Origin of the sequence: Actinoplanes sp. NPDC049118 (assembly GCF_040648555.1) — a bacterium.
Classification (GTDB): Bacteria; Actinomycetota; Actinomycetes; order Mycobacteriales; family Micromonosporaceae; genus Actinoplanes.
In genome coordinates this window covers 112,096-225,980 of sequence record NZ_JBEZDY010000002.1, presented here as the reverse complement: position 1 = coordinate 225,980, position 113,885 = coordinate 112,096, and the positions used below count along the sequence as shown (strand labels likewise).

The 113,885-nt window shown below is 72.3% G+C and carries 103 protein-coding genes and 2 tRNA genes (2 of these 105 only partly in view); 35 read left to right on the top strand and 70 right to left on the bottom strand.

Annotated elements, in window-relative coordinates; genetic code table 11:
• Together AB0B58_RS03560 and AB0B58_RS03555 are read left to right on the top strand one after the other, a co-directional pair.
• Positions 1-885, top strand: partial view of an acyltransferase family protein gene (locus tag AB0B58_RS03560; protein WP_360216805.1) — the end only. It extends 1,203 nt beyond the left edge of the window; 885 of the gene's 2,088 nt are visible here — the last part of the coding sequence; the start codon falls outside the window, past its left edge; it ends in the stop codon at positions 883-885.
• Positions 886-1,146: 261 nt separating this feature from the next.
• The gene (locus AB0B58_RS03555) at positions 1,147-1,635 is read left to right on the top strand and encodes a CAP domain-containing protein (RefSeq protein ID WP_360216802.1); all 489 of its coding nucleotides are present in this window, start codon (positions 1,147-1,149) and stop codon (positions 1,633-1,635) included.
• A gap of 82 nt (positions 1,636-1,717) precedes the next feature.
• On the opposite strand, the gene AB0B58_RS03550 is transcribed toward AB0B58_RS03555, so the two are convergent.
• The 7 genes from AB0B58_RS03550 to ftsY form a co-directional block, all read right to left on the bottom strand.
• A complete protein-coding gene (locus AB0B58_RS03550) occupies positions 1,718-2,755 on the bottom strand; it encodes a class I SAM-dependent methyltransferase (protein WP_360216799.1) in 1,038 nt (345 codons plus the stop codon).
• A gap of 85 nt (positions 2,756-2,840) precedes the next feature.
• Entirely contained in the window at positions 2,841-5,351 is a 2,511-nt protein-coding gene (locus AB0B58_RS03545) for a glycosyltransferase family A protein (protein WP_360216796.1), read from the bottom strand.
• Between the two features lie 126 nt (positions 5,352-5,477).
• Positions 5,478-7,727: a [protein-PII] uridylyltransferase gene (locus tag AB0B58_RS03540; RefSeq protein WP_360217467.1), complete on the bottom strand. Its 2,250-nt coding sequence runs from the start codon at positions 7,725-7,727 to the stop codon at positions 5,478-5,480.
• A gap of 94 nt (positions 7,728-7,821) precedes the next feature.
• Positions 7,822-8,160 carry a P-II family nitrogen regulator gene (locus AB0B58_RS03535; protein ID WP_184998642.1) on the bottom strand — a complete coding sequence of 113 codons (339 nt, stop codon included), beginning with the start codon at positions 8,158-8,160 and terminating at the stop codon, positions 7,822-7,824.
• Positions 8,161-8,193: 33 nt separating this feature from the next.
• Positions 8,194-9,549, bottom strand: coding sequence for an ammonium transporter (locus AB0B58_RS03530; protein ID WP_360216793.1), 1,356 nt, complete (start codon positions 9,547-9,549; stop codon positions 8,194-8,196).
• A 246-nt stretch (positions 9,550-9,795) separates the two neighbouring features.
• Positions 9,796-10,608: an aminoglycoside phosphotransferase family protein gene (locus tag AB0B58_RS03525; protein WP_360216790.1), complete on the bottom strand. Its 813-nt coding sequence runs from the start codon at positions 10,606-10,608 to the stop codon at positions 9,796-9,798.
• A gap of 51 nt (positions 10,609-10,659) precedes the next feature.
• Positions 10,660-11,835: a signal recognition particle-docking protein FtsY gene (ftsY, locus tag AB0B58_RS03520; RefSeq protein WP_360216787.1), complete on the bottom strand. Its 1,176-nt coding sequence runs from the start codon at positions 11,833-11,835 to the stop codon at positions 10,660-10,662.
• 152 nt (positions 11,836-11,987) lie between these two features.
• Here ftsY and AB0B58_RS03515 point away from each other — a divergent pair, with 152 nt between their 5' ends.
• From AB0B58_RS03515 to AB0B58_RS03505, 3 genes are all read left to right on the top strand, one after another.
• A complete protein-coding gene (locus tag AB0B58_RS03515) occupies positions 11,988-13,682 on the top strand; it encodes an alkaline phosphatase D family protein (RefSeq protein ID WP_360216784.1) in 1,695 nt (564 codons plus the stop codon).
• Between the two features lie 57 nt (positions 13,683-13,739).
• Complete coding sequence (locus AB0B58_RS03510) at positions 13,740-14,027, top strand: hypothetical protein (RefSeq protein ID WP_360216781.1); 288 nt, start codon at positions 13,740-13,742, stop codon at positions 14,025-14,027.
• Positions 14,028-14,217: 190 nt separating this feature from the next.
• The gene (locus tag AB0B58_RS03505) at positions 14,218-14,544 is read left to right on the top strand and encodes a hypothetical protein (protein ID WP_360216778.1); all 327 of its coding nucleotides are present in this window, start codon (positions 14,218-14,220) and stop codon (positions 14,542-14,544) included.
• Between the two features lie 29 nt (positions 14,545-14,573).
• On the opposite strand, the gene AB0B58_RS03500 is transcribed toward AB0B58_RS03505, so the two are convergent.
• The 4 genes from AB0B58_RS03500 to AB0B58_RS03485 form a co-directional block, all read right to left on the bottom strand.
• Entirely contained in the window at positions 14,574-15,227 is a 654-nt protein-coding gene (locus tag AB0B58_RS03500) for a hypothetical protein (protein ID WP_360216775.1), read from the bottom strand.
• A 57-nt stretch (positions 15,228-15,284) separates the two neighbouring features.
• The gene (locus tag AB0B58_RS03495; protein WP_360216772.1) at positions 15,285-15,902 is read right to left on the bottom strand and encodes an HAD-IA family hydrolase; all 618 of its coding nucleotides are present in this window, start codon (positions 15,900-15,902) and stop codon (positions 15,285-15,287) included.
• Positions 15,903-15,910: 8 nt separating this feature from the next.
• Positions 15,911-19,492 (bottom strand): chromosome segregation protein SMC, encoded by a 3,582-nt coding sequence (gene smc / locus AB0B58_RS03490; RefSeq protein WP_360216769.1) that lies wholly within the window; start codon positions 19,490-19,492, stop codon positions 15,911-15,913.
• Positions 19,493-19,757: 265 nt separating this feature from the next.
• A complete protein-coding gene (locus AB0B58_RS03485; protein ID WP_125804837.1) occupies positions 19,758-19,952 on the bottom strand; it encodes a hypothetical protein in 195 nt (64 codons plus the stop codon).
• Positions 19,953-20,548: 596 nt separating this feature from the next.
• Here AB0B58_RS03485 and AB0B58_RS03480 point away from each other — a divergent pair.
• Genes AB0B58_RS03480 through AB0B58_RS03470 form a run of 3 tightly spaced genes read left to right on the top strand, consistent with a single transcriptional unit; the run spans position 20,549 to position 23,801 of the window.
• Positions 20,549-22,042, top strand: coding sequence for a DUF3492 domain-containing protein (locus AB0B58_RS03480; RefSeq protein WP_360216764.1), 1,494 nt, complete (start codon positions 20,549-20,551; stop codon positions 22,040-22,042).
• Positions 22,039-23,217, top strand: a complete 1,179-nt coding sequence (locus AB0B58_RS03475; protein ID WP_360216761.1) for a hypothetical protein — start codon at positions 22,039-22,041, stop codon at positions 23,215-23,217. The genes AB0B58_RS03480 and AB0B58_RS03475 overlap by 4 nt, the downstream gene beginning before the upstream one ends.
• Positions 23,214-23,801: a Spherulin-4 gene (locus AB0B58_RS03470; RefSeq protein ID WP_360216758.1), complete on the top strand. Its 588-nt coding sequence runs from the start codon at positions 23,214-23,216 to the stop codon at positions 23,799-23,801. The genes AB0B58_RS03475 and AB0B58_RS03470 overlap by 4 nt, the downstream gene beginning before the upstream one ends.
• Here the strand turns inward: AB0B58_RS03470 and mutM are convergent.
• The 9 genes from mutM to rsmD all read right to left on the bottom strand — a co-directional run bounded on the left by mutM (position 23,737) and on the right by rsmD (position 30,118).
• Entirely contained in the window at positions 23,737-24,591 is an 855-nt protein-coding gene (gene mutM, locus AB0B58_RS03465; RefSeq protein WP_360216755.1) for a bifunctional DNA-formamidopyrimidine glycosylase/DNA-(apurinic or apyrimidinic site) lyase, read from the bottom strand. The two genes, AB0B58_RS03470 and mutM, sit on opposite strands and share 65 nt — an antisense overlap.
• 20 nt (positions 24,592-24,611) lie before the next feature.
• Positions 24,612-25,790, bottom strand: a complete 1,179-nt coding sequence (locus AB0B58_RS03460; RefSeq protein WP_360216752.1) for a hypothetical protein — start codon at positions 25,788-25,790, stop codon at positions 24,612-24,614.
• Positions 25,787-26,572, bottom strand: a complete 786-nt coding sequence (gene rnc, locus AB0B58_RS03455; RefSeq protein WP_360216749.1) for a ribonuclease III — start codon at positions 26,570-26,572, stop codon at positions 25,787-25,789. The genes AB0B58_RS03460 and rnc overlap by 4 nt, the downstream gene beginning before the upstream one ends.
• The gene (locus tag AB0B58_RS03450; RefSeq protein ID WP_360217463.1) at positions 26,569-27,561 is read right to left on the bottom strand and encodes a phosphate acyltransferase PlsX; all 993 of its coding nucleotides are present in this window, start codon (positions 27,559-27,561) and stop codon (positions 26,569-26,571) included. The genes rnc and AB0B58_RS03450 overlap by 4 nt, the downstream gene beginning before the upstream one ends.
• Before the next feature lie 94 nt (positions 27,562-27,655).
• On the bottom strand, positions 27,656-27,829 hold the full coding sequence (rpmF, locus tag AB0B58_RS03445; protein WP_014694262.1) for a 50S ribosomal protein L32: 174 nt from the start codon (positions 27,827-27,829) through the stop codon (positions 27,656-27,658).
• Positions 27,830-27,834: 5 nt separating this feature from the next.
• The gene (locus AB0B58_RS03440; RefSeq protein WP_360217460.1) at positions 27,835-28,398 is read right to left on the bottom strand and encodes a DUF177 domain-containing protein; all 564 of its coding nucleotides are present in this window, start codon (positions 28,396-28,398) and stop codon (positions 27,835-27,837) included.
• Between the two features lie 79 nt (positions 28,399-28,477).
• On the bottom strand, positions 28,478-28,975 hold the full coding sequence (locus AB0B58_RS03435; RefSeq protein ID WP_184990054.1) for a hypothetical protein: 498 nt from the start codon (positions 28,973-28,975) through the stop codon (positions 28,478-28,480).
• Positions 28,976-29,066: 91 nt separating this feature from the next.
• Positions 29,067-29,546 carry a pantetheine-phosphate adenylyltransferase gene (coaD, locus tag AB0B58_RS03430; protein WP_360216744.1) on the bottom strand — a complete coding sequence of 160 codons (480 nt, stop codon included), beginning with the start codon at positions 29,544-29,546 and terminating at the stop codon, positions 29,067-29,069.
• Complete coding sequence (gene rsmD / locus AB0B58_RS03425) at positions 29,543-30,118, bottom strand: 16S rRNA (guanine(966)-N(2))-methyltransferase RsmD (RefSeq protein WP_360216742.1); 576 nt, start codon at positions 30,116-30,118, stop codon at positions 29,543-29,545. The genes coaD and rsmD overlap by 4 nt, the downstream gene beginning before the upstream one ends.
• Positions 30,119-30,674: 556 nt before the next feature.
• Between rsmD and AB0B58_RS03420 the strand changes: the two genes are divergently transcribed.
• Positions 30,675-32,177, top strand: a complete 1,503-nt coding sequence (locus AB0B58_RS03420; protein ID WP_360216739.1) for a cell wall anchor protein — start codon at positions 30,675-30,677, stop codon at positions 32,175-32,177.
• 265 nt (positions 32,178-32,442) lie between these two features.
• Here AB0B58_RS03420 and AB0B58_RS03415 read toward each other — a convergent pair whose 3' ends face one another.
• Genes AB0B58_RS03415 through AB0B58_RS03405 form a run of 3 tightly spaced genes read right to left on the bottom strand, consistent with a single transcriptional unit; the run spans position 32,443 to position 36,703 of the window.
• Positions 32,443-32,787 carry a DUF952 domain-containing protein gene (locus AB0B58_RS03415; RefSeq protein WP_360216736.1) on the bottom strand — a complete coding sequence of 115 codons (345 nt, stop codon included), beginning with the start codon at positions 32,785-32,787 and terminating at the stop codon, positions 32,443-32,445.
• Positions 32,784-34,985, bottom strand: a complete 2,202-nt coding sequence (recG, locus tag AB0B58_RS03410) for an ATP-dependent DNA helicase RecG (RefSeq protein WP_360216733.1) — start codon at positions 34,983-34,985, stop codon at positions 32,784-32,786. Before recG ends, AB0B58_RS03415 begins: the two co-directional genes overlap by 4 nt.
• The gene (locus AB0B58_RS03405) at positions 34,982-36,703 is read right to left on the bottom strand and encodes a DAK2 domain-containing protein (protein ID WP_360216730.1); all 1,722 of its coding nucleotides are present in this window, start codon (positions 36,701-36,703) and stop codon (positions 34,982-34,984) included. Before AB0B58_RS03405 ends, recG begins: the two co-directional genes overlap by 4 nt.
• A gap of 168 nt (positions 36,704-36,871) precedes the next feature.
• On the opposite strand from AB0B58_RS03405, the gene rpmB reads away from it, so the two are divergent.
• Positions 36,872-37,063, top strand: a complete 192-nt coding sequence (rpmB, locus tag AB0B58_RS03400; protein WP_023561910.1) for a 50S ribosomal protein L28 — start codon at positions 36,872-36,874, stop codon at positions 37,061-37,063.
• A 60-nt stretch (positions 37,064-37,123) separates the two neighbouring features.
• Here rpmB and AB0B58_RS03395 read toward each other — a convergent pair whose 3' ends face one another.
• Both AB0B58_RS03395 and AB0B58_RS03390 read right to left on the bottom strand, forming a co-directional pair.
• On the bottom strand, positions 37,124-37,582 hold the full coding sequence (locus AB0B58_RS03395) for a GNAT family N-acetyltransferase (RefSeq protein WP_360216726.1): 459 nt from the start codon (positions 37,580-37,582) through the stop codon (positions 37,124-37,126).
• Between the two features lie 24 nt (positions 37,583-37,606).
• Complete coding sequence (locus tag AB0B58_RS03390; protein ID WP_360216723.1) at positions 37,607-38,545, bottom strand: thiamine-phosphate kinase; 939 nt, start codon at positions 38,543-38,545, stop codon at positions 37,607-37,609.
• A gap of 155 nt (positions 38,546-38,700) precedes the next feature.
• Between AB0B58_RS03390 and AB0B58_RS03385 the strand changes: the two genes are divergently transcribed.
• Positions 38,701-38,934, top strand: coding sequence for an Lrp/AsnC ligand binding domain-containing protein (locus AB0B58_RS03385; RefSeq protein ID WP_360216720.1), 234 nt, complete (start codon positions 38,701-38,703; stop codon positions 38,932-38,934).
• Position 38,935: 1 nt separating this feature from the next.
• On the top strand, positions 38,936-39,577 hold the full coding sequence (locus AB0B58_RS03380) for a DUF3515 family protein (protein WP_360216717.1): 642 nt from the start codon (positions 38,936-38,938) through the stop codon (positions 39,575-39,577).
• Here AB0B58_RS03380 and AB0B58_RS03375 read toward each other — a convergent pair.
• The gene (locus AB0B58_RS03375) at positions 39,574-40,677 is read right to left on the bottom strand and encodes a D-alanine--D-alanine ligase family protein (protein WP_360216714.1); all 1,104 of its coding nucleotides are present in this window, start codon (positions 40,675-40,677) and stop codon (positions 39,574-39,576) included. The genes AB0B58_RS03380 and AB0B58_RS03375 overlap by 4 nt on opposite strands.
• Before the next feature lie 145 nt (positions 40,678-40,822).
• On the opposite strand from AB0B58_RS03375, the gene AB0B58_RS03370 reads away from it, so the two are divergent.
• A complete protein-coding gene (locus tag AB0B58_RS03370) occupies positions 40,823-41,332 on the top strand; it encodes a hypothetical protein (protein WP_360216711.1) in 510 nt (169 codons plus the stop codon).
• Positions 41,333-41,348: 16 nt separating this feature from the next.
• On the opposite strand, the gene AB0B58_RS03365 is transcribed toward AB0B58_RS03370, so the two are convergent.
• The 4 genes from AB0B58_RS03365 to AB0B58_RS03350 form a co-directional block, all read right to left on the bottom strand.
• The gene (locus AB0B58_RS03365) at positions 41,349-41,708 is read right to left on the bottom strand and encodes a hypothetical protein (RefSeq protein WP_360216708.1); all 360 of its coding nucleotides are present in this window, start codon (positions 41,706-41,708) and stop codon (positions 41,349-41,351) included.
• Between the two features lie 5 nt (positions 41,709-41,713).
• Complete coding sequence (locus AB0B58_RS03360; RefSeq protein WP_360216705.1) at positions 41,714-42,817, bottom strand: cystathionine gamma-lyase; 1,104 nt, start codon at positions 42,815-42,817, stop codon at positions 41,714-41,716.
• Entirely contained in the window at positions 42,814-43,809 is a 996-nt protein-coding gene (locus AB0B58_RS03355; protein WP_360216702.1) for an NAD(P)H-dependent glycerol-3-phosphate dehydrogenase, read from the bottom strand. The genes AB0B58_RS03360 and AB0B58_RS03355 overlap by 4 nt, the downstream gene beginning before the upstream one ends.
• 138 nt (positions 43,810-43,947) lie before the next feature.
• A complete protein-coding gene (locus tag AB0B58_RS03350; RefSeq protein WP_360216699.1) occupies positions 43,948-44,676 on the bottom strand; it encodes a lysophospholipid acyltransferase family protein in 729 nt (242 codons plus the stop codon).
• Positions 44,677-44,802: 126 nt separating this feature from the next.
• Here AB0B58_RS03350 and cofC point away from each other — a divergent pair, with 126 nt between their 5' ends.
• From cofC to AB0B58_RS03330, 4 genes are read left to right on the top strand one after another with little or no spacing between them, the layout of a single operon-like run.
• Positions 44,803-45,474: a 2-phospho-L-lactate guanylyltransferase gene (cofC, locus tag AB0B58_RS03345; protein ID WP_360216696.1), complete on the top strand. Its 672-nt coding sequence runs from the start codon at positions 44,803-44,805 to the stop codon at positions 45,472-45,474.
• 10 nt (positions 45,475-45,484) lie between these two features.
• Positions 45,485-45,682 carry a cold-shock protein gene (locus AB0B58_RS03340; RefSeq protein WP_360216693.1) on the top strand — a complete coding sequence of 66 codons (198 nt, stop codon included), beginning with the start codon at positions 45,485-45,487 and terminating at the stop codon, positions 45,680-45,682.
• A 46-nt stretch (positions 45,683-45,728) separates the two neighbouring features.
• Entirely contained in the window at positions 45,729-48,047 is a 2,319-nt protein-coding gene (locus AB0B58_RS03335; protein WP_360216690.1) for an RNA degradosome polyphosphate kinase, read from the top strand.
• The gene (locus AB0B58_RS03330) at positions 48,048-48,932 is read left to right on the top strand and encodes a bifunctional NUDIX hydrolase/histidine phosphatase family protein (protein ID WP_360216687.1); all 885 of its coding nucleotides are present in this window, start codon (positions 48,048-48,050) and stop codon (positions 48,930-48,932) included.
• Here the strand turns inward: AB0B58_RS03330 and AB0B58_RS03325 are convergent.
• From AB0B58_RS03325 to leuC, 4 genes are all read right to left on the bottom strand, one after another.
• Complete coding sequence (locus AB0B58_RS03325; RefSeq protein WP_360216684.1) at positions 48,889-49,347, bottom strand: hypothetical protein; 459 nt, start codon at positions 49,345-49,347, stop codon at positions 48,889-48,891. The two genes, AB0B58_RS03330 and AB0B58_RS03325, sit on opposite strands and share 44 nt — an antisense overlap.
• 121 nt (positions 49,348-49,468) lie before the next feature.
• Positions 49,469-50,311 carry an HU family DNA-binding protein gene (locus tag AB0B58_RS03320; protein ID WP_360216681.1) on the bottom strand — a complete coding sequence of 281 codons (843 nt, stop codon included), beginning with the start codon at positions 50,309-50,311 and terminating at the stop codon, positions 49,469-49,471.
• Between the two features lie 177 nt (positions 50,312-50,488).
• A complete protein-coding gene (gene leuD, locus AB0B58_RS03315) occupies positions 50,489-51,076 on the bottom strand; it encodes a 3-isopropylmalate dehydratase small subunit (protein WP_360216678.1) in 588 nt (195 codons plus the stop codon).
• Between the two features lie 15 nt (positions 51,077-51,091).
• Positions 51,092-52,537, bottom strand: a complete 1,446-nt coding sequence (gene leuC / locus AB0B58_RS03310; RefSeq protein ID WP_360216675.1) for a 3-isopropylmalate dehydratase large subunit — start codon at positions 52,535-52,537, stop codon at positions 51,092-51,094.
• A gap of 49 nt (positions 52,538-52,586) precedes the next feature.
• Here leuC and AB0B58_RS03305 point away from each other — a divergent pair, with 49 nt between their 5' ends.
• On the top strand, positions 52,587-53,273 hold the full coding sequence (locus AB0B58_RS03305; protein ID WP_023561932.1) for an IclR family transcriptional regulator: 687 nt from the start codon (positions 52,587-52,589) through the stop codon (positions 53,271-53,273).
• A 30-nt stretch (positions 53,274-53,303) separates the two neighbouring features.
• On the opposite strand, the gene AB0B58_RS03300 is transcribed toward AB0B58_RS03305, so the two are convergent.
• The 4 genes from AB0B58_RS03300 to AB0B58_RS03285 form a co-directional block, all read right to left on the bottom strand.
• The gene (locus AB0B58_RS03300; protein WP_360216670.1) at positions 53,304-53,609 is read right to left on the bottom strand and encodes a hypothetical protein; all 306 of its coding nucleotides are present in this window, start codon (positions 53,607-53,609) and stop codon (positions 53,304-53,306) included.
• Positions 53,610-53,625: 16 nt separating this feature from the next.
• Positions 53,626-53,698, bottom strand: a tRNA-Glu gene (locus AB0B58_RS03295).
• 111 nt (positions 53,699-53,809) lie between these two features.
• Positions 53,810-53,881: transfer RNA gene (locus tag AB0B58_RS03290), tRNA-Gln, on the bottom strand.
• Positions 53,882-53,973: 92 nt separating this feature from the next.
• Positions 53,974-54,774 (bottom strand): NAD(P)H-binding protein, encoded by an 801-nt coding sequence (locus AB0B58_RS03285; protein WP_360216667.1) that lies wholly within the window; start codon positions 54,772-54,774, stop codon positions 53,974-53,976.
• Positions 54,775-54,829: 55 nt separating this feature from the next.
• Between AB0B58_RS03285 and AB0B58_RS03280 the strand changes: the two genes are divergently transcribed.
• Positions 54,830-55,627, top strand: coding sequence for a TetR/AcrR family transcriptional regulator C-terminal domain-containing protein (locus tag AB0B58_RS03280; protein ID WP_360216664.1), 798 nt, complete (start codon positions 54,830-54,832; stop codon positions 55,625-55,627).
• On the opposite strand, the gene AB0B58_RS03275 is transcribed toward AB0B58_RS03280, so the two are convergent.
• Positions 55,582-56,385 carry a fumarylacetoacetate hydrolase family protein gene (locus tag AB0B58_RS03275; protein WP_360216661.1) on the bottom strand — a complete coding sequence of 268 codons (804 nt, stop codon included), beginning with the start codon at positions 56,383-56,385 and terminating at the stop codon, positions 55,582-55,584. The genes AB0B58_RS03280 and AB0B58_RS03275 overlap by 46 nt on opposite strands.
• 251 nt (positions 56,386-56,636) lie before the next feature.
• Between AB0B58_RS03275 and AB0B58_RS03270 the strand changes: the two genes are divergently transcribed.
• Positions 56,637-57,575 carry a 3-methyladenine DNA glycosylase gene (locus AB0B58_RS03270; protein WP_360216658.1) on the top strand — a complete coding sequence of 313 codons (939 nt, stop codon included), beginning with the start codon at positions 56,637-56,639 and terminating at the stop codon, positions 57,573-57,575.
• Positions 57,576-57,610: 35 nt separating this feature from the next.
• Here the strand turns inward: AB0B58_RS03270 and AB0B58_RS03265 are convergent, their stop codons facing one another.
• From AB0B58_RS03265 to AB0B58_RS03250, 4 genes are all read right to left on the bottom strand, one after another.
• Positions 57,611-57,910 carry a hypothetical protein gene (locus tag AB0B58_RS03265; RefSeq protein WP_360216655.1) on the bottom strand — a complete coding sequence of 100 codons (300 nt, stop codon included), beginning with the start codon at positions 57,908-57,910 and terminating at the stop codon, positions 57,611-57,613.
• A gap of 164 nt (positions 57,911-58,074) precedes the next feature.
• Positions 58,075-59,271, bottom strand: coding sequence for a helix-turn-helix transcriptional regulator (locus AB0B58_RS03260; protein ID WP_360216652.1), 1,197 nt, complete (start codon positions 59,269-59,271; stop codon positions 58,075-58,077).
• Positions 59,272-59,431: 160 nt separating this feature from the next.
• The gene (arfB, locus tag AB0B58_RS03255) at positions 59,432-59,857 is read right to left on the bottom strand and encodes an alternative ribosome rescue aminoacyl-tRNA hydrolase ArfB (protein WP_360216649.1); all 426 of its coding nucleotides are present in this window, start codon (positions 59,855-59,857) and stop codon (positions 59,432-59,434) included.
• A gap of 50 nt (positions 59,858-59,907) precedes the next feature.
• The gene (locus AB0B58_RS03250) at positions 59,908-60,759 is read right to left on the bottom strand and encodes an EamA family transporter (RefSeq protein ID WP_360216646.1); all 852 of its coding nucleotides are present in this window, start codon (positions 60,757-60,759) and stop codon (positions 59,908-59,910) included.
• Positions 60,760-60,826: 67 nt separating this feature from the next.
• Here AB0B58_RS03250 and AB0B58_RS03245 point away from each other — a divergent pair, with 67 nt between their 5' ends.
• The 5 genes from AB0B58_RS03245 (at position 60,827) to AB0B58_RS03225 (ending at position 67,215) form a co-directional block, all read left to right on the top strand.
• The gene (locus tag AB0B58_RS03245) at positions 60,827-61,723 is read left to right on the top strand and encodes a LysR family transcriptional regulator (protein WP_360216643.1); all 897 of its coding nucleotides are present in this window, start codon (positions 60,827-60,829) and stop codon (positions 61,721-61,723) included.
• 178 nt (positions 61,724-61,901) lie between these two features.
• Positions 61,902-63,218: a pitrilysin family protein gene (locus AB0B58_RS03240; protein WP_360216640.1), complete on the top strand. Its 1,317-nt coding sequence runs from the start codon at positions 61,902-61,904 to the stop codon at positions 63,216-63,218.
• Complete coding sequence (locus AB0B58_RS03235; RefSeq protein ID WP_360216637.1) at positions 63,215-64,561, top strand: pitrilysin family protein; 1,347 nt, start codon at positions 63,215-63,217, stop codon at positions 64,559-64,561. Before AB0B58_RS03240 ends, AB0B58_RS03235 begins: the two co-directional genes overlap by 4 nt.
• 124 nt (positions 64,562-64,685) lie before the next feature.
• A complete protein-coding gene (locus AB0B58_RS03230; protein WP_360216634.1) occupies positions 64,686-66,128 on the top strand; it encodes a hypothetical protein in 1,443 nt (480 codons plus the stop codon).
• A gap of 70 nt (positions 66,129-66,198) precedes the next feature.
• The gene (locus AB0B58_RS03225) at positions 66,199-67,215 is read left to right on the top strand and encodes an endonuclease/exonuclease/phosphatase family protein (protein ID WP_360216631.1); all 1,017 of its coding nucleotides are present in this window, start codon (positions 66,199-66,201) and stop codon (positions 67,213-67,215) included.
• A 24-nt stretch (positions 67,216-67,239) separates the two neighbouring features.
• Here AB0B58_RS03225 and cimA read toward each other — a convergent pair whose 3' ends face one another.
• Positions 67,240-68,826, bottom strand: coding sequence for a citramalate synthase (gene cimA / locus AB0B58_RS03220; RefSeq protein WP_360216628.1), 1,587 nt, complete (start codon positions 68,824-68,826; stop codon positions 67,240-67,242).
• 236 nt (positions 68,827-69,062) lie between these two features.
• Between cimA and AB0B58_RS03215 the strand changes: the two genes are divergently transcribed.
• On the top strand, positions 69,063-69,800 hold the full coding sequence (locus AB0B58_RS03215; RefSeq protein WP_360216625.1) for a tyrosine-protein phosphatase: 738 nt from the start codon (positions 69,063-69,065) through the stop codon (positions 69,798-69,800).
• Between the two features lie 32 nt (positions 69,801-69,832).
• Here the strand turns inward: AB0B58_RS03215 and AB0B58_RS03210 are convergent, their stop codons facing one another.
• On the bottom strand, positions 69,833-70,930 hold the full coding sequence (locus AB0B58_RS03210; protein WP_360216622.1) for a branched-chain amino acid aminotransferase: 1,098 nt from the start codon (positions 70,928-70,930) through the stop codon (positions 69,833-69,835).
• A 160-nt stretch (positions 70,931-71,090) separates the two neighbouring features.
• Positions 71,091-72,122 (bottom strand): 3-isopropylmalate dehydrogenase, encoded by a 1,032-nt coding sequence (locus tag AB0B58_RS03205; RefSeq protein WP_360217457.1) that lies wholly within the window; start codon positions 72,120-72,122, stop codon positions 71,091-71,093.
• A 356-nt stretch (positions 72,123-72,478) separates the two neighbouring features.
• On the opposite strand from AB0B58_RS03205, the gene AB0B58_RS03200 reads away from it, so the two are divergent.
• Positions 72,479-72,841, top strand: coding sequence for a hypothetical protein (locus AB0B58_RS03200; RefSeq protein WP_360216619.1), 363 nt, complete (start codon positions 72,479-72,481; stop codon positions 72,839-72,841).
• Between the two features lie 11 nt (positions 72,842-72,852).
• Here AB0B58_RS03200 and serA read toward each other — a convergent pair whose 3' ends face one another.
• Positions 72,853-74,454 (bottom strand): phosphoglycerate dehydrogenase, encoded by a 1,602-nt coding sequence (gene serA / locus AB0B58_RS03195; protein WP_360216616.1) that lies wholly within the window; start codon positions 74,452-74,454, stop codon positions 72,853-72,855.
• Between the two features lie 172 nt (positions 74,455-74,626).
• On the opposite strand from serA, the gene AB0B58_RS03190 reads away from it, so the two are divergent.
• Positions 74,627-75,490 carry a hypothetical protein gene (locus tag AB0B58_RS03190; protein WP_360216613.1) on the top strand — a complete coding sequence of 288 codons (864 nt, stop codon included), beginning with the start codon at positions 74,627-74,629 and terminating at the stop codon, positions 75,488-75,490.
• A gap of 23 nt (positions 75,491-75,513) precedes the next feature.
• On the opposite strand, the gene mpgS is transcribed toward AB0B58_RS03190, so the two are convergent.
• The 5 genes from mpgS to AB0B58_RS03165 all read right to left on the bottom strand — a co-directional run bounded on the left by mpgS (position 75,514) and on the right by AB0B58_RS03165 (position 82,946).
• Positions 75,514-76,776 carry a mannosyl-3-phosphoglycerate synthase gene (gene mpgS, locus AB0B58_RS03185; RefSeq protein WP_360216610.1) on the bottom strand — a complete coding sequence of 421 codons (1,263 nt, stop codon included), beginning with the start codon at positions 76,774-76,776 and terminating at the stop codon, positions 75,514-75,516.
• A 182-nt stretch (positions 76,777-76,958) separates the two neighbouring features.
• Positions 76,959-77,972, bottom strand: coding sequence for a ketol-acid reductoisomerase (gene ilvC, locus AB0B58_RS03180; protein WP_360216607.1), 1,014 nt, complete (start codon positions 77,970-77,972; stop codon positions 76,959-76,961).
• A 75-nt stretch (positions 77,973-78,047) separates the two neighbouring features.
• Entirely contained in the window at positions 78,048-78,563 is a 516-nt protein-coding gene (ilvN, locus tag AB0B58_RS03175; protein WP_023561968.1) for an acetolactate synthase small subunit, read from the bottom strand.
• Positions 78,564-78,582: 19 nt separating this feature from the next.
• Positions 78,583-80,415, bottom strand: coding sequence for an acetolactate synthase large subunit (locus AB0B58_RS03170; RefSeq protein ID WP_360216603.1), 1,833 nt, complete (start codon positions 80,413-80,415; stop codon positions 78,583-78,585).
• 161 nt (positions 80,416-80,576) lie between these two features.
• The gene (locus AB0B58_RS03165) at positions 80,577-82,946 is read right to left on the bottom strand and encodes a bifunctional diguanylate cyclase/phosphodiesterase (RefSeq protein WP_360217454.1); all 2,370 of its coding nucleotides are present in this window, start codon (positions 82,944-82,946) and stop codon (positions 80,577-80,579) included.
• Between the two features lie 164 nt (positions 82,947-83,110).
• Between AB0B58_RS03165 and ilvD the strand changes: the two genes are divergently transcribed.
• Positions 83,111-84,958 (top strand): dihydroxy-acid dehydratase, encoded by a 1,848-nt coding sequence (ilvD, locus tag AB0B58_RS03160; RefSeq protein WP_360216600.1) that lies wholly within the window; start codon positions 83,111-83,113, stop codon positions 84,956-84,958.
• Between the two features lie 49 nt (positions 84,959-85,007).
• Positions 85,008-85,430: a class I tRNA ligase family protein gene (locus AB0B58_RS03155; protein ID WP_360216597.1), complete on the top strand. Its 423-nt coding sequence runs from the start codon at positions 85,008-85,010 to the stop codon at positions 85,428-85,430.
• On the opposite strand, the gene AB0B58_RS03150 is transcribed toward AB0B58_RS03155, so the two are convergent.
• The 4 genes from AB0B58_RS03150 to AB0B58_RS03135 all read right to left on the bottom strand — a co-directional run bounded on the left by AB0B58_RS03150 (position 85,414) and on the right by AB0B58_RS03135 (position 91,085).
• Positions 85,414-87,822 carry a glycosyl hydrolase 2 galactose-binding domain-containing protein gene (locus tag AB0B58_RS03150; protein ID WP_360216594.1) on the bottom strand — a complete coding sequence of 803 codons (2,409 nt, stop codon included), beginning with the start codon at positions 87,820-87,822 and terminating at the stop codon, positions 85,414-85,416. The two genes, AB0B58_RS03155 and AB0B58_RS03150, sit on opposite strands and share 17 nt — an antisense overlap.
• A gap of 11 nt (positions 87,823-87,833) precedes the next feature.
• Positions 87,834-88,721, bottom strand: a complete 888-nt coding sequence (locus AB0B58_RS03145) for a carbohydrate ABC transporter permease (protein ID WP_360216591.1) — start codon at positions 88,719-88,721, stop codon at positions 87,834-87,836.
• On the bottom strand, positions 88,718-89,626 hold the full coding sequence (locus AB0B58_RS03140) for a sugar ABC transporter permease (protein WP_360217451.1): 909 nt from the start codon (positions 89,624-89,626) through the stop codon (positions 88,718-88,720). The genes AB0B58_RS03145 and AB0B58_RS03140 overlap by 4 nt, the downstream gene beginning before the upstream one ends.
• Positions 89,627-89,777: 151 nt before the next feature.
• Entirely contained in the window at positions 89,778-91,085 is a 1,308-nt protein-coding gene (locus AB0B58_RS03135; protein ID WP_360216588.1) for an extracellular solute-binding protein, read from the bottom strand.
• Between the two features lie 379 nt (positions 91,086-91,464).
• Here AB0B58_RS03135 and AB0B58_RS03130 point away from each other — a divergent pair, with 379 nt between their 5' ends.
• On the top strand, positions 91,465-92,484 hold the full coding sequence (locus AB0B58_RS03130; RefSeq protein ID WP_360216585.1) for a LacI family DNA-binding transcriptional regulator: 1,020 nt from the start codon (positions 91,465-91,467) through the stop codon (positions 92,482-92,484).
• Between the two features lie 10 nt (positions 92,485-92,494).
• On the opposite strand, the gene AB0B58_RS03125 is transcribed toward AB0B58_RS03130, so the two are convergent.
• From AB0B58_RS03125 to AB0B58_RS03115, 3 genes are all read right to left on the bottom strand, one after another.
• Positions 92,495-95,113, bottom strand: coding sequence for a bifunctional diguanylate cyclase/phosphodiesterase (locus AB0B58_RS03125; RefSeq protein WP_360216582.1), 2,619 nt, complete (start codon positions 95,111-95,113; stop codon positions 92,495-92,497).
• Between the two features lie 233 nt (positions 95,114-95,346).
• Positions 95,347-95,622 carry a MoaD/ThiS family protein gene (locus tag AB0B58_RS03120; protein ID WP_360216579.1) on the bottom strand — a complete coding sequence of 92 codons (276 nt, stop codon included), beginning with the start codon at positions 95,620-95,622 and terminating at the stop codon, positions 95,347-95,349.
• Positions 95,622-96,698 (bottom strand): exo-alpha-sialidase, encoded by a 1,077-nt coding sequence (locus AB0B58_RS03115; protein ID WP_360216576.1) that lies wholly within the window; start codon positions 96,696-96,698, stop codon positions 95,622-95,624. Before AB0B58_RS03115 ends, AB0B58_RS03120 begins: the two co-directional genes overlap by 1 nt.
• A gap of 65 nt (positions 96,699-96,763) precedes the next feature.
• Between AB0B58_RS03115 and AB0B58_RS03110 the strand changes: the two genes are divergently transcribed.
• Positions 96,764-97,195: a PH domain-containing protein gene (locus tag AB0B58_RS03110; RefSeq protein WP_360216573.1), complete on the top strand. Its 432-nt coding sequence runs from the start codon at positions 96,764-96,766 to the stop codon at positions 97,193-97,195.
• On the opposite strand, the gene AB0B58_RS03105 is transcribed toward AB0B58_RS03110, so the two are convergent.
• The gene (locus AB0B58_RS03105) at positions 97,139-98,065 is read right to left on the bottom strand and encodes a 2-hydroxyacid dehydrogenase (RefSeq protein WP_360216570.1); all 927 of its coding nucleotides are present in this window, start codon (positions 98,063-98,065) and stop codon (positions 97,139-97,141) included. The two genes, AB0B58_RS03110 and AB0B58_RS03105, sit on opposite strands and share 57 nt — an antisense overlap.
• A 144-nt stretch (positions 98,066-98,209) precedes the next feature.
• Between AB0B58_RS03105 and AB0B58_RS03100 the strand changes: the two genes are divergently transcribed.
• Both AB0B58_RS03100 and AB0B58_RS03095 read left to right on the top strand, forming a co-directional pair.
• Entirely contained in the window at positions 98,210-99,349 is a 1,140-nt protein-coding gene (locus tag AB0B58_RS03100; protein ID WP_360217448.1) for a PQQ-dependent sugar dehydrogenase, read from the top strand.
• Positions 99,350-99,402: 53 nt separating this feature from the next.
• Positions 99,403-101,013, top strand: a complete 1,611-nt coding sequence (locus AB0B58_RS03095; protein WP_360216567.1) for a metallophosphoesterase — start codon at positions 99,403-99,405, stop codon at positions 101,011-101,013.
• Position 101,014: 1 nt separating this feature from the next.
• Here the strand turns inward: AB0B58_RS03095 and gatB are convergent, their stop codons facing one another.
• From gatB to ligA, 5 genes are all read right to left on the bottom strand, one after another.
• Positions 101,015-102,511: an Asp-tRNA(Asn)/Glu-tRNA(Gln) amidotransferase subunit GatB gene (gene gatB, locus AB0B58_RS03090; protein ID WP_360216564.1), complete on the bottom strand. Its 1,497-nt coding sequence runs from the start codon at positions 102,509-102,511 to the stop codon at positions 101,015-101,017.
• Between the two features lie 117 nt (positions 102,512-102,628).
• Entirely contained in the window at positions 102,629-104,104 is a 1,476-nt protein-coding gene (gatA, locus tag AB0B58_RS03085) for an Asp-tRNA(Asn)/Glu-tRNA(Gln) amidotransferase subunit GatA (protein ID WP_360217445.1), read from the bottom strand.
• A 5-nt stretch (positions 104,105-104,109) separates the two neighbouring features.
• A complete protein-coding gene (gene gatC, locus AB0B58_RS03080; RefSeq protein WP_360216561.1) occupies positions 104,110-104,409 on the bottom strand; it encodes an Asp-tRNA(Asn)/Glu-tRNA(Gln) amidotransferase subunit GatC in 300 nt (99 codons plus the stop codon).
• Between the two features lie 86 nt (positions 104,410-104,495).
• Positions 104,496-106,775 (bottom strand): EAL domain-containing protein, encoded by a 2,280-nt coding sequence (locus AB0B58_RS03075; RefSeq protein ID WP_360216558.1) that lies wholly within the window; start codon positions 106,773-106,775, stop codon positions 104,496-104,498.
• A 142-nt stretch (positions 106,776-106,917) separates the two neighbouring features.
• Positions 106,918-109,101, bottom strand: coding sequence for an NAD-dependent DNA ligase LigA (gene ligA, locus AB0B58_RS03070; RefSeq protein WP_360217442.1), 2,184 nt, complete (start codon positions 109,099-109,101; stop codon positions 106,918-106,920).
• Positions 109,102-109,332: 231 nt separating this feature from the next.
• Here ligA and AB0B58_RS03065 point away from each other — a divergent pair, with 231 nt between their 5' ends.
• Positions 109,333-109,830, top strand: coding sequence for a 2'-5' RNA ligase family protein (locus tag AB0B58_RS03065; protein WP_360216555.1), 498 nt, complete (start codon positions 109,333-109,335; stop codon positions 109,828-109,830).
• A gap of 12 nt (positions 109,831-109,842) precedes the next feature.
• Here AB0B58_RS03065 and AB0B58_RS03060 read toward each other — a convergent pair whose 3' ends face one another.
• The 5 genes from AB0B58_RS03060 to AB0B58_RS03040 form a co-directional block, all read right to left on the bottom strand.
• Positions 109,843-110,196, bottom strand: coding sequence for a VOC family protein (locus AB0B58_RS03060; protein WP_360216552.1), 354 nt, complete (start codon positions 110,194-110,196; stop codon positions 109,843-109,845).
• Positions 110,197-110,240: 44 nt separating this feature from the next.
• Positions 110,241-111,239, bottom strand: coding sequence for a methionine synthase (locus AB0B58_RS03055; protein ID WP_360216549.1), 999 nt, complete (start codon positions 111,237-111,239; stop codon positions 110,241-110,243).
• Positions 111,232-112,389 (bottom strand): tRNA 2-thiouridine(34) synthase MnmA, encoded by a 1,158-nt coding sequence (mnmA, locus tag AB0B58_RS03050; RefSeq protein ID WP_360216546.1) that lies wholly within the window; start codon positions 112,387-112,389, stop codon positions 111,232-111,234. Before mnmA ends, AB0B58_RS03055 begins: the two co-directional genes overlap by 8 nt.
• A gap of 144 nt (positions 112,390-112,533) precedes the next feature.
• Positions 112,534-113,709, bottom strand: coding sequence for a cysteine desulfurase family protein (locus AB0B58_RS03045; RefSeq protein WP_360216543.1), 1,176 nt, complete (start codon positions 113,707-113,709; stop codon positions 112,534-112,536).
• A 104-nt stretch (positions 113,710-113,813) separates the two neighbouring features.
• On the bottom strand, positions 113,814-113,885 hold the final stretch of the coding sequence (locus AB0B58_RS03040; protein ID WP_360216540.1) for an electron transfer flavoprotein subunit alpha/FixB family protein. 888 nt of this gene lie beyond the right edge of the window; the window shows 72 of its 960 coding nt (coding positions 889-960); its start codon lies beyond the right edge, outside the window; it ends in the stop codon at positions 113,814-113,816.

Here is a 113,885-nt window from a genome sequence, read left to right as displayed (position 1 = left end):
GGGCACGCGAGCGGGATCAGCAGCTACCGGGCCACCCCGCTGACCGACGTCGGCCGGCTGGGGCAGAGCCTCGCGGCCGCCGCGACCATGCCCGCCGTGCCGCTCAACCTCACGCCGGCGCTGGAGAAGGCGGCCAAGGACAAGCCGCGGATCTACCGCGAGAAGTGCTCCGGCGCGTTCGACGACCCCGAGGTCAAGACCCCCTGCGAGTACGGCGACCTGACGTCACCGACCACCGTGGTGCTGTTCGGCGACTCGCATGCCGGGCACTGGTTCCCCGCGATGGAGGCCATCGCGACGCAGCGGCACTGGAAGCTCGTGATGGTCACCAAGAGCGCCTGCTCCGCCGCGGACACCCTCATCTACCTGGAGCAGCTCAAGCGCGAGTTCACCGAGTGCGTGCAGTGGCGCCGGGCCGCCTGGCAGCGCATCCGCTCGCTGGACCCGGCGATCGTGGTCATGGCCTCGACCGCGCCGAGCAACAAGGCGCTCAACGTGACCGGCACGCAGGACCAGGCCTGGGTCGACGCGTGGAAGCGGTCCGTCGACGCGGTCTCCGGGCCGGGCACGAAGGCCTACTTCATCAACGACACGCCCTGGCAGGCCGGCTCGATGCCCGACTGCCTCTCCGCGCACATGGACGACCCGCGGGCCTGCGCCCGCAGCCGGACGACCGCGGTCAACCTGCCGGAGCGGCGCAAGATGGTCATGGCCGCGGTCCGGGCCGAGGGCGCGCGGGTCATCGACCCGCTGCCGTGGTTCTGCACCGCGAGCCGCTGCCCGGTGATCGTCGGCAACATGCTGGTCTACAAGGACCAGCACCACGTGACGACCGCGTACAGCAGGTTCCTGGCGCCGCTGCTCTCCGCGCGGCTGAAACCCTAAGCTCCCGCCGTCAGACCCGACACGGGCCGGCCCCTAGCGGGGGTCGGCCCGTTTTGTCGTGTTCGGCGGCCGGTCGGCAACCGCCCCGCAACCGTCCCGCGCCCGGTGTCGCAACTCGACGGTGGCAGGCACCCGGGCGGCAACCCAGCACTCACCACAAGGCACCCGGGCAGGCATCAGTGAAGGGCGCGGACGTCCCGAAGGGAATTGCGTACCTGGCGAACAAGGCGTCCAGGCGGTGTTCCCCGAGAGGCCGGTCCCGTGAAGAAGACCCTGGTCCGTCGCCTCGCCGTCCTCGCGATCGTCCCCGCCGCCCTCGTCGGCGCGATCGCGGTCGCCGCGCCGGCCCAGGCCGCCGCCGTCTCCTTCACGACGCTGCAGACGCAGGTCGTCAGCCTGTCCAACAAGGAGCGCGTCAAGGCCGGCTGCAAGGCCCTGCGGGTCAACCCCCAGCTGCTCTGGGCGGCGCGCGGCCACAGCAAGTACATGGCGACGACCGGCAAGTTCAGCCACACCGGCGCCGGCAAGTCGAGCTTCGTCGCCCGGGCGAAGGCCGCCGGCTACACCGCGCCGCGCAGCGAGAACATCGCCTGGGGCTACCGCAGCGCCACCGAGACCGTCAACGCGTGGATGAAGAGCCCGGGCCACCGGGCGAACCTGCTCGACTGCGGCGCAAAGACGTTCGCCGTCGGCGTCGTCTACTCGTCCAACGGAACGCCGTACTACACCCAGGAGTTCGGCAGCCGCTGACCGCGGCGCCACCCAGGCAGAACCCTCCCCCGGTCCGGCCGGCATGCCCCCGCATGCCGGCCGGCCAATTTCTTCGTCTGAGTCAGACCGCGACCGGCGCGCCCGTACGCGAGTACGACAGCACCGCGTGGCGGCCGAGCAGGCGCTGCTCCTCGGTCAGCCCGGGCACGTCCCGCGTCCACCGCAGCACCGCGTCCCGCTCGTCCTGCCGGTTGGCGTCGTCCAGCACGACGGTGGCGGTGGCGGCCAGCCGCTTCTCGAGGACGGACAGGGCCGGGTACCGCGCGTCCGGGCCGACCGCCGCCGGCGGTCCGTCGACGAGCAGCAGGTCGACGTCGGTGACGTCGTCCAGCGCCTTGACGTCGTACCACTGGTGGGTCTTGCCCTCGATCGTGAGCTCACGCAGCGGCGCCTCCCGCACCTCGACGACCGCGTCGAGGCCGTGCGCCGCGACCAGCGCCCGGGTCTGCCGGGCGTAGTCGGGGTCGTGGTCGAGCGAGACGAGCTTGGCGCCGTACTGCTCGAGGGCGTAGCCGAGCCACACCGACGACGTGCCGCTGCCCAGCTCCAGGACCAGCCGCGGCCGGCGCAGCCGGACCAGGTGCAGCAGGTCGAGCAGGTCCGTCGGGTTCAGCGCGAAGTCGCCGGACGACGGCATCGGCGCGCGGGGGGTGAACTGCTGGAACAGCTGGAACAGCGCCTCGATCTCGCGGCTCTGCGCGCGCAACAGCAGGTCCGTGCCGTGGCCGGCCTGCCGCAGCCCGCGGGTGACCGTCCGGGTCAGGTCCTGGTGCCGGTCGCCGGCGCTGAGCCGCTCCTTCTCCACCGTGGCGACGACCCGTCGCTGGAGCTGCTCCACGATCGTGCGCATCTCGCGGGTCGCCGTCTGGTTGGCGCGGTACACGCCGCCGATCCAGCGCGACAGGTGCAGGATGCCGAGCAGGACGCCGACCAGCAGGGCGGCCACCAGCGAGACGGCGAGTCCCTGGTGGCCCGACGCGGCCGCCGACCATACGCCGAGGCAGAGGGCCAGGATGACCATGAGGACCACCGCCTGCGGGCGGGTGAGACTCCGCAGCCGCACCGCCAGCCGACCGCCGAACCGGACCAGGCTGCTCATAGGGACCTCCCGAATCATGTGCGCCTGGGGCGCGGGTCAACACCATCGGTAACGCCCGCGGCGACACCGTCGTTACGGGCGTGGGTCAGCGCGTGGCGGCGGTTCCGGCACGCTGCACCGAGCGCTGCGCGGGCGCGGCCGGATGCGGTGTGGTCACGATGCCCGCGATGCGGTCGACGAAGAGCTGCGGGTGGTGCGCCTTGGCGACCACCGCCCGGGCCCGGCGACTCTGCTCCGCGTACAGCTCCCGGTTGGCCTGGTAGCGCTTGAGCGTCGCCCTGGCCTCGCCGGGTCCGCAGTAGACGGCGGCGTCGCCGTACACCGCCGCGTGCCGCTCCGGCATCAGGACCACGCAGCCGAGCGCGGCCGCCTCCAGGGCCGGGCGGGAGTACGTCTCGATCCGCTCCCGGCTGGGGAAGTGCAGATAGAAGTCGAGCTGGTGCACGAACGTGCGCAGGTCGAGGTCGGCCGCCTCGTAGACGAGGTACGTGCGCGGCCCGCCGACCTGATACCCGGTACGCGGCCAGTCGGGCAGCCGCAGCCGCACGTCCCACCTGCCGACCTTCTCGTAGACGGCGAGCGCCTCGCGCACGTCACGCGGCCAGACCCCTTCGTCGCCGAGGTCCGTGCCGACCACCGCCAGGCCGCCGGAGACACCGTTGCGGCTGGCGGACCAGCGCTCGCCGTCGATGACGGCCGGCAGGTCGTAGGGCGTCAGTTCGACGTTCTCCCCGCGCAGCACGGCCCGGATCTGTGGATCCTGCGGGCACCACACCGGCTCGGGCCCGAACATCCGGACCGCGGCCCGGGAGCAGTCCTCGGGCGAGTACCGCCGGTCCTGGTCGTCGAGCCGCAGCGGTGCCTCGTCGGCGACGATCATCACCTGCCGGGCGCGCAGCCGGCACTGGTCGCCGGGCGGGAATTGCAGCACGGCCGCCTGCCGCACGATGACCAGCTCGGCGCGGTTCTCGTCGCCCGGCAGGAGCTGGTCGACCCGGCCGTCGTTGACGAGCTGCTGCACCGGCCCGCAGAGCGGCCACCGGCGCCGGGCCGGCGGGCGCATCGACTCGAACTGGACGATCGCCACGCGCAGCCCGCGCGCGGCGAGCGCCCGGATCTCCTCGAACGCCGACCGCTGCGCGCCCTGCAGGAATCGCCAGTCGGCGACCACCACGACGTCGTAGTCGGGCCGGCCGGCGTCCTCGCCGCGGGCCAGCCGCAGGTGATCGGGGACGGCGAAGGGGCGCCGGCCGCCGTCCCGCGGCCGGTGCGGCCCGGCGGTGCCGGCGGCGATCCGCGAGTGCCAGCGCTGGTACGCGGACATGTACGCGGTCCGCGCCGGGTGCATCCAGTACGGGCGGATCTCGGAGCGCGACAACGAGTCGAGCGAGAGCCGGATCAGCGCCAGCGGCCCGGACTCCACGTGGCACACGGCGTGCTCGCCGTACACGGCACGCATCCGTCCGATGTACTCGGAGTCGGCGGCCTTGCGTACCCGGTCGAAGTAGCCGATCCGGCCCATGACCAGTGCGCGGCGGAAGAGCAGCGACGACGGGTTGAACCGGCCCCGCCGTACGCCCGGCCGGGTGACCAGCAGGTCGTCGGTGACGCCGAGGCCGTCGGAGGTGGTCGCGACGAGCCGGCGGTCCTCCAGCAGCGGCCGGACCTGCAGTTCGAGCCGGCGCGGATGGGACCAGTCGTCGGAGTCCTGGAACGCCACGAACTCGCCCTCGGCCGCGTCCAGGCCGGCGTTACGGGCCTCGTAGGTGCCCATGTTGACCGGCTGGCGGACCAGCCGGATCCGGCCGCCCAGCGCGACGGCCCGGGCCAGCACGCCGTCGTACTCCGGCGGCGAGGCGTCGTCGACGATGATCACTTCGACGTTGCGCCAGGACTGGTCGAGGATCGAGCGCACCGCGGTGATCAGGCCCTCACCGGGGTGGTAAGCGGTCACGATCACCGAGATCCGCTCCGGCGCGTCCACCCCGGGCACCGCGGCCGCGACCGTGAGCCGGTCGAACGGCGGCACGCCCTCCTTGTGCTCGAGGGCGAGCGGCGGATCGGGCAGCATCCCCCGGAACGTGGCGAGCCAAGGGATGACCGGTCCTGCGCCGACGAACGGGTTCGCCAGGTCGAGCTCCAGATCCGTCCGCACGCCGTCGCTCAGGTCCCGGTACGCCCGCAGCAGCGCCCTCGCCTGCTCTGCACCCTGCCAGGCGAACGCGAGTTGCGCGTGCAGGCCCTGATGCGCCGACGGCAGCGCGGCGGCGCCGAGCGCGACCCGGATCAGATCGTAGAGGGCCAGCGCGTCGGTGCGGTCCTCCGGCAGCATGTCCTGCTGGGCCAGGGTCTGCGCCAGACCGGCGAGCACCGTCGGCCTGACCTGACGGCGCCGCCGCCGCAGCCAGCGGCCGTCACCGGCCCGGGCGGCGCCGAGCAGGTCGGCGTAGGACCCGCTCTCCTGCAGGCCGGAGCGCGCCAGCAGCAGGCGGGCGTCGAGCGAGCGGATCCGGATCGCCGTCGGCGGCAACGCCGACCGCACGTGATACCGGGAGATTCTCAGGTAGTCGTCAAGCAGACCGGGTGTCTCCCCCATGCGGCAACAGACCTCTTCACGTACGCCCTGGATGTCGCTAGGGCCAACGTCAACAGAGCGATCGAGGTGACGGTCGGGCCGGCGCCGTCGTCGGACGGCCCGTAGCAGCGGCGCGGAGGAGCCGCCTCAGACCGCGGCGAGCAGGGCAGCCTCGACCCGTTCCCGGGCGGCCGGATCCGCCCAGGCCCCGACGAGATAGAACGCGTCCACCACGTCGCTGCCCAGCGTGGAGATGCGGGCCGCACGGACCTCGGCGCCGGCCTCGTCCAGCGCGGACGCCACCCGGAAGAGCAGGCCCGCCGAGTCGGCCGCCCGCAGCTCCAACACGGCCGCGTCGGTTGCGGCGCCGCGGTGCCAGACCACCCGGGGCGCGGCGCCGCCCCGGGCCGACATCGCCCGGGCGCGCAGCCGCTGGGTCACCGACACGTCGCCCGCGGCCACCCGGCGCAGGTCGGCGGCGAGCGCCACCGGGTCGGCCGGTGAGCCGTACCGGGGCTGGGTCAGGAACTCCACGATGGCCCGGCCGTCCACGGTGGAGGCGTCGGCCGCGATCACGTCGAGGCGGTGCAGGGCCAGGCACGCGGCCACCGAGCCGAGCAGGCCCCGGCGGTCGGCCGCGGCGACCGCGACCCGGTCGCCGTCGAGGTGTACGGCGGGCAGGTCGCCGGCGAGCAGCTCCGGGTCCGGTTCGGGCGGGGCCGGCAGCGCCCCGCCGTCGAGCACCGTGTGCGCCCGCCGGACCAGCTCGGCGATCAGCCGGCCCTTCCAGTCCGACCAGGCGGCCGGCCCGGTGGCGTGCGAGTCCGCCCGGGCGAGCGCGTGCAGCAGGTCCAGGGTCGCCGGGTCGCCGACGGCCTCGGCGACGGTGGTGATCGTGACCGGGTCGCTGAGGTCCCGGCGGGTGGCCACGTCGGGCAGCAGCAGATGCAGCCGGACCAGCTTCTCGATCGTGACGACGTCCGCGGGCGGCAGGCCGATCCGGGCGGCGACCTCGGCGGCGATCGGCGCGCCGACGAGGCTGTGGTCGCCCGGCAGGCCCTTGCCGATGTCGTGCAGGAAGGCGCCGATGAGCAGCAGGTCGGGCCGGTCGACCTCGCGGGTGAACGCGCTCGCCTCGTACGCGGCCTGCACCAGGTGCCGGTCCAGGGTGAACCGGTGGATCGGGTGGTGCTGCGGGAGGCTGCGCAGCCGGGCCCACTCGGGCAGCCACGCGTCGATCAGGCCGTACCGGTCGCAGGCCTCCCAGGTGGGCAGCAGCCCCGGGCCGGAGCCGAGCAGGGAGACCAGCGCGGCGCGGGCCGCGGGCGGCCACGGCATCGGCAGCGGCGGGCAGAAGGCCGCCAGCCACTCGCAGGTGGCGCGGGCGATGGGCAGCCGCACCGTCGCGGCCGCGGCGGCGATCCGCAGCGACAGGGTGGGGTCGGGCACGGGGCCGATGGCCGTGCGCGCGAGCACCAGCTCGCCGTCCTGCTCGACCACGTCGCGGGCGACAGGGCGCCGGGCCGTCCGGGCCGGGCCGCCGCGGCGGCGGCCGCTGCGCAGCCGGTCGGCGGCGCGCCAGGCGTCGTCCAGGGCGTGCGCGATCGTCCGGGCGTCGCCGGCCACCCGGCGCAGCAGGGCGTCGGAGCCGTTCGGCTGGTCAGGGGTGGCGGCGGGGTGGTTGGGCGGGCCGTCGTCGAGGCCGAGCAGCTCGGCGACCGCCGCGCGCTCCTGCGCGACGAGCCGGTCCACCCGGCGGCCGACGGTCAGGTGCAGCGCGTCGCGGGTGTCGAGCAGGCGCAGGCTCGCGGCGCGGACGGCGGGGCGCATCGTGTCGGCGACGCCGGCCCGGCCGATGCCGCGCAGGATGGTGAGGTCGCGCAGGCCGCCGGCGGCCTCCTTGAGGTCGCCCTCCAGCAGGAACGCGAGCTCGCCGTGTGTCGCCCAGCGGGACGCGGTGAGCTCCTTGAGCTGCGGCAGCAGGCGTACGGCGGTGCGCCGCCACTGGTCTGAGGCGGCGGCGACGAGCTCGGCGGAGAGCCCCGCGTCACCGGCGACGTGCCGGGCGTCGAGCAGGCCGAGCGAGACCTTGACGTCGTCGTGCGCGACGGAGAGCGCCTCGGGCAGGGTACGCACCGAGTGGTCCAGCCCCAGCCGCGCGTCCCAGATCGGATACCAGAGTGCCGACGCGATGCGCTCGATGCCGGCCGTGCCGTTGTGCAGCAGCACCAGGTCGAGGTCGCCGTACGGTGCGCAGTCCCGCCGGCCGAGGCCGCCGACCGCGATCAGGCTGACGCCGGGCAGGTGGCCGGGGAACATGGAGGACAGCCAGGCGTCGAGCGCCGCCGCCCGGTCGGCCCGGGCGGCGGTGCCGATGTGCCGGCGGAGCGTGTCCAGTGAGCCGCCGGACGGTACCTCGGGCGGCGCCGACGGCTCACTGACCACGTATGACAAATCGATTCCTTTTCGTCAGATGTCGAGGAACCGGGTGTTACAGCGCGTCGAGGCCACGTTCGCCGGTGCGAACCCGGACCACGTCCTCCACGGCCGTCACCCAGACCTTTCCATCGCCGATCTTGCCCGTCCGCGCCGAGGTGATGACGGCGTCGACGACCTTCTCGACGTCGATCTCGTCGGTCAGCACCTCAACCTTGATCTTCGGAAGGAACTCCACCGTGTACTCGGCACCCCGGTACACCTCGGTGTGGCCCTTCTGTCGTCCGTACCCCTGTACCTCGCTCACGGTCAGGCCCGCCACGCCGAGCGCGTGCAGAGCCTCCTTCACCGCGTCGAGCTGGTACGGCTTGATGACCGCGGTCACCAGCTTCATGCTCAGTCCCTCCATCGCAGCCATCAGGGGAAATTAACCGGCGACCTTTTCACTGACGGGAGTCTTCCCGTCAGTGCTGCCCGCCGGCGTGATCCCGGCCATCGCGAAGGCGCTGCCCGAGCCCGTGGTGGGCGAGAAGTCGTACGCACTCTCGGCGTGCTCGGCAACGTCGATGCCGGCCACCTCGGTCTCGGCGTCGACCCGGAAGACCTTGACGGCCTTGAGGATCAGCGCGAGGACGATCGCGATCACGAGAGAGTAGACCGTGACCGCGGCGCTGCCGACGAACTGGCGCCACAGCTGGTCCACGCCACCGCCGTAGAACAGGCTCTCGCGGGCGGCGACGGCATTGACCTGGGTGGTGGCGAAGAAGCCGATGCCGAGGGAGCCGATCCATCCACCGACGAAGTGGACGCCGACCACGTCGAGCGAGTCGTCGTAGCCGAGCTTGTACTTCAGGCTGACCGCCAGTGCGCAGACCGCACCGGCGATGATGCCGAGCACGGCCGCGGGCAGCGGGGCGATGAAGCCACAGGCCGGGGTGATGGCGACCAGACCGGCGACCGCGCCGGAGGAGGCGCCGACCAGGGTCGGCTTGCCGTCGCGGAGCCACTCCACGATGATCCAGCCGAGCAGCGCGGCGGCCGTGGCGACCTGGGTGTTGACGAACGCGACCGCGGTGATGCTGTCGACGGTCAGCTCCGAGCCCGCGTTGAACCCGAACCAGCCGAACCACAGCAGGCCGGCGCCGAGGGCGACGAACGGCACGCTGTGCGGCTTCATGGCCTCGCGGGGCCAGCCGACGCGCTTGCCGAGCACGAGCGCGACACCGAGCGCCGCGGCACCGGCGTTGATGTGGACCGCGGTACCGCCGGCGAAGTCGAGCGCGCCGAGGTTGACGCCGATCCAGCCGCCGCCCCAGACCCAGTGCGCGACCGGGACGTAGACGAGGGTGAACCAGCCGGCGGCGAAGAGGATCCAGCCGCCGAACTTGAGGCGGTCCGACAGCGAGCCGCTGATCAGGGCGACGGTGATGATGGCGAACATCATCTGGAAGACCATGAAGGCGTAGGTCGGGATGCCGGTGCCGGCGCCCGCGACCATCCATTCCTCGCCGATCCAGCTGGTGCCCGTGCCGAAGTACTGGCTGAAGCTACCGATTACGTGGTTGGCACCCGAGCTGTCGTTGGTGCCGAACGCCAGGGTGAAGCCGTACAGAACCCACAGGACGGAGACGAGCCCGATACTCGAGAAGCTCATCATCATCATGTTCAGGGCGCCCTTGGACCGGTTGAGGCCACCGTAGAACAGCGCCAGGCCCGGAGTCATAAGCAGTACGAGCGCAGACGACAGGAGCAACCAGGCGGTATTGCCGGTGTTGATCTCCACGCTGCCTCCTCTCGGATTAGGTGTCCTACCACACGGCCAAGGTGGGCAGCGTCGCCTGCTGGCCGGTTCGGGCGGAAGCCTTTCGCTCTGCTGTTTCGCGCACGGTCTACGCGCGATTTCCGACGCGTGACGGCTTGTTTCGTACGTGTGAAGAAACTCTCACAGCAGGCCGAGCGAAGTGCCCTGAACTGGGACAATAGGCCCAAGGAGACACGCAAAGAGGATCATCACCTCGTCAACGGCGTGTCACCTTAAGGCGTACTCCAGGGTGTGCCGCTCGTAATCGAGCAGCCGGAGGTCGCGCATCGGCCGCCGCAGGTGTCCCTTGTGCACGATGCGCACGAAGGCCGGATCGCCGGCCGCGGCCATCCGCCGGATGCCCTCGACGTGGTCCACGATCCGCCTGCGGATGGTCCGGACCAGCCGGTGCCGGTCCCGCGGGATCAATCCGTACGCGTCCGCGAACAGCCGCAGCCGCCGCGGCCGGTTCGGCCGCTTCCAGCCCAGCGTGTAGGAGTCCCGGTCGCTGAACAGCGGCACCCAGGTCCAGGCCGCATAGGCCACGTCGTAGATGCGCGCGCCCGGCGACGCGAGATCGAAGTCGATGAGCGCCAGCGTGCCGTCGGGGCGCCAGACGACGTTGTGCGGGGCGGCGTCGTGGTGGCAGATCACCTCGGTGTCCGGCGGCGGCGGGCCGAACGAGCGCCAGACGGCGCCCGGCGGCGGCTGGAAGCCGTACTGCGCGTCGTGGAACATGCGCAGCATCGTGGCGACCGTGACCAGCGCCTCCTCGGTCGTCCAGTGCGGGGCGAGCGGGTATTCGCCGCACTCGCCATCCAGGTACGACAGCACCTCGCGGCCGCGCTCGTCCATGCCCAGCGCGTGCGGTGACCCGGTGAAGCCGACCCGCTGCAGATGGTTGAGCAGCGAGTGCACGGCCGGGGTCCACGGGCCCGCGTTGCGGCGCACGGTGTCGCCGACCTTCGAAACCGTGCTGACATTGCCGCCATGGAGCGGGATCTCGCGCCGGGAGTCCTGAAGATCGTGCTCCTGCGTCACCCACGACCTCCCCTGGAAGCGCCCCGGGGCCGGGGTCCGCCGCCTCCGAGACTACGCGTCGGTGCCAAGCAGGGCCTCGACGAACGCGGCGGGATCGAACGGCGCCAGATCGTCCGGGCCCTCGCCCAGACCGACCAGCTTGACCGGAATCCCCAGCTTGTTCTGCACGGCGATGACGATGCCGCCCTTGGCGGTGCCGTCCAGTTTGGTGAGCACGACCCCCGTGACATCCACCACGTCGGTGAAGACCCGGGCCTGTTCCAGGCCGTTCTGCCCCGTCGTGGCGTCGAGGATGAGCAGCGTCTCGTCGACCGGCCCGTGCTTCTCCACGACCCGCTTGACCTTGCCGAGCTCGTCCATCAGCCCGATCTTGTTCTGCAGGCGGCCGGCCGTGTCGATGAGCACGGTGTCGACGCCGGTGTCGATGCCGCGCTTGACCGCGTCGAACGCCACGCTGGCGGGGTCGCCGCCCTCGGGACCGCGGACCGTCTCGGCGCCGACCCGCTCGCCCCACGTGATGAGCTGCTCGGTGGCCGCGGCGCGGAACGTGTCGGCCGCGCCGAGCAGCACCGTGCGGCCGTCGGCGATCAGGACCCGGGCCACCTTGCCGCAGGTGGTGGTCTTGCCGGCGCCGTTGACGCCGACCACCAGCATGACCGCCGGGCGGCCGTCGTGCGGCGTCGTCTTGAGCGTGCGGTCCATCCCCGGGTCGAGCGCGGCGGTCAGCTCCTCGGCCAGCTGGGCGCGTACCTCGGCCACGGTCCGGGTGCCGAGCACCCGGACACGCTCGCGCAGCCGCTCCACCAGGGCGTGCGTGGCCTCGACGCCGACATCGGCGGAGATCAGGCTGTCCTCGATCTCCTCCCACGCGTCGTCGTCGAGGTGATCGCGGGAGAGCACGCTGAGCAGGCCGCGGCCGAGGACGCTCTGCGAACGGCTCAGCCGGGCCCGCAGGCGCACCAGGCGCCCCGCGGTGGGCTCCGGCGTCTCGATGACCGGTTTCGCCTCAACCGGCGCCGTCTCGACCGGTGCGGCCTCCGCCGTCTCCGCCGGTGGAGCCCCGGCGACCGGCTCCCGCGTCGGCTCCGCAATCAGCGGCGGCAGCTCCTCGGCCGACGGCGCGGCCGGCGGGGGCAGCTCGCGCCGGCGCAGCCGGGGCACGACCAGACCGATGGCCCCGACCACCAGCACAGCCAGCAGGATCAGGGAGACGACCACGTATTCCATTCCGAAATCCTGACAGATGTCCCGCGGGGGCGTGGGAGCACCCGTCCCCGTCCCTCACGGGCGGAGGGCTACCCGATCATCTCCGAACACCGGCTGGCGGAAACCCGGGCCGCTGGGGAGGATGGGATCATGTCGCGCCACCCGGTTGCCCGTTGACCGCCGCCCACCTGCTCATCGGCCCCGTGCTGCGCCGCGTCGTCGGCGACCGGGCGACGATCTGGGTCGAGACGACCGCCCCGGCCGTCGTTCGCGTGAAGGTCGCGGGCGGGGGCGCCGGCTCCGCGAAGACCTTCACCGCGTACGGGCACCACTACGCGATCGTCGTGGTCGAGGGCCTGGTCCGGGGCACCGCGAACGAGTATGAGGTGCTGCTCGACGACAACCCGGTGTGGCCGCAGCCCGACACGCCGTACCCGCCGAGCGTGATCGTGACCCGGCCCGCCGACGACGCGGACCGGCCCGTCAGCCTGACCTTCGGCTCCTGCCGCGAGGCGACCGCGCACGCCACGGGCCGCCGGCTGCCGCCCGACGCGCTGGACGCGTACTCCCGGCGGCTGATGGCCGACCCGCGCGACCCGGACCTGCGCCCCGACCTGATCGTGCTGCTCGGCGACCAGGTGTACGCCGACAACACCTCGGCGAAGGTCCGGCGCTTCCTGCGCGGGCGGCGCGCGTCGGGGCACTACGGCCCGGCCGACGAGGTCGTCTCGTTCGACGAGTACACCCGGCTCTACCTGGAGTCGTGGCGCGACCCCGAGGTGCGCTGGCTGCTGTCCACCGTGCCGAGCGTGATGATCTTCGACGACCACGAGATCATCGACGACTGGAACACCTCGGCCTCCTGGCGCCGGGACATGTCGGCGCAGGACTGGTGGCCCGAGCGGATCTCCAGCGGGCTGGCGTCGTACTGGGTATACCAGCACCTGGGCAACCTGAGCCCGGACGAACTGGCCGCGGACCCGCTGCTCGCCGAGATCACCTCGGTGGAGGACGCGACTGCGGCGCTGCACGACTTCGGCATCTCCGTCGACTCGCCCTCGTCGGCGGAGAACACCGACCGGCCGTACCAGTGGAGCTTCGCGCTCGACGTCGGGCGTACCCGGCTGGTCATGCTCGACAACCGGTGCAACCGGGTGCTGACCACGGGACGGCGCGAGATGCTGCCCGCGGCGGAGTGGGGCTGGTTCGTGGATCAGGCGCACGGCGACTACGACCACCTGGTGGTCGGCTCGTCCCTGCCGTGGCTGCTGCCGCCGGCCATCCACCACCTCGAGGCCTGGAACGAGCGCCTCGCCGACTCCGCGGGCCCGCGGCGCGCGGCCTTCGCGGAGAAGGTACGCCGCACCTTCGACCTGGAGCACTGGGCGGCGTTCACCCGCTCCTTCGACGCGCTGACCGAGCTGTTCCGGCGGCTGGGCGAGGGCGGGCCGGACGCGCCGGGGCACCGGGTCGGCGCGGGTGGGGCCTACGCGGCACCGGCCTCGATCAGCGTGCTGTCCGGGGACGTGCACCACTCGTATGTGGCGCGGGCGGACCTGGGGCCGGCCGCGGTGACGCCGGTGCATCAGCTGACCTGCTCCCCGATTCACAACCAGGTGCCGGCTTTCATGCGGCCGCTGATGCGTTTCAGCTGGTCACGAGCGGCGGCGAAGGCGGTGCGCGGGTTGGCGCGCAGCGCCGGGGTGCGCCGGCCGCCGGTGCGGTGGAAGCGGCTGAACGGGCCGTACTTCGGCAACGCGGTGAGCACGCTGCGGCACGAGGGAGCGCAGGCGGACATCCGCGTCGAGGGCACGAACCGGGACGGCGAGCTGACGATCGTCGCCGACGTCCGCCTTCACGACGCCTGACCAGCCGATCGCTCGGCGATCCAGTCTTACGCGCTCGGCCACATCCACGTCGGCGAGGTGCTGGCCGAGATCGCCGACGAGGAGGACTTCGCCGGCATCCCGGCGACCGCACTGCTGGAGGCGCACGCCGGTTTCGTGGGCGACAAACTGGCCAGGGCCAGGCTGCGAGTGCTGGCTCAGCTCCCCGCGGCGGCAGTGCTGGACCTGGATGGGGATTGGGCCGACAGCATCGCCGACACGGTGCAGCTCACCGAAGGCGATCTCTCGAGAGCACACGCGGTCTGGACCGCGCTGAAGCACTGCGTCGCCTATGTCACCACCGAGACGAGCAGTCCGTCCGCCTGATGGCCGAAGATCACATCATCGCGATACCCGACAAGGACGCGTGAGCGGCTGAATATGTCGTAGGGGCGGTACAGGATTGCTCCATGACTTCCTGGACCGCTCCTACGGCGCGGCTGAGCAAGCGACCTTCGATCGGCACGCGGCCTGTCGACCGCCACAGCGGGCACACCGACGACCGGGGCGGCGCCTGATGCCGGCGGGGGATTGGCGCCTGCACGCCGTCGCGGACGACGCTCTGCTCGGCGAGATGACGATCTACGAATACGACTTCCCCTGGCTCTACGCCAAGCTCGCCGCCGCGCCGGCCTTCGCGCCGCTGCGGCCGTTGTTCGTCGAGGAGGCGCGGCTGGCGCGTTCGGACGACTTCGGGGACGCCTGGGAGGCCGCATACGCCCGGGTGCGGGCCGCCGCCTACCTCGTCGATCCCGACGGCACCCGGGTGCCCGAGTTTCTGCTGCACATCGACGGCGACGAGGCCTGGTGGCGATACAGCGACGAGGCGTTCGACGAAGAGTGAGCGGTGAGGAGTGAGCGGCGAGGAGTGGGTCAGGCCCGGGGCAGCGCGGCGGCGCCCTGGTCCTGGAGGGTGAAGGTCGTCTCCAGCGCGGAGTCGCCGACCTCCTCCGCCACCAGCCCGGTCGCGCCCAGCGGGTGCCACTGCAGGAAGGCGGCCCGGTTGCGCACCGCGTAGGTGGTGCGGCCCTCTTCGTCCTTGCCCGCCGCCTCGAAGGTGAAGAGTTGCGTCGGCTCGTCGGCGTCGCAGGCCGCGGTCACCACCGTGAGCGTGCCGGTCCCGTCGCCGCGCACCTGCAGGCAGAGGGCCTCGCCGCGGCCGCGCAGCGCGCCGGTCTTGATGAGGCGTTCCCGGGCGCCGCCGCCCTTGGGCACCGGCACGAAGAGCGCCCGGTCGGTGTAGTCGTCCGTCACCTGAAGCCGGCCGCCGCCGGTGACGGCCAGCACCGAGTCCGGCAACTCCGTCTCGTTGAGCCGCGGCAGGAAGAAGACCTGCCGCTTGCCGTCCAGGAAACCGGCCGGTGCCGGCGCCCCGCCGAGGCCGGAGGTGGCGGTGGCCGATGGCGCGCCGGACGGCGCCGGACCGGCCGAGGGCGGGCCGGCGTCGGTCGCCGAGGGGCGGTCGTCCGCGGAGCAGCCCTGCAGCGCGAGGGCGAGAACGGCAGCCCCGAGCAGAGTCTTACGCATCGACATCCTCTCAGCCGCGGCCAGCCTACGTCGTCGGTCGAGGGCCGGCCGCACCGATCAGGCTGCGATGGCGAGCGCCTTGCGGAGGTAGGGCAGGTCGTGGGCGCCGGACCAGCGGTACGCGGGCAGCTTCTGCGCGCGGGCGCCGCGGACCGCGCGGTCGTCGTCGTCGACGAAGAGCACCCAGGGCGCCTCGACGCCGAGCGCGGCGCAGCCCCGCTCGAAGTACTCCGGGGCCGGCTTGTGGATCTTCAGCTCCCAGGAGCTGACGATCGCGTCGAACTCGCCGGTCAGGGCGAGCAGGTCGAGGTCGCCGCGGAGCACGTCGGTGGCGTTGGTGGCCAGGCCGACCGGGCGACCGGCCGCCCGTACCTCGCGCACGAACGCGAGCGCGTCGGGGTCGACCGTGCCGCGGTGCCGCTGCCACTCGGTCACCGCCGCCTTCGCGGAGTCCTCCGGCAGCGGCAGGCGGGACGCCACCAGTTGCATCCACTCCGCGTCGGTGATCTCGCCGGACACCGCGGGCCGCAGCAGTTCCCAGGCCGTGGCCGTGTCCAGGAGCGTGCCCGGCTCCAGGCCGTACGTCCGCTCGACCGCGGCGGGAACCTCGGGGTCCCAGCGGCGCAGCACGCCGTCCAGGTCGATGAGCAGCGCCTGGGCGGGTTGGCGGTGCATGGTGTGCCTCAGTCCTCCGGTTCGCGGTTCAGCCGCTGGCTGATCACCTGGGTGACGCCGGCGCGCATGGTGACGCCGTAGAGGGCGTCGGCGACCTCCATCGTGCGCTTCTGGTGCGTGATGATGAGCAGCTGGCTCTTCTCCCGCAACTGCCGGAAGAGCGTAATCAACCGGCCCAGGTTGACGTCGTCGAGGGCGGCCTCGACCTCGTCCATGATGTAGAAGGGGCTGGGGCGGGCCCGGAAGATCGCGCAGAGCATCGCCACCGCGGTCAGCGAACGCTCGCCGCCGGAGAGCAGCGACAGCCGCTTGATCTTCTTGCCCGGCGGCCGGGCCTCGACCTCGACGCCGGTGGCCAGCATGTCCTCGGGATCGGTGAGCACCAGCCGGCCCTCGCCGCCCGGGAAGAGCACCTGGAAGACGGTCTGGAACTCGCGCGCGGTGTCCTCGAACGCCGACGTGAAGACCTCGAGGATCCGGTCGTCGACGTCCTTGACGACGGTGAGCAGGTCCTTGCGGGTCGCCTTGAGGTCCTCGAGCTGGTCGGAGAGGAACTTGAAGCGCTCCTCCAGGGCGGCGAACTCCTCGAGCGCGAGCGGGTTGACCTTGCCGAGCAGGGCCAGGTCGCGCTCGGCCTTGTTGGCCCGCTTCTCCTGGGTGGGCCGGTGGAACGGCACCGGCCCGGGTGCGTCCTTTCCGTCCTTCTCCGCCTGCGCGGCCTCGGCCTGGGTCGGCGGGACGAGCTGGTCCGGGCCGTACTCGGCGACGAGGGTGTCGACGTCGAGGGAGAAGTCCTCGGCCGCCTTCGCCTCGAGCTGCTCGATCCGCATCCGCTGCTCGGCGCGGGCCACCTCGTCGCGGTGCACCTCGCTGGTGAGCCGTTCGAGCTCGGCCATCAGGCGCTTCGCGCTGGCGCGTACCTCCTGCAGCTGGGCCTCGCGGGCGGTGCGCGCCCGGGCCAGTTCGTCGCGGGCCTCGAGCGCCGCGGCCAGCGAGACCGCGACCCGGGCCATCGCGGCCGCCGCGCCCAGCGCGACCGCCTTCGCGATCTCGGCGCCGCGGGCCCGGGCCGCGCGGCGGGCGGCCGCGCGCTCGCGGGCCTGGCGTTCCGCGTTGGCCTGGCGCATCAGGGAGTCCGCGCGGCCGGCGATCGAGGAGACCCGCTCCTCGGCCGTGCGCACGGCGAGCCGGACCTCCATCTCGTTCTGCCGGGCCTGCGGCACCAGCGCGGACAGGGTGTCGCGCTCCTCGGTGGAGGGTTCCTCGTCGATCGGGGTGGCCTCGGCGAGCCGCAGCCGCTCCTCCAGCTCGGCGAGCCCGGCCAGGTCGCGGTCGCGGTTCGCCTCGGCCTTCTGCCGCGACGCACCCAGGCGCTCCGACTCGGCCTTGGCCGAGCGGGCGGCAGCGCCGAGCTCGGCGAGCCGGCGGGCGGCGGCGTTGCGCTCGCCCTCGGCGGCCCGCTTGGCGGCGGCGGCGACGTTGACGGCCTCCTTGTGCTCGGCGACCTCGGCGCGGGCGTCGGCGAGCTGCGACTTGAGCTCCCCGATGGACTGCTCGGCGGTCTCCCGGTTGGCCCGGGCCTCGTCGACGGCGGCCTGCACCTCGATGTAGCTGGTGGCCTTGCCCGAGCCGCCGGCCGCGGCGTGCGCGCCGAGCACGTCGCCGTCGGGCGTGACCGCACGCAGCTCGGTGTTCTGCGCCACCAGGCGGGTGGCGGCGGCGAGGTCGTTCACCAGGACGACGTCGCGCAGGGCGCGATTGAGCGCGGGGCGGATCGTGTCGGGGCAGCCGATGACGTCGGGCGCCCAGGTCGCCCCCGCCGGCAGCTGCGGCCGCAGTGAGTCGAGCGAGCCCTGCATGCCGGGCGCGGCGGGACCGCCGACGATGAGCGCGGCCCGGCCGGCATCCGCGATCTTGAGCGTACGCATGGCCTCGACGGCCTCGTCGATCCCGGTGAGCGCGACCGCGTCGGCGAGCGCGCCCAGGGCGGCCGCGAGGGCCGCCTCGTGCCCGGGCCGGACGGTGAGCATCGAGGCGAGGCTGCCGAGCAGGCCGGGCACCTGGCCGGCCTTGCCGAGCAGCGCGCCGGCGCCGTCCTTGCGCTTGAGGCCGAGGGCGAGCGCCTCCTCGCGGGCCTTCCAGCTCGCGGCGTCCTTCTCGGCCGTGCGCTCGGCGTCGGAGAGCTCCTTGACGACGGCGGCGGCCCGGTCGTGCGCGGCCACGGCCTCGGCGTGGCGTTCGTCCAGCTCCGCGTTGTCGCGATCGGCCTCGGTGGACTCCGCGGAGACCGCGTCGACCTCGGTCTGCGCGGCCTCCGCCCGCATGAGCGCGTCGTTGTGCGCGACGGCGAGCCGCTCGATCTCCTCGGCGGCGCTGCCGGTACGCGCGCGGGCGGCGTTCACGTTGCCGGTGAGCTTGGCCAGGCCCTCGCGGCGGTCCGCGATCGCCTTCGCGGCCGCGCGCAGGGCGCCCTCGGCCTGCAACAGCTGGCGCTCAAGCTCCTGGCGGTGCTCGACGGCCTCGGCCAGGCGCATCTGGTCGTCGGTGAGGGCCTCGCGCAGCTCCTCCTCCTGCTCGCGGACCCGCTCGGCCTCGGCGACCAGCTGGTCCGGGTCGCGGCCCGGGCGCTCGTCGTCCGGCGCCGCGGCGAGGTGGCGCAGCCGCTCGCTGGCCAGTTGCTCGGTCGACCGGAAGCGTTCCTGCAGCGCGGAGAGCTTGTACCAGGTGTCCTGTGCGGCCGCGAGCAGCGGCGCGTCCTCGGCGTGCGCGGCCTCGAGGTCGGCGAGCCAGCGCTGTACCTCGCGGTTCTCCTCCTCGACCTGCTGGCGGCGGTCGCGCATCGCCGATTCGTCGGCGATCTCCTTGTCCAGGGTCGTCCGCAGCGTGTGCAGGTCGTCGGCGAGCAGCCGCAGCCGGGCGTCGCGCAGGTCGGACTGGATGCCGGCGGCGCGGCGGGCGACCTCGGCCTGCTTACCCAGCGGCTTGAGCTGGCGGCGCAGTTCGGCGGTGAGGTCGTTGAGCCGGTTCAGGTTGGTCTGCATCGCGTCGAGCTTGCGGATCGCCTTCTCTTTACGCTTGCGATGCTTGAGGACGCCGGCGGCCTCCTCGATGAAGGCGCGGCGGTCCTCGGGCTTGGCGTGCAGCATCGCGTCGAGCCGGCCCTGGCCGACGATGATGTGCATCTCCCGGCCGATGCCGGAGTCGCTGAGCAGCTCCTGGATGTCGAGCAGGCGGCACGAGCTGCCGTTGATCTCGTATTCGCTCTCGCCGGAGCGGAACATCCGGCGGGTGATCGACACCTCGGTGTAGTCGATGGGCAGGGCGCCGTCGCCGTTGTCGATCGTCAGGGTCACCTCGGCGCGGCCGAGCGGGGCCCGCCCGGCGGTGCCGGCGAAGATGACGTCCTCCATCTTGCCGCCGCGCAGCGCCTTGGCGCCCTGTTCGCCGAGGACCCACGCGATGGCGTCGACGACGTTGGACTTGCCGGAGCCGTTCGGACCCACCACACAGGTGATGCCCGGCTCCAGCCGCAGCGTCGTAGCGGAGGCGAAGGACTTGAAGCCCTTGACCGTCAGGCTCTTGAGGTGCACGGATCTCCGGGGGTCGGCGGGTATCTGCTCGTCAGGAGGTTACCCGCAGGTGCGCGCCTTGTCCGCGCACGCCGCGCGTCCCGGAACGTGCCCGTCTCTGACGGGTCGGCGCCGTTTGTCCGATTACCCGAGGAGCGATCGACGGGTCGAATTGAACCATGCGCAAAAAGATGCGCGCCGCCACTGAGGGTGGAGGCGCGCTTCGCGGGGTGCGTCACGTGATGCGAGGGGATCTCGGGCACCGGTTCGCGGCACCCGGTGAAGCTCAGGTCAGCGCCGGCTCGGTCAGCCGCAGAAGATCGTCTGCCTCCGCGGCGGCGGCCGCGAGACGATCGTTCTCCGCCCGGAGGCGGGTGATCTCGAACTCCAGAGCCTGCACCCTGGAACGCAATCGGGTGACCTCGTCGAGCAGGCGCCGGTCGGGCGCCGCACCTACGTGGCCGTAGAGGGCCTTCGCCATTTCGTCTCCTTGTAAAGCGCTGCCGGAAAGGCCGGCCAAACGCGCGCCCAGTGGTACCGCACACGTCATACTCACGGACACGCGTGAGCACAAACTCCTGCACCCCGGAACGTGCTGTGGATGCAAATTGATCCGCGTCCAGGACTCGACTGGACACAGATGGGCGCGACTGGCGACTTCTCCATGGTGCGCCGATACCCACGCTCCGTCAAGCCATGCGCACCGCGTCAGCCCCGCCCGACAAGTGAATCACGCCACCCCCGCCGCCCTGTCCAGGAACTATTTCTTTGCCGGCCCGGCACCGGCCCGCCAAACGACTGCTCACCGTGACCTCGGTCGAAGCCCCTCGATCCCTGTGGAGCGCGGCGGCGCGGCGCTCCGTAGGCGTTGATCCGCCCCACGCGGGCGCCCGCCGCGGCCGGGACAGCGGGCCGTCCGGAGGGCAATTTTTCGGACGTTCCAGCAGGAAATCGCCTCAAAAACAGACAAATAGTGCGAACTACTGTCGCCTGCGCGACACCATCCCGTTACTTTTGCCAGCTGTGTCGTTGCAGCCTTCGTGATATCGCCCCCGTCGCGCCTGTGGTGCTGAACGCATGCGCATCTGTCTGCTCACCGGGGGCGGCTACCCGTTCCGCCGGGACGCACTCGGCGGCTGGTGCCGGACGCTCGTCGACGGCCTCGGCCGCTTCACCTTCGATCTGCTGACGGTCACCGACCGTGAGCCGCCGGGCGGACCCGCGTTCCCGCTGCCCCGGCACGTGGCGTCGGCCAAGGCCTTCGCACTGACCCGCGAGACCCGGCGCCGCGACAACGGCGACGGCCACGCCACCGCCGCCGCCAACCTGCTCTGCCGCGGCCTGCTCGCCGAGCCGGAGCCGGAACTCGCCGACGCGCTGTTCGCCAAGGGGCTGCTCGGGCTCTCCGTGCTGGCCGAGTCCGCCGACCAGCCGCTGAACGCCGTGCCGCTGACGGACGTGCTGCTCGACGCGTGGCGGGCCGGCCGGCTGTCGGCCAACGAGGAGCGGCTGCCCCGGCTCAGCCTGCGCGACGCCCGGACGGCCGCGACCCTGCTGCGGCACGCGGCGCGGGCGCTGTCCGTGCCGGTGCCCGCCGTCGACCTGGTCCACTGCGTCGGCGGGACCACGCCGCTGCTCGCCGCCCTGGCCGGGCGCTGGCGAACCGGCACCCCGCTGCTGCTCACCGAGGCGCGGGCGCCCGTGGCCCGGCCCCGGGCCGGCGAGGAGCGGCTCTCCCCCGCGGTGCGGACGGTGCTGCGCCGGTTCCGCCGGGCGGTCGCCCGCACCGGGTACGCCGAGGCCGGGCTGATCGCGCCGCTGAGCGCCTACCACCACTCGTGGGCGCTCGGGCACGGCGCGGAGCCCGGGCGGCTGGTCCCGGTGCCCGCGGGCGTCGACCCGGCCGACTTCCCGTCCGCGCCCGAGTCGCGGACCCAGCCGGCCATCGTGTGGGCCGGCAACGGCGGGCCGGACAGCGGCCTGCGCCCGCTGCTCGACGCGTTCACCGCCGTGGCCGCCGCCGTGCCCGGCACCGTGCTGCACCTGGTCGGCGTCGCCGCCGCGCACGAGGACCACTGCGCCGAGCAGGTCGAGCGGACCGGGCTGGGCCGGGCGATCCGGCTGCACCCGCTGCCCGCGGACCCCAGTGACCGGTACGCGGCCGGCCACCTCGTGGTGCACGTGCCGGGGCCGTCCGACCCGCCGTACCGGCTCATCGAGGCGATGATGTCCGGCCGCGCCGTGGTCGGGATCGACGTGGGCCCGGTGGCGGAGACCCTCGGCGACGCGGGCGTCCTCGTGCCGGCGAACGATCCGGCCGCGCTCGCCGCCGCCTGCGTGAGCCTGCTGCACGCGCCGGCCCGCCGGCGCGCCCTCGGAGATGCCGCCCGGCGCCGGGCGCTCGCGTACTTCACCGCCGACCGGGTCGTCCGGGTGTACGGCGCGCTGTACACCGATCTCGCCGGACCGCCGCTCGCCACCGCGTACGAGCTGGCGCTGGCCGTACCCGCGCCGCGGGTGGCGCGGCCGGCGAGCCTGCGCTGGCTCGCCGAAGCCCGGGAGGAACGATGACCGATCTGGCCCCGCGCCGCACCCGGCGCGCCCCCTCGCTGCCCGCGACTCTCCTGCTTCGCTGCGCGCTCTACCTGGGACCGCTGAGCGTCGCCGTCGCCGCGTTCAGGCCGCTCGCCGGCGTCGCCTGGCAGGTGCCGACCGGCACGCTGCTGCTCGGCTGGAGCGTCGCGCAGGCCCTCGCGGGTGCCGGCGCCGTCGTCGCCCGGCGGCGCGGGCCGGGCGCGGGAGCCCGGCTCGTCGGCGGCGGCTTCGCCGGCGCGGCCGCGTTGTGGTGCGCGTTCGTCCTGCTCGCCCCGGCGGCGGCCGGAGGTGGCAGCCCCGTGGGTGCGGCGGCGATCGGCGTGTGCGGTCTCGCCACCCTGGCCACCGTCACCGCCGCGCTGGTCACCCACGCCGAGGTCGCGGTCATCCGGTGGAGCCTGCCCTGCTGGCTGCTCGCCGCCGTCGCCATCGCCGGGGCGATCGGCGACGCCCTGGCCGCCCGGGTACCCGTCGCGCTGCTGCTTCCCGTCGCGATCGCGGTGGCCGCCTTCCGCGCCTTCCGGCCCGCCTTCAGCTCCGGCGCCTCGGTGGGGCTGCGCGCCTGCGACCTGCGCGGGTTCGCAGGGCGCCTGGTGCTCGGGGTGGGCCAGGCCGGCTGCGCGGTGCTGCTCTGGCGGGCCGGGCCGCCCGCCGCGACCTCGCCCGCCGTGCTGCCGCTGCTCGCCGCCGTGCCGGTCCTCGAGGCACTGATCGGCTGGCACCGGCGTCAGGTCGAGGCCGGCCTGGACGTCGCCGAGAGCGACCAGGAGTTCCGTGAGCACGTCGGCGGCGTCAACCTGGTGACCATCGCCGCGCTGCTGCCCCCGCTCGCCGCCGGACTCGCGCTGATGCTGGGCGCGTACCGGCTGCCGGCGGGCCTCCAGGGCGCCCGGGAGGGCGTGCTCGCCTTCGCCGGCGGGATCCTGCTCAGCGGCGTACTCGCCGTCACCCTGCTGCTCGCCGCGCGCAACCGGACGGTCGTCGCGGCCGTCCTCGCCGTCGCGCCGCCCCTGGCGGCGGTCGCGACCCCGCTGGTACCGGCGCTGCCGCCGGATCCCCTGCCCACCGTCGTCGCCATCCTGGCGGCGACCCACCTCGTCGGCCTGCTGACCGTCGCACAAACCGCCGCAGACCCCCGGAGGACGTCGTGAAGACACTGTTCCCCCCGTACGCGCAACCGTCGCCCGAGCTCGCCCTCGACGCCGACACCTGGGTCGTCCAGGAGCGGCCGGGCCCGCGCCGCTCCACACACCAGATGCTCGGCCGGGTCGACCTGGACTGGGGCGGGCGCTCGCTCGCGGACGTGCTCGCCGATGTGGACGCCTGGCGCGAGGACGGCGCCGAAGGCCTCTTCCTCGACCGGGCGCCCGCCGGGTCGGGCGGGGTCGGGCCGGTCGCCCTGACCGTCCGGCTCGCCGCCCGGCGAGGGCTGCACCGGGTCGTGCTCAACCCCGGCGTGCCGACGCACCCGCTCTACCGCGACCTGGGCGTGCGGATCTGCACGTTCGACGGGCCGTGGTCGGCGTACCAGGGTTGGGACGGCGAGGGCGGGCGGCCCGGCGACGGACACCTCGTGCACGGCGTGCCGACGACGCTGATCACCGCCGCGCGGCGGCTGATGGGCCGCCGGGGCGCCGGGTTCGGGCTCGCGACCGACGCCGGCCCGCAACTCAGCGCAGCGGTTGCCGGGGTCGTGGCTGACAGCGCGGACAGCTGTAGGACGAGCGGTTCATGAACTGCTCGCGGCGCATGATCGTGCCGCAGCGGTGGCACGGCTGCCCCTCCCGCCCGTACGCATTGAGCGCCCGGTCGAAGTACCCGCTCTCGCCGTTGACGTTCACGTAGAGGGCGTCGAAGCTGGTGCCACCGGCCACGATGGCCTCGCCGAGCACGTCGCGCACGTGTGCGAGCAGCCGGCGCACGGCGGGCCGGGTGAGCGCGTCCGTGGCGCGGGCGCCGTGCAGCTGCGAGCGCCACAGCGCCTCGTCCGCGTAGATGTTGCCGACCCCCGAGATCAGGGTCTGGTCGAGCAGCGCACGCTTAACCTCGGTGTGCCTGCGGCGCAGTGAGGCGACGAAGAGCTCGTCGTCGAAGAGCGGATCCATCGGGTCGCGGGCGATGTGCGCGATCTCGCGCGGCAGCTCGGCGCCGTCCTCGGAGACCGACAGCCCGCCGAACGTCCGCTGGTCGACGAAGCGCAGCTGCGGGCCGGAGTCGGCGAACGTGATCCGGACCCGCAGGTGTGCCTCGTCCTCGGCGTCGGCCGGCTGCATCAGCAGCTGCCCGCTCATGCCGAGGTGGGCGATGATCGCGTCGCCGGAGTCGAGCGGCAGCCACAGGTACTTGCCGCGGCGGGCCACGTCGAGGACGGTTCGGCCGGCGAGAACGGCGGCGAAGTGCACGTCGCCGGGCACGTGGCGGCGGATGGCCCGGGGGTGGCGCACCTCGACGGTGTCGATGCGCCGGCCGGTCACCCACTTGGCCAGCCCCTGGCGGACGGTCTCGACCTCGGGAAGCTCGGGCACTGGGGGTCCTTAAGGTCCGGTCAGATCGTGTACGGCCAGACGGCTACCAGGTACGCGCCGTACCAGAGGCCGAACGCGGCCCACCCGGCGATGGACAGCACCGCGACCCGGGGCCGGGCGCGGGCCGCGGCGACGACGGCGGGCAGCAGCGTCAACAGTACGGGCAGCAGCAGCCGCGGCTTGGAGTGGTAGTAGCCGGCCTGCCCGTACGCGAGCACCATGGCGACGACGCCGTAGACCGCGAGCGGCAGCCACGGGCGGCCGGCCAGCGCCACCCCGGCCGCCGCGACCGCCACGAGCAGGATCAGCGCGACGCTCATCGGCACCCAGCCCTCGCCGGTGGTCAGCGTCCGGGCCAGGAAGTCGATCGTGCTCGCGCCGAAGTCGAAGGACGTGCCCCAGCCCGCGGTCTGGATCCTGAACCAGGCCTCGGCGTCGCCGACCCGCCACGCCACCCAGCCCAGGTAGGCGGGCACCCCGGCCAGCGCCACCGCGGCCGCGGCGAGGGGCGGCCACCGGTTCGCCGGATCGCGGCGGACCGCGATGATCGCGGCGACCGCCAGGCCGACCGCGGCGGCCGCGCCGGTCGGGCGGGTCAGCGCGGCACCGAGGCCGAGCAGCCCCGCCGCCCACCAGACCTGGCGGTGCGCGGCCACGAACATCCCGGCGACCAGGGCGAGGAAGAGGCTCTCCGAGTACGCCATCGAGAGCACCACCGACATCGGGGCGCTGCAGCAGATCGCGACCAGGGCCCAGCCGGCGCGGCGGCCGTACAGGCTGGTGCCGAGCAGGTGCAGGGCGATCGCGGCGCCGACCGAGGCGAGCCAGCTCACCGCGATCGCGGCGGTGCCCGGGTCGAGGGCGAGCGCGGACAGCCCGCGGATCAGCATCGGGTATAGCGGGAAGAAGGCCAGCTCGTTGCCCTGCAGCGCGCCGTCGGTGCCGTAGGTGTAGCCGGACGGATAACCCTCGGCGACCCGCAGGAACCAGCCGCCGTCCCAGATCAGCAGGTTGGCGCGCAGCCCCGCGGGCTCGGCGGTGGCGCGGTCGAGCCCGACCAGCAGGAGCAGCTGGACGACGCGGGTAAGCGCGAGGATGCCGACCGCGATGCCGACGCCGCGCCACCGGCCGGCCTTGTCCCACAGCCCCTCGGCGACGGCGGGCGCCTCGGCGCCGGCCTCCTCAGCCGTCACGCTCACCGGCCGGCGGCCTCGGGCAGCTCGGTGTGGCCGCCGCCGGCGACCGCGGGCGGCGGGGTGTCCGCATCGGCCCGCTCGGTGAGCACGCGCCACGCCGCGGCGGCGGCCCGCTGCTCGGCCTGCTTCTTGCTGCGCCCGTCCGAGCCGCCGTAGCGCTCGCCGGCCACCACGACCCAGGCGGTGAACGTCTTCGCGTGGTCGGGCCCGGCATCGTCGATCAGGTAGTCCGGCACGCCGAGGCCGAGCGCCGCGGTCAGCTCCTGCAGGCTCGTCTTCCAGTCCAGCGCCGCGCCCCGGCCGGCGGACTCCGCCATCAGCGGGTCGAAGAGCCGGTGGATCACCTCGCCGGCAACGTCCAGGCCGTGCTCCAGGTAGATGGCGCCGAGCAGCGCCTCCAGGGTGTCCGCCAGGATGCTGGCCTTGTCCCGCCCGCCGGTCGTCTCCTCGCCCTTGCCGAGCAGCAGGTGCGGGCCGAGACCCTGCGGGCCGAGCGTACGTGCGACGTCGGCGAGCGCATGCATGTTGACCACGCTGGCGCGCAGCTTCGCCAGCTGGCCCTCCGGCAGGTCGGGGTGGTTGTGGAAGAGCGCCGAGGTGATCACCACGCCCAGCACCGAGTCGCCGAGGAACTCCAGGCGCTCGTTGGTCGGAAGGCCGCCGTTCTCGTACGCGTACGAGCGGTGGGTCAGTGCACGCTCGAGCAGGCCGGGCTCGAACGGAATGCCGAACGCCTCCTCCAGCGGCTCGGTGGAGGGCCGGCGGCGCTTGTCACTACTGCTCATGAACCACCTCTGGGGTCGTCTTGCGCTGCTGCCTGTGGCTGGATCAGGTCGGCGATGGCCGGCACCGCGGCGCGGCGGTGCAGGCCGGCGGCGAGGGCGATGCCGGCGGCGACGTCGTCCCCGGTCGCGGCGCCGTGGCAGACGACGACGGTGCCGCCGACGCCGAGCAGGATGGCGGCCCGGGGCGGTGTCTCGCCCGGGTGCGGGGGCCGGGCCAGCGCGTACGCCGCTTCGAGGCCCTTGAGCAGGACGTTTCCGGTGAAGCCGTCGGTCACCACGACATCGGCCGTCGCGCCGGTCACCACGTCGTTGCCCTCGACGAGGCCGGCGTAGCGGGCGGCGGCGGGCAGGTCGAGCGCGGCCAGCACCGCGGGGACGGCCCGGCGCAGCCGATCGCCCTTGCCGCGCTCGGTGCCGATGGTGAGCAGGCCCACCCGTGGCTCCGCGAGGTCGTGGACGACGGCGGCGTACGCGGCGCCGAGCCGTGCGTGCACGGCGAGGGTGTTCTCGTCGGGATCGACGGAGGCGCCGACGTCGAGCAGGACGAGGCGGCCGGCGGCGGTGGGCAGCACGGCGGCGAGCGCCGGGCGGCGCACGCCGGACCAGCGGCCGAGCGCGAGCGCGGCGGAGCTGACGGTGGCGCCGGTGTTGCCGGCGGAGACGACCGCGTCGGCGTGGCCCTGCGCGACGGCGAGCACGGCCGTCCGCACGCCGGACTCGACCCGGTTGACGTCCGGTTCGGCGGTGTCCGGCCCGCACAGGCCGGCGGGGGCGGCGAGGGTGCGCACCCGGACCCGGTCGGCCGGGTCGAGGGCGCCGAGAATCGCGTCGGAGGCCTCGACGGGGCCGACGAGAAGCAGCTGTAGGGCCGGATCGGCCTGGCAGGCGCGCAGAGCGCCGTCAACCACGACGGCGGGAGCATGGTCCCCGCCGAGGAGGTCGACGGCGATCCGCGCGGTGCCCGACTCCGGTGCAGCGTCGGCCGAGATGTCTCGGCCGGACTGCTCCGGAGCCTGGGCACCGGACGTTCGCCGCCGCTCAGGTGCGACCCGCCCGAGGATCGGGCGTATCACGAAGTGGTGCTCAGACCTCGAGGACCTGACGGCCGTTGTAGGTGCCGCAGACCGAGCAGGCGGTGTGCGGCAGCTTCGGCGACTTGCACTGGGGGCAGGCCACGGTCGAGACCGCGGTCGCCTTCCAGTTCGCCCGGCGGGACCGGGTGTTGCTGCGCGACATCTTGCGCTTGGGGACGGCCACGGTACCTACTCCTCAGTTTTCGACAGATTGCGCAAAGCGGCCCAGCGGGGATCGACTTCCTCGTGGCTGTGATCAGCCGGAAGATCGTCGAGATGCACCCCGCACTCGGGGCACAACCCTGGGCAGTCCGGCCGGCAGACCGGATTGGTCGGCAGTGTCAGCACCACCGCGTCACGTACCGCCGGCTCCAGGTCGAGCAGGTCGCCCTGCATCCGGCCCACCTCGTCCTCGTCCGTCGTCTCCTCCGTGGTGCTGTCCGCGTACGCGAAAAGCTCCGCGATCTCGACGCCGAACGACTCGGAGATCTCGTTGAGGCAGCGACCGCACTCGCCGGAGAGCGAGCCGCGGACCTTGCCGTTGACGTAGACGCCCTCGGAGACCGACGTCAGGCTCAGATCGAGCTCGAGGTCGGAACCCGTGGGCACCGAGATCAGTTCCAGGCCGAGGTCCGCCGGTGCCGGCACCACCCTTTTCAGGGCACGCGTCGCCCCGGGCTGGCGCGGGAGTTTCGTCGTGTCGACGACCAGCGGCTGCCTGGGATCGAGGTGTTTCTGCGTGTGCTTGGGCATCATGAACTCTCAGCCTGTAGGTAGGCCGACAGGAAAGGTTACCTGAGCAGCGGGCTCAGCGTCGAATCGGGTGGGGCCGTCAGAAGGGCAGCGGGCGCTCGTGGTCCTCGCCCTGGAAAGTGCCGATCTCGCGCAGCGCGTGCATCTTGTCGCGGCCCCGCTCTATCGACCCAAGCGCCCTGGTCAGGAACTGTTCGAAGTTGGCGAGCGCGGTGTCGACGTAGTCGTCGACCTCCTCGCGCAGCCGCTGCGCCTCGGCCCGCGCCTCGGCGATGATCCGGGCACCCTCGTGCTCGGCGGAGACGGTGATCTCGTTGACGGAGACGAGCCGGGCGTGCTCGGTCTCACCCTCGCCGATGATCCGGTCCGCCTCCCGCTTCCCCGCATCGATGATCTTGTCGCGCTCCTCGAGCAGGGCGCCGGCCCGGCGCAGGTCGCCCGGGAGCTCGGCGCGCAGCTCGTCCAGGATCGCGACCATCTCACCGCGGTCGAACATGAAGTTGGTCCGGGACATCGGCACCGAGCGTGCCGTCTCCACCATGGAGATGATCTCGTCGATGCGGTCGAGCGGATCCACCGGCGCCTCACTCCTGTCATCTCGCACTCACGCTGAGTGGTGCGATCACGTTACTGCCGTACCCGATGATGAAGCCGCAAAGGGCGCGCCGTCAGTTTTGCCGCAGTCGGGTCACCAGGCGCTCACCGACGAAGTCAGGCACGTAGGACGACGCGTCCCCACCCCACTTGACCACGTCCTTGACCAGACTGGAAGACAGGAACGAGTACAGCGGGTTAGTGGGCATGAACAACGTCTCCACGCCGGAGAGGCCGATGTTCATCTGCGCCATCTGCAACTCGTAGTCGAAGTCGCTGACCGCGCGCAGCCCCTTGATGACCACCGCGGCACCCTGCGCCCGGCAGAAGTCGACAAGCAGACCGTGGAAGGACTCGACCCGGATGTTGCCGTACGAGGCCGTGGCCTGGCCCAGCATCTCGATCCGCTCCTCGATCGTGAAGAGCCCGGACTTCGAGTGGTTGATCAGTACGCCGACGATGACCTCATCGAAGAGCCGGCTGGCCCGGCCGATGATGTCGAGATGACCGTTGGTGACCGGGTCGAAGGACCCGGGACAGACCGCGCGTCTCATGATCGGCGACCGTACCAAAGGGTGGTCTCGCCGTAGCGCCGACTGCGCTCCTCGGTGATGCCGTCCACCCACTTCAGCGGCTCGCCACGCACCGCCGTGCGGGTCGAGCGCTCGAAGGTCACCACGGCGTCCTCGGCCAGCCAGCCGTTGGCGACCAGCGCCCGCTGGACCTCGGCGACCTCGTCGTCGTCGACCGCGTACGGGGGGTCGGCGAAGATCACGTCGAACGGCCCGCCCTCGGGCGGCCCGGAGAGCACCTGGAGGACCTTCCCGGTGACCAGCCGCGCGGAGTTCCCGACACGGAGCGTGACGATGTTGTCCCGGATCGCCCTGGCCGCCTTCCCGTCCGCCTCCACGAGCAGCGCGTGGGCGGCACCGCGCGAGAGAGCCTCGAGCCCGACCGCCCCGGAACCGGCATAAAGGTCGGCGAACCGGGCACCGTCCAGATCGGTCAGGGTGGCGATCGCGCTGAAATAGGCCTCGCGCACCCGGTCGGAGGTGGGCCGGGTCTGCGCGCCGGGCGGAGCGACGATCCTCCGGCCGCCGTGCGCGCCGGCGATGATCCTGGTCATGCGGCCTCTTTGAGGTCTGCAAGTAGCACAGGGTGACGTTACGCCACCGGTGCGGACCGGCCACTGCGGAGTGAGTTTTTACCCGCCACCGCGAACAATCTCGGCGCCGCGCCAACCGCGCCCGGTAGATCCGATCCGTCCCGTATGAGGGGCCGACGGCCCGCCGCCCCCGCGGGGTTTCGCCGCGGCGTCGGGCCGATCTTTCACGCCCCCGTCCGATCACGTGACCAGTCCTCACGAAACGGGCACGCAGACCCGTCACGGACGGCATGCCCCATCGCTATCCACTGTGACTGCCGAGAGCAGTGATCGATACTCACCGCATCGATGAGACGCCTCACGGTAGAGCGATTGTCTCGGATGGGCCACAACAGACTTAAGGCGCCCTGAGCCGTTTCGCAGATTCATCGAGATGGCTATCGTCAGGCCGCTACAGCGCCGACGTAACGCCGTCGGCTCGACGATGCGGGGAGGCGTCGTCGCGGGCCCGCCTCTGACGTTGGCTCCATGTCTCCCTGTGCCGTGTCCCCTCGTTCCGCCGTCACATGGAGTACACGTGAAGTTGAACTCCCCGCTCCGTCGCACCGCGACCGTCCTCGCGGGTGCGCTCATCGGCCTGAGCGGAGTCGCGTTCGTCGCCGCCCCCGCCAGCGCCCACGCCACCAAGATCACAGGCGTCGCCGAGTGTGACACCGCCGCCGGCAAACACATCGTCACGTGGACGCTGACCAACGACTACCACGCCGACGCCACGGTCGCGGCGCTCACCACGACGCCCTCCGCCGTCGAGGGCCTGCAGGTCGGCACGGTGATCCCCAAGGCCGAGGAGCGCTACGGGCACCGGTACGACGGCGAACTGGTCGTCAAGCAGGTGGTTGACGGCAACGCCACCGAGGCCACCGTCTCCTTCACCTCGCGCTGGGCCGTGGACGGCCACACGGACGAGAACAACAAGGGCAGCGTCACACTCACCGGTCCGTGCGCGCCCGCCGAGACCCCCTGCGTCCAGCCGGACAAGGCGAAGTTCACCCACACCTTCGGCAAGTCCGAAGAGGGCTGGAACGCGACCGTCACCCTCGACGAGGGCATCAAGCTCTGCGAGGGCGAGCCGGTCACGCTGGTCTCCTACTTCGCGCCGAAGCCGCAGTTCTCGGTGCCGCAGTACGCGTTCGACGACGACACCGACTCCATCACCAACGAGCAGCGCTCGGTGAAGCTGGAGGTCGACGTGCCGGACTGCAACACCCAGGTCGACCTCTTCTTCGGCGACAAGGACGACATCATCTCGGAGATCACCGAGGGTGGTAAGCGCTACGGCGACACGAAGCTGGGCAGCGGCAGCGGCCTCGGCGGTCGCTCGAAGGGCCCGCAGGGCTGGTTCAACGGCGGCTCGAAGGGCTGCCAGACGCCCGCCGTCGAGCCGCTGTCGCAGTGTGACGGCACCATCTCGCTGAACCTCAGCAACAACGGGGTCACCGCCAAGTACGACATCGACTTCACCGTCAAGGCCGGCGAGTTCAGCAAGACCGTCACCGTGAAGCCGGGCAAGGGCGAGACCGTCGAGGTCCCGGCCGGCTCGGGCACCGTCACCGTCTCGGCACCCGGCCTCGAGGACGTCGTCTACAACTGGGCGCCGCCGGCGGACTGCGCGCTGCCCAGCGTCGTCGTCGAGAACGACTGCGAGACCGTCACGATCACCGTGGAGAACCCCGAGGGCGTCACCCCGGCGACCGCGAAGATCACCTACGGCGACTCGACCAAGACCGTGACCGTCGCCGCCGGTAAGTCGGAGAAGGTCTCCTTCCAGATCGGCGACGCCGGCTTCGCGACGGTCGAGTTCGCCGGCCTGGACGTCGAGCCGATCAAGGCCACGCTCGCCGACGCGGACTGCGAGTCCGATGGCGGCAGCGGCAGCGGCGGCGGCGACAGCGACGAGCCGACCCTGCCCGTCACCGGCCCGGTGGCCGGCGGCATCGCGGCCGGCGCGGCCGTCCTGCTGATCGCGGGCGGCGTGCTCTTCTTCCTCGCCCGGCGGCGCAAGATCACCTTCACCGCCTGATCCAAGAGCACTGCACTGAAAGGGTGCGTCGGCCGGAAACGGCTGGCGCACCCTTTCCTTTCCCCGAGGTAGGCGCGCTCAGTCAGCCGGGCCAGGCCCAGCGCCGTCAGAACGTCGGCAGGCGTCTCCTCGGCGAACATGCTCCGGGCGTCGAACACCTCCGCGACCGCACCCGGATCGGGGGTCAGTCCGAGCCCGGCGAACCGGTCAGACAACATCCGCGCTGCGGCATCGCCGTCCGCGCCGTTACCTTCCGGTACGACTCCTAGAGGCCCGTTGGCTTGTGAAAGACACCGTCCGGTCCCGGCAGGTAGCTGTGGACCGCGACGACCGCCGCCACCGGGATCGGCTCGTAGACGTGCGGGAACAGCATGCCGCCCGGATCCGGCGGATCCCCCTGCTCCCAGACGACCGGCCTGCTCAGCCGCTCCTCGTCGATCTCCAGCAGCACGATGTCCCGCCGCCCCCGGGCCAGCGCCGTCGCCGGGACCGCCACCTGGTCCGGGGTGGAGCAGTGGATGAAGCCCTGGCTAAGCAGCGTGTCGGCCCGGTAGACGCCGGCGGCCTCGGCGGCGTCCCACTCGGCGCGGGGGCAGAAGTGCAGGATCATCCCTTCTCCAGGTATTCGGCGCGTTCCTCATCGACCAGCGCCGTCACCGAGGCCAGCAGCGCCGGGTGTTTCGCCAGGGTCGGGTCCTCGCTCACCAGCTCGGACGCCTCCGCGCGGGCGTCGGTGATGAGGTTCTTGTCCCGCAGCAGCGAGAGCAGCCGCAGGTGGCTGTGCCGGCCGGACTGCAACGCGCCGAGCACGTCGCCCTCGCGGCGCTGCTCCAGGTCGAGCTCCGCCAGCCGGAAGCCGTCCGTCGTGGACGCCACCGCGTCGAGTCGCTCGCGGGCCGGGGTGCCCTCGGTCGCCTCGGTCACCAGCAGGCAGATGCCCGGCGCCGAGCCCCGGCCCACACGTCCGCGCAGCTGGTGCAGCTGGGAGACGCCGAAGCGGTCCGCGTCCATGATGATCATTACGGTGGAGTTGGGCACGTCGACGCCGACCTCGATGACCGTGGTCGCGACCAGCACGTCGAGGTCGCCGGCGGCGAAGCGGCGCATCACCGCGTCCTTCTCGTCCGCGGGCAGCTTGCCGTGCAGGATGCCGATCCGCAGGCCGTGCAGCGGGCCCTCCTCGAGGATCGGCGCGACCTCCATCACCGCGAGCGGCGGGCGGCGGGCCGGCTCGTTGTCGCCGGGCGGCTGCTCGTCCTCCTCCGCCTCGGTCGCGCCGATCCGCGGGCACACCACGTAGGCCTGGTGGCCGGCCTTCACCTCCTCGCGCACCCGCTGCCAGGCCCGCTCCAGGAACGCCGGGCGTTCTGGCGGCACCACGTGCGATGCGATGGGCGAGCGGCCGCGCGGCAGCTGCGACAGCGTGGACGTCTCCAGGTCGCCGTACACGGTCATCGCGACGGTGCGCGGGATCGGCGTGGCGGTCATGACCAGCACGTGCGGCGGCTGGGCCGCCTTGGCGCGCAGGGCGTCGCGCTGCTCGACGCCGAACCGGTGCTGCTCGTCGACCACCACCAGGGCGAGGTCGTGGAAGTCGACGCCCTCGTAGAGCAGGGCGTGGGTGCCGACGACGATGCCGGCGCTGCCGTCGGCGACCTTGGCCAGCGCGGCCCGGCGGGCCGCCGCCCCGAGCGAACCGGTGACCAGGGTCAGCTGCGTGCCGTCGGGGTCGCCGTCCAGCTCGCCGGCCCGGCCCAGCGCGCCCAGCTGAGCGCCGATGCTGCGGTGATGCTGGGTGGCGAGCACCTCGGTCGGCGCCAGCAGCGCGGCCTGCCCGCCCGCGTCGACGACCTGAAGCATCGCGCGGACCGCGACCAGCGTCTTGCCCGAGCCGACCTCGCCCTGCAGCAGCCGGTGCATCGGATGTTCCCGCGCCAGGTCCGCGGCGATCTCCTCGCCGACCTGCGCCTGCCCCTCGGTCAGCTCGTAAGGCAGCGTCGCGTCGAACTTCGCGAGCAGCCCGGCCTCGCTGCGCGGCCGGGACCTGCCGGGCAACGCGGACGCCCGGGCCTTGCGCTGCACCAGCGTCAGCTGTACGGCGAAGGCCTCGTCCCACTTCAACCTGTACTTGGCGAGGTGCAGGTCCTTGTCGGAGCTGGGCCGGTGGATCTCCCGCAGGGCCTTGCCGATCCCGATGAGGTTGCGGCTCGCGCGGACCGTGCCCGGCAACGGATCCTCGGGCGGCTGGAAGTTCTCCAGCACCTCCCGCACGTAGCGCGCGATGGTCCACGTCGGCACCGCGGCCGCCGCCGGGTAGACCGGGATCAGCGCGCCGGCGAACTCCTCGATCTCCTCGGCGGCCTCGTCCTGCGTCGCGTCGGCCTTGAGCAGCTGGTAGGCGGGCCCGTTGAGCTGGCGCTTGCCCCGGAATTCGGTGATCTTTCCGGCGAACAGCCCCCACCGTCCGGTGCGCAGCTCCCGCTCGCGCCACGCCTGATTGAAGAAGGTGCACGTCAGCGTCGCCCCGCTGCCGTCGCCGATGGTGATCTCGAGCATGTTGCCGCGGCGCTGCCGCATCGGGCGCACCGTCGTGCTCTTCACCTGCGCGAGCAGGGTGACCTGCTCGCCCACCTCGAGTTTCCGCATGTCGGTGTGCTCGCCGCGCTCGTCGTAGCGGCGCGGGAAGTGATAGATGAGGTCGCCCGCGGTGTGCAGGTCGAGATGGGTGGCGAGGGCCTTGGCCTTCGCGGCGCCGAGCACCTTCTCCAGCGGGGTGCCGGTGGTGGTGACGGTGGTCGTGTCGGTCATTCCACTCCTACCAGCAGGTGGTAGCGGGGCTGGCCGCCCGCGTAGCAGTGCAGCTCGACGAAGGGCCACTCGTGGGCGAGGTGGCCGCGCAGCCGTTCGTCGAGGCCGGCGGGCGCGTCGGCGCCGAGCACCAGGGTGGCCAGTTCGCCACCGCCGCCGAGCATCCGGTCGAGCAGCCGGCGGCAGACCTCCTCGAGGTCGGCGCCGATCACGTGCACCTCGCCGTCGACCAGGCCGAGGAGGTCGCCGGGCCGGCACCGGCCGGCCACGGTGAGCGCCTCCCGGCTGGCGGTGCAGACCTCGCCGTAGCGGCAGGCGCCGGCGGCCTCGGCCATGGCGATGACGTCGTCGTCGAAGGGGCGCTGCGCGTCTCGCACGGCGAGCGCGGCGAGCGCCTGCACCGGGGAGCGCGTCGGCACCACGCTGACCCGCAGCCCGGTTGCGGCCGCCTCACGCGCGGCGGCGCTCGCGACGGCGTGGGTGTTGGCGTCGTTGGGCAGCAGCACCACCCGGCCGGCGCCGGTCGCCGCGATGGCGGCGAGCATCTCGGCGATGGACGGATTGCGGCCGACGACTACGGCGCCCTCGTCGGCGAAGAGGGAGGTGAGCCCGTCCCCGGCGGCGACCACGACCGCCGCCCGCGCACCCGGGTCGGCCGGGACCGGCACGTCGGCCGACCGGCGGTGCTCGCCGTGGCCGGTGCCGACGGCCGTCGCCCCGCCGGAAGGTTGGTGGCTCCCGTGCGGGTGCAGGCGGTCGACCAGTCTCGTGACGGAGATCCGGTGTGGACGGCCGGCGACGATGCCCGCCTCGACGGCGGCGCCGATGTCGTCGACGTGGATGTGCACGTTCCAGGTGGGCGGCTTCCCCTCGCCGGTGCCGACCACGACGAGCGAGTCGCCGAGCCGATCGAGCTCGCCCCTGAGCACGTCGACCGCGTCGGGCTCCGCATCGAGGAGGTACTGCACCTCGTAGCCGAAGCCCTCCCAGACGGCCGGCGACCCGCCCGCGGGCGGCACCAGGGCCTCGACCGCGGCGGGTCCGGGCCCGGCGATGTCGGCTAGCGGGCGGGACGCGGTGTTGCTCAGGGCGTCGACCAGGGCCTCGAGGAGCAGGACCAGGCCGCGTCCGCCCGCGTCGACCACGCCGGCCCGGGCCAGGATCGGGAGCTGCTGCGGGGTGCGGGCCAGGGCCTCCGCCGCCGCGCGGGCCGCGGCCCGCGCCACCGCGATCAGGTCGTCCGAGGCGATCCGGCCCGCGCCGTCCGCCGCGGCCGCCACCACCGACAGCACCGTGCCCTCGACCGGCTTGGCCACCGCCGCGTATGCCGCCTCGCTGGCCGTGCGCAGCGCCCGGGCCAGTTCGCCGCCGCGCACCGCCACCGACGTCGCGAAGGCGTCGGCCATGCCGCGCAGGATCTGCGAGACGATGACGCCCGAGTTGCCTCGTGCGCCGAGCAGCGCCCCGCGTGCCATCCGGCGCATCGTGCGCCCCAGCGGTGTCTGCTCCGCCGCCTCGGCGACCTCGCCGGAGAGGGCCGGGGGCTCGTCGAGGGCCTGCTGCGCCGAGGTGAGGGTGAGCACCAGGTTGGTCCCGGTGTCGCCGTCGGGCACCGGGTAGACGTTCAATTGGTCGATCTCGTGCTGGTGGGCGCGGAGCGACGCCAGCCCACCGCCGCACCAGCGGCGTATCGCGGCGGCGTCCAGGGAGTCCAGCACGCGAAAAGCGTACTAACCGGGACCGACAATTGCTGGATGCAGGGTTCGCGGCAGGCGGGACAAGGGGCGATTGGCTGTCCCGGCCGACCATCGGGTAATCTGGCCAGGTTGCCCGGACGCAGGCTGTCCGGGGCACCCTCAAGTTCGTATCAATCCCAGGAGTACCCCGTGGCTAGCGTGTGCGACGTCTGTGGCAAGGGACCGGGCTTCGGCCACAACGTGTCCCACTCGCACCGGCGGACCAACCGCCGCTGGAACCCGAACATCCAGTCGGTGCGCACCCCTGCCGGTGGTGGCAACACCAAGAAGCTCAAGGTCTGCACCTCGTGCATCAAGGCCGGCAAGGTCGTCCGCGCCTGACCGCAGCGACATTGCAGCCCGTCAGGTCCTCGACCTGGCGGGCTGGTTTGCGTAAACGGCTCAGAGCACCCGGGCGTAGGACAGCACACCCTCCTCACCCTTGTAGTACCCGAAGTCCTCGATGCGCTCGTAGCCGCACCTGAGGTACAGGGCGATCGCCTCGGGCTGCTTGTCGCCCGTCTCCAGGATCACCCGCTTGCAGCCCCGCTCCCGAGCGGACTCCTCGAGCGCCGCCAGCACCCGGCGGGCCACGCCGCGGCCGCGCGCCGCCGGGACCGTGAACATCCGCTTGAGCTCGGCGTCCTGCCCGTGCGCACGCCAGCCGGCGCAGCCCAGCAGCTCGTCGCCCGCGTAGGCCACGAAGAACGCACCCCGCGGCGGCGCGAAGTCCGAGGCCGCCACCGGGGTGTCGTCGCCGCTGCCGCCGTACCGGCGGCCGAGTTCGGCTAGCGCCTCGGCTATCAGTCGCTGCACGGCGGGCTCGTCGAACCGGGCCTCGCGAATCTTGATCTCCTCCACGCCGACAAACACTAATCAGCGCGGTCAGCGGAAGTGGTCCCACCCCTTGTCGCCCTGCCACGGGCGACGGTCGACGGTCACCCCGGTGCCCTCGTGCACGCTGCCGATCGCCCGCCAGCCCGGCGGTAGGGCCACGCCGGCCGGGAACGTCGCGGCCAGCGCGTGGTCGTCCCCGCCGGCGAGCAGCCAGACGTACGGGTCGACGCCCAGCGCCGAGGCCGCGTCGCGCATCTGACCGGGGATCTCGAACGCGCTGCGGTCGATGTCGATGCCGACCACGCTGGCGGCGGCGATGTGGCCCAGGTCCTGCAGCAGCCCGTCGGAGATGTCGATCATCGCGGTGGCGCCGGCCCGGGAGGCGGCGGGACCGGCCGTGTACGGCACCTCGGGCCGCCGGTGCGCCTCGACGAGCAGCTTCGGCGTGCGGAAGCCGCGGGAGAGGATGGTGAACCCGGCCGCGGCGTGGCCGGTGCGCCCGGCGAGCGCGACGACGTCGCCCGGCTGGGCGCCGCTGCGCACCACCGGCTCGCGGCCCTCCAGGTCGCCGAGGGCGGTGACGGCGACGGTCAGCGTGGGGCTGGACGACATGTCGCCGCCGACCACGCCCGCGCCGACCAGGCCCGCCTCCGCCGACAGGCCGCCGGCCAGCTCCTCGGCCCAGTCCGCCTCCAAGTCCGTCGGCACGCAGAGCGCGACCAGCAGCGCGGTGGGCTTCGCGCCCATCGCCGCGATGTCGGCGAGGTTGGCGGCGGCCGCCCGGTGGCCCACGTCGGCGGCGCTGGACCAGTCGCGCCGGAAGTGCCGGCCCTCGACCAGGATGTCGGTGCTCGCCACGATCCGGCGATCCGGCGCCGCCACGACCGCGGCGTCGTCGCCGGGGCCGAGCAGGCTCGCCGTGCCCGTCTCGAGCCGCGCGACGATCCGGGCGATGAGCCCGAACTCACCCGCCTCCGCGATTGTCAACGTCCCACCGTTCCTCTCGACCTCAGGAGTCTTCCACCTTGCGGTACGGCGAAGCCGCCCGGCCGGCCCCGGTGCGCGCGGCAATGCGCTTCCGACCGGCTCCGTACTGTAGTTTCACGTTCGAGTCGCCAGCGTTGGCGGATAGGAGTCTGATCGTGGTCCAGGCATACATCCTCATCCAAACGGAGGTCGGAAAGGCCCGTGACGTGGCCGCCGCGATCGACAAAATCAATGGAGTGGTACGCGTCGACGCGGTCACCGGGCCCTACGACGTCGTGGTACTGGCGGAGGCACACTCGGTCGACGAGCTCGGCAAGATGATTGTGAGCAAGATCCAGTACGTACCGGGCATCACCCGGACCGTGACGTGCTCCGTGGTAAACCTCTGACATGGTCAACGTGGAGACCCGCCCCGAGCCCCAGCCGCCGGCCGTGGACCGGACGGCGCGCAGCGCCGCGCTGTGGGCGGCGGCGATCGCCGTGCCGGTCGCCGTGCTGACGGGTCTGCTGGTCTTCTCGAAGATGGTTCCCGGTGCGGACACCGCGGCACCCGCGCCGCCCGCGACGCAGCCCGCGGTCGTACCGGCGGATCCGGTGCCGATGGCCGCGCCGAAGCTCGCGGCCCGGGCCGCGCAGGTCTGCCTCGCGGTGACCTCGCAGCTGCCGGCCAAGGTCCGCGACCTGGCGGCCCGCAAGGTCAGCGCCGGCCCGGAGCAGAACGCGGCCTTCGGCGAGCCCGCGCTGACCCTGGCCTGCGGGGTCGCCCGGCCGGTCATGTGCGAGACGCTCGCCCAGACCGGCTCGGGCTGCGTGCCGCTGGACGCCGAGCTCATGACCATGAACAGGGTCTGCTGGTACGCCGACGAGCAGAGCGCCGCGACCACGTTCACGACCATGGACCGCGAGGTCCCGGTGCGCGTCACCGTCCCGAAGCAGTACGCACAGGCCGCGCAGTGGGCCAACGAGTTCTCCGACGTCGTGGTGAAGACCGACAGGTCGATCACCGGCGGCCTGCCGGCGGGCTGCGTCTAGTGCAGGCCGGTGCCGCGGCGTAGCGCGGTGCGGATCAGCCGGTCGACGACCTTGGGGTACTCCAGGCCGGTGGCCGCCCACATCAGCGGGAACATCGAGGTCGGCGTGAAGCCCGGCATCGTGTTGATCTCGTTGAGGTAGATCTCGTTCTCCGCGGTCACGAAGAAGTCGACGCGGGCCAGGCCGGCGCAGTCCAGCGCGGTGAAGGTGCGGGCGGCGTACTCCTGCACCCGGCGTGCGACCTCGGGCCGGAGGCCCGCGGGAATCTGGTACGGCGTCCCGTCGCCCAGGTACTTCGCGTCGAAGTCGTAGAAGTCGTCGCCCTCGGTGTTCACCAGGATCTCGGCCAGCAGCGACGCCTCGGGCGCCCCGCCGGCCTCGCCCTCGAGCACGCCGCACTCGATCTCGCGGCCGACGATACCGGCCTCGACCAGCACCTTCGGGTCGATCTGCCGGGCCTTGGCGACCGCCGCGTCCAGGTCCGCCCAGTCGGTGACTTTGCTGATGCCGTGCGACGAGCCGGCCCGTGACGGCTTGACGAAGACCGGCAGGCCCAGGCGCTCCTTGTCGGCCTCCGAGAGCGAGGAGCCGGCCCGCAGGACCGCGTACGGGCCGACCGGGATGCCCTCCGCGACGGCGAGCTTCTTGGTGAACTCCTTGTCCATGCCCGCCGCCGAGGCGAACACGTTCGCGCCCACGTACGGGATGCCGGCCATCTCGAGCATGCCTTGGATGGTGCCGTCCTCGCCGTAGGCTCCGTGCAGGGCCGGGAAGACGACGTCGACGCCCGCGAGCACGGCCACCCCGTCGCTCGGGTCGAGGACCATCAGGCCGGCGGAGGTGGGGTCGGCGGGCAGCACCACGGCCCTACCGGACTCGGCGGTGATCTCCGGCAGCTTGCGGTCGGTGATGGCGAAAGCCGCCGGGTCGCCGCTGGACAGAACCCAGGCGCCCGCGCGGGTGATGCCGACCGGCACGGCCTCGTACTGGTCCGGATCGAGGGCGCCGAGGATGCTGCCGGCGCTCACGCAGGAGATGGCGTGCTCGGTGCTGCGCCCGCCGAACACGATCGCCACACGGGTTTTGCGAGGGGTCGTCATGACATGGCCTCTCGTTGCCGGACATCGCTAGGCTGCCTGCGCCCGGTTGCCGGGGACGGCGGGCACGCCGGGGGTGACCCTACTCTGCGTAGACAATATTCCGATGACGCGGGCGCTGGCTCGGCAAATGTGGGACGGGGAGTCGATGAGACCAGCACTGCACGTGATCGCCTGGCCCGGCCCGGGGCGGCTGGCGACGATGGCGCACCCGCGCGGGGGCGACTGGCTCGCGGGCGAGATGACCGGGCTGGCCGCGGCCGGGGTCGACGTCTTCGTCTCGGCGCTGACCTGGGAGGAGGACCGCCGGCTCGGCCTCACCGAGGTGGCCGGGGCCGCGTACGCCGCCGGGATCGAGTTCCTGTCGTTCCCGATCGCCGACCGGGGCATACCGCGGGCCGGCGACATGGCCGACACGGACGTGGTCGCCCTGGGCGTACGGCTGGCCGCGCACGTCCGCGCCGGGCGGTTCGTGGTGACGCAGTGCTTCGCCGGCATCGGCCGCTCGACGCTGCTGGCCTGCGCGACCCTGGTGATGCTCGGCGTCGGGCCGGAGCGGGCGCTGGAGCTGGTGGCGCAGGCGCGCGGCCTGCCGGTGCCGGACACCGAGGTACAGCGCGACTGGCTTTACGCGTTCGCGCTGCACCACGGCGGCTGACCCGCGCCGCCGGGGATCAGCCGGCGGTGAACGTCTGCGGCAGCGCGCCGGACTCCCAGAGCCCGTCGAGGTGCGCGAGGAAGCCGACCAGGCTGCGCTCCAGCTCGCGGCGCTCGGCCGCGGAGAGCACGGCGAGCGGATCGGAGAAGATCAGACCCTCCGGGTGCCGTGCCCGGGTGCCGACGAATCGGCGGCAGGCGGTGCACCAGACGTAGCTGATCAGCGTGGGGCGGCGGGCGTTCTCCGCGGCGTTCACGTACGCCCGCACGCCGCGACGGCCGCAGGCGGGGCAGTCACGCTCGCCGGGGGCGGCGAGGAAGCTCTCGCCCTGCGCCAGCGCCGCCACCTCGTCCGCGCTGAAACCGCTCCAGGTCATGGCGATCAGGCCGCGTCGAGCGCGGCCGTCAGGTCGGCGACCAGGTCCGCCGCGTCCTCGATGCCGCAGGAGAGCCGGACGAAGCCCGGCGCCGTGTCCTCGCCCCACTGCGCGCGCCGGTCGGCGGTGGTGTGCAGGCCGCCGAACGAGGTCGCCGCGAAGACGAGTTCGGAGGCGGTCAGGAACCGGGCCACCCGCTCGGCGCTGCCCAGGTCGAACCCGATGATGCCGGGAATGCGGCGCATCTGCGCCGCGGCCACCGCGTACGACGGATCGGCCGGCAGCCCCGGGAAACGCACGTGCCGCACGTCCGGGCGCCCGGCCAGCAGCTCGGCCAGCACCACCGCGTTGGCGCTCTGCCGGGCCAGCCGCAGGTCCAGCGTGGCCAGCGAGCGGTGTGCCAGCCAGGAGTCGAACGCGCCGGGGATGCCGCCGGTCTGCGCGCGCCAGGTGGTGACCTTGGCCAGCAGCTCGTCGTCGTTGGTGGCCACGTAGCCGAGCAGCACGTCGGAGTGCCCGGTCAGCGCCTTGGTCCCCGACGCGACAACCAGGTCGGCGCCGAGCTCCAGCGGGCGCTGCCCGAGCGGCGTCGGCGTGGTGTTGTCGACGGCGACCAGCGCCCCGGCGGCGTGCGCGGCCGCCGACACCGCGCGGATGTCACAGACGTCCAGGCCGGGGTTGGCCGGCGTCTCCAGCAGCACCAGCCGCACCCCGGAGAAGGACGGGTACGGGCCGGCCGTCGGCACCAGCACGGTCTTGACGCCCAGGTCGCGCAGCGTGCCCTCGGCGAACGCGCGCACGGCGTAGTAGCCGTCCGACGGCAGCGCCACGGTGTCGCCGCTGCGCACGGTGGAGAGCAGCATCGCGGTGATGGCCGCCTGCCCGCTCGCGAACGCCAGCACGGCGCCGCCCTCGAGCTCGCCGATCGCCGCCTCGAGCGCGCGCCGGGTGGGGTTGTCCGGCCGCCCGTAGCCGTTGACGCCCGGCCCGTTGACCGGGTCGAGGTGGTACGGCGCCGCGAACACCGGCCCGGGCAGGAATGGCTCACCCGGTACCGGATCCGGCAGGCCCGCGTGCACGACCCGCGTGCCGTCCCCGTCGAAGGTCACTCCGGCTTCATCTCCCGACCCATCAGCAGCTTCACGGCGACCCGCGGGTCGACGCCCTCGTGGCAGACCCGCTCCACCTGCTCGGTGATCGGCATCTCGACGCCGTGCGCGCGGGCCAGGTCGCGGATCGCCAGGCAGCTCTTGACGCCCTCGGCGGTCTGCCGGGCGGCGCGCTGCGCCTGCTCCAGGGACTCGCCCCGGCCGAGATGCTCGCCGAAGGTGCGGTTGCGCGACAGCGGCGACGAGCAGGTGGCGACCAGGTCGCCGAGGCCGGCCAGGCCGGCGAAGGTCATCGGGTCGGCGCCGAGCGCCACGCCGAGCCGGGCGGTCTCGGCCAGCCCGCGGGTGATCAGCGAGGCCTTGGTGTTGTCACCCATCCCCATCGCGGAGGCCATCCCGTACGCGAGCGCGATGACGTTCTTGACCGCGCCGCCCAGCTCGCAGCCGATGACGTCGTCGCTGGTGTACGGCCGGATGTAGGGCAGCGCGATGGCCTGCTGCACCTGCTGGGCGCGGGACTCGTCGGTGCTCGCCACCACGGTCGCCGCGGGCTGTTCGGCGGCGATCTCGGGCGCCAGGTTCGGCCCGGAGACCACCACCACCCGGGCCGGGTCGACGCCGGCCGTCTCGACGATGACCTGGCTCATCCGCTTGGTGGTGCCGAGCTCGATGCCCTTCATCAGCGAGATCAGGGTCGAGTCGGCGGGCAGGTGCACGGCCCAGTCGGCGAGGTTGCCGCGCAACGTCTGCGACGGCACGGCGAGGAACACCAGCTCGGCGCCGTCGAGCGCGGCCGCCAGGTCGCTGGTGGCGCTGACCCGGTCGGGCAGCTTGACGCCCGGCAGCGCGGTCTCGTTGACCCCGTCCGCGCGGATGGCGGCGGCCACCGACTCGCGGCGGGCCCATAGGGCCACGTCCGAACCCGCGTCGGCCAGAATCTTGGCGACCGCCGTGCCCCAGGCACCGGCACCGAGCATCGCAGCGCGCGTCATGCTGCGCCTTCCTTTCGCATCGCCCCGTGCCTCTGTCCCCGTCCCCGTCCCGAAAGCTCGCTCATGCCATCGCCTCCGCTGGCGCTCCGGCGATGACATGAGTTCGAGACTGAGCCGATGATTCGCTCGCAAGCTCGCTCATGCCATGGGCCCCGTCGGGCCCTGGGTCCGGCTGGAGACCTGGTAGAGCGGGGGCGGAGTCTCGTTGCGCAGCTCGGCGAGCAGGTCGCGGGTGTCCAGCTGGATCGCCTCGGTCATCTGCTCCAGCACGGCACGGCTGGGCGCCTGGCCGTGCCAGCGGCTGAGGTCGACGGGCTTGCCGACGGACACGCTCACCGGCACGCGGCGGCCCAGCGAGATCTTCTTCGTCCGCACGTCGTGCACCTGCTGCGCACCCCAGGTCGCCATCGGCACCACCGGCGCCCCGGTGACCAGCGCCAGCCGGGCCGCGCCGGTCTTGCCCCGCATCGGCCACAGATCGGGCTCGCGGGTCGTGGTGCCCTCCGGGTAGATCACCACCACGCCGCCCTCGTGCAGGGCTTCGATGAGAGAGTCGAGGGACTTCACCGCCTCTACACTGCCGCGTTCGACCGGGATCTGCAGGGTCTTGCGGAGCATGAAGCCGACGAACGGCACCTTCCAGATGCTCGCCTTGGCGAGAAACCGGGGCCAGCGCCCCGACGCGTAGACGAAGTGCGCGACCAGCAGCGGGTCGAACTGCGACATGTGGTTCGGCGTGATGATGAATCCGCCGCGGGCCGGGAGGTTCTCCATGCCGCGCCAGGTGCGCTTCGTCCAGGCCTGCATCCCGGGTAACAGGAGCAGCACGGCGAGTCGCTGCCAGAATCCAAGCCTGCGCCGCGCCATGGTGCCTCCCTGCTCACCCGCGGCGTGCCCCGCGCCGCCGTCCCCACCCTGCGACGAATCATGCCTGCTCCCGGTCGCCGTAGCCAGGGCGGGTCCCGGCACCGGGCCGGTGGCAGGATTGACGCCGTGTCAGGAGCGGACTGGACGGCGGTCATTCCCGTCAAGCGTCTCAGCGCGGCCAAGAGCCGGCTGCGCGGCGCCGTGCTCGACGCCCGGCACGAGGACCTGGCGCTGGCGATGGTCCGCGACACTGTCGCCGCCGTCACATCCTGCGCGCTGGTGGCCGAGGTGCTGGTGGTCACGGACGACCCCGCCGCCACCGCCGCGGTGGCGGCGCTCGGCGCGCGGGCGGTGCCCGACCGTCCCGGCGCGGGGCTGAACGCCGCCCTGAGGTTCGGCGCCGACCTGGTCGCCGGGCTGTCCCGGCGGCGCGCCGTGCTCACCGGCGACCTGCCCGCGCTCCGGGCGGACGAGCTCGGCGAGGCGCTGGCCGCGGCCGGGGCGGGCCGCAGCTTCGTCGCCGACGCGGCCGGCACGGGCACGGTCCTGCTCACCGCGGACGCCGGCGTCCCGCTCGAGCCGCGGTTCGGGGTCGGCTCGGCGGAGTCGCACGCCGCGTCGCACGCCCGGGCGCTGTCCGGGTCCTGGCCGGGGCTGCGCCAGGACGTGGACACCGCCGACGATCTGCGCACGGTGCTCGCGCTCGGCGCCGGCGAGCACACCTGCGCGCTGCTGCGTGATCTCGGACTCATCGCCGACTGCGGCGCATGCGGTGTGCCGGCGGGCCCGCACCGGTAGCGTTGCCCGCATGCAGGGCACGGTCGCGACCTTCGATCCACAGACCCACACCGGGACGCTGCTCCTCGACGACGGGAGTGAGCTGCCGTTTCCCGCCGAGGCGTTCCGGGCCTCCGGGCTGCGCCTGTTGCGCCTCGGGCAGCGTGTCTCCATCGAGGCCGGGCCGGACGGGAGTGTGCACAAGGTCGAACTTCCCGGAATCAGATGAGGCTTGTTCGTTTCCTGTTCACCATGGACGGGCGATGATGGGGGCCATGACCACCCCGCCCCGGACACCCGACACGACCGTGCCCCCTGCGGCTCGCCGCCGCGGCCCGAACGGGCGGTTCCTCCCCCGCGGCGAACAGGCCGCCGGGACGGGGACGGTCAGCGACCAGAGCGCAACCGAGCCGACCGCCATCGAGCCGCCGGAGCCCGCCGTGACCAGCCCCACCGCCACCCCCGCCACCCCCGCCGAGAGCGCCGTCACCTACGGCTCGGACGACCTCGCCGACGTGCAACTGCCCGAGCTGCCGGACGACCGGTTCCTCAACCGGGAGCTGTCCTGGCTCGACTTCAACGCCCGGGTGCTGGCCCTCGCCGAGGATCCGGAGACCGCGCTGCTGGAGCGCGCGAAGTTCCTGGCGATCTTCGCCAGCAACCTCGACGAGTTCTACATGGTCCGGGTCGCGGGCCTCAAGCGCCGGCTGAAGGCCGGCCTGCCGATGCGTGGCGGCGACCGCTCGTCGCTGCGCCACCAGCTCGCGATGATCACCGAGCGGGCCGCGGATCTGGTCACCCGGCACGCCGCCTGCTTCGGCGAGGAGGTCCGGCCGAAGCTGTCCGCCGAGGGCATCGAGCTGGTCAGCTGGGGCGAGCTGGACGCACCCGAGCGGGAGCGGCTGCGCACGTTCTTCCGCGAGCAGGTCTTCCCGGTGCTGACCCCGCTGGCCGTCGACCCGGCGCACCCGTTCCCCTACATCTCGAGCCGCTCGCTGAACCTGGCCGTCGCGCTGCGCGATCCGGCCGGCAGCAGCGCCGAGCTGTTCGCCCGGATCAAGGTGCCGGACAACGTGCACCGCTTCGTGACGGTGCAGAACGACAGCCGCGGCGTGCGTTTCCTGCCCGTCGAGGAGCTCATCGCCGCGCACCTGGATCAGCTCTTCTCCGGGATGCAGATCCTGGAGTGGCACCTGTTCCGGGTGACCCGCAACGCCGAGCTCGAGGTCGACGAGGACCGCGACGAGGACCTGCTGCAGGCCCTCGAGCGCGAGCTCGCCCAGCGCCGCTTCGGGCCGCCGGTGCGCCTCGAGGTGGCCGCCTCGATCAGCGACCACGTCCTCGACCTGCTCTCCCGCGAGCTCGAGATGGACAGCCAGGACGTGCTGCGGGTGCCCGGACTGCTGGACCTGTCGGCGCTGTGGCAGGTCTTCGGCGAGTGCGACCGCGACGACCTCAAGGACCGTCCGTTCGTGCCGGCCACCCACCCGCAGCTCGCCGACGGCGAGGTGCCGCGCAGCGTCTTCAACCGGCTGCGCGAGTGCGACATCCTCGTGCACCACCCGTACCACTCGTTCTCCACAAGCGTGCAGCGCTTCATCGAGCAGGCCGCCGCGGATCCGAACGTGCTGGCCATCAAGCAGACCCTCTACCGCACCAGCGGCGACTCCCCGATCGTCGACGCGCTCGTCGACGCCGCCGCCGCCGGCAAGCAGGTCGTCGTGCTGGTCGAGGTGAAGGCGCGCTTCGACGAGGTCGCGAACATCGCCTGGGCACGCACCCTGGAACGGGCCGGCTGCCACGTGGTCTACGGCCTGGTGGGCCTCAAGACACACTGCAAGACCTCCCTGGTGGTGCGCCAGGAGGGCAACCAGATCCGCCGCTACTGCCACATCGGTACCGGCAACTACCACCCGAAGACGGCGCGGCTCTACGAGGACTTCGGCATGCTCACCGCCGATCCCGAGGTGGGCGCGGACGTCACCGATCTGTTCAACGTGCTTACCGGGTACAGCCGGCAGACCGCCTTCCGGCGCCTGCTGGTGGCGCCGCACGGAGTCCGGGCCGGGCTGATCGAGCGGATCGAGGAGCAGGCCCGGATCGCCCGCGCCGGCGGCGAGGCGCTGGTGCAGTTCAAGGTGAACTCGCTCGTCGACGAGGAGACCTGCGACGCGCTCTACCGCGCCTCTCAGGATGGCGTGAAGGTCGACCTGATCATCCGCGGCATGTGCGCGCTGCGCCCCGGCGTGCCGGGCCTGTCGGACAACATCCGGGTCCGCTCGATCGTCGGCCGGTTCCTGGAGCACTCGCGGGTGTTCCGCTTCGGCGCGGGCGACGACGCGGAATACTGGATCGGCTCCGCAGACCTCATGCACCGCAACCTGGACCGCCGGGTCGAGGCGCTGGTCCGGGTGAGCCTGCCGTCCGCCCAGAACGACCTGCGCAGCGTGCTGGAGTTGTCGATGCGCGACGACGGCGAGGGCTGGGACCTGGCGGGCGACGGCACCTGGCACCGTCGCGCGTCGACACCGTCGGACCCGCACGTCCACCTGCAGGAGGCGCTGTTGCGCCGGATCATCGGCAAGGCGGTCTGATTGGCGCCCGAGCCCGTCCGGGCCGCCGGCGGCGTCCTGTGGCGGCCCGCCGGGGACTCCATCGAGGTCTGCGTCGTGCACCGGCCGTACCTGCGCGACTGGAGCCTGCCCAAGGGCAAACTCGACGACGCGGAGCACCCGCTCGCCGCGGCGGTACGCGAGGTGCTGGAGGAGACCGGCGTGCACGGCGAGCCCCAGCTGCGGCTGCCGGAGGTCGCGTACACGATGCCGAACGGCGCGGCCAAGACGGTCGAATTCTGGCTGATGCGCGCCCTGGACGGCCCGGCCGCGGCCCCGGCGGACCCGACCGAGGTCGACACCGTGGTCTTCCTCTCGCCGGCCGACGCCGTCGCGAGGCTGAGCTATCCCGACGACCGGCGCCTCGTGGAGCAGGTCGCCGGGCTGCCGCCGGTGACCGCCGTGACGGCGCTGGTCCGGCACGGGCACGCGGGAAAACGCGGCGAGTTCGCGGGCGAGGACGATCTGCGGCCGATCGACGAGCGGGGCCGGGCCGAGGCGGAGACGCTGGGCCTGGTGGTCTCGCTGATCGGCCCGCGGCGGCTCGTCTCGGCCGGCCCGTTGCGCTGCCGGCAGACCCTCGAGCCGCTGGCGGCGCGGCTGGGCCTGCACATCGAGACGGATCCGGCGTTCGCGGAGCCGGCCGACGTGGACGAGGTGCCGGCAACGGTGCGGGCGGCGGCGGCCCGGCTGGCGGAGCTTCGCGACGGCGACCGGGCGGCCGTGAGCAGCCAGGGCAAGGTGATTCCGGGGTTGCTGGCGCGGTTGGACGGCGCCGACGACCCCGGGCCCTACCGGACGCGCAAGGGCTCTGGCTGGGTCCTCACGTGGTCCGGCGACCGCCTCCTGGCGTTGAGCCGGATCTAGGCCGCACCGGGCTCGCCGGCCGGCGAGGGGGCGGCGGCAGCTGGTCCGCCCGCCAGTAGCCGACCAGATCGCCGGTGAGCCAGCGGGCCCGCCAGAACTCGTCGTCGCGCGGCTCCCAGTCCCGTAACGGCAGCAACGCGACCCGCCACGACAGCACGCTGGCGAGGTACCAGCCGTAGAGCGGGACGAGACCGAGCGCCGCGTCGCGACGCCGGTAGGAGCCGTACGGCCCGAGCACGAGGACGGCGAGTCCCGACCAGGCACAGGTGACGGCCCAGTCCAGCAGCCCCTGCCCGGTCCAGCGCTCGGTCAGGTCGCCGAATGTCCAACCGGGCACGACGGCACCGGCGAAGACGGCCGCTGCGATCAGCGACCTGCCGACGAGGCCACGAGGTTCGGCGGATCTACGGTCCATGAAGCGGACCGTAGGCTCAGCGGCCGCTACGGCGCCGGAACACCCGAAGGGCGTCCACCGTACGGGTGGACGCCCTTCGTGTCTCAGCGCCGAACTGAGCGGGCCTCGCGGCCCGTCGTGATCAGCGGGTCTTGCGTGCCGCGGAGGTACGCGCGGTGGTGGCCCGGCTGGCCGGGGTGGCACTGGTAGCCGCCGTGGTCTTGCGGGCGGTCGCCTTCTTGGCCGGCGCCGCCTTGGTGGCAGTCGACTTGGCAGCGGTCGACTTGGTTGCCGTCTTCTTCGCCGGCGTGACCTTGGCCGTGGCCGCCTTGGTGGCGGTCTTGGCGGCCGCCGTCTTGGTGGCGGTCCGGGCCGGCGCGGCCTTCGTGGCCGTGGTCTTCTTCGCCGCCGCCTTGGTGGCGGTCTTGGTGGCCGCCGTCTTGGTGGCGGTCCGGGCCGGCGCGGCCTTGGTGGCCGTGGTCTTCTTCGCCGCCGCCGTCTTGGTGGCGGTCCGGGCCGGCGCGGCCTTCGTGGCCGTGGTCTTCTTCGCCGCCGCCGTCTTGGTGGCGGTCCGGGCCGGCGCGGCCTTCGTGGCCGTGGTCTTCTTCGCCGCCGCCGTCTTGGTGGCGGTCGACCGGGCCGCGGTGGCCTTGGCGGCAGTGGACTTCACTGCCCCCGTCGTCTTCTTCGGGGCGGTGGCCTTTGCCACCTTGCCACTCGCGACCATCTCCCGGAAGCCGGTTCCGGGCTTGAATGCGGGGACGGACGTCTTCTTCACCTTCACCGGTTCACCGGTGCGCGGATTGCGCGCGGTACGCGCATTGCGCGCCCGCTTTTCGAAGACTCCGAAACCGGTAATGGCAACGCGATCGCCCTTGGTTACGGCGTTCTGCACCTCGCTGATCACCGCATCCAGCGCTGCTGTCGCCGTCTTCCGGTCCCCCAGTCGGGCGGCGAGCGCCTCGACGAGCTCTGCCTTGTTCACTGGTTTCCTCCCGAACGTGAGAACTGGCCCAATGCGAGCCATTCTGCGCGCACCGTATGCCCTCTGACCAGCAGACACAAACATCTGGTCAAAAAAAAACGTTGTGTCGCAACGATTTCGCCCCCACCGAGGACCCGGTGGGGGCGAAAGCGCCTGTGAGGACAAGGGAATTCGGGGTCAGACGACCGTGGGCTTGTAAGCCGGGCGACCCTTCTCGTACGAGGTAATCCGCTCCTCGTGGCGCAGCGTCAGCCCGATGTCGTCGAGGCCCTCCATGAGGCGCCAGCGACTGAAATCGTCGATCGGGAAGGTCCAGACGGCGTCGTCCACGCGCACCTGGCGCTCGGCGAGGTCCACGGTGATCTGCTTGTCCGGTTCGCTGTCCGCCATATCCCAGAGCGCCTCGACGGCCTTCTGGTCGAGCTGCACCGGCAGCAGCCCCTCCTTGAGGGCGTTGCCCCGGAAGATGTCGCCGAAGCGGGGCGCGATGACGGCCTTGAAACCCCAGTCCCGCAGGGCCCAGACGGCGTGCTGGCGCGAGGAGCCCGTGCCGAAGTTGGGGCCGGCGACCAGGATCGTCGCGCCCGCGTGGGCGGGCTTGTTGAGCACGAAGGCGGGGTCGTCACGCCAGGCGCTGAACAGCCCGTCCTCGAAGCCGGTGCGGGTGACCCGCTTCAGGTACACGGCCGGGATGATCTGGTCGGTATCCACATCGGAACGCCGCAGCGGCATGACCGTGCCGGTGTGGGTGGTGAACTTCTCCATGGTTGCTGCTCCTGCTCAGAGGTCTGCCGGGGCGGCCAGCCGGCCGACCACGGCGGTGGCGGCAGCGACCTGCGGCGAGACCAGATGGGTACGCCCACCGCGGCCCTGCCGGCCCTCGAAGTTGCGGTTGGACGTCGACGCGGCGCGCTGGCCGGGGCTGAGCGTGTCCGGGTTCATGCCCAGGCACATGGAGCAGCCGGCGAACCGCCACTCGGCGCCCGCCTCGGTGAAGACCTTGTCGAGGCCCTCGGCCTCGGCGGCCTCGCGGACCTGGTAGGACCCGGGGACGACCATCATGCGTACGCCATCGTGCACCCGGTGGCCGCGGAGCACGTCGGCGGCCGCGCGCAGGTCCTCGAGGCGCCCGTTGGTGCAGGAACCGACGAAGACCACGTCGACGGCGACGTCCTTGAGCGGCGTGCCGGCCTCGAGGCCCATGTATTCCAGGGCCCGGCGGGCGGCGTTGCGCTCCGACTCCTCGACGAACTCCTCCGGGTCCGGCACCGCGCTGTTCAGCGGCGCGCCCTGTCCCGGGTTGGTACCCCAGGTGACGAACGGGTGGATGGTGGACGCGTCGATGTGGATCACGGTGTCGTACTCGGCGCCCTCGTCGGTGGCGAGCGTGCGCCAGTACTCGACCGCGGCGTCCCAGTCGGCACCCTGCGGCGCGTGCTCGCGGCCCTTCAGGTACGCGAACGTGGTCTCGTCCGGCGCGATCATGCCGGCCTTGGCGCCCCACTCGATCGACATGTTGCAGATGGTCATCCGGCCCTCCATGGAGAGCCTGCGGATGGCCTCGCCGCGGTACTCCACGATGTGGCCGTTGCCGCCGCCGGTGCCGGTCTGGGTGATGAGCGCGAGGATCAGGTCCTTGGCCGACGCGTCGGAGTGCAGCTCGCCGTCGACCACGACCGCCATCGTCTTCGGCTTTGCCTGCGGCAGCGTCTGTGTGGCGAGCACGTGCTCGACCTCACTGGTGCCGATGCCGAAGGCCAGCGCGCCGAACGCGCCGTGCGTGGCGGTGTGCGAGTCGCCGCAGACGATCGTCGTGCCGGGCTGGGTGAGCCCGAGCTGCGGGCCGATGACGTGCACGATGCCCTGCTCAACGTTGCCGAGCGAGCGGATCTGCACGCCGAACTCGGCGCAGTTCTTGCGCAGGGTCTCGATCTGCGTACGCGACACGGTGTCGAGGATCGTCATCAGGTCGCCGCGGCGGGTGTTGAACGCCGGGTCGGCGTACCCGGTCGGGGTGTTGTGATCCTCGGTCGCGAGCGTGAGATCGGTGCGCCGGACCTGGCGGCCCGCCAGCCTCAGGCCGTCGAAGGCCTGCGGGCTGGTCACCTCGTGCAGCAGGTGCAGGTCGATGTAGAGCAGATCAGGCTCACCCTCGGCAGCACGCACGACATGGTCGTCCCAGACCTTCTCGGCCAGGGTCCTCGGCTTCGGAGTGACTCCCACCATCTGGACATCCTAAATTCTGGGAGGTATGTTTCGGCTTGTGGGACACAGTATGAGCGGTGTCGGCGTTCTCGACAAGGCGGTGGTCATCCTCGCGGCCTGTGTCGACGGCGCCAGCCTTGCCGAATTGGTCGACCGGACGAAACTGCCGCGGGCAACCGCACACCGGCTGGCCCAGGCGCTGGAGATTCACCGGATGCTGGTCCGGGACACCCAGGGCCGCTGGCGCCCCGGGCCGCGCCTGGGCGAGCTCGCGAACGCGGCGCCCGACGTGCTGCTGACGGCGGCGGAACCGCTGCTGTCGGCGCTGCGCGACGCGACCGGCGAGAGCGCGCAGCTGTATCTGCGCCGGGCGGACGAGCGGATCTGCGTGGCCGCGGCGGAACGCGCGAGCGGACTCCGCGACACCGTGCCCGTGGGCTCGGTGCTGCCGATGGTGGCCGGGTCCGCGGCACAGATTCTACTCGCCTGGGAGCCGCCGGAAGCCGTGATGCCGCTGCTTCCGCGCTGCAAGTTCACCGGCCGGACACTGGCCGAGGTGCGCCGGCGCGGGTGGGCGCAGAGCGTCGCGGAGCGCGAGCCGGGTGTCGCCAGCGTCTCGGCGCCGATCCGCGACCGCACGGGCCGGGTGATCGCGTCGATCTCGATCAGCGGGCCGATCGAGCGGCTGGGCCGCCGCCCCGGCGAACGCCACGCGATGGCCGTCGTCCGCGCCGGACAGCGCCTCAGCGGCCTCTGACGATCCGCCGCGGCTCGGCGGCGATCGCACTCACGGGGTCCGGACGGCGTCGTCGTGCGCGAACACCACCCGCGCCGGATCGAGGCTCGGCAGCCGGTCCATCCAGGCCGGCGGGAACGGCAGCGGCGGCCTAGGGCCGGCCCGGCGGGCGAGCACGTCGCCCGTGAAGCCCACCGCGTGGTCGTGGCTCCGCCCGGCGACGATCACCGTGCCGTCGCCGGGGCGCACCACGAGGGACTGGTGGCTCTCCGCGGTCCGGGCGAGGGCCGGCTGCGCACGCCGATGGCCGTCGCCGGTCGAGCCGAACACACAAAAGCGGCCCGTGTCGATCGACACGGGCCGCTTGCGTTTGTAGCCCCGAAGGGATTCGAACCCTCGCTACCGCCTTGAGAGGGCGGCGTCCTAGGCCGCTAGACGACGGGGCCAGAACACGCTGAACTTCCGATCTTGCCTTGCTTTGCTTCCGCTTCTCGCTCGAGCAACGGTGCGGAACTCTATCAGAAGTCCAGCACCACCGCCCTTGCGGATCAGTCGCGCTGGGGTACCAGGACTCGAACCTAGACTAACTGAACCAGAATCAGTCGGGCTGCCAATTACCCCATACCCCATCGGTACGGCTTGCCGTACCGAGTGGGAACTCTACCCGAGCCCTTGGTGGCGAACAAATCGGGTGGTCACCCGGGCGTTCCGTGACCCGCGGCTACCCGAACAGGTCGGTGCCGCGGGCCCACTCGGCGAACGTCGTGGCCGGTCGTCCGGTGAGTTCGGCGACAGTCCGAACCGCCGCCTGCGGGTGGCGGGCGAGCTCGGCGAGACCGTCGGCGTACCAGCGCCCGTACTCGCCCATGACCTGGGTGAGCTCGGCCACCAACTCCTCGTGCGGCAGGTCGACGTAGGTGAGCTCGCGGCCGAGCGCCGCCCCGATCTGCTCGACCCGCTGCCGCCGGGTCAGCGACTCGGGACCGGTTAGCTCGTACGACCGGCCCTCGTGCCCGTCCTCGAGCAGGCAGCGGGCCGCGACGGCGGCGATGTCCGCCAACGCGATGGGCGCGTTCGCGGCCGAACCGTAGCCGTCGCGGACGACGTCTCCCGCCGCGATCTGCGCCGACCAGATCCCGGCGTTGTTCATGAACTCGCCGGGCTCCAGGTGGACGTAGGGCACCCCGCACTCCTCGACACCGTCCTCGATCACCTGCCAGTGATCGCCCTTGGCGCCGGCCATGTCGACGATGCGCCGCACGCCCGCCTCCGCCGCCAGCCGGCAGGTCTGCGCGTTGGTCTCGATCAACGGCGCCAGGTACATGCGGTCGACGCCCGCGAGGGCGGCGGGCAGGGTCGCGGGCCGACCCAGGAAGCCCCGCACGACCTCGACCCCGGCCGGCAGGCCGGCCCTGGCGGGGTCGACCGTGAGCGCGCGGACGTCGGTCGCGCCGAGCGCGAGCAGTTCGTCGACGACGAGCCGGCCGACGCCGCCGGTAGCGCCGGTAACGAGGATCTTCATGCCGTCCTCCAGTTATCGTATGGGCTACGGAAACTCTTCTCGTAGGGTATACGAGATGACGGAGTTCAGCGGGACCACCGATCCCGACCGGATCCTGCCCCTGCTGTGGCGGCACCGGACGGCACGCCGGGCCACGACCGGGCGGCCGCCGAGGCTCAGCGTCGACGACGTGGTGGCGGCCGGGATCGCGATCGCCGACGGGGAGGGCCTGGCGGCGGCGTCGATGGCCGGGGTGGCCGCGCGGCTCGGGGTCGCGACCATGACGCTCTACACCTACGTGCCGTCGCGAAACGAGCTGGTCGAGCTGATGGTCGACGACGTGCTGGGCGGCCGGCGGCTGCCCGGGCCGGGCGAGGAGCGGCCGGGGCCATGGCGGGACCAGATCCAGCTGTACGCCGACCGCACGATCGCCATGTATCGCGATCACCCCTGGCTGTCCCAGGTCTCCCGGGTCCGCCCGCCGCTGGGCCCGGGAATGCTCCGCGAGAGCGAATACGTGCTCTCCACGCTCGGCGCCGTGCCGGTCGAGCGGCGCAACACGGCGGCCGTGACCATCACCATGTTCGTGACCGCCGCGGCCCGGCAGGAGGGCGAGAACGCCCAGCTGCGCCGGGCCAGCGGCCAGTCCAACGACGCCTGGTGGGGTCAGCGCGGCCGGCTCTGGGAGGAGTGGTTCGACGTCGACCGGTACCCCGCCATGACGGAGCTGTGGAACGCCGGCGGCTTCGACCGCGGGCCGGACCAGCAGGCCGCGGACGCGTTCGCCCACGGCCTGCGGCTCATCCTCGACGGGATCGAGCGCGGGCCTCAGTCCAGCGAGACGACCGGGTTGCGCAGCTCCCCGATGCCCTGAACGCTCACCGAGACGGTCTCGCCGGAGACGATCCGGCTCACCCCGGCCGGGGTACCGGTCAGGATGATGTCGCCGGGCAGCAGCGTCATGACGTGCGACACGTACGAGACCAGGGTCGGCACGTCGAAGACCATGTCCTTGGTGCGGCCGAGCTGGCGCACCTCCATCTCGTCCGGGTTGCGGCCCACCTCGCAGCGCACCTCGAGGTCGCTGACGTCGAGCTCGGTCTCGATCCACGGCCCGATCGGGCAGAACGAGTCGAAGCCCTTGGCCCGGGTCCACTGCGGGTCGCTGCGCTGCAGGTCCCGGGCGGTCACGTCGTTGCCGCAGGTGTAGCCGAAGATGGCCTTCTCCGCGCCGGCCCGGTCCACCCGGCGGGCCCCGGTCGCGCCGATCACGACCGCCAGCTCGGCCTCGTGCTCGACCTGCCGGGACTGCGGCGGGATCCGGATCGCGTCGTTCGGGCCGATCACCGAGGTGGATGGCTTGATGAAGATCAGCGGCTCCTTCGGCACCTCGTTGCCCAGCTCGGCGGCGTGCTCAGCGTAGTTGCGGCCGACGCCGATGACCTTGCTGGAGAAGATCGGCGCGAGTAGCCGGACGTCGGCCAGGGCCCAGCGCTGACCGGTGAAACGCACCTGCTCGAACGGGAGGCTGCCGATCTCGGCGACGGTCAGGCCCTTGGCGCCGGCACCCGCCTCACCCTCGACGACTCCGAAGGACACGCCACCGGCATGAACAAAACGAGCGAAACGCACGGAAAACCCCATCCATTGAGCGATGAACACGCAGGTTCGAGGCTACGCGCTGCGCGTCACCCGGCCCGCTCTCAGCCCGGGCCGGGCCTAACCGGAACGCCGGCTCAACCTCCGGGTGGGCGACATCACATATTCCGCGGGCACGCGCCGGATCGGAGCGCCCGCGACAGTGGCGGAACTCATTCGGGCGTTCCTAACCACAGACCACGCCGAGGCTCGATAGGAGTGGACTTGCTGGATACGCTGGTGCGATGCGGATCAGCGAAACCCACGCGCTGACCACCGTGCTGCCCTCGGTCAGCTGGATCCCGCTTGCCCGAGCCCACACCGAGCGCGCCGACGAGATGACAGCCGGCCACCGCGCCCGCAAGGCGAAGGGCGAGAAGCACGCCATAGAGGATTTCCTGTACGACTACTACGGCACCCGCCCGGCACAGCTGCGCCGCTGGCACCCCGGCGTCGGCACCGGCCTGGCCGCGGCGCCGGGCGGGCTCGCCGAGCACTCGACCTGGAAGTGGTACAAGGCGCACACCGATGGCGTGGTCACGCTTGACGTCGAGGCCTACATGCACGCCCGCGGCGAGAGCGTGCGCTACATACACGGCCTGCTCACGGCGACCGCGTCGCGGCCGGCCTTCTCGGGCTGCTTCGGCCTGCACGAGTGGGCGATGGTCTACCGCCAGCCGGAGCACCGGCACTCGCTCCCGCTGCGCCTCGGCCAGGCCGGGACGGACGAGGTGGTCGAGCAGCACCCGATCCGCTGCACCCACTTCGACGCGTTCCGCTTCTTCACCCCGGAGGCGGTGGGCCTCAATCGCCTGCAGCCGACCCGCGCGACCCAGGTCGACCTGGACCAGCCGGGCTGCCTGCACGCGGCGATGGACTGCCACAAGTGGGCGGGCAAGCTCGGCCCGGCGGTACCCGGCGCGCTCGCGCTCGACTGCTTCGCCCTGGCCGGCGACATCCGCCTGCTCGACATGCAGGCCAGCCCCTACGACCTGTCCTCGTACGGCCAGGAACCGGTGAAGATCGAGACCGCGGAGGGCAAGGCCGAGTACGTGGCCCGGCAGCGCGAGTTCGCCCGCCGCGCGGCCGCGCTGCGCCGCCGCCTCATCCGCGTCTGCGACGAGCTCCTTGGCCCGGCCCTGGCGGCCGAGAACCGCAACGCCGTGGCACCACACAACACCTGATCCCATACGCAGAACGACGCCGGGCGAACTCGGGGTCAGGTGTTTCCGTGCGACGTCCGGTCGCCCGCATGCGGAAGGGCCCGGTGGGGCGCGCGGTCGTTTCGGCGTCGCGGATCCAGGGCTCGCGCACAACGCAGCCCGGATGCCTGCACGAAGATCGAGCGGCGCTCCACAGTGTCACCGGCCGGGTCGAGCTCGTAGCCGTCGAGCCAGACCCAGCCCTCATAGGTCGGCCAGTCATGCACGCGAACCACCCGGAAGAGGATCGGCTGGGCAAACTGCACGCTCGCCGCCATGCCCACGTAGACCACCTCGCCGGCCCGGGGAAGGGTCATCGCCGCCGCACCGAGGTCCGGCCGGCGCTGCGGTCCCGGCCCGGCCGAGGCGGCGTGTGCTCGCTCATCGAAGCTTCCCCTCGCTCCAGGACGTGCCGATCGGGCGTCGGGTAGCGGATACCGGCGCGCTCCGCCGATACGCTAGATCGCGAGTGGCGACCAAATCATTGCTGGCTGCAATGTGGTCCGATACCCAGGCGGCGAGCCATCGCCAGCAGATCCTCGGCAACGGCCCTGCGCCGCGCCCGGGTGACCATCGTCGAGACGACATCACGCGTGATCGGGTTGAGCCGGAACGATGCCGGGGCCGCCCGCTCGGCGCGGGCGAGCGCGATCAGCGCCTCCTTGTCACGCCGCCCGGAGTACGCCAGCGACCGGCCGAGGCTCACGTAGTAGCTCTGGCGACGGTTCGCCACCGAGAGCTTGTCGACGGGTATCCCGCCGGCGAGCTCGATCGCCTTCCCGTAGTCGCCCAGCTCGGTGAAGAGCGACATCTTCCAGAGCCGGACGTTCGTCGGCCCGAAGAACGACAGGTTGAAGCCCTTACCGTCGTCGGGATCGCCCAGGGTCGCCGCCTCGCGCTCGGCCTCGGCGAGGTGCGCCTCGGCGGTCGCGGCATGCTTGTCGACCGCGCTCGACAGCGCGGCCGAGAGGTGGAGCTGTCCGAGCATCTGCCGGACGTTCGGATCTCCGGCGGCACCCTGCAGTGCGACGAGACTTCGTTCGCTGACCCTGCGCGAGACCGAGGCCGCCTCCAGCGGCAGCGAGAGCGCGTAGACGAAGTCGGCGGCGCCGATCCACGCCGGATCGCCCAGCTCCCGCGCGGCGTTGACGGCGAGCTTCGCGGCCGGCCAGGAAAGGTCTCGGTAACCGAGGTTGCGCAGGCAGACGGACGTCTCGTATGCGATGCGGGTCAGCGCGTCCGTGCCCGGGTGACCGGCCGCGTCGCGCAACAGGGCCGGCAGCAGCGGCGCCAGCGTCAGGTAATCGCTGTTCTGACGCAGCCGCATCGCCCGCTCGACCGCGTGGCCCATCTCCTGCGCGCCACATCGTGGCTCCCCGATCTCGCCCGCCTCCAGCTCCACGAGCGCGACCCGGATCGCCGCGACCGCTTCCGACGCCTTGACCCGCAGCGGGTCGGCCGGGTCTCCTGTCTGGCCGAGAAGGTCGGCCGCGGAGACGTCCAGTGCGGACGCGATGGAGACCAGTGTGCTGCGTCGCTCGACTCCGCGCAGACCGGCCTCGATCTGGCTGAGGTAGCCCTGGCTCAGGCCGGCGAGTCCGGCGAGCGCCGCCTGTGACAGCCCGCGCCGACGGCGCCAGACGCGGACCCTAGCGCCGATGTGCTCGCCAGCCGCCACAGCCGCCTCCCAAAGGGGTCTCTGCTCGACGGTACCCGCGGCACACCACCGCGATCGGCTGAGCGTTACGCCGGTACAGGACCGGCCTGTCGCGCAGCGGTCTCGAGGGTGCCCGACGAGGAGACGAGGCCTCCCCACCGGGGCGACCGGCACGCCGCCGTCAGTCGGAGTCCGCGCGCCGGTTCCGCTTGGTCTGGCTCCGGCGCTTCTTGTCGGCGATCCGCCGCTCGACGGCACCCCGCGAGGGCCGGGTGGCCCGCCGGGCCCGCGGCGGCGCCGCGATGGCTCCGGCCACGATCCCGGCCAGCCGCGCGGCGGCGGCCTCCCGGTTGCGCAGCTGCGACCGGTGCTCGGAGGCGGTGACGGTGAGGACCCCGTTGACGAGCCGGGCGCCGAGCCGCTCGACCGCCCGCTCCCGCAGCGCCGCCGGCAGCAGCTCCGACCCGGCCAGGTCCCAGGACAACTCCACCCGCGAGTCGGTGGTGTTGACACCCTGGCCGCCGGGCCCGCTGGATCGCGAGAAGCGCCAGGCGAGCTCCGCGGCCGGAATGGTCAGCCGCTCGCTCACCTGCACGTCATCCGCCACGCCGCACAGCATCCCACCCGACCGCCCGGGCCCGCCAGGCAGTTTGTGGATCAAGAAACGGCGACGGGACGGCGGACGGCGGAGACGGTGGAGCCGATGCTCGCCAGGACCACGACGGCGACTCCGGCAACGGCCTGCAGCGACATGGACTGCGACAGCAGGAGCCAGCCCGCCAGCGCCGCCACCGCCGGTTCCATGCTCAGCAGGATGCCGAAGACGTGTTGCGGCAGCCGGCGCAGGGCCGACATCTCGAGCGTGTACGGGATCACCGAGGCCAGCAGGCCCGTCGCCAGCGCCAGCAGCAGCACGTGTGGCGACGTCAGCGCCGCGGAGGCGCCGGCCAGGCCGCCGGGTACCAGCAGGAGGGCGCCGACCGTCATCGCCACTGCCAGCCCGCCCTGTCCCGGCACGGCCGCGCCGGCCCGGGTACTGGCCAGGATGTACAGCGCCCAGAACACCGCCGCGATCAGCACGTATGCCAGGCCCAGGGTGTCGAGGCCCCGGGCGCCGGGTCCGGTCCAGCCGAGCGCCCACACGCCGGCGGCGGCAAGCGCGACCCAGATGAAGTCGCGGCCGCGGCGGGACAGCACGGCCGCCAGCGTCAGGGGGCCGAGGAACTCGATGGTCACCGCGACGCCGAGCGGGATCCGGGCGATCGCCGCGTAGAAGAACCCGTTCATGCCCGCCAGCGCCGCGCCCAGCAGCAGCACCTCGCGCCACTGGTCGCGGCGCCAGGCCCGGACCGCCGGGCGGGCCAGGACCAGGAGCACGGCCGCCGCAAGGGCGAGGCGCAGCAGGGTCGCACCGGCGCTGCCCGTCGCCGGGAAGAGGTGTGCGGCCAGGGCCGCGCCGATCTGCAGGCTGGCGCAGGAGCCGAGGACCATGAGCACGGCGTTTCGCATGACTCACACGGTCACCCGGAGGCCATTGGTTCGTCCAGCGAATGTTTCTGAGCAATAATGGTTAGCCATGCTGGACATTCATCGGCTGCGGCTACTCCGCGAGCTGGACCGGCGCGGCACCCTCGCCGCCGTCGCGCGGGCGCTCTCGTACAGCCCGTCGGCCATATCGCAGCAGCTCACGCAGCTTGAGGCCGAGACCGGCGTGACCCTGCTCGAGCACGTCGGCCGCGGCGTACGGCTCACCGAGCAGGCCCGGATCCTGGTCCGGCACACCGAGGCGATCCTCGAACGCCTCGAACTCGCCGAGGCCGATCTGGCCCGGAGCATGACGGAGGTCACCGGCAGCCTGCGGGTCGCCTCGTTCCAGTCGGTGATGCTCGCGCTCGTGCCGTCCGCGCTGTCGTTGCTCGCCGAGCGGCATCCCGCCCTGCGCGTCCAGATCACGCACTGCGTCGCCGCGGACGCCGTCGCCGGGCTGGTCGCGCACGACTTCGACCTCGTGCTCGGCGAGGAGTACCCGGGCCTGCCGCAGCCGCGGACGCCCGGCGTCGACGAGGAGGACCTCTCCCACGACGAGATGCGGCTCGCCGTGCCGCCCGGCGGGCCGTGGAGCCGGTCCGGGCTCGCCGATCTGGCCGGGGCGCCGTTCGTCATCGACCCCGGTGACATCGCGCCCGCGCAGTGGGCGCGGAACATGTGCCGCAGCGCCGGCTTCGAGCCCGACGTGCGGTTCTCCAGCGGCGACCTGCTGCTGCAGGTCCGGCTCGTGGAGACCGGGCACGCGGTCGCGTTCCTGCCCGACCTGCTCTGGACCGACCGCTCCCCGGGCCCGGTCCGGCTGCACCACCTGCCCGGCCGGCCCCGGCGACGGCTCTTCACCGGGGTACGCCGCGGCGCCGGCGGGCAGCCCCGGGTCCGTGCCTTCCGCGAGGCCCTGCGCGACAGCGTCACGGCCGGGCGCTGATCACACGGCCCGTGCGAGCGCCACGACACCGGCCGGGGAGATGCGCCGAAACGACCGCCCTGGGTGCCGATGGCATCAGGTGGGGCCGAAAGCGCTCCGAAGGAGCACATCGACCTGCGAAGACGGGATACTGGGATGCGGCGCCGCCGATGGGCGGGCGCCGCTACAGGGAGGTTGCGTGTCTGCTCAGCCCGTACCGGTCGCCGAGACCGGCTATCCGTGGCCCATCGAAACCGCGCGCCTGGACAACGGGCTGCGCATCGTCGTCAGTGAGGACAACAGCGCGCCCGTGGTGTGCGTGAACCTCTGGTACGACGTCGGCTCACGGCACGAACCCGCCGGCCAGACCGGCTTCGCGCACCTCTTCGAGCACCTGATGTTCGAGGGCTCGCAGCACGTCGCCAAGACCGAGCACATGAAGCTGGTGCAGGGCTCGGGCGGCTCGCTCAACGCGACCACCAACCCGGACCGGACGAACTACTTCCAGACGCTGCCGGTCGAGCACCTCGAGCTCGGGCTGTGGCTGGAGGCGGACCGGATGGGCGGGCTGGTACCGGCGCTGACCCAGGAGACCCTGGACAACCAGCGCGAGGTGGTCAAGAACGAGCGCCGGCAGCGCTACGACAACGTGCCGTACGGCGATGCCTGGTTGCGCCTGCTGCCGCTGCTGTACCCGCCGGGGCACCCGTACCACCACGCGACGATCGGGTCGATGGAGGACCTGAACGCCGCCGGCCTGGACACCTTCAAGGCCTTCCACCAGCAGTACTACGCGCCGAACAACGCGGTGCTGACCGTCACCGGCGACGCCTCGCCGGCCACGGTCTTCGCCCTCGCCGAGAAGTACTTCGGCGCGATCGAGGCGGTACCCGACATACCGCCGGCGCCACGCGGGCACCTCGCCGGCGCCGCCGCCGAGCCGGTCGGCGAGACCGTGACCGGCAAGGTTCCGGCGCCGCGGATCTACCTGTCGCACCGCACCCACCCGTTCGGCACGGCCGGCTACGACGCGATCACCGTGCTCGCCACCGTGCTGGGCAGCGGCCGGGGCAGCCGGCTCTATCAGCGGCTCGCCGACGGCGCCCGGATCGCCCAGCCCGACTACATCGGCGCCTACGGCGTCGATCTCGCGCACGCCCCGGCACCGCTGATCGTCACCGCCACCGCCAAGGACGGCGTGGACGCCGCGACGCTCACGGCCGGGGTCGCGGAGGTGTTGGACAGCATGGCCACCGAGGCGGTCACCGAGGCGGAGCTGGAACGGGCCAAGGCCCTGCTGACCACCTCGTGGTGGCGGCAGATGTCCACTGTGGGCGGCCGCGCCGACACCCTCGGCCGCTATGCGACCCAGTTCGGCGACGCGGCCAGCGCCGCGTACCGGCTGCCGCAGTGGCTGGCGGTGACGGCGCAGGACATCACCGACGCCGCGCGCACGCTCAATCCGGAGTCCCGCGCGACCCTGACATACCTGCCCGAGGAAGGAACCGAAGCATGAGCCTCGTCGCCACCCGGCCCGGGCCGGGCGAGCCGCGGCCGTACACCTTCCCGGCCGTTCAGCGGGTCCCGGTCGCCGGCGGCGAGGTCGTCGCCGCGCACATGCCGGGCCAGTACCTGGCCACCGCCGCGCTGCTGCTCGACGCCGGCGGCGCCCGCGAGACCGCGGGCCGTGAGGGCACGGCGACCGTGCTCGCCAAGTGTCTCGAGGAGGGCACCGCCGCCCGGGACTCGGCGGCGTTCGCGCTGGCCCTCGAGGGCCTCGGCGCCGAGCTCTCCACCTCGGTCGACTGGGACGGATTCCGCGTCGGCGTGTCCGTACCGGCGGGCCTGCTGCCGCGGGCCGTCGCCCTGCTGGCGGAGGCGGCACGGACCCCGCGCCTGGACCCGGCCGACGTCGCGCGGGTGCGCGACGACGAGGTGACCGCGCTGCGGATGGACTGGGCGCAGCCGGGTCCGCGCGCGGACGCCGCGCTGCGGATGGACCTCTTCGGCACCGGCGAGCGGTACGGCCGCCCGCTGCACGGTGACCCCACGTCGGTGGCCGCCGTGACCCCCGAGGACGTGGCGGCGTTCCATGGTTCCTGGTTCGAGCGGGCCGGGGTGCTGCTGGTCGCCGGCGACCTCGAGCGGCTCGACCTGGCGGAGCTGGGTGCGCTCGCGTTCGCGGGCACGTCCGGCGCGCCGCTGACGCCGGCGCCGCCGCTGGAGGTGTCGGTCGGCGCAGGCCGCCGGTTGCTGCTGGTCGACCGGCCCGGCTCGGTGCAGTCGACCCTGCGCCTCGGGCACCGCGCACCGGAACGGGCGCACCCGCAGTACGTGCCGCTGACCCTGGCGGCGACGGTGCTGGGCGGGGCGTTCACCTCCCGGCTCAACCATCTGATCCGCGAGGTGAAGGGCTACACGTACGGCATCCGCGCCGACTTCGCGATGACCCGGCGGTTCGGCCGGTTCGGCGTGAGCACCTCGGTGCAGACGGCGGTGACCGCGCCGGCGCTTGTCGACACGGTCAGCGAGATCACCCGGACCTGGCAGGAGGGCGTGACCGAGGAGGAGCTGGAGGTGGCCCGCACGTGGCGGGCCGGGCAGCTCACGGTCGAGATGCAGACGCCGGGCGCGATCGCCAGCTCGCTCGCCACGCTGGTGCTGCACGACCTGCCCGACGACTACTACGTGACGCTGCGGCAGGGCCTGCTGGGCGCCACGGTCGACGACGTCTCGCTCGCCGCGCGGACGCACCTGCACCCGGACGGGCTGACCCTGGTCGTCGAGGGCGACGCGGCGCTGATCCGCGACGAGCTGGCGGCGACCGGCATCGGCGAGATCGTCACCGCGGAGGTCTGAGCATCGCGGGCCGCCCTCGACATTGATGGCGGCCCGCGTATTGCCACGGGGTGTCGGCCGGGGTTTCAATGGCGCCGACGCCCTCCCGCGAGAGCGCTCTCACCCAGTGCTGGAGCCCCCCGACATGCCCACCAACTTCTCCGCCGCCTCCGGGCCGTTCTCCCGGCGGCGGCTGCTCGTGCTGCCGGCCGCCACCGTCGCCGCGCCCCCGCTCGCCCCGGAGGCCGCGTCCGCCGGCACCTGTCAGCCGCGGCACCTGGTGGACCACGCCCTGGCCGGGCCGGTCGGCCGCGCCTACCACTACCTCGACGTGGTGCAGGACGCGTACGTCAAGGGCGGCGAGCCGCGCCTGCTGCAGAGCTACAACAACGAGAGCGAGCTGATGACGACCGCGTTCGTCTACGACAACGCGCTCGCGACCCTCGCCTACCTGGCCAATCCGACCGTGGCGAACGTGCGCCGGGCCCGGCTCATCGGCGACGCCCTGCTCTGGGCGCAGGCCAACGACGAGACGTACGCCGACGGGCGGGTGCGGCAGGCATACGCGGCGGGCCCGATGCTCTTCTACGGCGGCGGGCCCTACTTCCCCGGGCTCAAGGGTGCGGACGGCAAGGCGGCGTTCCTGCGGCCGTACGGCTTCGGCGGCTCCTCGACCGGCGACATGGCGTGGGTGGCGCTCGCGCTGGCCCAGTTGTACGCCGACACCCGGATCACCAAGTACCTCGACGGCGCGGTGGCGCTCGGGCACTGGATCGCGGGCCGGGAGTCGCCGCACCGCTACGGCGGCTACCACGGCGGCGTGCAGGGCGACGGCGAGACCGCGCAGAGGTGGGCGTCGACCGAGCACAACGTCGACGCGTACGGGCTCTTCGTGCTGCTGGCCAAGCTGACCAGGGACCGGCGCTGGACCGCCCGGGCCGCGGTCGCGGGGAGTTTCGTGCGGGCCATGTGGAACCGCGCCGGCTCCCACCTCTGGACCGGCACGCTCGGCGGGGTCGACGACGAGGACCCGAACCTGATCAACGTCGGCAACATCCCGGAGGACGTGCAGACCTGGGCGCTGCTGAGCATCGGCGACCGGCAACATCGCGAGGCCGTCGACTGGGTCACCGAGAACCTGTGTACCACCGACGGGGCCGTCTCCGGCGTGACCTACAGCAGCCAGGCCCGGCTCATCACCGGCAACGTCTCCGGCAGCGCGCTCCCGAACAACCGCGACGCCGTCTGGCTGGAGGGCAACGGGCACGCGGCCCTTGCGCTGCTCAAGCGCGGCGGACGCGGCGACGCGGCGCTGGCCAAGCGGCTGCTGCTGCAGACCGCGACCGCGCAGCAGAGCCTCGGCGCCGGGCAGACGGTCGGCCTGACCGCCGACGCCGACAACGGCCGGCTCTCCAACCCGGGCGAGGGCGGCACCTGGACCGGCACGCCGCTGCCGGCCCGCTCCGGCATCGTGGCGGCCACCAGCGCGCTCGACACCGGCTTCGCCTTCGGCTACTTCACCCGCCAGCACGTCGGCGCGACGTCCTGGTTCCTGATGGCGGGGCAGAACTTCAACCCCTTCATGTGAGCGGCTCGATGATGTGACGTGGCCCCGGATCGCTCGGTGACGGTGGCACCGGCCGGATAGCGTCGCCGCCATGACGATCACCACCGCCCCGCCCGCGACGAGACCGGTCCGGGTACGGCGGGTCGCGTGGATCGTGCTGCTCTGGCTGCTCGTGCTGCCCGGCACGGTCTGGGCGCTGCTCCGGCTCGGCGGCTGGGAGCGGGGCGTGATGGTGCAGTTCTTCGCCTTCACCCCGTACGTCGCGGCGTGGTCGGTGGTGCCGGTGATCGCGGCGCTGGCGACCCGGCGCCGGCTGGCGGGGGCGGTCGCGGTGCTGACCCTCGCGCTGTTCGCCGTGCTGACCCTGCCTCGGGCGTTCGCCGACGGCGACCGCGGCCCGCAGGGCGGTGTGGCGCTGCACGTGATGACGTCGAACCTGCTCTTCGGCAACGCCGACGCGGCGGAGGTCGTCCGGCTGGTCCGGGACAACGACATCTCGGTGCTGGCGCTGCAGGAGTTCAGCCCGGGGGCGCAGACCCGGCTCGCCGAGGCCGGGCTGGGCGAGCTGCTGCCCTACTCGTCGCTGGGCCCGGAGTACGGCGCGAGCGGCTCCGGCCTCTATTCCCGCTTCCCGATCACCAACCCGGGCGTGCGGCACAACGGCGGCGGCTTCAACCAGGCGTACGGGACGATCCAGCCGCCCGGGGCGGGCGCGGTCGTGGTGGAGTCGGCGCATCCGCTGGCGCCGTACTCGGTCGAGATCCTGGGCGACTGGCGCGACGACCTGAACGCGGAGCCGCGCGCAGACCCGGATGGCCTGCCCCGGATCCTGCTCGGCGACTTCAACTCGACGCTCGACCACGCACCCCTGCGCGACCTGATCGACAGCGGCTACCGCGACGCGGCGGACGCGGCCGGCGCGGGCCTGACCGGCACGTGGGGGCCGTACGACGGCGACCCGCTGCCCCCGGTGACGATCGACCACGTCCTGGCCGACCGGCGTCTCGGCATCGGCGCGGTTAGCGTGCACGACGTGGCGGGCAGCGACCACCGCGCGGTCCTCGCGGAGCTCCGGATCCCGGCCGGCCCGGCCGTCACGCCACGGTGACGGCCGGCGCGGCCGGATGTGCCGTCAGGCCGCCGTCGTGGTGCGGGCCAGCCCGTAGGTGAGTGCGTCCGTGAGCGCGATCCAGCTCGCCTCGACGACGTTCTCGTGCACCCCGACGGTCGTCCATTCGCGGTGGCGGTCGCTCGTCTCCACCAGGACGCGGGTTATCGCGTTCGAGCCGTGCGAGCCCTCCAGGATGCGGACCTTGTAGTCGGCCAGCTCGAACGACCTCAGCTCCGGGTAGTGCTTGGAGAGCGCGACGCGCAGCGCCTCGTCCAGGGCGTTGACCGGGCCGTTGCCCTCGGCGGTGGCGATGACGCGCTCACCGCGTACGCGGACCTTGACGGTGGCCTCGGAGACCACCGAGCCGTCCTCGCGGTGCTCGACCTGCACCCGGTACGACTCCAGGGCGAACGGCCGCACGAAGTCCTCACCGGGCAGCTCGCCGCGGACCAGAAGCTCGAAGGACGCGTCGGCGGCCTCGAAGGACCAGCCGCCCGCCTCCAGATCCTTGACCTTGCGGGTCACCGACGTGAGGGTGTCCGGGTGGCCGGCCAGCTCCAGCCCGAGCTCGCGGCTCTTGAGCTCGATGCTGGCCCGGCCGGCCATCTCGGTCACCAGGATCCGCATGTCGTTGCCGACCACGGCCGGGTCTACGTGGTTGTAGAGCAGCGGATCCACCTTGATCGCGCTCGCGTGCAGCCCCGCCTTGTGAGCGAATGCCGCGGCCCCGACGTAGGCCTGGTGGGTGTCGGGTGCGATGTTGGCGATCTCGGCGAGCGCGGTCGACACCCGCGTCGCCTTCTCGAGGCAGCCGTCCGGTAGGACCTTCAGCCCGAGCTTGAGTTGCAGGTTGCTGACCACGGCGAAGAGGTCGGCGTTGCCGGGCCGCTCGCCGTAGCCGTTGGCCGTGCACTGGAAGTGCTGGACGCCCGCCTCGACGGCGGCGACGGTGTTGGCGACCGCGCACGACGTGTCGTTCTGGCAGTGGATGCCGAGCCGGTCCGCGGTGGCCCCGGTACGCCGCACGACGTCCTCGATCGCGGCGGTGATCATCGACGGGAGCATGCCGCCGTTGGTGTCACACATGACGACGCGCTCGGCGCCGGCCTCGAACGCGGCCTTGACCACGGAGGCGGTGTACTCGGGGTCGTGGCGGAACCCGTCGAAGAAGTGCTCGCAGTCCACGAACGCACGCCGGCCGTTCGCGACCAGGTGGGTGACGGTGTCGCGGACCATTGCGAGGTTCTCCTCGCCGGTGGTGCGCAGCGCCCGTTCGACGTGCCGGATGTCGGACTTGGCGACGACACACACGACCGGAGTCTCGGCGTCCAGCAGGGCCTGCACCTGCGGGTCCGTGGCGACGTCGACGTTGGCCCGGCGGGTCGCGCCGAACGCGACCAGCACGGCGTTCTTGAGGTCGAGTTCGTCCTTGGCCCGGGCGAAGAACTCGGTGTCCTTGGGCATCGCCCCCGGCCAGCCGCCCTCGATGAAGCCGACCCCGAACTCGTCGAGGAGCCGGGCGACCGCGAGTTTGTCGGCGACCGAGTAGCTGATGCCCTCGCGTTGGCCGCCGTCGCGCAACGTCGTGTCGAACACCTGGTAGGTCATGGGAGGGTTCCTTTCCGAGACTGACGACCCAACAAAAAGACCCCCCGCGGATGCGGGAGGTCTGCACGTCGGCGAAAGGTCAGCCGGCGCGCTAGGTGCGAATAATCAGCACGAAGTGGGTCACGCAGGGAAGCATGCCACGCACCGGGGCGGTCCGCGGCCAGAATCCACAAGCTGAGACGGCGGTCCGCCGGTCCGGGCCGGGGGAAATCGACGGGGCCCGTTAGGTTGAAGGGGTGGCCGACGATTACCCGCGCACGCTGACGTTCTCCTCCAGCTACAACTTCCGCGACATCGGGGGTTACGCCGGCCTCGACGACCGGACGGTGCGCTGGCGGCGCCTCTTCCGCGCGGACTCCCTGCACCGGCTGCGGGGCGACGACCTGGCGGCCTTCAGCCGGCTGGGCGTCCGGACGGTCATCGACCTGCGTCGGGTCTTCGAGGTCGAGCGGCACGGCCGGGTGCCGGAGGCGGAGGGGCTGGCCTACCACAACCTGGTGATCGAGCACGTGGACTGGGAGACGGTCGCGCCCTCGCTGCCGCACGAGCGCTGGCTGGCCGACCGCTACCTGAACTTCGCGGCGGACGGCCGCGCGGGGCTGGCGGCGGCGCTGGGCCTGATCGCCGACGCGGACGCGGCGCCGGCGGTCGTGCACTGCATGGCCGGCAAGGACCGCACGGGGGTGGTCTGCGCGCTCACGCTGTCACTGCTCGGGGTGTCCGATGCGGACATCGCCGAGGACTACGCGCTGACCGAGGCGGCGATGGCCTCCCTGACCGACTACCTGATGGCGTCGAGGCCGGAGATGGTTCAGGACAAATACCACATGTTCGACTGCCCGCAGGACGCGATGCTGCTCTTCCTGAGCGACCTGCGGGACCAGCACGGCTCGGTGGAGAAGTACGTCCGCGAGATCGGGATCAGCGCCGAGCAGATCGCGGCGCTGCGCGACCACCTGCTGACCCCCGGCTGACGGCCGCCGCGCGGCGGCCGTCAGCCGAAGCCTCAGAAGACCTTGTGCACCCAGCCGAACGGGTCCTCGGCGCGGCCGCGCTGGATGTCCGACAGCTCCTGGCGCAGCGCCATCGTGACCTCGCCCGAGCCGCCGTCCGCGACGGTGAACTCGCCGTCCGGGTGGCGGACCGTGCCGATCGGCGTGATCACCGCGGCGGTGCCGCACGCGAACGCCTCGCGGATCCGGCCCGACGCGGCACCGTCGCGCCACTCGTCGAAGCTGACCGGGCGCTCCTCGACCCGCCGGCCGGCCCGCCGGGCCAGCTTGAGGATCGAGTCGCGGGTGATGCCCGGCAGGATCGTGCCGGTCAGCGGCGGCGTCACCAGCGAGCCGTCGTCCTGCACGAAGACGATGTTCATCCCGCCGAGCTCGTCGACGTACCTGCGCTCGACCGCGTCCAGGTAGACCACCTGGTCGCAGCCGTGCTCGATCGCCTCGGCCTGCGCGGAGAGGCCGGCGGCGTAGTTGCCGCCGCACTTCGCGGCGCCGGTGCCGCCGGGCGCCGCGCGGGTGTAGTCGGGGGTGATCCACACGGTGACCGGCTTGACGCCGCCGCTGAAGTAGGCACCCACGGGCGAGGCGATCACCAGGTAGAGGTACTCCATCGCCGGGCGCACGCCGAGGAAGACCTCGCTGGCGTATGCGAACGGGCGCAGGTAGAGGCTGCCCTCGTCGCCCTCCGGAATCCACTTCCGGTCGATCGTGATGATCTGGCGCAGCGATTCCAGGAACGCGGCCTGCGGCACCACCGGCATCGCCATGCGCTGGGCGGACTGGCCGAAGCGTGCGGCGTTGGCGTCCGGGCGGAACAGCGCGACGCCGCCGTCCGGCGTCGTGTAAGCCTTCAGGCCCTCGAAGATCTCCTGCGCGTAGTGCAGCACGGCGGCGGCAGGGTCCATCGGGATCGGCGCGCGCGCCTCCACCCGCGGCTCGTACCAGCCCTTACCTTCCGCATAACGAATGGTGACCATGTGGTCGGTGAAGATCCGGCCGAAGCCCGGGTTGGTGAGCCGCGTCGCCCGCTCCGCGTCGCTTACGGGCGCCGGGTTCGGACGGATCTCGAAGTCGAGGTTGTCACCACCACTCATGGCAGTTGACCTGCTTTCTGTCACGAAGAACGAAGAGGTAGCACCCGTAAGTGCTCCATGAACTTACCCCGAACGCTCGTTCAACGACGACCATCGGGGTGTGCGTCATCGCCCGCCGGCCCAGGGGCGGCGGCGGGGTGACGGGGGTGAAGAGTGAGGGTCAGGCGGCCGCGGTGGCGGCGACCCGGTCTCCGACCTCGGCGGTACGCAGCGGCGCGCCCGGTGTACGGGACGCGACCTCGGCCGCGACCGCCTCGGCTACTCGGCGGGCCTCGTCGGCGTGCCCGAGGTGCTCGAGCAGCATCGACGCGGAGAGGATGGCGGCCGCCGGGTCGGCGATGCCCTGGCCGGCGATGTCCGGCGCCGAGCCGTGCACCGGCTCGAAGGTCGAGGGGTACTTGCGCTCCGGGTTGACGGAGCCGCTGGCGGCCATGCCGATGCCACCGGTCACGGCAGCGGCGATGTCGGTGAGGATGTCACCGAAGAGGTTGTCGGTCACCACCACGTCGAACCGCTGCGGGTTGCTCACCATGAACATGCTCGCGGCGTCGATGTGCTGGTATTCCGTGGTCACGTCGGGGAACTCGGCGGCGACCGCGGCGAAGGTGCGCGACCAGAGCCCGCCCGCGTGGGTGAGCACGTTGGTCTTGTGCACGAGGGTGAGGTGGCGGCGCTCGCGGCGCCGCGCCCGGGCGAAGGCGTCGCGGACGACCCGCTCGACGCCGTGCCGCGTGTTCAGGCTCTCCTCGGTGGCGATCTCGGCGGGGGTGTCCCGGTGCAGGACGCCGCCGGCGCCGACGTAGAGGCCCTCGGTGCCCTCGCGGACGACGACCATGTCGATCTCGCCGGGCTTGAGGCCGGCCAGCGGGCTGGTCGTGCCGGGCCAGAGCCGGGACGGGCGCAGGTTGACGTACTGGTCGAAGTCGAAGCGGAGCTTGAGCAGCAGGCCGCGCTCGAGGACGCCCGGCGGGACGCTGGGGTCGCCGATGGCGCCGAGCAGGATGGCGTCGTGCGCCGCCAGCTCGTCCTCGATGGCCTGCGGCAGAACCTCGTGGGTGCGGTTGTAGAAGCGGGCGCCCAGGTCGTAGTCGTCGAACTCCACGTCCGGGAGCACGGCCTCGATCACCTTGCACGCTTGCGCGGTCACCTCGGTTCCGATGCCGTCTCCGGCCACGACCGCGATCCGCGCCACCGCCACGTCAACTCCCTCAATAGTTGCGACCCGCTGAACCTTAGTCCGGCGTCCCGGTCTCTGGCACGGCGGTCCCACAGTTTGGGTGAGGAGTCGTTAAGGGTACGGACGCGAACAACCCCCGCCGATCGCGGCAACGATCGCGGGGGCTGTCACGACAGGTCGCGTGGCTCGCGTCCGCCGGGGGTGCATCCACCGCACGGAGCGACCGCGGAAGTGTCACCCGAAGACACGCCCGCGTAGCCCGCGCGGCAGGACCAACGCTAGCGATGCGGACTAATGTCGCGCAAGACGCATCCCCCGCGTGTCGCGGCGACAACTGAGTCGGTTGGCCGACGGTATGGCACCATGCGCCGGTGAGTTTCGACCTCGTGGTGTGGGCCCTGGACAACACGGACATGCCGGATGACGTGCGCGCCGCCAACGCCCGGTGCGCCCGCGGCGAGCACCCCCAGCGCCCCGCCGATCCGCGCGTCGTCGCCTTCTACGACGCGCTGACCAGCCACTATCCCGACCGCGGCCCGGGCGCCACGAAGTCGGGATCGCCGTGGGCCAGCGCGCCGCTGCACGCCGCCGCGGACCACATCCAGATGCGCCTGGACGAGAACTGCTCGGATGCGGTGCTCGAGACGATCGAACGGCTCGCCGGCGAGCTCAATCTCGACCTGCTCGACCTGCAGGACGGCACGGTGTATCCCCCGCCGGTCAAATCCCGCTAGGGAGTGGCTCCCTAGTCCTCGTCCCGCAGGTCCACGATGCTCCCCTTCGCGGTGCCGATCGCCGCCGCGACCGACGAGAACAGCTCGGCATCCACCGAGGAGTCGACGGTCAGCGCCATCAGCGCCTCGCCGCCCGCCTCGCGCCGGGCCACCTGCATCGCCGCGATGTTGACGCCCGCCTCGCCGAGGATCGTGCCGATCGCGCCGACCATGCCGGGCCGGTCCGAGTAGCGGAAGAACAGCAGCACGCCACCGGCGTCCATCTCCAGGTCGAACTCGTCGACCTGGGTGAGCTTGCGGGACTCGCGGGTGCCCGTGCCGGTGACGGTGCCGGCCACGCTCACCGTGCGCCCGTCCGGCAGCGCGCCCCGCACGGTCACCAGGTTGTGGTGGTCGGAGATCTCGTGGTCGACGACCAGCTCGACCTCGACACCCCGGTCGGCCGCGAGCTGCGGGGCGTTGACGTAGGTGACCTGCTCCTCCACCACGGACGTGAAGAGGCCCTTGGTCGCGGCGAGCTTGAGCACCGCGACGTCGTGCGACACGATCTCGCCGCGCACCTCGACGGTCACGCTCGCGGCGACCCCGCCCGCGACCGCGGTGAAGACCTTGCCGAGCTTCTCGGCGAGCGCCAGCAGCGGCCGCACGTCCTCGTCGACCACGCCGCCGGCCTGCACGTTCACCGCGTCGGGCACGAACTCGCCCTGCAGCGCCAGCTTGACGCTGCGGGCGACCGACAGGCCCGCCTTGTCCTGCGCCTCGGTGGTCGAGGCGCCCAGGTGCGGGGTGACCACCACGTTGTCGAAGGCGAACAGCGGCGAGTCGGTGGTCGGCTCGGCGACGAAGACGTCGATCCCGGCGCCGGCGACCCGGCCCTCGGCCAGCGCCTCGGCCAGCGCCCGCTCGTCGATCAGGCCGCCGCGGGCCGCGTTGACGATCCGCACCCCGGGCTTGACCGTCGCCAGCTCCTTCTCCCCGATCAGCCCCAGCGTCTCGGGGGTACGCGGCAGGTGCACCGAGATGAAGTCGCTCTCCCGCAGCAGCTCGTCGAGCCCGACCAGCCGCACGCCGAGCTGCGCGGCGCGGGCCGGCTGGATGTAGGGGTCGTACGCGATCAGCCGGGTGCCGAACGAGGCCATCCGCTGCGCGAAGAGCACGCCGATGCGGCCCAGCCCGACGACGCCGACGGTCTTGCCCTGCACCTCGACGCCGGTGTAACGCTTCCGCTTCCACTCGCCGTTCTTGAGCGAGGTGCTGGCGCTCGCCGTGTGCCGGGCGACGGCGAGCAGCAGCGCGATCGCCTGCTCCGCGGCCGAAACGATGTTGGAGGTGGGCGCGTTGACCACCATGACGCCGCGAGCGGTTGCGGCGGTGACGTCGACGTTGTCCAGACCGACGCCCGCGCGGGCGATGACCTTCAGGCGCGGGGCCGCTGCGACGGCCTCGGCGTCGATCTGGGTGGCGCTGCGGACGATGATCGCGTCCGCGTCGGCGAGGGCCGCGAGCAGGGTGATGCGGTCGGTGCCGTCGACGTGACGCACGTCGAAGTCGTGTGCCAGAACGTCGATGGCGGCGGGGGCCAGTTCCTCAGCGATCAGTACTACGGGAGTCATATGTCTCCACAGCTTGTCTCGCGGGCGGCCGGCCGCCGGACCTCTTGGCGATCCTAGGCGGACCGACGACCTGGGCGGGACGTCATCTTATGGTGACCGGTATCACAAGGATGAAATGTTGCCGTACGCCGCGGGACACCTGGCGACCCGGGTTGCCGATAGCCTGCTCCGCATGGCTGAAGCCCCCACCGACGCCGAGGAGACCGACGAGGACCTCGGGCCCACCATCCCCGAGCCGCCGCGGCGGGTGCCCTTCGCCGTCGCGGTCACCGCGTCGCTGCTCGGCCTGGTCGCGCTGACGCTGCTGATCGGGGCCATGCTGACCCTGACCACGAACGCGTACTACTCCGACGGGGTCGGCGAGGCAACGGCCGAGGGGCTGGTCACCGCCGGGCTCGCCATGAGCGCCGCCGTGGTCGCCGCGGTCGCGTGGTCGATGGTGCGCAACGGCAACACGATCGGGCCGATGATCGTCGGCGGCCTGGTCCTGCTCACCGGGTTGATCTTCCTGGTCAGCGCGGTGGCCGCCGACTCGGACACCGACGGCCTGCGCATCGGCGTTCTCGCCCTCGTGCTGGGCCTCGGCGTCCTGCTCGTCCCACTGTTCGGCCACGGGCCGCCCTACCTGGCCGCCCGCCGGGTCTGGGCGAACGCGGAGCGGGAGTGGCTGCACGACCTGACGACCCCGGCGGCGCCGCCGGCGTACCCGCAGGGACCGTGGCCCGGGCACTACCCGCCGCAACAGCAGCAGTGGGGTGCGCCGGCCCAGCCCGGATACCCGCCGCAGTACCGGTACCCGCCGCAGCAGCCGTGGCCCGGCGGGCCGGCGCCGCAGTATCAGGCCTGGCCCGAGACCCCGCCGGTCTGGTCCGCGCCCCCGGCCCAGCAGCCCGCGCACCCGCAACCCGCGCCGCAGCAGCCCGGGCCGCCCGCTTCCGCGGCGCCGGCCGTGTCCCAGCAGGCGCCGACCGAGCAGATCCAGCCCGCCGGGCAGGTGCAGCCCCCGCCGGTTCCGCAGGAGAAGCCGCAGCCCTAACGGGTGAACCCCGCGGGACCCGTTCAGCCGGCGGGTAGCGGGATCGAGTCCCGCTCGATCGGCGGCGCGGCGGTGTAGCCCGCCGACGCCCGGCCGTCGAACTGGCGGAAGCTGAGCGCCTCGGCGTCGAGCCCGTCGTAGAGCAACTCCAGGTCGAGGCTGCCGACGGGCGGGTAGACCCGCTCGCGCGGCGGCTCCTGGCCGATCTCCAGCGCGCCCTGCGCCACCATGAAGTCGATGATCGCCTGGCGCACCGAGGGCAGGGTCACCGGCGAGTGGTAGACGACGTTCAGGGCCTGCATCCGCATGCCCTGCACGTGCTCCTCGCCCTTGTTGTCGTGGAAGTGCGGGTTGCGGGTCTCGATCTGCAGCACCGGAACCGAACTGCTCATGACGTCCGGGCTCGCGCACTCCAGCACGCCGCCGAACTGCTCGAAGAGGTCCATGTACTCGTAGGGCTCGACGGCGAAACCGCCGGCCAGCCGCAGCTTGAGGCCCAGGTCGAGGCTCATCGCGTGCTCGCCGGCGTTGCCGGTCGCGATCACCTCCGTGCCGAAGCCCGAATACTCGGCGAGGAAGCGATTGAGCCACTCGTTGGTGATCTCCGAGCTGCGGCCCCGGCGGCTGAAGAACAGCCGGCCGTCGCGCAGCTTCGGCTTGGAGTGCCAGGAGATCCGGACCATCGAGTACGGGCTGTCGGCCAGGTGCAGCCCGGCGGCGTAGGCCTTGCAGTACTCGTGCACGGCGCCCGGCACGTAGTTGTCGGCGTCGACGTAGCCCACGTAGCGGCGGCCCGTCATCGCGGCCAGGGCCATGCCGATCAGCATCGCCTCGCCCTTGCCGGCACGGACCAGGCCGTCCTCGCCGATCAACTCCTCCATCCCCGCGGCCTTGAATGCGGCCGCGAGTCCGGGATCTTTCTGGTGGACGCTGATCGCCGACCGGCCGGCCAGCCGGCAGAACTGCTCGAGCGTCTGCGCCTCGCTCTCGTATCGGTCCACCGGCAGCTTGTCGCTGTTGGAGACCAACACAATGAGACAGTCGTGGGGAATTCCGGAGAGCACCCCTTCGATGACGCTTCGTGTCTCATTCATGCAAGGGACTACGATTACCATTTGCGACTCGATAGCGCGCAATGCTTCGGGGAGCACGACCCGGCTACCAGCCGAAAGACTGGGCTGGCCCGCATCATGCACGGCGCCCGAGTCAAGCTCGATCACCCTCTGCAGCTCATGAATCCGGACCGCGCCGAAGCGCTCACTCCGGAAAGAATCAGCCAGTCGCATACCGGGAATGTACCGCCTACCGTCGACCCGGCGGCGTCCGAACAGTACACAATTCGATGACGACGTCGGTTTGGTAAGCGGGACGTAACGCCCACGTTTCAGGTAGTCGAATGCTCACGCAAAACGCCGGGCCGGCGAGCCTTGCGGCGCACCGACCCGGCGTGCTTGCCGGTGGGAAAAGGTCAGGCTGTTTCGGTGATGGGCCGGTCGACCCAGCTCATCATGCCGCGCAGCTTCTTGCCGGTGACCTCGATCGGGTGCTCGGCGCCCTGCTCGCGGTACTTCTTCAGCTCCGGAGCGCCGGCCTCGTCGTCGGCGATGAGCCGGCGGGTGAACTCGCCGGACTGGATGTCGCCGAGGATCCGCTTCATCTCCTGCTTGGTCTCCGCGTTGATCACGCGCGGGCCCGAGACGTAGTCGCCGAACTCGGCGGTGTCCGAGACGCTGTAGCGCATCCGGGAGATGCCGCCCTCGTACATCAGGTCGACGATCAGCTTGAGCTCGTGCAGGCACTCGAAGTAGGCGATCTCCGGGGCGTAGCCGGCCTCGGTGAGCACCTCGAAGCCGGTCTGCACCAGCGCGGCCGTGCCGCCGCAGAGCACGGCCTGCTCGCCGAACAGGTCGGTCTCCGTCTCCTCCTTGAACGTGGTCTTGATGACGCCGGCGCGGGTGCCGCCGATCGCCTTCGCGTACGAGAGGGCCAGCGCCTGCGCGCCGCCGGTCGCGTCCTGCTCGACCGCGATCAGGGCGGGGACGCCCTTGCCGTCCACGTACTGGCGGCGGACCAGGTGGCCGGGGCCCTTCGGGGCCACCATCGCCACGTCGACGTCCGCCGGCGGCTTGATCAGCTCGAAGCGGATGTTGAGGCCGTGGCCGAAGAAGAGCGCCTTGCCGGCGGTCAGGTTCGGGGCGATCGACTCCGCGTAGATCTTCCGCTGCGCGGTGTCCGGGGCCAGCACCATGATCACGTCAGCCCAGGCGGACGCCTCGGCGGGGGTGAGCACCTTGAGACCCTGCTCCTCGGCCTTGGCGCGGCTCTTCGACCCCTGCTGCAGGCCGACCACCACGTCGACGCCCGAGTCGCGCAGCGACAGCGAGTGCGCGTGGCCCTGGCTGCCGTACCCGATAACGGCGACCTTGCGTCCCTGGATGATGGACAGGTCGGCGTCGTCGTCGTAGAACACTTCCGCGGTCATTCGTTCCTCACTTGAGCCTTTAGTCGGGTTATGGGCGGTGGCGGGGTGGTTGGACGGGCTTTCAATCTTTGGTGACTAGGCCGCGCGCAGGGCGGGGCCGGTAGTGATCGAGCGCGAGCCTCGGCCGATGGCGACCAGCCCGGACTGGACCATTTCCTTGATGCCGTACGGCTCGAGGTCGCGCAGCAGCGCGTCCAGTTTGTCGGGGTTGCCGGTCGCCTCGATCGTGAGGGTGTCCGGGGCGACGTCGATCACCTTCGCCCTGAACAGCTCGACCGTCTCGAGGACCTGCCCGCGCACGGTGCGGTCGGCCCGCACCTTGACCAGCAGGAGCTCGCGCTGCACCGACTGCTGCGGGTCCAGCTCGACGATCTTCAGGACGTTCACCAGCTTGTTGAGCTGCTTGGTCACCTGCTCCAGGGGTGAGGAGTCGGCGTTGACCACGATCGTGATGCGGGAGACGTCCGGGTTCTCCGTCTCGCCCACCGCCAGCGAATCGATGTTGAAGCTCCGCCGCGAGAAGAGGCCCGAAACCCGGGCGAGCACGCCGGGCTTGTTCTCCACGAGCACGGACAGCGTGTGCTTGTTCATGGTGGTAGTTCCCATCCGCCTAGAGGTCGTCCTCGTCGAAGCTCGGGCGCACGTCCCGGGCGAACATGATCTCGTCGTTGCTGGTGCCGGCGGCGACCATCGGCCAGACCATGGCGTCCTTGCCGACCGTGAAGTCGATGACCACCGGCCGGTCGTTGATCTCCAGGGCCGCCTTGATCGTCGCGTCCACCTCCGCCTTGGTCTCGCAGCGCAGGCCGACGCAGCCCAGCGCCTCGGCGAGCTTCACGAAGTCGGGGATGCGGTGCTTGTGGGTGCCCAGCTCGGTGTTCGAGTAGCGGCCCTCGTAGAACAGGGTCTGCCACTGCCGGACCATGCCCAGGTTGCCGTTGTTGATGACGGCGATCTTGACCGGGATGCCCTCCAGCGCGCAGGTGGCGAGCTCCTGGTTGGTCATCTGGAAGCAGCCGTCGCCGTCGATCGCCCACACCTGGGTGTCGGGCCGGCCGACCTTGGCGCCCATCGCGGCGGGCACCGCGTAGCCCATGGTCCCGGCGCCGCCCGAGTTGAGCCAGGTGCCCGGCTTCTCGTAGCGGATGAACTGGGACGCCCACATCTGGTGCTGACCGACGCCGGCGACGTAGACCGCGTCCGGGCCGACCAGCTCGCCGATCCGCTCGATCACGTACTGCGGTGCGAGGGTGCCGTCGGTCGGCTCGTCGTAGCCGAGCGGGTAGCGCTCGCGCAGGTCGTCGAGCTGCGCCCACCAGGACTGGTAGGCGGCCGTCCCGCCCGCGGTGCCGGAGACGGCCGCGATCAGCTCGTCGATGACGTGCCGGGCGTCGCCGACGATCGGGACGTCCGCGTGCCGGTTCTTGCCGATCTCCGCGGGGTCGATGTCGGCGTGCACGACCTTCGCCTCCGGCGCGAACGAGTCGAGCTTGCCGGTGACCCGGTCGTCGAAGCGGGCGCCGAGGGTGACCAGCAGGTCCGCCTTCTGCAGGGCGTACACGGCCGGGACCGTGCCGTGCATGCCGGGCATGCCCAGGTGCTGCGGGTGCGAGTCCGGGAACGCGCCGAGCGCCATCAGCGTGGTGACGACCGGGATGCCGGTCAGCTCGGCGAGCTTGCGCAGCCCGTCGGTGGCGCCGGCCTTGAGCACGCCGCCGCCCACGTACAGCACCGGGCGCTTGGCGGCGGCGATCAGCCGGGCCGCCTCGCGGATCTGCTTGCCGTGCGGGTGCAGCGTCGGCCGGTAGCCGGGCAGGTCCAGGGTGGGCGGCCAGGCGAACGTGGTCGCCGCCTGGAGCACGTCCTTGGGGATGTCGACCAGCACCGGGCCGGGTCGGCCCGAGGAGGCGAGGTGGAACGCCTCCGCCATTATCTGCGGGATCTCCTCGGGCGTCTGGATCAGGAAGTTGTGCTTCGTGATCGGCAGCGTGATGCCCTGGATGTCCGCCTCCTGGAAGGCGTCCGTGCCGATCGCGGGCCGGGCCACCTGGCCGGTGATCGCGACGATCGGCACCGAGTCCATGTACGCGTCGGCGATCGGCGTGACCAGGTTCGTCGCGCCCGGCCCGGAGGTGGCGATGCAGACGCCGACCTTTCCGGTGGCCTGCGCGTACCCGGTGGCGGCGTGCCCCGCGCCCTGCTCGTGGCGGACCAGGATGTGCCGGACCTTGGAGTCGTACAGCGGGTCGTAGGCGGGCAGGATCGCCCCGCCGGGGATCCCGAACGCCACCTCGACGCCGAGCGCCTCGAGCGACCGCACGAGCGAACCGGCCCCGCTGGCGGGGGTCGGGGACACCGTGACTACGGCCGGGGCGCCGGCTGCCGCCGCGACGGTGGCCGGGGTGGCACGGTTGGCGAGGGTCTCGGGTGTGGGTCTCGTCATGGCGATTCAGACCTTCGTTCGGGATGGGCGGGCCAGGTCGTCGTATATGTGAGCAACAAAAAAGGTCCTCGTGCCGAAGCACGGGACCTAGCGCACTCTCCTCACTCCTCGCGGAGGGAGAGTGCGCTCACATAAGTACTCGGGACGACAAGCACATGCGGCTAAGACTGCCCCATCTCACGGGGTGCGTCAACTGATCTCACATCTTGGTCACCCGTTCGCGAGACTTCCTCGTCCGAGAAGGCCGGATCGGTCGGCAGCAGCGCCCTGAGCTGCCGCATTCCCGGGCCCAGCATGATCACCTGACTGCGCGCGGGCGCGCTGGGCGGCGGCGCCGCCGGGCGGGCACGCTGGGCCGGAACCGGCCGGGCCCCGGAGGACCGGGCGGTCTCCAGCTGCGCCTCCAGGTGCTCGGCGGGCACCCCCCAGCCGAACAGCGAGCCCTGCCCGAGCCGGCAGCCGGCCTCCTCGACGATCGCCCGCTGCGCCGGCGTGCCGATCCCCTCGGCCAGCACCTCGAGCCCGAGCCGGTGGCCGAGCCGCACGACGACGTCGACCAGCGGCGCGGCCGTGCCCGTGCGCGACTCCGGCTCGGCGACCAGCGCGTGGTCGATCTTCAGGATGTCCACCGGCAGGTTACGCAGCTGCCCGAGCGAGGAGTACCCGGCGCCGAAGTCGTCGAGCGCGATCCGCACCCCCGTGGAGCGCAGCTCGCACAGCCGCCGGATCAGCTCGTCCATGTCGGTCGCCACCGCGTGCTCGGTCACCTCGAGCACGAGGCGCTGCGGCGGTACGCCGTACTTCTCGAGCACGCCGGCGACCTGGCCCGCGTAGTCGGCGGCGTGCAGCTCCTTGGGCGAGAGGTTCACCGACACCCAGACGTCGTGGCCGACGGCCAGCCAGCGGGCGAGCTGCTGGCACGCCTGATCGAGCACCCAGGAGCCGATCATGCTGATCAGCCCGGACTCCTCGGCGACCGGGATGAACTCGTCGGGCCGGACCGCGCCCAGCTCGGGGTGGTGCCAGCGCAGCAGCGCCTCGGCGCCGACGGGCCGCATCGAGGGCAGCGCCACCACCGGCTGGAAGACCAGGCGCAGCTGCCGGCGCTCGATGGCGTGGCGCAGCTCGTTCTCCAGCACGCTGTGCCGGCGCAGCAGCTCGTCGTAGCGCCGCTGGTAGCGCTCGACCCGGTTCTTGCCGCGCTGCTTGGCGTAGCGCAGCGCCAGGTCGGCGTCGCGCATCAGCTCGCCCGTGTCGCCGGGCGCGGGCGAGCCGGCGACACCGACGCTCGCCGACAGGAAGACTGAGCCGTCCTCGGTGTCGTACGGCTCGCCGAGCACCGCGAGCAGGCGCTTGCCGGCGACCATCGCCTCCTCGGGCGTCGCCCACATCAGCACCGCGAACTCGTCACCGCCGAGCCGCGCCGCCACGTCGCCGTCGCGCAGGTTGGCGCGCAGTCGCTCGCCCACCTCGACGAGCACGGCGTCGCCGACGTCGTGCCCGCGCATGTCGTTGACGTTCTTGAAGCCGTCCAGGTCGAGGCCGATCAGCACCCGCGGCCGGTCGCGCGCCGCGGGCTCGCGCAGCGCCCGGACCAGACCGCGGCGGTTGGCCAGCCGGGTCAGCGGGTCGGTGTGTGCCAGCTCGCGGAAGTGCGACTCCCGGTGGCGCAGCCGCAGCGTGTAGCTCTTCACGTCGGCCAGCGCCAGGTACTGCCGGGCCACCAGGGCGAAGCCCTCGACGCTGAAGCCCAGGAAGCCGAACACGTCGAAGACGCCGCCGGCGGCGAGGTGGTAGCCGAGCGCGCCGACCATCGCGGACATCGGCACGAACGCGTACCCGGTGTTGCGCTGGGTGATGTCGCCCCTGACCTCGACCGGCCGGTCGGCGATCTTGACCGCGTGCGCCACCACGACAAGCCCCGCCGGCAGCAGCACGGCGCCGAGCAGCACGATGCCCGGCCAGCTCCGGCAGATCCCGCTGGAGACGGCGGTCGCCGCGACGGCGACCAGCGTGACCCCGGCCGCCACCCGGACCGTGATGTGCCGGGGCCGGTGCGCGTGCACGGCCAGCACCGCGGTCAGCCCGATCGCGATCGCCGCGACGCCGGCCGGCAGCAGGATGGAGATGCCGGGCGCCGGCGTGTTGTCGCCGAGGATCCGGGTCGGCTCGGAGAGCAGCACCCAGCCGACGAACCAGAGCCCCGCGCCAGCGACGAACCCGTCGAGCAGGTGCCGCCACGCCGCGCCGGCGTTCTCCGCGGCGCCGGGCAGCACGAGCGTGCCCGCCAGCAGCGTGGACGTGCCGAGGGCCATCGCAACGGCGACGGCCGAGCCGAGCTGCGCCGGCCGCTGCGTCAGGAACAGGTCGCTGAGCAGCCCGGCGAGCGCCGCGGCCGTCGCGACCGCGGCACCCGCCGCGAGCAGCAGGTGGGCGCGGCGGGCGGCGCCGGTGTGCCGGCGGCCGGAGTTGGCCAGCAGCGCTACGGCCGGGACCGCGACCAGGAGGCTCGCCAGCCCGGCCAGCTCCACGCCGGACGGTGAGTGCACGGGAACACTCTGCCGTACCGGAGGGCTTTTCGGGAGGTGACCGATCGACCGGTTTCGAACCGAAACTCACGATCACCGTCCCGCGCTGTGGACGGGACGCCGCCCGGCGCGGATGCGGTCCTTACCGACGGTGGCAGAATGTAGAAATGCCTGAGCTGCGCTCCCGGACCTCGACCCACGGACGGACGATGGCCGGCGCGCGCGCCCTGTGGCGCGCCACCGGCATGACGGACGACGACTTCGGCAAGCCGATCGTCGCCATCGCCAACAGCTTCACCCAGTTCGTGCCCGGCCACGTCCACCTCAAGGACATGGGCGGCCTCGTCGCCGACGCGGTGTTCGCCGCCGGCGGCATCGGGCGCGAGTTCAACACGATCGCCGTGGACGACGGCATCGCGATGGGCCACGGCGGCATGCTCTACTCGCTGCCCAGCCGCGAGCTGATCGCCGACGCCGTGGAATACATGGTGAACGCGCACTGCGCCGACGCCCTGGTCTGCATCTCGAACTGCGACAAGATCACTCCTGGGATGCTGATCGCCGCGCTGCGCCTCAACATTCCCGCGGTGTTCGTCTCCGGCGGCCCGATGGAGGCCGGCAAGACGGTCGCCATCGAGGGCGTCGTGCACGAGAAGCTCGACCTGGTCGACGCGATGAGCGCCAGCGCCAACGAGAACGTGACCGACGCTCAGCTCGACACCATCGAACGGTCGGCCTGCCCGACCTGCGGCTCCTGCTCCGGCATGTTCACCGCCAACTCGATGAACTGTCTGACCGAGGCGATCGGCCTGGCCCTGCCCGGCAACGGCTCGACGCTGGCCACCCACGCCGCCCGCAAGGCGCTCTTCGAGCGCGCCGGCGAGCTGATCGTCGACATCGCGAAGCAGTACTACGAGAACGACGACGAGTCCGTGCTGCCCCGCTCGATCGCCAGCCGCGACGCGTTCGAGAACGCCGTCGCCCTGGACGTGGCGATGGGCGGCTCGACCAACACGGTGCTGCACCTGCTGGCCGCGGCCCGCGAGGCCGAGGTCGACTTCAGCGTGACGGACATCGACGCGGTCTCGCGCCGGGTGCCCTGTCTGTCCAAGGTCGCCCCGAACAGCCCGAAGTACCACATGGAGGACGTGCATCGGGCCGGCGGCATCCCGGCGCTGCTCGGCGAGCTGGACCGGGCGGGCGCGCTGCGCCGCGACGTGCGGTCCGTGCACTCCCCCGACCTGGACAGCTGGCTGCGGGCCTGGGACATCCGCGGCGGCGAGGCGTCCGACGAGGCGCTGGAGCTCTTCCACGCGGCACCGGGCGGCGTCCGCACCACCCAGCCGTTCTCCACGACCAACCGCTGGGCGACGCTCGACACGGACCGGGCCGAGGGCTGCATCCGGTCGGTCGAGCACGCATACACGGTCGACGGCGGACTCGCGATCCTCTTCGGCAACCTGGCCCCGGACGGCTGCGTGGTGAAGACCGCCGGCGTGGCCGAGGAGCTGTGGAAGTTCAGCGGCCCGGCCCGCGTCTTCGAGAGCCAGGACGCGGCGGTCGACGGCATCCTCGGCAAGCGGGTCGTCGCCGGCGACGTGGTGGTCATCCGCTACGAGGGGCCGCGCGGCGGCCCGGGCATGCAGGAGATGCTCTACCCGACGTCGTTCCTGAAGGGCCGCGGCCTCGGCAAGGCCTGCGCGCTGATCACGGACGGCCGCTTCTCCGGCGGCACCTCGGGCCTGTCCATCGGGCACGTCTCCCCGGAGGCGGCCTCCGGGGGCCTGATCTCGCTGGTCGAGACCGGCGACGAGATCACCATCGACATCCCCGGCCGGACGATCCACCTGAACGTCACCGACGAGGATCTGGCGCAGCGGCGGCACGAGCAGGAGCGTCGGCCCAAGCCGTACACGCCGGCCGACCGGCAGCGGCCGGTCTCCGCGGCGCTGCGCGCCTACGCGTCGATGGCGACCAGCGCAAGCGACGGCGCCTACCGCAAGGTTCCCGAATAATTTTCCCGTACGCCGGCAGTGGCTCGACCTGCAGTCGGCACGAAGCTCCGTGCGGGTCAGGCCGGTCGAGCCCGCGCCCCGGCGCAACAAGGTCCTCGCCTTCGTCCGCTCCGGGCTGCGCGACATCAGCGTCTCGCGCCCGGCGGCCCGGGCCGGCGGCTGGGGCATCCCGGTGCCCGGCGACCCGGAGCAGGTCATCCACGTCTGGTGGGACGCCCTGGCGAACTACGTCACCGCCCTCGGCGACGACGCGTACTTCCAGCGCTGGTGGCCGGGCTCGACCGACGCGCTGCGCTGGTGGCTGCTGCGGGAGATCGCGCCCGTGTGCGCGGAGCTGCTCGGCATCTGCCACGTCCTGGCCGGCGAGCTGCGCCCATTCCTGCCCTCGGGCGCCGAACGCCTGTTGGCGCAGCTCGGTTCCGACGGGCCGCCGCGGCCCGTCTTCTTTCCGAGACTCAGACCAGGTCGTTGACGCAGCGCAGCACCGGCCGGGTGGTCAGGGCCGTCGGTTCCAGTCCCGCACCGCCCCGGATGATGAACGTCGCCTGCTCACCGGGTAGCAGCGTCACCACGGCCTCGTCCGCCTCGGTCGCCGGGTCGAGGCGGTCCGGCTGCAGCGTCAGGTCGCGCAGGATGTTGTGCGCGGTGATCTTCACCCGGGCGTCCGCACCCACCGCCTCGAAGGTCGCGTCGAACTTGGCCAGCGGCCACGCGATGTCCTTGTCCTCGGCGAAGAACCACCAGGCCCGAAGGCCGTCCGCCGCCGCGACCAGCAGCTCCTGCGCCGGATCGCCGGCCGCGCCGACGTCCGCGGGCAGGGGCAGGGCGATGACCGAGCCCGGCGCGACGGTCGCCCCGACCGCCACCTCGGCCTCCACGACCCCCGCGAGGGTACGGCGGGAGACCGTCGCCGACAGCGGCCACGGCTCGGCCGAGTCGTTGACCGCCACCAGCGTCGGCACGCCGTCGCGGGGCTGCACGGTGAGCAGCCGCGGCGCGTAGGAGCGGCGCAGGGCGTACCAGAGTGGCTTCTTCCGACCGTCGCCGTCGATCGCCGCCCAGGAGGTCACCGGCCAGCAGTCGTTGAGCTGCCACATGATGGCGCCCATGCAGTACGGCCGCAGGGACCGGAAGTGCTCGATCCCGGCCGACAGCGCCCTGGCCTGGTTGAGCTGGGTCAGGAAGTGCCAGTCGTCGAAGTCGCGCGGCGCCGGCAGGTGGGCGTCGAGGCCGCGCTGCAGCTTGAGGTCGCCGTCGGTCGCCTTCTGGTGCGCCCGCATGCCCGGCGAGTCGCGGGCCAGCGGCTGGTCGGAGAGGGCGCGGCGCAGCGTCGCGTACGCCGGCGGCGCCTGGTAGCCGAACTCCGCGACGAACCGCGGCCGGTACTGCCGGTACTTCAGGTAGTCGTCGGTGTTCCAGACGTCCCAGATGTGCGTCGTCCCGTACGCGGGGTCGTTTGGGTGCCTGTCGTCGCGCCCCGAGTACGGGCTACCGGGCCAGTACGGCCGGCCCGGATCCTCCTCGGCGACGATGCGCGGCAGCACGTCGAAGTAGAACCCGGCACCCCAGGTCCGGTCGCCGAGCTCCTCCTTCCAGCCCCAGTCCTCGTGGCCCCAGATGTTCTCGTTGTTGCCGGTCCACATCATCAGGCTGGGGTGGCTCGACAGCCGCACCACGTTCTCGCGCGCCTCGGCCGCCACCTCGGTCGCGAAGGGCTCCTCCTGCGGGTACGCCGCGCAGGCGAACAGGAAGTCCTGCCCGACCATCAGGCCCAGCGAGTCGGCGAGGTCGTAGAAGTCCTCGGACTCGTACCGGCCGCCGCCCCAGACCCGCAGGTAGTTGATGTTCGCGTCGACCGCCTGTGCGAACCGGGCCGCGAGGCGGTCCCGGGTCACCCGGTTGGCGAAGACGTCGTCGGGTATCCAGTTGACCCCGCGGACGAAGACCGGGACGTCGTTGACGAGCAGCGTGAACGCGCTGCCCCCGGCGTCCGGTGTGGTGTCGACACACACCGACCGGAAGCCGACCCTGCGGGTCCAAGCGTCCAGCGGCTCGGCTTCCGGCCCGGCCAGGGTCACGTCGAGGTCGTAGAGCGGCTGGTCCCCGTACCCCCGGGGCCACCAGAGCAGGGGATCCGCGACGGTGAGTGAGAGGACGGCCTCGTGAGCCTCGGTCCGCACCTCCACGCGCCGGCCGGCGACCGTCGCGGCGAGGGTGACCGGCCCGGGGGTGTCCCGCTCGAGGCGCACGCGCACCTCGACCGTGCCGACGCCGTCGGCCACCGTCACCTGCGGGCGGACCTCGGCCAGCCGCGCGACCGACCAGTTCTGCAGGCCGATGGGCTGCCAGATGCCGGCGGTGACAAGCGTCGGGCCCCAGTCCCAGCCGAAGTTGCAGGCCGTCTTGCGGATGAAGTTGAACGGCTCGGGGTAGGCGTTCGGCCGGGCGCCGAGCCGGTCCCGCTGCGCCTCCGCGTAGCCGTACGCGGATCCGAAGTGGACCCGGAGCTGGTTCTCGCCGTCGCGCAGCACGTCGCGGACGTCGAAGCGGTAGCCGCGGTGCATGTTGGCGGTGCGGCCCAGTTCGACGCCGTTGAGGAAGACCGTGGCGACGGTGTCGAGGCCGGCGCAGACGAGATCCGTCCGGCCGTCGCCGCCGCCGGCGTGCTGGAAGACCGTCTCGTAGACCCAGTCGGTGCGCCCGATCCAGGCGAGCTCCTCCTCGTTGGAGTCCAGGTACGGGTCGTCGATAAGGCCCGCGGCGAGCAGGTCGGTGTGCACGCAGCCGGGCACCGTGGCGGCGACGCTGTCCACGTCGCCGCCGGTGAGCGCCCATCCGTCGTGAAGGGGTCGGTACGAGGTCACGGTTCTCCTCATCAGGACTTGACTGCACCTTCCATGATCCCTCGCACTATCTGCCGCCCGCCCAGCAAGAGCAGCACGAGCAGCGGAACGGTGGCGACGAACGCACCCGCGAGCACCCGGCGGTAGATGACGTAGTTGCCGCTGGCGAGGTCGGAGAGCGCCACCATCGAGGTGGGGAACGGCGTGCCGTTGAGCTGGATCAGCGGCCACTGGAACTCGTTCCACGTCGCCACGAAGGTGAGCAGGCCGAGCACCGCCAGCGCCGGCCGGATCGCCGGCAGCACGATGCTCCAGTACACCCGCATGGTCAGCGCGCCGTCCATCCGCGCGGACTCGACCAGCTCGTCGGGGACCGCGTGCATGATGAACTGGCGCATGTAGAACACGCCGAACGCGCTGACCAGGAACGGCACGATGACCGAGACCAGGGTGCCGTTCCAGCCGAACTTGCCCATCAGGATGTAGAGCGCGACGATGCCCAGCTGGTTGGGGATGGTGAGGGTGAGGATGACCACGATCATCAGCTTGTCGCGGCCGGGGAAGCGCAGCTTGGCGAAGGCGAAGCCGGCCATCGAGCAGAAGAACAGCGTCGACGCCGTCACGACCGCGGAGACGATGAAGCTGTTGATCAGCGACGCGGCGAAGTAGACCTGTTGCAGCGTGAAGACCTCGTGCAGGTTGTTCATCAGTTCGCCGCCGGGTACGACCGTCGGCGGGATCTGCGAAACCGCCTCGTCGTCGCTGGTGGCGATGACGAACATCCAGTACAGCGGGAAGGCGGACAGCGCGAGGAAGGCGGCGAGGCCGAGATAGGTGCGCCAGCCGCCGCGGGTGTCCTGCGGCGCGCGGCCGAGGTCGGCCCGGCGGCGCGGCCTGCGCCGGGATGCGGTCGCGGTCATCGACGTCCTCCTCCGAGGCGGTTCGTCGCCAGGGCGTTCAGGGCGGCGACGATGAGGATGATGAGAAACAGCGCCCACGACATCGCGGCCGCGTACCCGAGGTTGAGGTCCTTCCAGCCGACCTTGTAGATCAGCTGGGCGATGGTCTGCCACTGGTGGTCGGAGCCGCCGGACGCCGCCGCGGGGTTCTCCTCGAACAGCATCGGCTCGTTGAACAGCTGCAGGCCGCCGATGGTCGACAGGACCACCGTGAAGACCAGGACCGGCTGGATCATGGGAACGGTGATGCGCCACAGCTGCCGCCAGGGTCCGGCGCCGTCGACGGCGGCCGCCTCGTAGACGTCCTTCGGGATGGACTGCATCGCCGACAGGTAGAGCAGCGCGTTGTAGCCGATCCACTTCCAGTTCACCATCGTGGCGATGGCGATCCAGGAGCTCCACTTGTACGCGCGCCAGTCCAGCGGCGCGTCCTCGCCGAAGCCGACCAGCGACAGCAGCCAGTTCGCCATGCCGTTGTCCCGGGCGAAGATGACGGCGAAGACCAGCGTCGACGCGGCCACCGGCGTCACGTACGGCAGCAGGACGCCGACGCGCCACCACGCGGTCGCGCGCAGCTTGCGGTTGAGCAGGTTGGCCACCATCAGCGCGATCAGCAGCTGCGGCACGGTCGACAGGATGAAGATGCCGAACGTGTTGACCAGCGCGTTCCAGAAGTCCTCGTCGTGCAGGAGCCGCTCGAAGTTGGCGAGGCCGGCCCAGCCGGTCAGGGTCGGATCGTCGAGCCGCCAGTTGCGCAGCGCCACGATGCCGTTGAAGACGATCGGGAACAGCCCGAAGAGGGCGAAGAGCAGGAAGAACGGGGAGATCAGCAGGTACGGGACGCGCTTGTTGTCGAAGCGGTGCAGCCAGTTGCGGCTCTTGTATCCGGATTTCGGGCTGCGGTGATGCGCCGGCTCGGTCGCTGAGGCCGGCGGCGCGTTGCGGGTCAGGGACACGGCCACTCCTTCCAGTGAGCAGCGGGGCGGCCAGAGTGGCCGCCCCGCCGTCGTTTCGCTTTCAGGAAGCGGCTGCCTTTTCGGCCGCCTTGACCGCCTCGGCCCACGCCGCGCTCGACTTGAGCGAGCCCTGCTGCACGCGGGTGATCACGTTCTCGACCTCGACGCGGGTCGGGCCGTTCTTCTTACCCAGGTACTGCGGCTTCAGAGCCTCGGCCGTGGCGGCGTAGATCTGGCCGGTGGGCGCGTTGCTCATGAACTCCTTCTTGTAGTCCAGCACCGCGGGGTCCTTGTAGAGCTCGGGCTGCGATGGCAGGTTGCCGACCGTCTTGAAGATCCCGATCTGCTGCGCCGGCTGGACCATCCACTCGACGAACTTGTAGGCCTCGTCGACGTTCTTGCCCTGCTTCGGGATGGTCCACCAGGAACCGCCCCAGTTGCCGCCGCCGCCGGGGATCGCGGCGATGTCCCACTTGCCCTTCTGGTCGGGCGCGGTCTCCTGGATGTGACCGAGCATCCAGGCCGGGCAGGCGAGCGTCGCGAACTGGTCCTTCTTGAAGCCCTGGTCCCAGTTCGGCTGGAAGCTGGCGAGGTTGGCCGAGATGCCCGCGTCGATCGCCTTCATGCTGACGTCGAACGCGACCTTGGGGCCGCCCTCCATCTGCAGCTGCTCGGAGGTGTCGTAGAAGCCCTGCGGCTGCTGGGCGAGCACCGGGTTGAACAGGTTGGTGCCGGAGTCGACGAACTTCTTGCCGGTCGCCTTGGTGTACTTCGCACCGGTGGCGATGAACTCGTCCCAGGTCTTCCAGAGGTTGGAGACCGAGTCACGGTCGGTCGGCAGGCCGGCCGCCTTGAACAGGTCGGACCGGTAGCACATGGCCAGGCCGCCGACGTCGGTGCCGAGACCGATCTGCGCCTTGCCGTCGGCGGACAGCGACTGCTGCCACTTCCAGGGGAGGTACTTGGACTCGTAGCTCGCCGCGCCCTTGTCGAGCAGGTTGACGAACTTGTCGGCCTGGCCGCGGAACTGGACCATGAAGCCCTCGTCGATCGCGGAGATGTCGGGCGCACCGGTGCCGGCGACCAGCTTCTTCTGCAGGTCCTCGTGCTGGGCGTTGTACTCGCCCGAGTTGAGCACGATCTTGACGTTCGGGTGGTCCTTCTCGTACTGCGCCTTGAGCGCGTCGAGGCCCATGTCGCCCCAGAAGTTGACCGTCAGGGTGGTCTGCCCTTCGGCGGCCTTGCCACCGCCCTCCAGGCTCTCTCCGCTGCAGCCGGCAATTGCCAGGGTTCCGGCGAGGCCGGCGGCGACAAGCGCCACGCCCCGCTTGGCGAACCGCACAATGCCCACCCGCGGCGGAAAACCCATGCAAGTGCGTTCCATTACTCCTCCACCCATGGGGAAAGTTGTCGAAAGAATTTACTGAACCGGATAAGTGACGTGACCGTATGACGCGCCTCACGGCCTGTCAAGACCGTGTTTCATGTTGATGTCACGTCGCGCATTCAACCGATGTAAGCGCACGTAAACCGGGTTATTTCGGCCCGGGAGCTACCGCAGGGTTACGTGATGGCCTGTGGTCTGCAACACTTAACCGATCAAGTCATCCGTGCTGGCTGGGCCCGAAGCGGCGCGAGGTAGCGTGAGAGCGCTCCACCAGCGCGGTTCTGGCAGGCCTTGCAGAACGACCGTTTCCCGACGGCGGCTGGTGCCGGAGGATGGGTTCTTTGCAGAGAGGGGCACCCGAGTGAAACGGCCGACGATCGCCGACATCGCCCGCCGGGCAGGCGTGTCCAAGGGAGCGGTGTCGTACGCGCTCAACGGCCAGCCGGGCGTCTCCGAGGCGACCCGCCGGCGCATCGTCGCCATCGCACAGGAGATCGGCTTCAACCCGAACAGCGCGGCCCGCGCCCTCTCCGGTGCCAGCGCCCGCGCCGTCGGGCTCACCCTGTGCCGGCCCGCCCGCATACTGAGCATCGAGCCGTTCTTCATGGGCCTGATCAGCGGCTTCGAGCAGGAGCTCGCGGCCCGGTCGTTCGCGCTGACCCTGCAGGTCGTGGCCACCCCGCAGACCGAGATCGAGGTCTACCGCCGCTGGTGGGGCGAGCGCCGGGTCGACGGCGTGTTCGTCACCGACCTCCGGGAGAACGACGTCCGCATCCCGGTGCTGAACGAGCTGCAACTTCCGGCGGTGGTGATCGGCGGCCCGGGCGACACCGGCAAGCTGGCCCAGCTCTGGTCCGACGACGCGGGCGCGATCACCGAGGCGGTCCGCTACCTGATGGCGCTGGGGCACCGGCGCATCGCCCGGGTCGGCGGCCTGCCGGACCTGCTGCACACCCAGACCCGGACCCGGGCGTTCACCGAGGTGTGCGCGTCGCTGGGCCTCAGCGAGGCGGTGACCGTCCCGTCGGACTACACGGGCGAGGAGGGCGGCCGGGCGACCCGCCGCCTGCTGATCAACGCGGAACGCCCGACGGCGATCATCTACGACAATGACGTGATGGCCGTCGCGGGCCTGTCCGTGGCACAGGAGATGGGCCTGTCCGTGCCGGGCGACCTGTCGATCGTCGCCTGGGACGACTCGCCGCTGTGCTCGCTGGTTCATCCGCCGCTGACGGCGCTGACCAGGGACATCGCGGCATATGGCGCGCACGCGGCCCGCCAGCTGCTGGCGGCGATCGCCGGCGAACCGGTGGAGGACGTCGAGGAGGGGACCGCACACCTGACCCCCCGCGGAAGCACCGCCCCGCCCCGGGAGCCCTGACACCCGCCGATCAGAGGCGGTGGGTGTCCAGGTATGCCTCCATGCGCTCGGCCGGCGCCGGCCGGGCCAGGGCGAAACCCTGGCCGTATAGGCAGCCCGCGCGCCGGGCGCGCTCGATCTGCTCCGCGCTCTCCAGGCCCTTGGCGACGATCTCCAGCCCCAGCCGACGGCCCAGGCTGACCACCACGTCGATCACCGCCGGGCCCACCGGCTGCTCGACGGGCGTGTTGACCAGCGCCTGATCGAGCTTAAGCATGTCGACCGGCAGGCGCCGCAGGTGGGACAGCGACGCCTGGCCCGCACCGAAGTCGTCAAGCGCCGCGCGGACGCCCAGCTTCCGCAGACCCGCGAGCGACGCCACGATCGCCGGCACGTCCTCGGCCACCCAGGTCTCCTGCACCTCGACGACGAGGCGCTCCGGCTCGAGCTCGTGGCGGTCCAGGATCTCCGCGACGCGTTCCGGGAAGCGGGCCGTGAGCAGCTCGCGCGGCGCGACGTTCACCGAGAGCCAGTATTCGCTGTTGCCGCCGGTCCAGCCGGACAGGTGCCGGCAGGCCGCGTCGAGCACCCACTCCCCCAGCTCGGCAGTGCAGCCGACCGCGCGGGCGATCGGCAGCAGCTCCGCCGGGAGGATCGTGCCCAGTTTCGGGTGGCGCCAGCGCAGCAGCGCCTCGACGCCGACCGGCTGCTCGTCGCGCAGCGAGACCACCGGCTGGAAGACCAGGTCGAGCTCGCCCCGCTCGACCGCGCCCAGCAGCTCGCGTTCGAGGTCCATCCGGCGGTGCAGCTGGATCTCGACGTCGGTGTCGTACCACTCGACGCGGTCCCGGCCGAGCTGGCAGGCCCGACTGCGGGCCAGGTCGGCGTGGCGCAGGACCTCGTCCGAGTCGCGGCCGCCGGCCAGTTCCGCGAGGCCGACGCTGGTGTGCAGCTCGACGATCGTGCCCGGTAGTCGGTACGGCTCCATCAGCAGCGTCACGATCCGGGTGGCCAGCGCGTAGGCCAGGACCGCGCCGTCCGCCGTGAGCACCGCGAACTCGTCGCCGCCGAGCCGGGCCGCGACGTCCTCCTCGGCGAGCAGGCTGCGGATGCGCCGGCCGACCTCGATCAGCACCGCGTCGCCGGTCTCCCGGCCCCTGCTGTCGTTGATCTCCGCGAGCCCGTGCAGGTCGATCACCAGGACCGTGCCCTGCTGCCCGGCCCGCCGCCGGTACGCGAGCAGGTCGCGCATCAGCGCCCGCCTGTTCGCCAGCCCGGTGAGCTGGTCGGTGTAAGAGAGCCTGTGCAGCGTCCGCTCGAGGTGCCGCCGCTCGCCCACGTCCCGGACGTGCACCACCAGGGCAGCGACCTCGGGCACCGACCGCTGGTCGGCCACCGTGGACTCGGTGTCGCGCCAGACGCCGTGACCGTCGCGCAGCCGCGCGTTGAGCAGCGCGGGAGGCCCGTCGTCGTACTCGCCGGCGAGCAGCGCCTCGATGCCGGCCTGCGCACTCGCGGCGTCGTCCGGGTGGATCAGCTCGATGAACGTGCGGCCGACCACCTCCGAGTCCGCCAGCCCGAAGAGCCGGGCCGCCGCCGGGGACTGCCAGCGGACCGTCAGCCGGTCGTCCAGGACCAGCGTGAGATCGGTGGCCCCGGCGACCAGCGAGCGGAAGTGCGCCTCCTTGGTGCGCAGCTGGCCCGTGTATCGCCGGATGTCGCTGACCACCAGCAGCTCGCGCATCGTCAGGACGGCCACCATGGAGATGCCGAGGACGATCGCGACCTGGTCGAACGGGCCGACGGCGAAGAGGTGGTAGAGCGCCGCCAGCACGCCGATCCCGGCGGGAACCGCCAGCAGCGGATATCCGGAGAGATACAGGTCCTGCTCGCGGGGGGCGATCGAGCCCGGCGGACTGCGCCGGGCTCCGCCCTCGGCGGCGAGCCCGAGGCCCGCGACGATCGGCAGGCCGAAGAGCGCGACGATCCAGCCGTCGAAGCCCCACAGCGCCAGATCGGCCGCCGTGGACAGGGCCACGAGCACGATGATCGCGCCGGCGCCGCAGCGCAGGGCCGCCGGGCGGTGCAGGCGGGCCCGCAGCACGATGACGGTGACGATCGAGACGCCCGTCGCCGCGCACAACGTGCAGGCCAGCGTCGCGTAGGGGGTGTCGCGCAGCGGCCGGACCAGGTACGCGGCGAAGCCGAGGGCGATGCCCAGCCCCAGTCCGTCGAACGCGCGGCGCAGGCGCACCGCGGCGGACGTGGCCGCGCCCGGCAGCAGCATCGTGCCGAGGACGAAGAGCGCGGCGACCACGCCCACCCCGACCGCGAGCCAGACGCCGAGGCCCGGCGGCTCGAAGTAGAGCAGGACGGCGGTCGCGCCGGTGGCGAGGGCGGCCATGCCGATGAAGCCCGCTCCCCGGCAGGCCGCGAACGTGCCGTCCCGGTGATGGATCGCCAGGGCCGCGTCGACAAGCACCACGGTGGCCCAGAGCGCGACGCCGCCGACCCCGATCGCCAGGGCGGCCCGGCCGGGGACGAGGCCGGCCAGGGCCGCGAGGAGCACGAGCCCGCCGGCGACCGGCGCGACCAGGAACGCCACCCGGTGTTGCCGGGTGCCGGTACGCGCTGGGGGCTGCACTGCCACGTGGGGCGTGATCCTCTGCGTGTTTCGGGGGGGTGGTGGTAGGTGACGGCGGGAAGGAGGTCCACCGCACCCACATCGGATAACGAGCGTTCCCCGGACAGGTTACGTGCGTCGGTTCATCCTTCGCACGCTCTGATCGTCGGCTATGGACGGTCAAACGGCAATCAGGTGAAAAGATCCATCAGCTCGTGGGGCCGCGGCCGCGCCGCTTCGCCGGGCCACGGCCCCGCTCGTCAGCCACCGGCCACCGACGGGATGACCTGGATCTCCGCGGCCGCCGGGACGGCCGTCTCCAGGCCGCCGGAGCGACGGCAGTCCTCCCCGTCCACATAGACGTTGACGTAGCGGCGCAGCGTCCCGCCCTCGTCGCGGATCCGGCGCTCGAGGCGCGGCCACCGGTCGCGCACCTCGTCGAGCACCGCCGCGAGCGAGCCGTGCGCGGTCACCTCGAGCCGCGCCGCGCCGCCCGCCTCCGCCCGCAGCACACCCGGGATCAGCAGGGTCGGCATCAGAACGTCGCCGCCCGGACGCAGAGGACGTCGCTCAGGTGCGCCGCGACGGACGACCAGGTCTCCCCCTCGTCGCGGCTGGCGAACACCTCACCCGAACGGGTGCCGAAGTAGACGCCGGCCGGCTCCGCGTCGTCCGCGCACATCGCGTCGCGCAGCACGCCCACGTGGAACGGCTCGGCGGGCAGGCCGGCCTGTTGCGGCTGCCAGGTGTCGCCGGCGTCGGTCGACCGGAAGACCCGGCAGTGCTGATCGACCGGCTCCCGCTGCCCGTCGCTGACCAGCGGGAAATTCCAGATCATGCCGCCGCGCCGGGGGTGCGCGACGATCGGGAAGCCGAAGTCGGCGGGCAGGGTGTCCGCGATGGTCTGCCAGGTGCCGCCGCCGTCGACCGAGCGGTAGACGCCGTGATGGTTCTGCGCGTAGAAGCGGTCCGGGTCGGCGCCGTCGCGGGCGACCTTATGCACGCACTGGCCGAACTCGGGCCACGGGTCGGGCAGGAAGTAGGCCTTGATGCCCTCGTTGGACGGCGCCCAGGAGGCGCCGCCGTCGGCGGTGCGGTAGACGCCGCCGGTGGACATCGCGACGAGCACCCGCTGCGGGTCGTCGGGGTGCGGCAGGATCGTGTGTATCGCCTGGCCGCCGAAGCCCGCGCCCCACTCGGGCCGGTGCGGGTGGTCCCACAGCGCGCGGACCAGCTCATAGGTGCGGCCGCCGTCCTCGGAGCGGAAGAGCGCCGAGGGCTGCACGCCGGCGTAGACGACGTCTCCCGCGGCCGGGACGATCTGCCAGACCCGCTCGACCGCCGCGCCGGCGTCCGCGGGGAAGGCGAGCGGAGCCTTGTCCGGCTCCTGCCAGGTCTCGCCGAGATCGTCGCTGATCGCGACGCTCGGGCCGAAATGGGAGCTCTCCAGGCCGACGAGCAGCCGGGGCGCGGCGCCCCGGTTGTCGATCGCGACGGCGTAGATCGAGTGCCCGGAGAAGTGTGCGGAGCCGATCTTCCAGCTCTGCCGGTCGTCGTCACTGGTGGCCAGGAACAGGCCCTTCTTGGTGCCGATGGCGAGTAGCTCGGTCATGGCAGGCAGTATGCGCGGCAGGTCCGACAGGAATGCCGCATCCGGCGGGTGCGAGGATGACCGACGTGAGTCGAAAGCCCGTCCTGCGCGTCCGCAAGTCCGGCGCCCTCATCGTCGCCGCGCTGATCGCGTTCGTCGGCACCCTGCCGTTCGCGGGGGCCCGCTGGCAGCTGGCCCCGATCCTGCTGATCCCCCTCGCGGTCCTGGTCTGGTCCCTGCGGGCGGGCACGGACGTGGACGCCGAGGGCCTGCGGGTCCGGGCGCTGCTCGGCACCACGGACATTCCGTGGTCCCGGGTCGCCGAGCTGGCCCCGGACGACCGCCGGCGGGTCTCGGCGCTGCTCACGGACGGCAGGGTGATCCGGCTGACCGGGGTCACCACGGCCAACCTGCCGGCCGTGATCGCCGCCAGCGGGCGGAAGCTGGACGACGCGGACGGCTCAGTAGCCGTCGACGACCCGGTTGACGAGCGGCTCTCCGGCGGCGAACCGGCGTAGCTGGTCGCCGACGAGGCGGTAGGCGCGCGGCAGCAGGCCCGCCACCGTGCCGCCGATGTGCGGGGTGATGAACACGTTGGGCAGCCGCCAGAGCGGGTGATCGGCGGGCAGCGGTTCCGGGTCGGTGACGTCCAGCGCCGCGGAGATGCGCCCGGAGACGAGCTCGGCCACCAGCGCGCCGGTGTCCACGACCGGCCCGCGCGCGGCGTTCACCAGCAGCGCCCCGTCGGGCAGGGCGGCCAGGAACGCCGCGTCGACCAGGCCCCGGGTCCGGTCGGTCAACGGCACGACCAGGACCACCACCTCCGCGTACGGCAGCAGCGCGCTCAGCTCGTCGACGGCGTGCACGTCCCGCTCCGGCCGCGCCGTACGGGCGACGCGGGTCACCGTCACGCCGAACGGGGCCATCCGCTCCTCGATGGCCCGGCCGATCGACCCGGCGCCGACGATCAGCACCCGCCGGCCGGTCAGCTCGGGCGCCGGCGTCGGCGCGCCCGGCGCCCACTCCCGCCGCTCCTGCGCCCGGGCGAAGGCCGGGAACCCCCGCAGCGTGCCGATCGCGGCGCCGACCACCCACTCGGAGACCGAGGCGTCGTGCACACCCCGGGCGTCACAGAGCTGGACGCCGGGCGGCACGCGGCCGACCCAGTTGTCCGCGCCCGCGGAGAGCAGCTGGACGACCTCGAGGCCGGTGAGCCTCGGCAGCAGGTCGGCCGCCCGTACCTTCGCGGTGAACGGCGGCACCCAGAACCGGACGCCCGCGGGGTCGGACGGCCACGTGACCGCGTCGGCACAGACCTCGACCTCGACGCCGGCCGGCAGCTCGCCGAGCAGTTCCCGGCCCTTCTCATGGGCGATCCAGACCCTCACCGCCCCAAACTAGCGGGGCCGGTGCCGGTGCGCCCCGTCGATCGATCGAGGCGTTCCGGACGTCCCCGCGGACACGGCTACCCTGGACCGGGAAACGAGGAGGTCGGTGTGATCAAGCGCAGTCCCCGGGTCCGCACGGGTGCCGTGACGCTGGGTGCCCTGACGCTGGCCACCGTGCTGGCCCTGACCACCGCGTGCAGCTTCGGCCCGCCCGATCCCGACGTCGCCGGCGAGCCGCCGAACCTGCCGACCCCGTCCGTCTCCGCCGGCCCGGACAGCGCCGAGGAGCGCGCCGCCGCCGTCACCGTCCTGGCCAAGGGCCTCGAGGTGCCGTGGGGGCTGGCGTTCCTGCCCGACGGGGGCGCGCTGGTCACCGAGCGGGACACCGCCCGGATCCTGCGGGTCGGCCCCGGGTCCGACGCCGAGGGCCTCAAGGTCACCGAGGTGCAGCGCCTCTCCGAGCCCGAGCCCGGCGGCGACGGTGGCCTGCTCGGCATCGCCGTGTCCCCGAAGTACGCGCAGGACGGCACCGTCTTCGTCTACTACTCGACGGCGAAGGACAACCGCGTCGCGAAGCTCAAGCTCAAGGGCAAGCCGCAGCCGATCCTCACCGGCATCCCCCGCTCGCGCAACGACAACGGCGGCCAGCTCGCCTTCGGCCCCGACGGCTTCCTGTACGTGACCACCGGCGACGGCACCGCCGGCGCGAGTGCGCAGAACCCGAAGAGCCTCGGCGGCAAGATCCTGCGGATCACGACCGCCGGCAAGCCGGCACCGGGCAACCCCGTCAAGGACTCGCCTGTCTGGTCCTCCGGTCACCGCAACGTGCAGGGCATAGCCTGGGACGCGGGCAAGAAGATGTACGCCAGCGAGTCCGGCCAGCGGACCAACGGCGAGCTGAACGTGATTCAGAAGGGCAAGAACTACGGCTGGCCCAAGATCGACGGCAAGGGCTCGGACGCGAAATTCATCAACCCCCTGGTGAGCTGGCCGATCGAGGACTCGTACTGCTCGGGTGTCGCGACCCTGGAGAGCATGATCGCGACGGCCTGCCTGCAGGGCCAGCGGCTGTGGATGGTCGACGTCACGGGCAACGGCACCCTGCTGGGCCGGCCACACGAGCTGCTCGCCGGCGAGTACGGGCGCCTTCGCGGCCTGATCGCCGCGCCGGACGGCTCGCTCTGGGTCACCACCTCCAACCAGGAGGAAGGCGGCGAGCCGGGCCCGGACGACGACATGATCATCCGGTTGGTGTTCTCGGGCGGCGGTGCCGGCCTGAGCTGACGGACGTAACCGTCCGACGATCCGGCACACGGGGGGCAGGTGAGCCGTTGACCATGAACGAGAAGATCTCTGTGGCGGCCGCCGCGGTACGCCGGACCTGGGCGCGCCCGTGGGCTCACCGTCTCCGCATCTGGGCCGCCGTCCTGGCCGTCAGCCTGCTCGGCGTCTTCGTCGGCACGATGCTGTTCGCGCAGTCCCAGATAGCCGTCGGCCCGTTCCGCGCCGACATGTCGATCAGCCCGTCGATCAAGGGCGGCACCGAGGTGGACATCCCACCGCTGGGCTCGCTGCACCTCGACAGCCACGACGGCCCCATCCATCTCAAGGTCGACCTGGGCGCCCTCGACCAGGAGCGCACCGAGGCCCTGATCGACGATCCGACGGCGATCAGCGCGGCCGGCCAGTCGGCGGTCGACGACGTGACAAAGGGCGTGCTGCAGCTCGGGCTGCGCGCGATGGGCGCGGCGATCGTCTGCGCGCTGATCCTCTCGGCGCTGATCTTCCGGAACATCCGCCGGGTGGCGGCCGCGGGCATCCTGGCGCTGGTGGTGACCGGCGGCAGCCTGGCGCTCGCGGTGGGTACCATCCGCCCGGACTCGGTCAGCGAGCCCCGCTACGAGGGCCTGCTGGTCAACGCGCCCGCGGTGGTCGGTGACGCGCGGCGCATCGCCGACAACTACGGCCGCTACTCCGACCAGCTCCAGCAGCTCGTCAGCAACGTCAGCCGCATCTACACCACGGTCTCGGCGCTGCCGGTCTTCGATCCCGCGGGCAACACGACCCGCCTGCTGCACGTCTCCGACCTGCATCTGAACCCGAGCTCCTGGGGCGTGATCGAGACGGTCATCAAGCAGTGGGACATCGACGCCGTGGTCGACACGGGTGACATCGTCGACTGGGGCAGCGGCGCCGAGACGTCGTACGTCAGCGCGATCGGGCAGCTCGGGGTGCCGTACATCTATGTGCGGGGCAACCACGACTCGCTGGCCATCCAGGCCGCGGTCGCCCGGCAGAAGAACGCGAAGGTGCTGGACGACTCGATGGTCACCGTCAACGGCCTGACCATCGCGGGCATCGGCGACCCGGAATTCACTCCGGACAAGAGCGAGAATCCGCCGGGCAACGCGGACGATCTCGGCTCGTCACCCATGCTGGCCAGCGGCGAGAAGCTGGCGACGACGATCCGGGAGTCGAAGACGAAGGTGGGCATGGCGATGGTGCACGACCCGGCGATGGCGCCCCCGCTGTCCGGTGTGGTGCCGCTGGTGCTGGCCGGGCACCTGCACAAGCGCGAGGTCAGGATGCTGGCCGCGCCCGCGCTCGAGGCCTCCCCCTCGGCCGCGCCGACGCCGGTGCCGTCGCCGTCGGCCACGACGCAGGCGCCTATGGAGACCCGGCTGATGGTGCAGGGCTCGACCGGCGGGGCGGGCCTGCGCGGGCTGGAGGACGACGAGCCGACGCCGCTCATGATGTCGGTGCTGTACTTCGACGAGAACCAGGCGCTGAAGGCCTACGACGACATCCAGCTGGGTGGCACGGGCGAGCAGAACGTGACGATGCAGCGAAAGGTGATCGGCACCGAGCCGGAGCCGACCACGAACCCGTCGGTCTTCAGCGGCGTGACCCCGGCCATCAGGCCGAACAACCCGCCGCCGAGCCGCTGAGTCAGGCGCCGAGGCGGGAGAGGATCAGCTCGCGTACCGTCTTGGCGTCCGCCTGGCCGCGGGTGGTCTTCATGACCGCGCCGACCAGGGCGCCCGCCGCCGCGACCTTGCCGTCGCGGATCTTGGCGGCGATGTCCGGGTTCTCCGCGATGGCCGCGTCGACCGCCGCGGTGAGCGCGCCCGTGTCGGAGACGACGCCGAGGCCGCGGGCGGCGATGACGGCGGCTGGGTCACCCTCGCCGGCCACGACGCCCTCGAGGACCTGGCGGGCGAGCTTGTCGTTGAGCTTGCCCGCGTCGACGAGGCCCTGCAGCTGTGCCACCTGCGCCGGGGTCACGCCGACCTCGGCCAGCTCGACGCCGGTCTCGTTGGCGCGGCGGGCGAGCTCGCCCATCCACCACTTGCGGGCGCCGGCCGGGCTCGTGCCCGCCGCGATGGTCTCCTCGATGAGCTCGATCGCGCCGGCGTTGACCACCGACTGCATGTCGATCGCGGAGATGCCCCACTCCTCGGCGAGCCGGGCGCGCTTGACGCTCGGCAGCTCGGGCAGCGAGGCCTTCAGCTCCGCGACCCATGCCGGGTCCGGCGCGATCGGCACGAGGTCGGGCTCGGGGAAGTAGCGGTAGTCGGTCGCGGTCTCCTTGGAGCGGCCCGGGCGGGTGTCGCCGGTGTCCTCCTGGAAGTGCCGCGTCTCCTGGAAGATGCGGGTGCCGCCGCTGAGCAGCATCGCCTGGCGGATGATCTCGGAACGGACCGCGCGCTCGACCGAGCGCAGCGAGTTGACGTTCTTGGTCTCGGTGCGGGTGCCCCACTCCTCGCCCGGCAGGTTCAGCGAGGTGTTCACGTCGCAGCGCATCGAGCCCTGCTCCATCCGCACGTCGGAGACGTCCAGCGAGCGGATGATGTCGCGCAGCTCCGTCACGTAGGCCTTGGCCACCTCGGGCGCCTTGGCGCCGATGCCCGGCACCGGCTTGGTGACGATCTCGACCAGCGGGATGCCGGCCCGGTTGTAGTCCACGAGCGACTCGGTCGCGCCGTGGATGCGCCCGGTGGCGCCGCCGACGTGCAGCGACTTGCCGGTGTCCTCCTCGAGGTGGACGCGCTCGATCTCGATCCGCACGGTCTCGCCGTCGACCTCGACGTCGACGTAGCCGTCCACGCAGAGCGGCTCGTCGTACTGGCTGGTCTGGAAGTTCTTCGGCATGTCCGGGTAGAAGTAGTTCTTCCGGGCCATCCGGCACCACGGGGCGATGTCGCAGTTCAGCGCGAGGCCGATGCGGATGGTCGCCTCGATGGCGGCGCGGTTGGCCACCGGCAGCGCGCCGGGCAGGCCGAGGCAGACCGGGCAGACCTGGGTGTTGGGCTCGCCGCCGAAGACGGTCGGGCAGCCACAGAACATCTTGGTGTTGGTGCCGAGCTCGACGTGCGTCTCCAGGCCGATGACCGGCTCGTAACGGGCGATCGCGTCCTCGTACGAGGGCAGCACGGTCGTACTCATGCGATGAACTCCAGGTCTCGCGACATCCGGACGGAACCAATCAAGACTAGTGGGCGTGCGGGCCGGCTCGGCCCGGGGTGCGGGCGCCGGGCCGGCGAACCGGCCCGGCGCGGCGGATCAGAGCTCCGGCGGGGTGAACGTGCCGACCGCGGACTCCAGCGCGGCCGCGACCCGGTACATCCGGTCGTCGGCCATCGTCGGCGCCATCACCTGGAAGCCGACCGGCAACCCCTCGGACAGCCCGCACGGCACGGAGATCGCGGGGCCGCCGTAGAGGTTCGTCGGGATCGTGTAGAGGTCGGCGAGGTACATCTGGTAGGGGTCGGAGGTGCGCGAGCCGAACGGGAACGCCACGAACGGCGTCGTCGGCGAGATGAGCACGTCGACCCGCTCGAACGCGGAGGTGAAGTCCCGCGTGATGAGCGTGCGGACCTTCTGCGCCTGGCCGTAGTACGCGTCGTAGTAGCCGCTGGAGAGGGCGTACGTGCCGAGGATGATGCGGCGCTTGACCTCGGGGCCGAAGCCGGCGTCGCGGGTCAGCGACATGACCTCCTCAAGCGACCGGTTGCCGTCGTCGCCGACGCGCAGGCCATAGCGCACGCCGTCGAAGCGGGCCAGGTTGGAGGAGGCCTCGCTCGGCGCGATGAGGTAGTAGGCCGGGAGGGCGAACTCGAAGTGCGGGCAGGACACCTCGACGACGTCGGCGCCGAGCTTGACGAGCGCCTCGACGGACTCGCGGAAGGCCGCCATCACGCCGGGCTCGGCGCCCTCGCCGACGAACTCCTTGACGATGCCGAGCTTCACGCCGGTCAGGTCGCCCGTCGCGCCCAGCCGCGCGGCCGCCACGACGTCGGGGACCGGCTGCGGGATGGAGGTCGAGTCGCGCACGTCGTGGCCGGCGATGACCGAGTGGAGCAGGGCCGCGTCCTCGACGGTCCGCGCGCACGGCCCGGGGGTGTCGAGCGAGGAGGAGAAGGCGATCAGGCCGTAGCGGGACGTGCCGCCGTAGGTCGGCTTGGCGCCGACCGTGCCGGTGACGGCGCCGGGCTGCCGGATGGAGCCGCCGGTGTCGGTGCCGATGGCCAGCGGCGCCTCGTAGGCGGCAACGGAGGCGGCGCTGCCGCCGCCGGAGCCGCCGGGGATGCGCCCGAGGTCCCACGGGTTGTTGGTGGGCCCGTAGGCGGAGTATTCGGTCGAGGACCCCATGGCGAACTCGTCCATGTTGGTCTTGCCGAGCATGATCGTGCCGGCGGCGCGCAGCCGCTCGACCACGGTGGCGTCGTAGGGCGGCTTCCAGCCCTCGAGGATCTTCGAGGCGGCGGTGGTCGGCACGCCCTTGGTCGCGATCACGTCCTTGACCGCGACGGGCACGCCCGCGAGCGGCCCGGGCGTCTCGCCCCTGCCGCGCTGCTCGTCGACCTTGCGGGCGGCCGCGAGGGCGCCCTCGCGGTCGACGTGCAGGAAGGCGTGGACGCGATCGTCGACGGCGGCGATGCGGTCGAGGTGCGCGGTGGCGACCTCGACGGCGGACGCCTCCCCGCTGCTGATCAGCCCGGCGACCTGAGCCGCGGTCATCCTGGTGACGTCGGTCACGGCGCTCATTCCTCCTCATCCAGGATGCGCGGCACCCGGAACCGGCCCTCGGCGGAGTCGGGCGCGCCGGAGAGCGCCGCCTCCTGCGTGAGGCACGGCTGCACGACGTCGTCGCGGTAGATGTTGGTCAGCGGCACGGAGTGCGAGGTGGGCGGGATGTCCTCAGCGGCCACATCACCGATCCGGGCGACCGCGTGCAGAATGACGTCGAGCTGACCGGCGAACTGGTCGAGCTCCTGCTCGGTCACGGCGAGCCGCGACAGGCGCGCCAGATGCGCGACCTCTTCGCGGGAGATGGCGGCCATCGTGCCCCCTTGGTGGTGGATGTCGCTGACCTGGAGAGTCTATTTCCCGGGGCGGTCGTGGCGGCGGGCGGCTCCCTTGGTGTCGCTCACGGCGCCGGCACCGCCAGGGCGCCCGGTTCCCGTCCGGGCCGCAGGGGCCGGTAGCGGATCAGCCACTCCGCGAGGTCCGGCGCGGGCATCGGCCGAGCGTGGAACCAGCCCTGTGCGGCGTGACAGCCCACGGAGGCCAGCAGCCGCCAGGTCCGTTCGTCCTCGACGCCCTCGGCCACGACGCGCAGGCCGAGCGAGTCGGCCAGGGCGGTCACCGAGCGCACGATGGCGGCGTCGCCGCGGTCGGTCGCCATGCCGAGCACGAAGGAGCGGTCGACCTTCACCTCGGAGAGCGGCAGGCGGCGCAGGTGCTGTAGCGACGAGTAGCCGGTGCCGAAGTCGTCGAGGGAGATGGCAACGCCCATCCGGTCCAGCCTGGTGATCGTGTTCAGCACCCGGTGCGGATCGGCCATCAGCGCGCTCTCGGTGATCTCGAGCTGCAACAGGTCGGCCGGCACGGCGTACCGGTGCAGCAGCCCGTCGATCTCCTCGGCGATGTCCGCCGCATGCAGGTCCCGCACGCTGACGTTGACCGAGGCCCGCAGGGCCTGCCCGGCCGCGTGCCAGGCCGCGACCTGGGCGATCACCTCGCGCAGCACCCGGCTGGTCAGCAGCCGCATGACCGGCGTCTGCTCGGCGACGCGGAGCAGTTCCTCGGGACCGACCATGCCCCGCACCGGATGCCGCCAGCGCAGCAGCGCCTCGACGCCGACGATCTCGCCGGTCGCGATGGCGATCTGCGGCTGGTAGTAGAGCGTGATCCCATCGGCGGCCGGGTCCGTGCCGGGCTCGGCCTGCACGGCCCGGCGCAGGTCGGCGAGCAGGGTCAGGTCGGGCGGGTGCTGCCCGGCGTCCCGGGCGTATACGGCGACCTGGTCGCCGCGCTCCTTGGCGTCGTACATCGCGGCCTCGGCCTGCCGGAGCAGCGCGGCGCCGTCGCCGCCGCGGTCCGGCTGCAGTGCGATGCCGATGGAGGCGCTGACGTCGATGACAAGGCCGTCGAGCACGAAGGGCCGGACGAACGCCTCGGCCAGATGACCGGCGAGCCGCCGGGCCGAGGCCGGCCCGTCGACCCGCTTGGCGAGCACCGCGAACTCGTCACCCCCGAGCCGCACAACAAGATCATGAGCGGGTACGGCCGCGGCGAGCCGCCGGGCGACCTCGACCAGCAGCCGATCGCCGGTGGTGTGCCCGAGGGCGTCGTTGACGGTGCGGAACCGATCGAGGTCGAGCAGGAACAGGGCCAGCCGCCACTCGTGCCGGTGCGATCCGCCGGCTACCCACTCGACCACCGAGGTCTGCAGCGCGCGCCGGTTGGGCAGCCCGGTCAGCGCGTCTACCCGGGAGGCCCGCTCGCACTCCCCGGTGGACCGGACCATGTGATGCACGGCGTGCAGCGCGAGCAGGACGAGGGGAACCAGCACCAGCCCGACCTGCGCGGCGGCGAGCACGACGGGCCCGAGTAGCAGCAGTGCGGAGGTGGCGAACAGCTCCGGCCCCCAGCGCAGCACCCGCCGCCTGCGCCCGGCGGCGGACCAGCGGGCGATGACGGCGTCGATACCGTGGCGGAAGAGGATCCACACGGCGGCCGCGGCGACGGTCAGCAGCGCATCGTCCCAGCCCGGTTCGGCCCCGAAGTGCAGCCCGGCGAATGCGGCCACCGCGGCGGCACCGGCCAGTGCGACGGCGTGCTGAAGCGCGAGGTGCAGGACGCGCCGGGCGGGCTGCCGCATCCGTACGCCGGCGACGGCCACCGCGGCCAGCTGCACGGCGACGGCGGGCACGAATCCCCAGGCGAAGACGATGCCGAAGGTGAAACAGATGGACGGCGGGATCATCGAGCCGGCCCGCCGGTCGGCGACGACATAGGGCCGCGCGTCGACCGCTAGGGCGAGCACGGCCATGACCCAGAACCCGGTCGGCAGCTCCGCGAAGACCCCGGGCAGCGCGGCCCACAGTGCGAGATCGACGAGCAGCGCACCGCCGACGGCGACGACCGCGCCCCGCCGGGCCGGGACGGACCACCCGGCGTCGCGGGCCGCGGCGGCCCGGCGCGGCCAGCCCCGCCGGCCCCCGCCGCCGATTCGCCGTTCACCGAACCGGCCGCCGGCCGCCGGCCCGTCCTTACGCCGGCCTCGCCCGCGACCGCCATTCGGGCGTGAGACGTCGGCCGGGTGAGCGCGCTCGTGGTCGGCCGCGTGGCCGGCCTCCGCGGGCGAGCCGTCCCCCGGCTGCCCTTCGCCCGGCATGGAGCTGCGCTGCTGTGCGGCATCCATGCGACCTCCACGGTGGTGTCGACCGAACGATCTTCCTCACCATAGATCCACATAGACAAAACTACGCGAAACAGACTCGCCGTTACCAAATCGGCATATCCGCCGGAACGCGGAACCCTCGGAACTTCACCCTTTGGGGTGCCTAACCCGCCGCCTCGTCCGCCGGCTTGGCCGCGGCCTTCCGCTTCGGTTCCCTGACCGGCTCCTCCGCGATCTCGGCCACCTCGCGGGCCGCCTCCGGGCCCTCCGCCAGCAGCACCGCGAAGCCCGCCTCGTCCAGCACCGGCACCCGCAGCGACAGGGCCTTGTCGTACTTGCTGCCCGGGTTGTCGCCCACCACCACGAAGGCGGTCTTCTTCGACACCGAGCCGCTCACCTTGCCGCCCCGGCCCATCACGGCCTCGGACGCCTCGTCACGGGTGTGCGTGGAGAGCGTTCCGGTCACCACGACCGTCATGCCCGCGAGCGGGCGCGGGCCGGTGTCGGTCCGCTCCTCCGCCATCTTCACGCCGGCCTCGCGCCACTTGCGGACGATCTCGCGGTGCCAGTCCACCGCGAACCACTCGCGCAGGCTCTCCGCGATCGTCGGGCCCACGCCGTCCACTGCGGACAACTCCGCGATCCGGTCCTGCTCGATCGCGGCCTCGATCGCCTCCATCGAGCCGAACTCGAGGGCCAGCGCCCGGGAGGCCGTCGGGCCAACGTGCCGGATCGACAGCGCAACCAGCACCCGCCACAGCGGCCGCTGCTTGACCTCCTCAAGGTTCTCGAGCAGCTTCGCCGCGTTGCTGCCCAGGCTGCCGTCCATGTTGACGAAGAACGGCGAGCGCAGCAGGTCGTCGGCGGTCAGGCCGAAGAGGTCACCCTCGTCGGTCAGCACACCGGACTCGAACAACGCCCGGGCCGCCTTGTAGCCCAGCACCTCGATGTCGAGGGCGTCGCGGCCCGCCAGGTAGAACAGGCGCTCGCGCAACTGGCCCGGACAGTGCCGGGCGTTGGGGCACCGGATGTCGATGTCGCTCTCCTTGGCGGGAGCGAGCGCCGTGCCGCACTCGCGGCACTCGGCCGGCATGACGAAGGGGTGCGCGCTGTCCGGCCGCAGGTCCATCACCGGGCCGAGCACCTCGGGGATCACGTCGCCGGCCTTACGCAGCACCACGGTGTCGCCGATCCACACGCCCTTGCGCTCGACCTCGCGGGCGTTGTGCAGCGTCGCCTGCGCCACGGTGGAACCGGCCACCCGCACCGGCTCCAGCACCGCGAACGGGGTCACCCGGCCCGTCCGCCCGACGTTGACGTCGATGTCGAGCAGCTTGGTGGTGACCTCCTCCGGCGGATATTTGAAGGCGATCGCCCAGCGCGGCGCGCGGCTCGTCGAGCCGAGCCGGCCCTGGATGGCGACCGAGTCCACCTTGACGACCACGCCGTCGATCTCGTGCTCGACGTCGTGGCGGTGCTTGCCGTAGTAGGCGATGTAGTCGCGCACCTCGGCCATCGACCCGACCAGCCGCCACCGGTCGCTGGTCGGCAGCCCCCAGGACTTCAGCGCCGCATAGGCGTGTGACTGCGAATCGGGCCGGAACCCCTTGCGGGCGCCGATGCCGTGCACGACCATGCGCAGGCCCCGCGACGCGGTGATCCTCGGGTCCTTCTGCCGCAGGCTGCCGGCGGCGGCGTTGCGCGGGTTGGCGAACGGCGCCTTGCCCTGCTCGACGAGCGACGCGTTGAGGTCGGCGAACGCGGATGCCGGGAAGTAGATCTCACCGCGCACCTCGAGCAGTTCGGGCGGGTCGTCGCCGGTCAGCCGCTCGGGGATCTCACGGATCGTGCGGACGTTGGAGGTCACGTCCTCGCCCGTGCGGCCGTCGCCGCGGGTCGCGCCGCGGACCAGGCGGCCCTTCTCGTAGGTGAGGTTGATCGCCAGGCCGTCGACCTTGAGCTCGCAGAGGAACTGCACCGGCCCGCCCGCGTCCCGCTCGGTGCGCTCGGACCAGGTGGCCAGCTCGGCCTCGTCGAAGACGTTGTCGAGCGACATCATGCGCTCGGCGTGCTCGACCGGGGTGAACAGCGTGGAGAACGAGCCGCCGACGTTCTGCGTCGGGGAGTCGGGGGTGCGCAGCGCCGGATAGCGGGTCTCGAGCTCCTCGAGCTCGCGCAACAGCTTGTCGAACTCGGCGTCCGCGATGGTCGGCGAGTCGAGCACGTAGTAGCGGTACTGATGGCCTCGCAGCTCGTCGCTGAGCTCGGCATGGCGGGTGCTGGCCTCGGAGGTCGGCTCGCTGCCGGCCGCGGCAACCTGCTCGGCGGTCGGCCGGCCCTCCGCGATCTGCTCGGCGGCGACGGCCGGCTCCGCTTCGACAGACTGCTTCTCAGACACCGCAAAGACCTCCGTGTTCGTCCCTCTACCCCGGCACGTTAGTCGCCCGGTCCGACAAGACCGCCGACGCGCTGCCGCGCCCGCGGCCCCGGCCACACCCGGCGCGAGGTAATCGAGTGGAGAACGACCGGACCGAGGCCGGAGACTTCGAGGATGTCACCACCGCAAACAGCTTTGATCGTGCCCGTACCGCAGGTGGAGCAGGCCGTTGGCCGCTGGCGTGCGGTGCTGGACAGGGCCGCGGGCTGGGGTGTGCCGGCACACGTCACCGTTCTGTACCCGTTCCTCGCGCCCGAGGACCTCGACGAGCAGACGCTGACCGCCGTCGCCGAGGTCCTCGCGTCCGTCCCGCCGTTCACGACCGAGTTCGCACACGTCCGGTGGTTCGGCGACACCGTGGTCTGGCTGGCGCCCTCCCCGGACCGGCCGTTCCGCGCGCTCACCGACGCGATCTGGCAGCGCTTTCCCCAGGCACCGCCCTACGCGGGCGCGCACACCGACGTCGTGCCGCACCTGACCATCGGCCATGACGCACCGAGACGGGCCCTGGCCGAAGCCGCCGACGCGGTCGCCGCGTCGCTGCCGATCCGCGCACCCGTCGACGTGGTCCGCCTCATCGCCGGTACGCCACGACCCGACGGCTGGCACACCATCCGCGAGTTCCCGATCGGCGGGTAGGCGGCGGCACGCTCACCAGACCAGGCAGAACGGGTGACCGACCGGGTCGGCGTACACCCGGAAGCCGGCACCGCCGCCGTCCAGGCGCTTGGCGCCGGCCGCCAGCACCCGCCGCTCCGCCTCCTCGATGTCGTCCACCCGCACGTCCAGGTGGTACTGCTGCGGCCGGTTCCGGTCCGGCCAGTCCGGCGGGAGGAGATCGGGTGCCTTCTGGAACGCCAGGCTCGGCGCGTCCGAGTCGGTCCGGATGGTCACCCGGTCGGCCTCGTCGCGGACGACGTGCATGCCGAGGAGCTCGCGGTAGAAGTCGGCGAGGGCACGGGGATCGGGGCAGTCGATGACGACGGCGTCCAGACGTCCAATCATGAGTGCATGATGCCCGGCCGGACCCGGCGAATTCGCCGGAATCGTCAGACTTCGGCCAGACGGCGACCGGCGTCGCGGCAGGCCTTCAGCACCGCGCGCACGTAGGACGGCGAGGCGCCGGCTAGGCCGCAGGCGGGAGTGACCACGACCTGCCCGGGCAGCCGCGCCGCGGGGAAGCCGAGCCGGCTCCACAGTGTGCTCACCCGCTCCGCGATCTTCGCCGACGTCGGCGGGGCCGCGCCGGGCGCCGGGCGCGTGGCGACGGCCCCGGCGAACAGGCCGAGGCCGGCCTCGAGTGCCTCACCGAGCGGATCGAGATCTTTGATCATGCCCAGGTCGAGCGCGACGGCCGCGGCCCCGGCGTCCCGCACGACCTGCAACGGTACGGCCGGAGCACAGCAGTGCACGATAACCGGCACCCCGACGGCCTGCACGACGGTACGCAGCGCGCCGGCGGCGCTGGAGCCCTCGACGGCCCGGTACGCACTCAGCCCGCTCTCGGTCGGTATGTGTCCGTCGAGGACCGCCGGCAGCGACGGCTCGTCGAGCTGGACCAGCACGGACGCGCGCGGAAGGCGCCGGCGCACATCGGCGACGTGCCGACGCAGCCCCTCGGCAAGCGAGTCCGTGAGGTCGCGCACGGCGCCGGGGTCGCGCAGCATGCGCCCGCCGATCGGCAGCTCGAGGCTCGCGGCCAGGGTCCACGGCCCGGCGGCCTGCACCTTGATCGGTCCGGCGTAGCGGTCGGCCTGCTCGGTGAGCTGATCGAGATCGCGTTCGAACAGGTCGGCGATGCGGCGCTGGTCCCGGCCCGGGCGCGGCGCCATCTGCCAGCGCCCGACGTAGAGCTGGACGGGCAGCTCGACCAGCAGGCCCGCGGTGCGCCCGATCATGTCGGCGCCCGGCCCACGATCCGGCAGCTCGGCGAGGTGCGGCAGGTCGGGCAGCTCGCCCAGGATCAGGCGCTGTGCCTCGGAGATGTCGGTGCCGGGCAGCGAGCCGAGCCCGGTGGCCGCGCCGGACGGCCAGGGGAAGTCAGGCACCGTGCTCCGGCCCGGCCCCGCCGGGGCCGGCCGTCGCCCGGCCCGCGGAGACCGGGTCGCCCGGCTCGTCACCGGGTGCCGCGGCGCCGGCGGCGATCGTCGCCGAACCGAGCACGATGTCGCCGGCCGGATCCGGGCGGTAGGCGACGATGGCCTGTCCGGCCGCGACTCCCCGGGCCTGCGTGTGCAGCCGCGCCCGCAGGCCGTCCGGGCCGACGGTCACCAGGGCCGGGACCACGTCGCCGTGCGCGCGCAGCTGCACCTCGCACTCGACGGGCGTCGGCTCGCCGTGCCAGATCGGCCGGGTGGCCGTCACCAGGTCGACCGCGAGGTCCTCGCGGGGGCCGACCGTGACCGTGTTGGTCTTCGGGGTGATCGACAGGACGTAGCGCGGGCGGCCGTCGGGCGCCGGCACCCGCAGGTCCAGGCCCTTGCGCTGGCCGACCGTGTAGGAATACGCGCCGGCGTGCCGGCCGAGGACGGCTCCCGTGCGGGAGTCGACGATGTCGCCCGGCGCCTCGCCCAGGCGGGCGGCCAGGAAGCCACGGGTGTCACCGTCGGCGATGAAGCAGATGTCGTGCGAGTCCGGCTTGTCGGCGACGGCGAGGCCGCGCTCGGCGGCCTCCTCGCGGACCTGCGTCTTGGTCGAGTCGCCGAGCGGGAAGACCGCTCGGTCGAGCTGGGCGCGGGTCAGGACGGCCAGCACGTATGACTGGTCCTTGGCCATGTCGACGCTGCGCCGCAGCAGGCCGTCGGCGCCGAGCCGGGCGTGGTGGCCGGTGACGACCGCGTCGAAGCCCAGTGCGACGGCGCGGTCCAGGACCGCGGCGAACTTGATCTTCTCGTTGCAGCGCAGGCAGGGGTTCGGGGTGCGGCCGGCCGCGTACTCGGCGACGAAGTCGTCGACGACGTTGTCGTGGAACTGTTCGGCCATGTCCCACACGTAGAACGGGATGCCGATCACGTCGGCGGCCCGCCGCGCGTCCCGGGAGTCCTCGAGCGTGCAGCAGCCCCGCGCGCCGGTCCGATAGGTCTGCGGATTCCGCGCCAGCGCCAGGTGCACACCGGTCACGTCGTGACCCGCGTCACGGGCGCGCGCGGCAGCGACCGCGGAGTCGACCCCGCCGGACATGGCTGCTAGCACTCGCACGCCCGCAAGCCTATCCGCCGCGACCGGCGGCACCCACCGCGCCCGCCACCAGCGGCCGGACCGCCGCGGCGGCGGGCACTGCGTTCCCGGGGCGGCGACGCCGGCCGGGCGGCGCGAACCGCGCCGGGACGACCGGGGAGCAGGTCAGCGGGGCGTTTTCCACGCGGTCGCGCGGCGGGCGCGCTCGACCGCTCCCGGCAGCGCCGCGAGCAGCGCGTCGATGTCGGCGGCCGTCGACGTGTGGCCCAGCGTGAAGCGCAGCGACGAGCGGGCCCGGTCGTTGTCCGCACCCATCGCCAGCAGCACGTGCGAGGGCTGCGCCACCCCCGCCGAGCACGCCGAACCCGTCGAGCAGGAGATTCCCTGTGCGTCGAGGAGCAGCAACAGCGCGTCGCCCTCGCATCCGGGGAACGAGAAGTGCGCGTTGCCCGGCAGGCGGTCGGTCGTCGCGCCGTTGTACACCGCGTCCGGCACCGCCGCCCGTACCCGTTCCACCAGCTCGTCGCGGAGGGCGGCGACCCGGGCCGCGCACTCCTGCTGGGTCTTGACCGCGGCCTCGACCGCGACCGCGAAGGCCGCCACCCCCGGGGTGTCCAGCGTCCCGGAGCGCACGTCGCGCTCCTGGCCACCGCCGTGCAGCAGCGGGGTCGCGACGACGTCGCGGCCGAGCAGCAGCGCGCCCACCCCGACCGGGCCGCCCAGCTTGTGGCCGGTGAGGGTCAGTGCCGCGGCGCCGCTCGCGGCGAAGTCGACCGGAACCTGGCCGACCGCCTGCACCGCGTCGGTGTGGAACGGAATGCCGGCCCGCGCGGCGAGCCGGGCCAGCTCGGCCACCGGCTGGATCGTGCCGACCTCGTTGTTCGCCCACTGGGTGCTGATCACCGCGATCTCGTCGCCGTGCTCGGCGAGCAGGTCGGCCAGCGACTCCGGGTCCACCCGGCCGGCCTCGTCCACCGGCAGCCAGCTGACGTCGGCGCCCTCGTGTGTGCCGAGCCAGTCGACCGTGTCGAGCACCGCGTGGTGTTCGACCGCGGACGCGACCACCCGGTTGCGGCGCGGGTCGCCGCTCCGCCTGGCCCAGTAGATGCCCTTGGCCGCCAGGTTGTCGCTCTCGGTGCCGCCGCTGGTGAAGATCACCTCTGACGGGCGGGCGCCGAGCACCGCGGCGATGCGCTCGCGGGACTCCTCGACCAGCCGGCGGGCGCACCGGCCGGCAGCGTGTAGCGACGACGGGTTGCCGACCTCGCGGGCGGCCTCGACATATGCGTCGAGCGCTTCGGCGAGCATCGGCGTGGTCGCCGCGTGATCCAGGTAGGCCATCAACGTGAAGCTTATGCCTTGAGCCGTCAACCGAAACGGCCCGGATGGATGGAGCGCGAAACGGCCCGGCGGAAGCATCCGCCGGGCCGTGGGAAACCTGTCGCCTACCTGCGCTTGCGGATCTCGTCGTCGGCCTGCGGCACGACCTTGAACAGGTCGCCGACCACGCCGAAGTC

Excerpts from the sequence above, each read along its gene's own strand:
- AB0B58_RS03505 (WP_360216778.1), top strand. The coding sequence starts at position 14,218 with ATGCCGGCGGGGGATTGGCGCCTGCACGCCGTCGCGGACGACGCTCTG.
- ilvN (WP_023561968.1), bottom strand. The coding sequence starts at position 78,563 with ATGAACAAGCACACGCTGTCCGTGCTCGTGGAGAACAAGCCCGGCGTG.
- AB0B58_RS03265 (WP_360216655.1), bottom strand. The coding sequence starts at position 57,910 with ATGACCCTTCCCCGGGCCGGCGAGGTGGTCTACGTGGGCATGGCGGCG.
- ilvC (WP_360216607.1), bottom strand. The coding sequence starts at position 77,972 with ATGACCGCGGAAGTGTTCTACGACGACGACGCCGACCTGTCCATCATC.
- AB0B58_RS03045 (WP_360216543.1), bottom strand. The coding sequence starts at position 113,709 with ATGGCCTACCTGGATCACGCGGCGACCACGCCGATGCTCGCCGAAGCG.
- mpgS (WP_360216610.1), bottom strand. The coding sequence starts at position 76,776 with ATGCGACTGGCTGATTCTTTCCGGAGTGAGCGCTTCGGCGCGGTCCGG.
- AB0B58_RS03415 (WP_360216736.1), bottom strand. The coding sequence starts at position 32,787 with ATGATCCTGCACTTCTGCCCCCGCGCCGAGTGGGACGCCGCCGAGGCC.
- AB0B58_RS03370 (WP_360216711.1), top strand. The coding sequence starts at position 40,823 with ATGAGACCAGCACTGCACGTGATCGCCTGGCCCGGCCCGGGGCGGCTG.
- AB0B58_RS03355 (WP_360216702.1), bottom strand. The coding sequence starts at position 43,809 with ATGACGCGCGCTGCGATGCTCGGTGCCGGTGCCTGGGGCACGGCGGTC.
- AB0B58_RS03340 (WP_360216693.1), top strand. The coding sequence starts at position 45,485 with ATGCAGGGCACGGTCGCGACCTTCGATCCACAGACCCACACCGGGACG.
- rnc (WP_360216749.1), bottom strand. The coding sequence starts at position 26,572 with ATGAGCAGTAGTGACAAGCGCCGCCGGCCCTCCACCGAGCCGCTGGAG.
- cimA (WP_360216628.1), bottom strand. The coding sequence starts at position 68,826 with ATGACCTACCAGGTGTTCGACACGACGTTGCGCGACGGCGGCCAACGC.
- serA (WP_360216616.1), bottom strand. The coding sequence starts at position 74,454 with ATGACTCCCGTAGTACTGATCGCTGAGGAACTGGCCCCCGCCGCCATC.
- AB0B58_RS03380 (WP_360216717.1), top strand. The coding sequence starts at position 38,936 with ATGGTCAACGTGGAGACCCGCCCCGAGCCCCAGCCGCCGGCCGTGGAC.
- AB0B58_RS03365 (WP_360216708.1), bottom strand. The coding sequence starts at position 41,708 with ATGACCTGGAGCGGTTTCAGCGCGGACGAGGTGGCGGCGCTGGCGCAG.
- AB0B58_RS03535 (WP_184998642.1), bottom strand. The coding sequence starts at position 8,160 with ATGAAGCTGGTGACCGCGGTCATCAAGCCGTACCAGCTCGACGCGGTG.
- AB0B58_RS03170 (WP_360216603.1), bottom strand. The coding sequence starts at position 80,415 with ATGACGAGACCCACACCCGAGACCCTCGCCAACCGTGCCACCCCGGCC.
- AB0B58_RS03135 (WP_360216588.1), bottom strand. The coding sequence starts at position 91,085 with ATGGGTTTTCCGCCGCGGGTGGGCATTGTGCGGTTCGCCAAGCGGGGC.
- leuC (WP_360216675.1), bottom strand. The coding sequence starts at position 52,537 with ATGGTGGGAGTCACTCCGAAGCCGAGGACCCTGGCCGAGAAGGTCTGG.
- AB0B58_RS03210 (WP_360216622.1), bottom strand. The coding sequence starts at position 70,930 with ATGAGTGGTGGTGACAACCTCGACTTCGAGATCCGTCCGAACCCGGCG.
- gatC (WP_360216561.1), bottom strand. The coding sequence starts at position 104,409 with ATGGCCGCCATCTCCCGCGAAGAGGTCGCGCATCTGGCGCGCCTGTCG.
- AB0B58_RS03335 (WP_360216690.1), top strand. The coding sequence starts at position 45,729 with ATGACCACCCCGCCCCGGACACCCGACACGACCGTGCCCCCTGCGGCT.
- AB0B58_RS03545 (WP_360216796.1), bottom strand. The coding sequence starts at position 5,351 with ATGGGGGAGACACCCGGTCTGCTTGACGACTACCTGAGAATCTCCCGG.
- AB0B58_RS03245 (WP_360216643.1), top strand. The coding sequence starts at position 60,827 with ATGCTGGACATTCATCGGCTGCGGCTACTCCGCGAGCTGGACCGGCGC.
- ilvD (WP_360216600.1), top strand. The coding sequence starts at position 83,111 with ATGCCTGAGCTGCGCTCCCGGACCTCGACCCACGGACGGACGATGGCC.
- AB0B58_RS03325 (WP_360216684.1), bottom strand. The coding sequence starts at position 49,347 with ATGGACCGTAGATCCGCCGAACCTCGTGGCCTCGTCGGCAGGTCGCTG.
- gatB (WP_360216564.1), bottom strand. The coding sequence starts at position 102,511 with ATGAGTACGACCGTGCTGCCCTCGTACGAGGACGCGATCGCCCGTTAC.
- AB0B58_RS03500 (WP_360216775.1), bottom strand. The coding sequence starts at position 15,227 with ATGCGTAAGACTCTGCTCGGGGCTGCCGTTCTCGCCCTCGCGCTGCAG.
- AB0B58_RS03495 (WP_360216772.1), bottom strand. The coding sequence starts at position 15,902 with ATGCACCGCCAACCCGCCCAGGCGCTGCTCATCGACCTGGACGGCGTG.
- ftsY (WP_360216787.1), bottom strand. The coding sequence starts at position 11,835 with ATGGAATACGTGGTCGTCTCCCTGATCCTGCTGGCTGTGCTGGTGGTC.
- AB0B58_RS03285 (WP_360216667.1), bottom strand. The coding sequence starts at position 54,774 with ATGAAGATCCTCGTTACCGGCGCTACCGGCGGCGTCGGCCGGCTCGTC.
- AB0B58_RS03270 (WP_360216658.1), top strand. The coding sequence starts at position 56,637 with ATGCGGATCAGCGAAACCCACGCGCTGACCACCGTGCTGCCCTCGGTC.
- recG (WP_360216733.1), bottom strand. The coding sequence starts at position 34,985 with ATGACCGACACGACCACCGTCACCACCACCGGCACCCCGCTGGAGAAG.
- AB0B58_RS03280 (WP_360216664.1), top strand. The coding sequence starts at position 54,830 with ATGACGGAGTTCAGCGGGACCACCGATCCCGACCGGATCCTGCCCCTG.
- AB0B58_RS03440 (WP_360217460.1), bottom strand. The coding sequence starts at position 28,398 with ATGCCCAAGCACACGCAGAAACACCTCGATCCCAGGCAGCCGCTGGTC.
- AB0B58_RS03225 (WP_360216631.1), top strand. The coding sequence starts at position 66,199 with ATGACGATCACCACCGCCCCGCCCGCGACGAGACCGGTCCGGGTACGG.
- coaD (WP_360216744.1), bottom strand. The coding sequence starts at position 29,546 with ATGAGACGCGCGGTCTGTCCCGGGTCCTTCGACCCGGTCACCAACGGT.
- AB0B58_RS03550 (WP_360216799.1), bottom strand. The coding sequence starts at position 2,755 with ATGAGCAGCCTGGTCCGGTTCGGCGGTCGGCTGGCGGTGCGGCTGCGG.
- leuD (WP_360216678.1), bottom strand. The coding sequence starts at position 51,076 with ATGGAGAAGTTCACCACCCACACCGGCACGGTCATGCCGCTGCGGCGT.
- AB0B58_RS03095 (WP_360216567.1), top strand. The coding sequence starts at position 99,403 with ATGAACGAGAAGATCTCTGTGGCGGCCGCCGCGGTACGCCGGACCTGG.
- AB0B58_RS03120 (WP_360216579.1), bottom strand. The coding sequence starts at position 95,622 with ATGCCGACCCTGCTGATCCCGGGTGTGCTGCGGGCGGAGGCGGGCGGC.
- AB0B58_RS03250 (WP_360216646.1), bottom strand. The coding sequence starts at position 60,759 with ATGCGAAACGCCGTGCTCATGGTCCTCGGCTCCTGCGCCAGCCTGCAG.
- rsmD (WP_360216742.1), bottom strand. The coding sequence starts at position 30,118 with ATGACCAGGATCATCGCCGGCGCGCACGGCGGCCGGAGGATCGTCGCT.
- AB0B58_RS03480 (WP_360216764.1), top strand. The coding sequence starts at position 20,549 with ATGCGCATCTGTCTGCTCACCGGGGGCGGCTACCCGTTCCGCCGGGAC.
- AB0B58_RS03075 (WP_360216558.1), bottom strand. The coding sequence starts at position 106,775 with ATGGATGCCGCACAGCAGCGCAGCTCCATGCCGGGCGAAGGGCAGCCG.
- AB0B58_RS03350 (WP_360216699.1), bottom strand. The coding sequence starts at position 44,676 with ATGGCGCGGCGCAGGCTTGGATTCTGGCAGCGACTCGCCGTGCTGCTC.
- AB0B58_RS03060 (WP_360216552.1), bottom strand. The coding sequence starts at position 110,196 with ATGATTGGACGTCTGGACGCCGTCGTCATCGACTGCCCCGATCCCCGT.
- AB0B58_RS03485 (WP_125804837.1), bottom strand. The coding sequence starts at position 19,952 with ATGGCGAAGGCCCTCTACGGCCACGTAGGTGCGGCGCCCGACCGGCGC.
- AB0B58_RS03305 (WP_023561932.1), top strand. The coding sequence starts at position 52,587 with ATGAGCGGTGTCGGCGTTCTCGACAAGGCGGTGGTCATCCTCGCGGCC.
- AB0B58_RS03230 (WP_360216634.1), top strand. The coding sequence starts at position 64,686 with ATGCCCACCAACTTCTCCGCCGCCTCCGGGCCGTTCTCCCGGCGGCGG.
- AB0B58_RS03145 (WP_360216591.1), bottom strand. The coding sequence starts at position 88,721 with ATGACCGCGACCGCATCCCGGCGCAGGCCGCGCCGCCGGGCCGACCTC.
- AB0B58_RS03235 (WP_360216637.1), top strand. The coding sequence starts at position 63,215 with ATGAGCCTCGTCGCCACCCGGCCCGGGCCGGGCGAGCCGCGGCCGTAC.
- AB0B58_RS03475 (WP_360216761.1), top strand. The coding sequence starts at position 22,039 with ATGACCGATCTGGCCCCGCGCCGCACCCGGCGCGCCCCCTCGCTGCCC.
- AB0B58_RS03375 (WP_360216714.1), bottom strand. The coding sequence starts at position 40,677 with ATGACGACCCCTCGCAAAACCCGTGTGGCGATCGTGTTCGGCGGGCGC.
- AB0B58_RS03115 (WP_360216576.1), bottom strand. The coding sequence starts at position 96,698 with ATGACCGAGCTACTCGCCATCGGCACCAAGAAGGGCCTGTTCCTGGCC.
- AB0B58_RS03190 (WP_360216613.1), top strand. The coding sequence starts at position 74,627 with ATGGCTGAAGCCCCCACCGACGCCGAGGAGACCGACGAGGACCTCGGG.